Origin of the sequence: Micromonospora sp. NPDC057141 (assembly GCF_042670805.1) — a bacterium.
Lineage (GTDB): Bacteria > Actinomycetota > Actinomycetes > Mycobacteriales > Micromonosporaceae > Micromonospora.
The window spans coordinates 229,044-334,618 of the sequence record NZ_JBHUVA010000002.1; the positions used below are offsets into that span (position 1 = coordinate 229,044).

The 105,575-nt window shown below is 70.6% G+C and carries 90 protein-coding genes, 2 tRNA genes, 2 pseudogenes and 2 CRISPR repeat arrays (1 of these 96 only partly in view); of the genes and pseudogenes, 68 read left to right on the plus strand and 26 right to left on the minus strand.

Going from position 1 to position 105,575, the window contains the following annotated elements; genetic code table 11:
• A protein-coding gene (locus ACFT41_RS03000) for a CPBP family intramembrane glutamic endopeptidase (RefSeq protein ID WP_377585815.1) crosses the window boundary here: on the plus strand, positions 1–601 show its 3' portion. It extends 173 nt beyond the left edge of the window; only the last 601 of its 774 coding nucleotides appear in the window; its start codon lies beyond the left edge, outside the window; it ends in the stop codon at positions 599–601.
• Here the strand turns inward: ACFT41_RS03000 and ACFT41_RS03005 are convergent.
• Entirely contained in the window at positions 588–1,316 is a 729-nt protein-coding gene (locus ACFT41_RS03005; protein ID WP_377585818.1) for a hypothetical protein, read from the minus strand. The two genes, ACFT41_RS03000 and ACFT41_RS03005, sit on opposite strands and share 14 nt — an antisense overlap.
• Positions 1,317–2,264: 948 nt before the next feature.
• Here ACFT41_RS03005 and ACFT41_RS03010 point away from each other — a divergent pair.
• Both ACFT41_RS03010 and ACFT41_RS03015 read left to right on the plus strand, forming a co-directional pair.
• A tRNA-Ser gene (locus ACFT41_RS03010) sits at positions 2,265–2,355 on the plus strand.
• 35 nt (positions 2,356–2,390) lie between these two features.
• Positions 2,391–2,463: transfer RNA gene (locus tag ACFT41_RS03015), tRNA-Arg, on the plus strand.
• 512 nt (positions 2,464–2,975) lie between these two features.
• Positions 2,976–4,478: a CRISPR direct-repeat array (repeat unit 24 nt; unit sequence GAGACCGGCCGGCGCGGCCGGTGA).
• Positions 4,479–4,971: 493 nt separating this feature from the next.
• Here ACFT41_RS03015 and ACFT41_RS03020 read toward each other — a convergent pair.
• Positions 4,972–5,406 carry an ankyrin repeat domain-containing protein gene (locus ACFT41_RS03020; protein WP_377585821.1) on the minus strand — a complete coding sequence of 145 codons (435 nt, stop codon included), beginning with the start codon at positions 5,404–5,406 and terminating at the stop codon, positions 4,972–4,974.
• Positions 5,407–6,048: 642 nt separating this feature from the next.
• Between ACFT41_RS03020 and ACFT41_RS03025 the strand changes: the two genes are divergently transcribed.
• The 3 genes from ACFT41_RS03025 to ACFT41_RS03035 are packed head-to-tail and all read left to right on the plus strand — an operon-like array spanning position 6,049 to position 7,553.
• A complete protein-coding gene (locus tag ACFT41_RS03025; protein WP_377585825.1) occupies positions 6,049–6,303 on the plus strand; it encodes a hypothetical protein in 255 nt (84 codons plus the stop codon).
• Between the two features lie 48 nt (positions 6,304–6,351).
• A complete protein-coding gene (locus ACFT41_RS03030; RefSeq protein WP_377585845.1) occupies positions 6,352–6,576 on the plus strand; it encodes an RNA polymerase sigma factor in 225 nt (74 codons plus the stop codon).
• Positions 6,573–7,553, plus strand: coding sequence for a hypothetical protein (locus tag ACFT41_RS03035; RefSeq protein ID WP_377585827.1), 981 nt, complete (start codon positions 6,573–6,575; stop codon positions 7,551–7,553). The genes ACFT41_RS03030 and ACFT41_RS03035 overlap by 4 nt, the downstream gene beginning before the upstream one ends.
• 280 nt (positions 7,554–7,833) lie before the next feature.
• On the opposite strand, the gene ACFT41_RS03040 is transcribed toward ACFT41_RS03035, so the two are convergent.
• Positions 7,834–8,511: a DUF1524 domain-containing protein gene (locus ACFT41_RS03040; protein ID WP_377585830.1), complete on the minus strand. Its 678-nt coding sequence runs from the start codon at positions 8,509–8,511 to the stop codon at positions 7,834–7,836.
• Positions 8,512–8,920: 409 nt separating this feature from the next.
• Between ACFT41_RS03040 and ACFT41_RS03045 the strand changes: the two genes are divergently transcribed.
• The 16 genes and pseudogenes from ACFT41_RS03045 to ACFT41_RS03120 all read left to right on the plus strand — a co-directional run bounded on the left by ACFT41_RS03045 (position 8,921) and on the right by ACFT41_RS03120 (position 31,812).
• The gene (locus ACFT41_RS03045) at positions 8,921–9,388 is read left to right on the plus strand and encodes a winged helix-turn-helix domain-containing protein (protein ID WP_377585833.1); all 468 of its coding nucleotides are present in this window, start codon (positions 8,921–8,923) and stop codon (positions 9,386–9,388) included.
• Positions 9,367–9,720 (plus strand): annotated as a pseudogene (locus tag ACFT41_RS03050) (hypothetical protein); the annotation flags it as partial. The gene ACFT41_RS03045 and the pseudogene ACFT41_RS03050, both read left to right, overlap by 22 nt.
• An 85-nt stretch (positions 9,721–9,805) precedes the next feature.
• Positions 9,806–9,970 carry a hypothetical protein gene (locus ACFT41_RS03055; protein WP_377585836.1) on the plus strand — a complete coding sequence of 55 codons (165 nt, stop codon included), beginning with the start codon at positions 9,806–9,808 and terminating at the stop codon, positions 9,968–9,970.
• Positions 9,971–10,072: 102 nt separating this feature from the next.
• Positions 10,073–12,214: a CRISPR direct-repeat array (repeat unit 36 nt; unit sequence GCTGCAACGGAGACCGGCCTGCGGGGCCGGTGAAAC).
• Positions 12,215–12,710: 496 nt separating this feature from the next.
• Positions 12,711–15,152, plus strand: a complete 2,442-nt coding sequence (locus ACFT41_RS03060; protein ID WP_377583680.1) for a CRISPR-associated endonuclease Cas3'' — start codon at positions 12,711–12,713, stop codon at positions 15,150–15,152.
• Positions 15,149–17,284 (plus strand): type I-U CRISPR-associated protein Csx17, encoded by a 2,136-nt coding sequence (gene csx17 / locus ACFT41_RS03065; RefSeq protein ID WP_377583683.1) that lies wholly within the window; start codon positions 15,149–15,151, stop codon positions 17,282–17,284. The genes ACFT41_RS03060 and csx17 overlap by 4 nt, the downstream gene beginning before the upstream one ends.
• On the plus strand, positions 17,281–18,201 hold the full coding sequence (gene cas7u, locus ACFT41_RS03070; protein WP_377583685.1) for a type I-U CRISPR-associated RAMP protein Csb1/Cas7u: 921 nt from the start codon (positions 17,281–17,283) through the stop codon (positions 18,199–18,201). Before csx17 ends, cas7u begins: the two co-directional genes overlap by 4 nt.
• Positions 18,198–19,610, plus strand: coding sequence for a type I-U CRISPR-associated protein Csb2 (csb2, locus tag ACFT41_RS03075; RefSeq protein ID WP_377583688.1), 1,413 nt, complete (start codon positions 18,198–18,200; stop codon positions 19,608–19,610). Before cas7u ends, csb2 begins: the two co-directional genes overlap by 4 nt.
• A gap of 291 nt (positions 19,611–19,901) precedes the next feature.
• On the plus strand, positions 19,902–21,317 hold the full coding sequence (locus ACFT41_RS03080) for a helix-turn-helix transcriptional regulator (RefSeq protein WP_377583691.1): 1,416 nt from the start codon (positions 19,902–19,904) through the stop codon (positions 21,315–21,317).
• A complete protein-coding gene (locus tag ACFT41_RS03085) occupies positions 21,314–22,204 on the plus strand; it encodes a ribokinase (RefSeq protein WP_377583694.1) in 891 nt (296 codons plus the stop codon). Before ACFT41_RS03080 ends, ACFT41_RS03085 begins: the two co-directional genes overlap by 4 nt.
• A 1,192-nt stretch (positions 22,205–23,396) precedes the next feature.
• Positions 23,397–24,575, plus strand: a complete 1,179-nt coding sequence (gene fxlM, locus ACFT41_RS03090) for a methyltransferase, FxLD system (protein ID WP_377583697.1) — start codon at positions 23,397–23,399, stop codon at positions 24,573–24,575.
• 70 nt (positions 24,576–24,645) lie between these two features.
• Positions 24,646–24,840, plus strand: a complete 195-nt coding sequence (locus ACFT41_RS03095) for an FxLD family lanthipeptide (RefSeq protein WP_189041652.1) — start codon at positions 24,646–24,648, stop codon at positions 24,838–24,840.
• Between the two features lie 75 nt (positions 24,841–24,915).
• The gene (locus ACFT41_RS03100; RefSeq protein WP_377583700.1) at positions 24,916–27,957 is read left to right on the plus strand and encodes a lantibiotic dehydratase; all 3,042 of its coding nucleotides are present in this window, start codon (positions 24,916–24,918) and stop codon (positions 27,955–27,957) included.
• Entirely contained in the window at positions 27,954–29,183 is a 1,230-nt protein-coding gene (locus tag ACFT41_RS03105; RefSeq protein ID WP_377583703.1) for a lanthionine synthetase C family protein, read from the plus strand. The genes ACFT41_RS03100 and ACFT41_RS03105 overlap by 4 nt, the downstream gene beginning before the upstream one ends.
• Positions 29,184–29,238: 55 nt before the next feature.
• Positions 29,239–30,123 (plus strand): thiopeptide-type bacteriocin biosynthesis protein, encoded by an 885-nt coding sequence (locus ACFT41_RS03110; protein WP_377583706.1) that lies wholly within the window; start codon positions 29,239–29,241, stop codon positions 30,121–30,123.
• 146 nt (positions 30,124–30,269) lie between these two features.
• Positions 30,270–31,271: a hypothetical protein gene (locus tag ACFT41_RS03115; RefSeq protein ID WP_377583709.1), complete on the plus strand. Its 1,002-nt coding sequence runs from the start codon at positions 30,270–30,272 to the stop codon at positions 31,269–31,271.
• Between the two features lie 61 nt (positions 31,272–31,332).
• Complete coding sequence (locus tag ACFT41_RS03120) at positions 31,333–31,812, plus strand: PPC domain-containing DNA-binding protein (RefSeq protein WP_377583712.1); 480 nt, start codon at positions 31,333–31,335, stop codon at positions 31,810–31,812.
• Positions 31,813–31,912: 100 nt separating this feature from the next.
• Here ACFT41_RS03120 and ACFT41_RS03125 read toward each other — a convergent pair whose 3' ends face one another.
• The 3 genes and pseudogenes from ACFT41_RS03125 to ACFT41_RS03135 all read right to left on the minus strand — a co-directional run.
• Positions 31,913–32,431, minus strand: coding sequence for a hypothetical protein (locus tag ACFT41_RS03125; RefSeq protein WP_377583715.1), 519 nt, complete (start codon positions 32,429–32,431; stop codon positions 31,913–31,915).
• 112 nt (positions 32,432–32,543) lie between these two features.
• The gene (locus ACFT41_RS03130; RefSeq protein WP_377583718.1) at positions 32,544–33,212 is read right to left on the minus strand and encodes a 2'-5' RNA ligase family protein; all 669 of its coding nucleotides are present in this window, start codon (positions 33,210–33,212) and stop codon (positions 32,544–32,546) included.
• 560 nt (positions 33,213–33,772) lie between these two features.
• A pseudogene (locus ACFT41_RS03135) lies at positions 33,773–34,501 on the minus strand (helix-turn-helix domain-containing protein); the annotation flags it as partial.
• A 245-nt stretch (positions 34,502–34,746) separates the two neighbouring features.
• Between ACFT41_RS03135 and ACFT41_RS03140 the strand changes: the two are divergent.
• From ACFT41_RS03140 to ACFT41_RS03150, 3 genes are all read left to right on the plus strand, one after another.
• Positions 34,747–35,229 carry an NUDIX domain-containing protein gene (locus tag ACFT41_RS03140; protein ID WP_377583721.1) on the plus strand — a complete coding sequence of 161 codons (483 nt, stop codon included), beginning with the start codon at positions 34,747–34,749 and terminating at the stop codon, positions 35,227–35,229.
• A 149-nt stretch (positions 35,230–35,378) separates the two neighbouring features.
• Complete coding sequence (locus ACFT41_RS03145) at positions 35,379–37,352, plus strand: ABC transporter ATP-binding protein (protein WP_377583724.1); 1,974 nt, start codon at positions 35,379–35,381, stop codon at positions 37,350–37,352.
• An 11-nt stretch (positions 37,353–37,363) separates the two neighbouring features.
• Positions 37,364–37,996 carry an AAA family ATPase gene (locus tag ACFT41_RS03150; protein ID WP_377583727.1) on the plus strand — a complete coding sequence of 211 codons (633 nt, stop codon included), beginning with the start codon at positions 37,364–37,366 and terminating at the stop codon, positions 37,994–37,996.
• Positions 37,997–38,535: 539 nt separating this feature from the next.
• On the opposite strand, the gene ACFT41_RS03155 is transcribed toward ACFT41_RS03150, so the two are convergent.
• Positions 38,536–38,868: a hypothetical protein gene (locus tag ACFT41_RS03155; RefSeq protein WP_377583729.1), complete on the minus strand. Its 333-nt coding sequence runs from the start codon at positions 38,866–38,868 to the stop codon at positions 38,536–38,538.
• 640 nt (positions 38,869–39,508) lie between these two features.
• Between ACFT41_RS03155 and ACFT41_RS03160 the strand changes: the two genes are divergently transcribed.
• Complete coding sequence (locus ACFT41_RS03160) at positions 39,509–40,144, plus strand: class IV adenylate cyclase (protein WP_377583732.1); 636 nt, start codon at positions 39,509–39,511, stop codon at positions 40,142–40,144.
• On the opposite strand, the gene ACFT41_RS03165 is transcribed toward ACFT41_RS03160, so the two are convergent.
• The 3 genes from ACFT41_RS03165 to ACFT41_RS03175 are packed head-to-tail and all read right to left on the minus strand — an operon-like array spanning position 40,141 to position 42,675.
• Positions 40,141–40,944, minus strand: coding sequence for an endonuclease/exonuclease/phosphatase family protein (locus ACFT41_RS03165; RefSeq protein ID WP_377583734.1), 804 nt, complete (start codon positions 40,942–40,944; stop codon positions 40,141–40,143). The genes ACFT41_RS03160 and ACFT41_RS03165 overlap by 4 nt on opposite strands.
• Positions 40,945–40,956: 12 nt before the next feature.
• Entirely contained in the window at positions 40,957–41,565 is a 609-nt protein-coding gene (tmk, locus tag ACFT41_RS03170; RefSeq protein WP_377583737.1) for a dTMP kinase, read from the minus strand.
• 6 nt (positions 41,566–41,571) lie between these two features.
• A complete protein-coding gene (locus ACFT41_RS03175) occupies positions 41,572–42,675 on the minus strand; it encodes a radical SAM/SPASM domain-containing protein (RefSeq protein ID WP_377583740.1) in 1,104 nt (367 codons plus the stop codon).
• A 503-nt stretch (positions 42,676–43,178) separates the two neighbouring features.
• Here ACFT41_RS03175 and ACFT41_RS03180 point away from each other — a divergent pair.
• From ACFT41_RS03180 to ACFT41_RS03230, 11 genes are all read left to right on the plus strand, one after another.
• A complete protein-coding gene (locus ACFT41_RS03180) occupies positions 43,179–44,477 on the plus strand; it encodes a sensor histidine kinase (protein WP_377583847.1) in 1,299 nt (432 codons plus the stop codon).
• Positions 44,478–44,494: 17 nt separating this feature from the next.
• Positions 44,495–44,914, plus strand: a complete 420-nt coding sequence (locus ACFT41_RS03185) for a roadblock/LC7 domain-containing protein (protein WP_377583742.1) — start codon at positions 44,495–44,497, stop codon at positions 44,912–44,914.
• Positions 44,914–45,285 (plus strand): DUF742 domain-containing protein, encoded by a 372-nt coding sequence (locus ACFT41_RS03190; RefSeq protein WP_377583745.1) that lies wholly within the window; start codon positions 44,914–44,916, stop codon positions 45,283–45,285. Before ACFT41_RS03185 ends, ACFT41_RS03190 begins: the two co-directional genes overlap by 1 nt.
• Complete coding sequence (locus ACFT41_RS03195) at positions 45,260–45,877, plus strand: ATP/GTP-binding protein (protein WP_377583748.1); 618 nt, start codon at positions 45,260–45,262, stop codon at positions 45,875–45,877. The genes ACFT41_RS03190 and ACFT41_RS03195 overlap by 26 nt, the downstream gene beginning before the upstream one ends.
• Positions 45,874–46,431 carry a GAF domain-containing protein gene (locus tag ACFT41_RS03200; protein WP_282323900.1) on the plus strand — a complete coding sequence of 186 codons (558 nt, stop codon included), beginning with the start codon at positions 45,874–45,876 and terminating at the stop codon, positions 46,429–46,431. Before ACFT41_RS03195 ends, ACFT41_RS03200 begins: the two co-directional genes overlap by 4 nt.
• A 132-nt stretch (positions 46,432–46,563) precedes the next feature.
• Positions 46,564–47,826, plus strand: coding sequence for an acyl-CoA dehydrogenase family protein (locus ACFT41_RS03205; RefSeq protein ID WP_377583751.1), 1,263 nt, complete (start codon positions 46,564–46,566; stop codon positions 47,824–47,826).
• A gap of 44 nt (positions 47,827–47,870) precedes the next feature.
• Positions 47,871–49,235: an HAD-IA family hydrolase gene (locus tag ACFT41_RS03210; RefSeq protein ID WP_377613717.1), complete on the plus strand. Its 1,365-nt coding sequence runs from the start codon at positions 47,871–47,873 to the stop codon at positions 49,233–49,235.
• 530 nt (positions 49,236–49,765) lie between these two features.
• Positions 49,766–50,167, plus strand: coding sequence for a hypothetical protein (locus tag ACFT41_RS03215; protein ID WP_377583757.1), 402 nt, complete (start codon positions 49,766–49,768; stop codon positions 50,165–50,167).
• A gap of 262 nt (positions 50,168–50,429) precedes the next feature.
• Complete coding sequence (locus ACFT41_RS03220; protein WP_377583760.1) at positions 50,430–52,946, plus strand: Helicase associated domain protein; 2,517 nt, start codon at positions 50,430–50,432, stop codon at positions 52,944–52,946.
• Positions 52,946–53,917: an endonuclease/exonuclease/phosphatase family protein gene (locus ACFT41_RS03225; protein WP_377583763.1), complete on the plus strand. Its 972-nt coding sequence runs from the start codon at positions 52,946–52,948 to the stop codon at positions 53,915–53,917. Before ACFT41_RS03220 ends, ACFT41_RS03225 begins: the two co-directional genes overlap by 1 nt.
• 900 nt (positions 53,918–54,817) lie before the next feature.
• Positions 54,818–57,922 carry a hypothetical protein gene (locus ACFT41_RS03230; protein ID WP_377613719.1) on the plus strand — a complete coding sequence of 1,035 codons (3,105 nt, stop codon included), beginning with the start codon at positions 54,818–54,820 and terminating at the stop codon, positions 57,920–57,922.
• A gap of 4 nt (positions 57,923–57,926) precedes the next feature.
• Here ACFT41_RS03230 and murC read toward each other — a convergent pair whose 3' ends face one another.
• From murC to ACFT41_RS03250, 4 genes are all read right to left on the minus strand, one after another.
• On the minus strand, positions 57,927–59,408 hold the full coding sequence (gene murC, locus ACFT41_RS03235) for a UDP-N-acetylmuramate--L-alanine ligase (RefSeq protein WP_377583769.1): 1,482 nt from the start codon (positions 59,406–59,408) through the stop codon (positions 57,927–57,929).
• Between the two features lie 2,501 nt (positions 59,409–61,909).
• Entirely contained in the window at positions 61,910–62,323 is a 414-nt protein-coding gene (locus tag ACFT41_RS03240; protein WP_377583771.1) for an Imm1 family immunity protein, read from the minus strand.
• Positions 62,320–63,429, minus strand: coding sequence for a DUF6244 family protein (locus ACFT41_RS03245; protein ID WP_377583773.1), 1,110 nt, complete (start codon positions 63,427–63,429; stop codon positions 62,320–62,322). Before ACFT41_RS03245 ends, ACFT41_RS03240 begins: the two co-directional genes overlap by 4 nt.
• Positions 63,430–63,793: 364 nt before the next feature.
• A complete protein-coding gene (locus ACFT41_RS03250) occupies positions 63,794–64,534 on the minus strand; it encodes an alpha/beta fold hydrolase (RefSeq protein ID WP_377583849.1) in 741 nt (246 codons plus the stop codon).
• 56 nt (positions 64,535–64,590) lie between these two features.
• Here ACFT41_RS03250 and ACFT41_RS03255 point away from each other — a divergent pair, with 56 nt between their 5' ends.
• On the plus strand, positions 64,591–65,550 hold the full coding sequence (locus ACFT41_RS03255; RefSeq protein ID WP_377583775.1) for a helix-turn-helix transcriptional regulator: 960 nt from the start codon (positions 64,591–64,593) through the stop codon (positions 65,548–65,550).
• 253 nt (positions 65,551–65,803) lie between these two features.
• On the opposite strand, the gene ACFT41_RS03260 is transcribed toward ACFT41_RS03255, so the two are convergent.
• From ACFT41_RS03260 to ACFT41_RS03285, 6 genes are all read right to left on the minus strand, one after another.
• A complete protein-coding gene (locus tag ACFT41_RS03260) occupies positions 65,804–67,279 on the minus strand; it encodes a tyrosine-type recombinase/integrase (RefSeq protein ID WP_377583778.1) in 1,476 nt (491 codons plus the stop codon).
• Positions 67,276–67,638, minus strand: a complete 363-nt coding sequence (locus ACFT41_RS03265) for a hypothetical protein (RefSeq protein ID WP_377583781.1) — start codon at positions 67,636–67,638, stop codon at positions 67,276–67,278. Before ACFT41_RS03265 ends, ACFT41_RS03260 begins: the two co-directional genes overlap by 4 nt.
• Before the next feature lie 129 nt (positions 67,639–67,767).
• Positions 67,768–68,622, minus strand: coding sequence for a hypothetical protein (locus tag ACFT41_RS03270; protein WP_377583783.1), 855 nt, complete (start codon positions 68,620–68,622; stop codon positions 67,768–67,770).
• Complete coding sequence (locus tag ACFT41_RS03275) at positions 68,591–69,139, minus strand: DNA cytosine methyltransferase (RefSeq protein WP_377583786.1); 549 nt, start codon at positions 69,137–69,139, stop codon at positions 68,591–68,593. Before ACFT41_RS03275 ends, ACFT41_RS03270 begins: the two co-directional genes overlap by 32 nt.
• A complete protein-coding gene (locus ACFT41_RS03280) occupies positions 69,136–70,002 on the minus strand; it encodes a hypothetical protein (protein ID WP_377583789.1) in 867 nt (288 codons plus the stop codon). Before ACFT41_RS03280 ends, ACFT41_RS03275 begins: the two co-directional genes overlap by 4 nt.
• Positions 69,999–70,967, minus strand: coding sequence for a TRM11 family SAM-dependent methyltransferase (locus tag ACFT41_RS03285; RefSeq protein WP_377583852.1), 969 nt, complete (start codon positions 70,965–70,967; stop codon positions 69,999–70,001). Before ACFT41_RS03285 ends, ACFT41_RS03280 begins: the two co-directional genes overlap by 4 nt.
• Before the next feature lie 1,732 nt (positions 70,968–72,699).
• Between ACFT41_RS03285 and ACFT41_RS03290 the strand changes: the two genes are divergently transcribed.
• The gene (locus ACFT41_RS03290; protein ID WP_377583791.1) at positions 72,700–73,566 is read left to right on the plus strand and encodes a hypothetical protein; all 867 of its coding nucleotides are present in this window, start codon (positions 72,700–72,702) and stop codon (positions 73,564–73,566) included.
• A 148-nt stretch (positions 73,567–73,714) separates the two neighbouring features.
• Here the strand turns inward: ACFT41_RS03290 and ACFT41_RS03295 are convergent, their stop codons facing one another.
• Both ACFT41_RS03295 and ACFT41_RS03300 read right to left on the minus strand, forming a co-directional pair.
• Positions 73,715–74,395 (minus strand): NPCBM/NEW2 domain-containing protein, encoded by a 681-nt coding sequence (locus tag ACFT41_RS03295; RefSeq protein ID WP_377613720.1) that lies wholly within the window; start codon positions 74,393–74,395, stop codon positions 73,715–73,717.
• 183 nt (positions 74,396–74,578) lie between these two features.
• On the minus strand, positions 74,579–75,493 hold the full coding sequence (locus ACFT41_RS03300; protein ID WP_377583796.1) for a hypothetical protein: 915 nt from the start codon (positions 75,491–75,493) through the stop codon (positions 74,579–74,581).
• Positions 75,494–75,707: 214 nt separating this feature from the next.
• Here ACFT41_RS03300 and ACFT41_RS03305 point away from each other — a divergent pair, with 214 nt between their 5' ends.
• From ACFT41_RS03305 to ACFT41_RS03335, 7 genes are all read left to right on the plus strand, one after another.
• On the plus strand, positions 75,708–75,884 hold the full coding sequence (locus ACFT41_RS03305) for a hypothetical protein (RefSeq protein WP_377583799.1): 177 nt from the start codon (positions 75,708–75,710) through the stop codon (positions 75,882–75,884).
• A gap of 366 nt (positions 75,885–76,250) precedes the next feature.
• Positions 76,251–76,631, plus strand: a complete 381-nt coding sequence (locus tag ACFT41_RS03310; protein WP_377583802.1) for a pilin — start codon at positions 76,251–76,253, stop codon at positions 76,629–76,631.
• Between the two features lie 6 nt (positions 76,632–76,637).
• On the plus strand, positions 76,638–77,549 hold the full coding sequence (locus ACFT41_RS03315) for a hypothetical protein (protein WP_377583805.1): 912 nt from the start codon (positions 76,638–76,640) through the stop codon (positions 77,547–77,549).
• Between the two features lie 38 nt (positions 77,550–77,587).
• Entirely contained in the window at positions 77,588–78,517 is a 930-nt protein-coding gene (locus ACFT41_RS03320; RefSeq protein WP_377583854.1) for a PrgI family protein, read from the plus strand.
• Positions 78,514–80,304, plus strand: a complete 1,791-nt coding sequence (locus ACFT41_RS03325; RefSeq protein WP_377583808.1) for a VirB4 family type IV secretion system protein — start codon at positions 78,514–78,516, stop codon at positions 80,302–80,304. The genes ACFT41_RS03320 and ACFT41_RS03325 overlap by 4 nt, the downstream gene beginning before the upstream one ends.
• A gap of 77 nt (positions 80,305–80,381) precedes the next feature.
• Positions 80,382–82,814: a type IV secretory system conjugative DNA transfer family protein gene (locus ACFT41_RS03330; protein ID WP_377583857.1), complete on the plus strand. Its 2,433-nt coding sequence runs from the start codon at positions 80,382–80,384 to the stop codon at positions 82,812–82,814.
• 213 nt (positions 82,815–83,027) lie between these two features.
• Entirely contained in the window at positions 83,028–83,903 is an 876-nt protein-coding gene (locus ACFT41_RS03335; RefSeq protein ID WP_377583810.1) for a replication-relaxation family protein, read from the plus strand.
• Between the two features lie 90 nt (positions 83,904–83,993).
• Here ACFT41_RS03335 and ACFT41_RS03340 read toward each other — a convergent pair whose 3' ends face one another.
• A complete protein-coding gene (locus ACFT41_RS03340) occupies positions 83,994–84,908 on the minus strand; it encodes a gamma-glutamylcyclotransferase (RefSeq protein ID WP_377583813.1) in 915 nt (304 codons plus the stop codon).
• Between the two features lie 105 nt (positions 84,909–85,013).
• Positions 85,014–86,225 carry an ISAs1 family transposase gene (locus ACFT41_RS03345; RefSeq protein WP_377583816.1) on the minus strand — a complete coding sequence of 404 codons (1,212 nt, stop codon included), beginning with the start codon at positions 86,223–86,225 and terminating at the stop codon, positions 85,014–85,016.
• A gap of 650 nt (positions 86,226–86,875) precedes the next feature.
• Between ACFT41_RS03345 and ACFT41_RS03350 the strand changes: the two genes are divergently transcribed.
• From ACFT41_RS03350 to ACFT41_RS03410, 13 genes are all read left to right on the plus strand, one after another.
• On the plus strand, positions 86,876–87,592 hold the full coding sequence (locus ACFT41_RS03350) for a hypothetical protein (RefSeq protein WP_377583818.1): 717 nt from the start codon (positions 86,876–86,878) through the stop codon (positions 87,590–87,592).
• A 28-nt stretch (positions 87,593–87,620) separates the two neighbouring features.
• On the plus strand, positions 87,621–88,046 hold the full coding sequence (locus tag ACFT41_RS03355; RefSeq protein ID WP_377583822.1) for a hypothetical protein: 426 nt from the start codon (positions 87,621–87,623) through the stop codon (positions 88,044–88,046).
• 336 nt (positions 88,047–88,382) lie between these two features.
• Positions 88,383–89,270, plus strand: coding sequence for a hypothetical protein (locus ACFT41_RS03360; RefSeq protein ID WP_377583824.1), 888 nt, complete (start codon positions 88,383–88,385; stop codon positions 89,268–89,270).
• Between the two features lie 89 nt (positions 89,271–89,359).
• On the plus strand, positions 89,360–89,500 hold the full coding sequence (locus ACFT41_RS03365; protein ID WP_377583827.1) for a hypothetical protein: 141 nt from the start codon (positions 89,360–89,362) through the stop codon (positions 89,498–89,500).
• 505 nt (positions 89,501–90,005) lie between these two features.
• Entirely contained in the window at positions 90,006–90,341 is a 336-nt protein-coding gene (locus ACFT41_RS03370; RefSeq protein WP_377583830.1) for an Lsr2 family protein, read from the plus strand.
• A 34-nt stretch (positions 90,342–90,375) separates the two neighbouring features.
• On the plus strand, positions 90,376–90,777 hold the full coding sequence (locus tag ACFT41_RS03375) for a hypothetical protein (protein ID WP_377583833.1): 402 nt from the start codon (positions 90,376–90,378) through the stop codon (positions 90,775–90,777).
• The gene (locus ACFT41_RS03380; RefSeq protein ID WP_377583836.1) at positions 90,777–90,968 is read left to right on the plus strand and encodes a hypothetical protein; all 192 of its coding nucleotides are present in this window, start codon (positions 90,777–90,779) and stop codon (positions 90,966–90,968) included. The genes ACFT41_RS03375 and ACFT41_RS03380 overlap by 1 nt, the downstream gene beginning before the upstream one ends.
• A complete protein-coding gene (locus tag ACFT41_RS03385) occupies positions 90,955–91,347 on the plus strand; it encodes a hypothetical protein (RefSeq protein ID WP_377583839.1) in 393 nt (130 codons plus the stop codon). Before ACFT41_RS03380 ends, ACFT41_RS03385 begins: the two co-directional genes overlap by 14 nt.
• Before the next feature lie 146 nt (positions 91,348–91,493).
• Positions 91,494–92,408, plus strand: coding sequence for a hypothetical protein (locus ACFT41_RS03390; protein WP_377583842.1), 915 nt, complete (start codon positions 91,494–91,496; stop codon positions 92,406–92,408).
• A gap of 94 nt (positions 92,409–92,502) precedes the next feature.
• Positions 92,503–93,183, plus strand: a complete 681-nt coding sequence (locus tag ACFT41_RS03395; protein WP_377583844.1) for a GGDEF domain-containing protein — start codon at positions 92,503–92,505, stop codon at positions 93,181–93,183.
• 93 nt (positions 93,184–93,276) lie between these two features.
• Positions 93,277–93,867 (plus strand): hypothetical protein, encoded by a 591-nt coding sequence (locus ACFT41_RS03400; protein WP_377613722.1) that lies wholly within the window; start codon positions 93,277–93,279, stop codon positions 93,865–93,867.
• 212 nt (positions 93,868–94,079) lie between these two features.
• A complete protein-coding gene (locus tag ACFT41_RS03405; RefSeq protein ID WP_377589675.1) occupies positions 94,080–94,487 on the plus strand; it encodes a hypothetical protein in 408 nt (135 codons plus the stop codon).
• 240 nt (positions 94,488–94,727) lie between these two features.
• Entirely contained in the window at positions 94,728–94,853 is a 126-nt protein-coding gene (locus ACFT41_RS03410) for a hypothetical protein (RefSeq protein ID WP_377589674.1), read from the plus strand.
• A 130-nt stretch (positions 94,854–94,983) separates the two neighbouring features.
• Here the strand turns inward: ACFT41_RS03410 and ACFT41_RS03415 are convergent, their stop codons facing one another.
• Together ACFT41_RS03415 and ACFT41_RS03420 are read right to left on the minus strand one after the other, a co-directional pair.
• On the minus strand, positions 94,984–95,577 hold the full coding sequence (locus tag ACFT41_RS03415; RefSeq protein ID WP_377589673.1) for a hypothetical protein: 594 nt from the start codon (positions 95,575–95,577) through the stop codon (positions 94,984–94,986).
• Between the two features lie 34 nt (positions 95,578–95,611).
• On the minus strand, positions 95,612–96,334 hold the full coding sequence (locus ACFT41_RS03420; RefSeq protein ID WP_377589672.1) for a HEAT repeat domain-containing protein: 723 nt from the start codon (positions 96,332–96,334) through the stop codon (positions 95,612–95,614).
• 393 nt (positions 96,335–96,727) lie between these two features.
• On the opposite strand from ACFT41_RS03420, the gene ACFT41_RS03425 reads away from it, so the two are divergent.
• The 9 genes from ACFT41_RS03425 (at position 96,728) to ACFT41_RS03465 (ending at position 105,507) form a co-directional block, all read left to right on the plus strand.
• Positions 96,728–97,279, plus strand: a complete 552-nt coding sequence (locus tag ACFT41_RS03425) for a hypothetical protein (protein ID WP_377589670.1) — start codon at positions 96,728–96,730, stop codon at positions 97,277–97,279.
• On the plus strand, positions 97,276–98,361 hold the full coding sequence (locus tag ACFT41_RS03430; RefSeq protein WP_377589669.1) for a M23 family metallopeptidase: 1,086 nt from the start codon (positions 97,276–97,278) through the stop codon (positions 98,359–98,361). The genes ACFT41_RS03425 and ACFT41_RS03430 overlap by 4 nt, the downstream gene beginning before the upstream one ends.
• Positions 98,362–98,461: 100 nt before the next feature.
• Positions 98,462–99,133, plus strand: coding sequence for a hypothetical protein (locus tag ACFT41_RS03435; RefSeq protein WP_377589668.1), 672 nt, complete (start codon positions 98,462–98,464; stop codon positions 99,131–99,133).
• A 67-nt stretch (positions 99,134–99,200) separates the two neighbouring features.
• Positions 99,201–100,289, plus strand: a complete 1,089-nt coding sequence (locus ACFT41_RS03440) for a DUF4314 domain-containing protein (protein ID WP_377589667.1) — start codon at positions 99,201–99,203, stop codon at positions 100,287–100,289.
• A gap of 104 nt (positions 100,290–100,393) precedes the next feature.
• On the plus strand, positions 100,394–100,876 hold the full coding sequence (locus ACFT41_RS03445; RefSeq protein ID WP_377589665.1) for a hypothetical protein: 483 nt from the start codon (positions 100,394–100,396) through the stop codon (positions 100,874–100,876).
• Positions 100,877–101,225: 349 nt separating this feature from the next.
• Positions 101,226–102,401, plus strand: a complete 1,176-nt coding sequence (locus ACFT41_RS03450) for an AAA family ATPase (RefSeq protein WP_377589664.1) — start codon at positions 101,226–101,228, stop codon at positions 102,399–102,401.
• A gap of 37 nt (positions 102,402–102,438) precedes the next feature.
• The gene (locus tag ACFT41_RS03455) at positions 102,439–104,076 is read left to right on the plus strand and encodes a VWA domain-containing protein (RefSeq protein WP_377589663.1); all 1,638 of its coding nucleotides are present in this window, start codon (positions 102,439–102,441) and stop codon (positions 104,074–104,076) included.
• A 280-nt stretch (positions 104,077–104,356) separates the two neighbouring features.
• Positions 104,357–104,968, plus strand: a complete 612-nt coding sequence (locus tag ACFT41_RS03460) for a hypothetical protein (RefSeq protein ID WP_377589662.1) — start codon at positions 104,357–104,359, stop codon at positions 104,966–104,968.
• On the plus strand, positions 104,965–105,507 hold the full coding sequence (locus tag ACFT41_RS03465) for a hypothetical protein (protein WP_377589661.1): 543 nt from the start codon (positions 104,965–104,967) through the stop codon (positions 105,505–105,507). The genes ACFT41_RS03460 and ACFT41_RS03465 overlap by 4 nt, the downstream gene beginning before the upstream one ends.
• The last annotated feature ends 68 nt before the right edge of the window (positions 105,508–105,575 follow it).

Here is a 105,575-nt window from a genome sequence, read left to right on the forward strand (position 1 = left end):
CCAGTCGGCCCGCCCCTGGCTCGACCTGACCTACCAACTGCTCGGCATCGTCTTCGCGCTGCTGCCGGTGCTGCTCGCCGTGCACCTGCTGGCGCGCGACCCCGGCGACCCCGCCCGTACCCTCGGGGTGGACCTGCGCCGGCCCGGCTCCGACCTGGCCCGGGGCGCGGGCCTTGCGGCGCTCATCGGCCTGCCCGGCCTCGCGCTGTTCTGGGCCGCCGCCCAGCTCGGCGTCAACGCCACCCTCGTCCCCGCCGGCCTGCCGGACGTCTGGTGGGCCGTGCCGGTGCTGATCCTCGCCGCCGTGCAGAACGCCGTGCTGGAGGAGGTGATCGTCGTCGGATACCTGGTCACCCGGCTGGGCCAGCTCCAGTGGCGGCTCGGCGCGGTGCTCGCGGCGAGCGCCGTGCTGCGCGGCTCCTACCACCTCTACCAGGGCTTCGGCGCGTTCGTCGGCAACGCCGTGATGGGCGTCGTGTTCGGCCTGTTCTACCTGCGCACCAGGCGGGTGATGCCGCTGATCGTCGCGCACACCCTGCTCGACGTGGTCGCCTTCGTCGGCTACGCGCTCCTGCCGAAAGCCTGGTTCAGCTGGCTCTGACCGGGCCCAGGGGCGAGGTCGGGGCCGGGGCCGGGGCCGAGATCCGGGCCGGGCGGTAGGCGGCGACCGCCCGGGCCGCCAGCCGCTCGGCGGCGGCCGAGTCGCCCGCCGCGGCGGTCAGCACCACCGCACCCGGCAGCAGCCGGGACGCCACCCGCAGCCCCAACCACCCGCCGGCCCGACCGGTCAGCGGCGCGGCCAACCGCCAGGCCGCCTTCGCCGCCTGCGGCCAGGGCTGCCCGGTCGGACCGGTCGCCATCCGTTCCGCTGTCACCCGTTCCGCCGCGTCCAGGGCCGCCCGGGCGCTCGGCGCGTCGGGCCACACCCGGGTCAGCGCCAGCAACTCCACCGCCCGTTCCGGATCGGCAGGGTCCCGCCCGTACGCCGCCGCCACGTGCAGCACCAGGTTGGCCTGCGTCCACAACACCGTCGTCAGCTCCACGACCGGCGCGAACAGGCCCGCCAGCGTCGCCACGGCCCCACCAGCCCCGGCCAACCGGACGAACCGCCGGGCCGCGAGCCGGGCCAACCCGTCCGGCGTCGCGCCGGGGTAGGCGGCACGGTGCCACGCGGCCCAGTCGCCCGCGCGCGGCCCGAGCGTCCGCACGGCGGCGAGAGCGAGCAGTTCCGGAGCGAAGTCCGGGTGGTCGAGCACCCGCTCGGCCGTGGCCCGCAGGCCATCATCGGAGGTACGCGCCGACGCCGTCCCCGGCACCCGGCCACCTGCCCCGGCGTCCGCCTCCGGGCCAGGGCCCGGGCGGGTCGGCGGCACGGGCAGGGGCACCGGCCCGGCCGGGGTGGTTTCCCCGGTGGTTTCCCCCTCCGGTCGGCTCTTTGCCGGCGTGGCCCGCCGCGGCTCGCTCTTACGCGGGGCTGTCCTGCTCGGCGCGGCCTCCCTGCCTGGCGTCGCCTTCCGGGCAGGGGCCTTCCGGGGAGCCCGTGCCCGAGGGAGCGGGCTGATGGCGGTGAGGTCCGGCTCAGGCGTCTCATACCTGTCAGGCTTCTTCTCGGTCTCAGCCTCGGTGCCGGCCCTGGAGTCGGCGCTCGGTTCGGGTGCCTCGGCGGTGGGACCGGTCTCGGGTTCCCCGGCGGGTACGCCCCCTGTGGCGAACTGCCCGGCCGGTTTCACCTCGGTGGGGCCGGCCGGTGCCTCCCCGGCGCCCACGTGCCTCTGATCACGTCGCTGGCCCTCGGTCGGCTCCGATGCCGCAGGGGACACCGGGGCCGGCTGGGCCGAAACCGGTCCCCGGCCCAGCGGTGACGATGCCGGCTGGCCGGGTGCGGGCGGCTGGAAGAGCACCCCAGGCGCCGCCCCCGGCCGCCGTGGCCGGAGCCGAGGAGCTCTCGGGGCCGGCTCCTCGGCCAAGGGCGGCACGGAATCGGGACCGACCGGCGGCACGAAGTTCGCCTTCGGGGAACGGCGTCGTCGCGGGCCCTCACCAGGCTCGCGGCGGGATGGGTCGCTCGGCGGCTGCTCCTCCATGTCGATGGAGCCTAGCCCTGATCCGGATGCCGCACAGCGGGGAAACGCCTGGATGGGACGCACCTGCCCGCCTCGAACCGGGCGGTCCTCCCCGGTTCGGCCAGCCGCGCTGGGATAGTCGCTTTGCCCCGGAAGGGGGCGGGCCTGTATCCTCGGGCGCGGTGGTCTACGGGCCACCTGGGAGACTTCGCCTAGTCTGGTCTATGGCGCCGCACTGCTAATGCGGTTGGGGTCTTAAAGCCCCTCCCGGGTTCGAATCCCGGAGTCTCCGCGCGAAAGCCGGTGTGTAGACTGGCCGAGCAGCAAGCGCCCGTAGCTCAACGGATAGAGCATCTGACTACGGATCAGAAGGTTAGGGGTTCGAGTCCCTTCGGGCGCACTTCACGATCAAGGCCGTGACCAGCGGAAACGCGGGTCACGGCCTTGATCGCTTTCGCAAGCTGGGACGGATCTTCCCAGGATTTGGAATCTGGTGCTCCGATGGTGCTCCGTTGTCGGTGTGCTGGTCGGCGGGGGTTCGTATCGGTCCGTGCTGACCAGTGCGTTTGCGTGTCGGCTGGTCTGGATCATGGTCGGGGCGTCGGTGCGTCCGAGTGGGGCTGCTGTCCAGTGTGGTCGGTGTCGTGGATCTTGTCTGGCGGGGTGGACGTGCTGGATGTCGCTGTACTTCGCGGTGCGTTCCCTGGGTGGTCGGTCGCCGTTGACCTGGGCGGACGCAGGGTGGCGAGCGGGGGTCGGGGTGTCACCCAGGCGATCATCGGCGGTGACGGTCGCGTGGTCCACGCATCTGATTTCCGCTCTTGCGACCTGGGTCCAATGTGCCCGGCCACAGTGCTGGGCGAGGACCAGTGGAACCGTGTAGAACAGGTACAGGCCGAGACCGGTGATCTGGCTACAACGGAGACCGGCCTGTGCGGCCGGTGAAACGCGAGCAGCTTCTCGGCGGTCGGGACCTGCCCGGCGTAGCTGCAACGGAGACCGCCCGGCGCGGACGGTGAGACATGATCATTCCGACCGTGACCCACGTCGCGGCCTCCAGGCTGCAACGGAGACCGGCCGGCGCGGCCGGTGAGACTGCGTGGCGATGGCCTGGTGGATGGCCGTGGCCCGCTGGCTGCAACAGAGACCGGCCGGCGCGGCCGGTGAGACGTGACGGTTATCGGTCCCGACTCATCCCCGGCCACGCCGCTGCAACGGAGACCGGCCGGCGCGGCCGGTGAAACGGCGGCGCGGTCGCCTACGAGATGTCCGAGCCGATCATGCTGCAACGGAGACCGGCCTGCGCGGCCGGTGAAACGACTACATCGCCGAAACCAAGGGCAACGCGGCCTACGGGCTGCAACGGAGACCGGCCTGCGCGGCCGGTGAAACCAGCGCCCGTCTCTGCGGTATCAGCGTGCGTTGGCGCTGCAACGGAGACCGGCCTGCGCGGCCGGTGAAACCCTCGTAGGTGCGGGCGTCCAGCTCGGCGTGCTCGCCCATGCTGCAACGGAGACCGGCCTGCGCGGCCGGTGAAACGCGGCCAGGTCGCGCAGCGCGTCGCAGGTCTCGACGCTGCAACGGAGACCGGCCTGCGCGGCCGGTGAAACAGGTCGCGCTCGTCTCGGCGGATCGGCCCGTACGCCCGGCTGCAACGGAGACCGGCCGGCGCGGCCGGTGAAACATCGGCCCCGACAAGGACAAGCCGCAGGGCGCACTCGGGCTGCAACGGAGACCGGCCGGCGCGGCCGGTGAAACCTGGGCGGTCGGCTCCCAGTAGGACACCGGGGTCATGCGGCTGCAACGGAGACCGGCCGGCGCGGCCGGTGAAACCGGCCCCCGCCGCCGCGCTTGCCGGATCCACCACGGAGCTGCAACGGAGACCGGCCGGCGCGGCCGGTGAGACGCCGTCTTCTCCGTGGGAGTCCCGCCGGCCGGTTGGGAGGCTGCAACGGAGACCGGCCGGCGCGGCCGGTGAAACGTGCTGGCCGGCGCGATCGCGCTGATCGTCGGGGCGATGCCAATGGAGACCGGCCGGCGCGGCCGGTGAAACCTCTCTCGTCCTGCTCTCGATTGACCTCGTCGATCTCCGCGCTGCAACGGAGACCGGCCGGCGCGGCCGGTGAAACCAGGACGCGGGTGGCGCGGGCGGCGGGGCTGGGGTGCTGCAACGGAGACCGGCCGGCGCGGCCGGTGAAACCGCGGATGTCGCCGTACCGCTCGTTGATGACCGTGGCGCTGCAACGGAGACCGGCCGGCGCGGCCGGTGAAACCCCCGGAGCTGTCGATCCCGATGGAGGTGTCGTAGGGCTGCAACGGAGACCGGCCGGCGCGGCCGGTGAAACCACCGATGCAATCGACGTGGTTGCCCACACCCGCGAGGCTGCAACGGAGACCGGCCGGCGCGGCCGGTGAAACCCCTTCTTGAACAGCAGGAATGGCCCTGCAGTGATCTGCTTTTCCCTGATCAGTGCCCCGTTGTACCCCTTTTCTGCGCTTTTGCTGGTTGGGAACCCCTCGCTGGGGCCGTGCTCGCCGAGGGTTCCGAACCTTGGTAGCGCCGGGGCTGCTTGAGTTGTCAAGTTCCGGGCCCTGATGGGCGTTGATGTCCGCCGCTGGCGGGCTGGTACGGGAGTGCCGCGCTTGCGTTCTGTTCGGTCGGGCTTGTTCTGGTGATCGAGCTTTGCTCCATGGAGCATGGAGACTGTTGAGCCAGGGTAGCTGTCGTGTGAGTTCCCTTGCTGGCTGGGATTTCGAGTTCCCTGACGGCCAACGTCACGCCGCCGGCCAAAGGCCAGCTCGGACTGGAGCCCTCCCCAACTGGGTCCACGCTTATGTCGCCGCTCCTGTGTCGGTAGCGGGTGTAGCCATGGCATCCGAAGGGCCTGGGACGAGAGCGGGTCCGTCGCTACTCGCTTGGTGTCTGCGGTGGTGTCGCGCCTGCGGCTTTGAGTAATGCCTCTGTCTCGGTGTGACCGCCTCGGGCGGCCCATTCGAGGGGCGACAGGCCGGTGCCGTGGTCTTCGCGGAGGTTCGGATCTGCGCCGTGGGTGAGGAGTTCGCGGACGATATCGGCGTGCCCCCAAGCGGCGGCTCCCGTCAGGGGTGTCCCCTCGTCGCCGCGTCCGCTCTCGACGTTCGGGTCCGCGCTGGCGTCGAAGAGGATCCGTACCGCCACCGGATTGTTGTGCAGTGCGGCCAGGTAGAGGGGCGTGGTGCCATCACGGTCTGCCGCGTTGGGGTCTGCTCCCGTGCGCAACAACGCGAGCATCGCGGGGAGATCGTCCCGCAGCAGCGACGCCATCAGACGAGCGGTGAGCTTCTTGCGCTGACGGACCTTCACCAGCGCCAGGGTAGGACGGCCGCAGCTGGAAGATCGAAGAAGCCTTCCAGGTCGCGAAGACCGGACTCGGCTGGACCAACATCAACACCGATGCTGGAGATCCTGGTATCGCTGGGCTTCCCTGGTGATCGGCTTGCCCGCACCCTGCTCGGCCGAGGTGCCGCCTTTGGATGGTGCCGAGTCAAGGTTTGTCAACGGTTCGGGCCGTCTCAACCGACGTGGCTGGCTTCCTCTATACGTTCTCTTGAGGGCGAGTCCGGTTTACCTGCACCATGAGAGGTTCGGGCATTCGCAACGCCCCGGTCGGAAGCCCTCCGAGCCGCGAGCCTTTGCCGGTGGGCACCAGTGGCTTCGGGGCTGCAGCTCAAGATCATCGCATTCTGTCACAGCAAGGTCACGATTTGTCAGGCGGTGTAGACCTTGCCACTGATTGTGAGCCTCTTCTGGGTAGCGACGATTCACGTCGTTCACGTCCCCGAGGAGGATGTCCGTGCGTGGTACACCGCGGTGCGGCGGCATGCACAGTTCGAAGCAGTGTGCCCGTCTCGTTGCCCGCCACGACTGGCGCAGGTCATGCCAGGGGCTTCAGCGTCCGGATCAGATCCGTCTGGTTGCCGGTGGCGCGGGCGCGGGATGCGGACGGTGACCAGCGATGAGGCGAACGAGCAGTTCATCTCCTTCTACACAGCGTGGCGAGGGAAGCTGTTCAAGGCGGTGGCGGCCTGGACCGGCGACAGGCATGCCGCAGAAGACGTCGTGCAGGAAGTCATGATCTTGGTGCGCCACTACTGGGGCCGCTACACCCGACCGGAGATCCTCATGTACCGGCTGGCCCGCCAACAACTTGCCCGCCGAGTCGCTATACCGGTACAGATGGATTCGCTGGAACAGCGCTAGGAGGCAGACGACCTGCCCGCTGGCCCCGCTCGCGACCTGGACCAGCAACTGGATCTCCTCGCCGCGCTACGTCGGCTGCCCACGCGACAACGGGAGGTCGTGGTGCTGACCGAACTATGTGATCTCGACCAGTCCGCCGCTGCGGAGATCCTCGGCATCAGCGTGTCGGCACTCAAGACCCACAAGGCCCGCGGGCTGCGCACCCTGCAGGAGCGGCTGGCCGGGCGACTAACCGGCGCCAGGGCCGACACCGAAGGAGGGAAAAGCGCGTGAGCATCGCAGACGACCTGAAACATGCGGTAGACACCTGCCTCGGCCCCCGATCGACCCGCAACACCTCCGTAGAGGCCCGTCGGGTCCTGCACCTGCACGCGCAGCGCGCGGCCGACCCGCTTCAGCGCCGACAGATGGACGACACCATCGCCGACGCCGAACTCGGCACTGCCGCCTACCTACTCGGCGTGCACTACCAGATTCACGGACGGCGGGACCAGGCCGAGCACTGGCTACACATCGCCGCCGCCCGCGACGTCGCCGACGCCGCGGTACGCCTGGCGATGCTGCTCGAGTACCGCTCCGTCGTCACTGCCAATACCAGCATCGACACCCCGTCGGCACCCGACGAGAACCTGACGCGGGCTCGACGCTGGTACCAGGCCGGCGCGAAGGCCGGCTATCGCACCCACGACGCCGGTGACCCGGCGCCTCTTACCCCGCTGGCATTCGACTGCTGCCCAGCCGTGGCGCAGGCCGCCGGCATCGAGGAAGCCGACGAGATCATCAGCGGCGCCCGCCGTCAGGCAGCCTTCCTGCTGCGCCAGGCCCGCGCCGATGTCAGGGTGATCATCGACGCCGCCCGCCACGAGGTCAACGACCTCGCGCGACAACGCGCAGAGGTTGAGAAGCAGATGCGGCTCCTGCAGCAGGTCGTCACGGACATCGCCGCCGCCGAGACCCAACCCCGACGACGCTGGCGACGATTCCTGGCCAGAGGCAACAACCTTGCCCCCCGCACCGTCGAACCCGACGCGTGGCAACAGATGCGTGATCACCTACGCGCACACGACAGCACCCCGCAACGACGCGCGGTACGCCGGTCGGTGATCACCCGGATCATGACCCTCCTGAAACTCGGAGACGCCGCAGAGCTGGACATCCTCGACCTTGACGTCGAGACCAAGGAAGCAGTCCTAACGCCACGCCACAACTGGGCGCGACAAGACGCGCCGATACGAGCCCGCGCGGGGTGACGGCGCACCAGCCGGCAGGGCAGCCTTGCGCAAGGCTAGGTGATCCACTCGACGATCACCGGGCCGAGCGTGTGGGACCACCGCGTCAGCAACGTTGCCGCTCCGTCCCGCCATGCCTTCTCCGCCTCGATGAACGTGCACACACCCCCTCCGGGCCTGGTCCGAATTCCCTTTGCGGACCCGAACGGTCTGCAGGCGTGACTGGGCGTGAGCTGCGGGCATTCTCTTGGCGTCGGCAGCCCCGCTCGGGGGGTTGCCGACGCCAAGATGTTGGGCTGGTTCAGGACGAGCAGGTATTGAGCATGCTTTGCAGGGCGGACTTCTCCGACGATTGCAGCCGCAGGCCCCAGGCGTACTTCACGCTGATCCACATCTTGCTGTAGGTGCAGCGGTACGACGACAGCGATGGTTGCCATGTCGACGGGTCCTGATCGCCTTTGGACTGGTTGACGTTGTCGGTCACCGCGATCAGTTGCGGGTGGGACAGGTCGTTGGCGAAGCTCTGCCGGCGGCTGGTCGTCCAGGAGTTCGCGCCGGAGCGCCACGCCTCGGCAAGGGGGACCACGTGGTCGATGTCGACGTCCGATGCGGCGGTCCAGGTCGCTCCGTCGTAAGGGCTGTACCAGCGGCCTGATGTGGCCTGGCAGGAAGAGTTGACGACGACCGAGGTGCCGTCGCGCTTGAGGACCTGCTCGCGGGTGTCGCAGCTGCCGCTGATGGTGATCCAGTGGGGGAACAGGTCGCGGGAGTAGCCGCTGGTGGAACCCTCGTTGGCGACGGTGAGGGCGTTGAGCTGCGACTGCGCGGTCGCCTTCGAGGGGATCCCCGGTGGCGTCGCCTCCGCGGTTTCCGCGCTGGTGGTCGAGAGAAGCGCACCGACGAGCGTGGCGAGTATCAGCGTTACGGCGCGCACACGGGTTCGTGCGGGCCCAGGCGTCTTCGTGGTCGGTCGTGTCATCTCATGCCTCCAGATCAACGACAACAAGCCACTCACCATTATCGATGCAGATGGCGGTGGGATGGCATTGCTGTGAAGAGTCGGAGAGGCTGGACGCGCCGCGTGAGTCCGACGGCCATACCGAGGCGTCGCCCAGCATCCGCCCGGCGCGGTGACAACCCGGGCGCGGTGAGCTGGATCAGCGGCACCGGCGATGGACGAAGCCTTCCGCGCGACGCTCACCTGCGCAGCCACGCGGTGGAAGACTCTCCACACCTATCGCCGAGATGCTATGTGTTGTCGCTGGTGCAGGCTGCGCTGAGGGTGATACGACTACAGATCTTGAATGGCCAGGTTCGTCCGATGTGGTCTGTATGACGGCTTGGGGCTGGGTTAGATCGTTGGGATGAGGTATCCCGATGGAGGTGGGTTGTCCGCGCGGGGGCGGGCGAAGCGTGAGGCGGTACGACGGCAGGCGGCGGGGTGGTTCGCCCAGGACGTGTCGGTGCCGGAGGTCGCGCGTCGGCTGCGGGTGTCGCAGACCGCGGTGTACGGCTGGCGTCAACGGTGGCGGGCCGGTGGTGAGCAGGCCCTCGCGTCGAAGGGGCCGGGTGGGTCTCGGTGTCGGCTGGATGAGGGCCGGTTGCGGCGGCTGGCCGACGCCCTGGAGCAGGGCCCGGCGGCGCACGGCTTCGGCGTCGATCAGCGGTGGACCCTGGCCCGGGTGTCGGACCTGATCGCTCGGATGTTCCGCACCCGGTACACGCTGCGCGGGACGGCGAACATCATGTACCGGCTGGGCTGGTCGGTGCAGGTCCCCGCGCATCGTGCGGTCGAACGTGACGAAGCGGCGATCGTCACGTGGCGGCGGGAGACGTGGCCGGCGGGAAAACGGTAGCGGCGCAGCGGCAGGCGTGGCTGGTCTTCGAGGATGAGGCTGGCCAGACGTTGCGCCCACCGAAGGCACGTACCTGGGGACGACGCGGGCACACCCCCGTGGTCCCGGTGTCGGGCAAGGGCTCCGGCCGCGTCTCGATCGCCGGGTTGACCTGTTACCGGCCCGGCCAGCGGTCGCGGTTCATCTACCGGACGATCGTGCACCGGGGCCGCAAGAACGAGCGCCGCAGCTTCAGCGAACGCGACTACATCGCCCTGCTCGATGCCGCCCACCAACAACTCGACGGCCCGATCGTGTGCGTCTGGGACAACCTGAACACCCACGCCTCCGCCGCCATGCGGCAAATGATCGACGCCCGGAACTGGCTGACGGTGATCCGGCTACCGGCCCGCGCCGGACCTCAACCCCACCGAGGCCGTGTGGTCCCACCTCAAACGCCGCATCGGCAACCTCGCCGTCACCGGCGTCGACCACCTCCAGGCGATCATCAAGAACCGACTCAAGAGCATCCAGTACCGCACCGACCTACTCGACGGCTTCCTCGCTCACACCGGACTGACACTCGAACCCGACACAACCTGACCATTCAAGATCTGTAGCAGTCTGTAGGTGTCGTTGATGATGCCGCGCCTGCCGGCGAGACCAAGTACTCCTGGCACACTCGTCCGTCCCTCGGTAGGCGGTGCTGCAACGGAACCGGCCTGCGGGGCCGATGAAACCGGCGGGCGGCTCAAGTTCACCCACGACGTGTACCTGCTGCAACGGAGACCGGCCTGCGGGGCCGGTGAAACGCGACCCCGACCCGGGCGCAGGCGGCCGACGCTGCGGTGCTGCAACGGAGACCGGCCTGCGGGGCCGGTGAAACCCGACGGCACGCAGCGGATCGCCGCGTGCGTGGCCACGCTGCAACGGAGACCGGCCTGCGGGGCCGGTGAAACTCCGGGCCAACCCCAGCGACTCCCGGATGGCCAGGTTGCTGCAACGGAGACCGGCCTGCGGGGCCGGTGAAACTCGGCCCGAACGTGGCCTGCGTCGTCGCGGAGCCGCTGCAACGGAGACCGGCCTGCGGGGCCGGTGAAACGAGATGCGGCTCGTACTCACCGAGCCCGTCGGCGTTGTCGCTGCAACGGAGACCGGCCTGCGGGGCCGGTGAAACGTGGTCGCGGACGCGTTGGAGGTGTCCTGCGCGAACCGGCTGCAACGGAGACCGGCCTGCGGGGCCGGTGAAACACCCTTACACACCCTTTTCATCCCGCATTGAGGAGCTGCAACGGAGACCGGCCTGCGGGGCCGGTGAAACTCGTCGCGGAAGTGGACGCCCTCGGTGTGTTCGATGGTGCTGCAACGGAGACCGGCCTGCGGGGCCGGTGAAACGCAGGTAGCGGGAGGCTTTCGCGCGGCTCGACAGGACGCTGCAACGGAGACCGGCCTGCGGGGCCGGTGAAACTCACCCCGAGGGGCCAGATCCTCCTGCCCTCTCGGGGTGCTGCAACGGAGACCGGCCTGCGGGGCCGGTGAAACCTGACGTCTTCCAGCGGCCAGTAGTCCACCGGCAGGCTGCAACGGAGACCGGCCTGCGGGGCCGGTGAAACACGTGTACAAGACCAGCGCGCTCACCGTCGACAAGACGCTGCAACGGAGACCGGCCTGCGGGGCCGGTGAAACGTGGGCGGCGATGAGCAGGCGGGTGCTGGACCCGTAGTTGCTGCAACGGAGACCGGCCTGCGGGGCCGGTGAAACACGTCCTCGGCACGGGCAAAGGGCCGGAGCAGGGCGGGCTGCAACGGAGACCGGCCTGCGGGGCCGGTGAAACCGGCCTCCTTGAACCACGACGACACCGCGCCGCTGACGCTGCAACGGAGACCGGCCTGCGGGGCCGGTGAAACGCGCCCCGATCAAGGGTGCCGAGCTGGCCCGGATGTACGGGCTGCAACGGAGACCGGCCTGCGGGGCCGGTGAAACAGGTCACCACCTCGTGCACGGATCCTCCCCTCACCCGCTGCAACGGAGACCGGCCTGCGGGGCCGGTGAAACCTGACCGAGTACAGGTCAGCCAGCTCCCGCAGCGACGGCTGCAACGGAGACCGGCCTGCGGGGCCGGTGAAACCCGAAGCCATCTACAGCGCCGAGCACTGGCCCAGCGCTGCAACGGAGACCGGCCTGCGGGGCCGGTGAAACTCCAACGTCTGCGGGTCAAACGCGGCGGGCACCGGAGCTGCAACGGAGACCGGCCTGCGGGGCCGGTGAAACGACCCGGGAGCCGTAGCGAGTCTCATCATCAGGGGGCTGCAACGGAGACCGGCCTGCGGGGCCGGTGAAACTGGCCGACCTGATGATGGTCGCCCCCCGCGATGTCGCTGCAACGGAGACCGGCCTGCGGGGCCGGTGAAACAGGGCCAGGGAGGTGGTCAACCCGACGGCGACGGCGCTGCAACGGAGACCGGCCTGCGGGGCCGGTGAAACAGGCCGCCAACTTCCGGCGCTGCCGCGCGCACGCCCAGCTGCAACGGAGACCGGCCTGCGGGGCCGGTGAAACGCGGGTATCAGGGGCCGCGCTCGACCCGACCCGCCGCGCTGCAACGGAGACCGGCCTGCGGGGCCGGTGAAACACTCGGTGACAGGGCCGCGCAAGGCGGCAGGCATCATGCTGCAACGGAGACCGGCCTGCGGGGCCGGTGAAACTGGACGACGAGCTGCATCATCGGGTCGCCGTTGGCGCTGCAACGGAGACCGGCCTGCGGGGCCGGTGAAACACGGCCAGTGGGTGTCCGAGCCGGCGAGCGCCTTCCAGCTGCAACGGAGACCGGCCTGCGGGGCCGGTGAAACCCTTCTCGAACAGCATAAATAGACGCCTTGCGATGGCTTTCGACCTGGCTGAGAACTCGTTCTGCCCCTTTCAAGGTATTTGCTGGTTGGGAACCCCTCGCTGGGGCGGTGATCGCCGAGGGTTCCGAACCTTGTCGCCTAGGACTGCTTGAGTTGTCAAGTTCCGGGCCGGGTGGGCGTGGATGTTCGCCGCTGGTGGGCTGGTGCTGGAGTGCCGCGCTGCGCTCTGTTCGGTCGGGGTTGTTCTGGTGGTCGAGCTTTGCTGCATGGAGCGTGGACACTGTTGAATCAGGGTAGCTGTCGTGTGAGTTCCGTTGCTGGCTGGGATTTCGAGTTGAGGTTCATGGCGCTTCGGGTTCGGCTTTAGTGTTGTCGTGCGAGTTGGTGGGGCCGCCTGCTCCTTGATCTTCAGCCGGGGTCTGGTTGCCGACAGTGTCATACCCGGGGTGTAGGACCTGATTCGACGAGGCTGCTTTCCTGATCTTCCGCTGGTCTGGTGTCGGTGGTCGCTTCCGGGTTGTTCGAGGAGGGGTGTGTGGCGTCCTTTGATGCGTTCTTCAGGGCGGCGACCGGCGAGTCCCCGTATGGGTATCAGGCGCGGTTGGCGCGGGATGGTCTGCCAGCTGTGGTGCGGGTGCCGACGGGCGCGGGGAAGACGGGCATCATCCTGGCGTGGTTGTGGCGGCGGTTGGAGGGGCCCGACCAGGCTGGGACACCTCGGCGGTTGATCTTTGCTTTGCCTCAGCGGTCTCTGGTGGAGCAGGTGGCTCGAGAGGCGGTGCGATGGTTGGAGAACCTCGGGTTGTCCGATGAGGTCGCGGTGCATGTGGTGATGGGTGGGTCGGGGGATTCTCAGCGGCGTTGGCGGTTGGACATGCACCGGCCGGCGATTGTCATCGGCACGGTGGACTCTTTGGTCAGTAAGGCGTTGAACAGGGGTTATGGCATCTCGCGGGCGATGTACCCGATCGATTTCGCGTTGGTGGTCAACGGTGCCCAGTGGGTTGTCGATGAGATTCAGTTGTGTCCGGAGTCGACGACGACGCTGCGGCAGTTGGCGGCGTTCACCCGTGGTGGGGGCGGGGCCTCGTGGGTGACGGTCGAGCCGACGGGGTTGACGTGTATGTCGGCGACGGTGTCGGCGAGTTTGCTCGACACGGTGGACAATCCCGCTCCGGCCGAGGCCGATACGGTGCGGATCGAGGCGGAGGACCGAGTCGGGAAGTTGGCTGTGCGGCTGGGTGCGCGGCGCAGGGTCGGGAGGCTCGCGGTCGAGCCTGGCGACTACCGGGCGGTGGCGTCGGAGGTGCTGCGGCGTCATCGGCCGGGCACTCTCACCCTCGCCGTGGTGAACACGGTGGCTGCGGCCCGTGGCGTCTATGCCGCTCTACGGGCGACGTCGGTGCCGCACACGCTGCTCCATTCCCGTTTCCGGGGTGTCGAGCGGGAGGGTCTGGCGCTGCGGGTCGCCGCCGATCCCACGGGTGCTGGTCATATCGTCGTCGCGACGCAGGTCGTCGAAGCTGGTCTTGATCTTGATGCGGCGGTGTTGTTCACCGAGGCCGCGCCGTGGCCGTCGGTCGTGCAACGCGCTGGTCGGTGCAACCGTCGGGGTCTGCTCGATGATGCTGAGCTGTGGTGGTTGCCGCCGGTGCGGCATCTGCCGTATGAGGAGGCGGACGTTCGGGCGGCGGTGGCGGAGTTGACGGCTCTGGAGGGTGTGGCGGTGACGGGCGAGGACCTGCTCGACCGGGATGTGCCCACTACCGAGCCGGAGGTCACTGTCCTGCGCAGGGCGGACCTGATCGCCCTGTTCGACACCGCACCGGACCTTACTGGTGCTGATCTGGACGTGGGGCCGTACGTGCGGGACGCCGACGACCTCGACGTCCAGGTTGCCTGGGCGGATTGGACGCCGGTCGATGCCACGGGGCGGCCGGCGCCGCAGGCGAAGGCGCCGGAGGCGAGGTGGCGTTGCCGGGTGCCGCTGGGTGAGCTGCGTGCCTTGGCGAAACGGACCGCGGTGTGGCGGTTCACGCAGGCGGTGGGCCAGTGGACCCGGGTCAGTGATCGGCAACCCGCCCGGCCGGGGGAGGTGTTGGTCGTCGCGGCCGGCGCGGGTGGCTACGACCCCGAGTCGGGGTTCGACCCGTCGGCACGCAAGCCGGTGCCGGGCTGTCCGTCGCTGGACCCCACACCGGAAGTGGCCTCGGTGCTTGAGCAGGCCAGCGGCGCGGAGGAGGCGTTCCGGCAGGACGACGCGAGCGTCGCCCAAGGCAGGTGGTTGAGCCTGGAGCGGCACAGTGTCGACGTGCGGGACCATGTCGAGGCGCTCATCGCGGCGATCGGGCCGGTCCTGCCGGGGCCGGTCCTGCGCGCGGTCGCGGTCGCCGCTTACGCCCACGACGTGGGTAAGGCGCATCCGACGTGGCAGGATGCCCTCTGCGCGCTGGCTGGACCCGCCGATCGTGAGTGGGTGGATGCGGGCCGTCCGTGGGCGAAGTCCGGGGTCGACGGCCGGCTGGTGTATCCGGACGCGACGACCAACTTTCGGCACGAACTGGTGTCGCTGTTGCTGCTCGACGATCCGCTGCGGGGTTTGCTCGCCGGTGTTGAGGACCCGGACCTGGTGCGTTACCTGGTTCTCGCCCATCATGGGAAGCTGCGCATCCAGGTACGTGGACCCGACGATACCGACGACGACCGTCTTCTCGGTCTGAAGCACCACGAGGTCGTGCTGACCTCGGAGTTGCTGGGGCAGCCGGCGGGTACTCTCACCGTCGACCTGGACCAGTTCGGGCTCGGCGGCGCCCGTTCGTGGACCCGTACCGCTCTCGGTCTGCGCGACCGGTACGGGCCGTTCGTGCTGGCGTATCTGGAGACGTTGGTCAGGATCGCCGACTGGCGGGCCAGCGCGGACCTGGAGAAGGCGTCGTGACCCCTCACGTCCTGCCGGGGCTGCGGCCCACCCCGCTGAGCGCGTATCTGGCTGGTCTGGGGTTGTTCCGGGTCCTGGGTGAACAGGCCGACCCGGAGGCGACCGCGCAGTGGACGGCGCAGGGGCTGACGCTGGCCACGACCGTGCCGGACCTGGCCGGCTGGCTGGTGGAGCAGTACGTGCCGACGCCGGTGCTGAGCCCGTGGAACGAGGGCAGCGGTTTCGGGGCCAAGGACAAGACCCCGAGACAGGCCCTCGAAGCCCTGGCCGCCCACCCCTCGCCTCGTCTTGCTCCTTTCCGGGCGGCGTTGGTCACCGCGACCGCGGTGGGGGAGCAGTCCCGGTCGCAGGGCTGGACGAAGGAACGCACGATCCGCCAGCTGCGCAACCGGGCCCCCGACGCGCTGTTGCCCTGGATCGACGCCACGGTCATTTTGGTCGGGAATCAGAGCTACTTCCCGCCGCTGCTCGGCACCGGCGGCAACGACGGTCGCCTGGAGTTCTCCACCACCTTCCACCAACGGCTCCTCGAGGTGTTGCCGGTCAAGGCGGCGCAGGCCACGCGGTCGCTCGCCCACGCCCGGGACCTGCTCGCCGGTGAGCAGAGCACGCCGTTGAGCCGGGCGACCGGCGGTCAGTTCGACCCGCTGTCCACCGGCGGCCCGAACTCCTCCCCGTTCGGTGTCGCCGACGCGGTCGTGAACCCGTGGGCGTTCGTCCTGATGGTCGAGGGGGCCCTGTTCTTCGCCTCCACCGCCGTGCGCCGGCATCAACATCAGGCCGGGCGGGCCGCGATCCCCTTCACCGTCGCCTCCAGCGCCGACGGCACGACCAGCGGGGCTATGGGGGAGGAGTCCCGGGGGGAGATCTGGGCGCCGTTGTGGGAGCGGCCGTTCAGCCTGCCGGAGGTGACGCAGCTGTTCGCCGACGCCCGGGCGGCGTGGCGGGGGCGACCCGCCCGCCGGGCGGTGGAGTTCTACGCCGCCACGAAGAGCCTCGGCGTGGCACGTGGCGTCGCCGCTTTCGCCCGGTACGGGCTCCACCAACGCAACGGACTCTCCTACGTGGCGGTGCCCCTGGATCGGGTCACGGTGCAGGCCCGACCAGAGGTGCGGCTCGTCGCCCGACTCGAAGACTGGGTGTCCTTCGTCCGCCGCGAAGCCCACACCGGCGCGGTGCAGGAGAAGCTGCGCCGCTTCGACACCGCCCACCTCGCCTACGTCCGCGACGGCGGAACAGTGCCGTTGGCCAGGATCCTCGCCGCGGTGACCGACCTCGAACAGGCCGTCGGCCGCAGTGGCCGCACCCGCGACAAGACACCCCCACGGACGCCCCCCTCAGCGGGAGAGTTCCTGGACGTCCTCGCCAGGGCCAGCTGCCCCGAGTTGCGGGTCGCTGTCGGTATCGCCTCCAGCGCCACCCTCGGCGGCAAAGGTGAGGCGCGGAGCATGCGTCACCTTCTCCTGCCGATCGACCCCGACCCCCGCTGGCGTGACGCCCCCCTCGTCGCCGGGTTCGGACAGCGGCCCCTGCGCCACGTCCTCGCCGACGTGCTGTCGTGGCGCTGCCGCACCGCCCCGGACGAGCAGGACACGACCGCATTCCGGGGATCGCCGACCTTCCGACGCGGGATACGGGTCCCCGACCTCGACCTCCACGCCTTCGCCATCGAGGGACGGCTCGACGAGAAAGCCCTGGACCTGTGGCTGCGCGCCTGCCTCGCCCTGCGGTGGGACGGCGTCGAACACCAGTGGACCGACCCCGACGAGCCGGTCACCCCGATCCCCACCCTCGGGCTGCTGCACCCCCTTGCCAACGGCCTCGCACCGGGGCGCACCACCGACCGCGACGTGCCCCGCTGGGCGTTGGGTCCGGACTGGCCGGCCCGACTCGCCGCCGGCCACACCGTCGCCGTCCACGCCGACGCCGCACGCCGCCTACGCCAAGCCGGCTGGCTGGCCGTGCCCGCACCAGCGCAGATCCCGGTGGACGGGCACGCGCTCGCGGCGGCGCTGGTCCCACGGTGCCGCCACCCCCAACGCCAACTCAACCGGCACTTCGGCATTCCCGTCCGTTCCGACGAACCCACCGGAACCATGCACGCCCCCGAACTGATCAAGGAGATGTCGTGACCACCTACCGCACCGTGTTCAAGGCCACGTTGCAGCCGGTCATCGGATCCCGCTTCCAACCGACCGGGTTCCCCGACCTCGGCGCCGCCGAGTTCGAATCCGCACAAGGACGGGCGCTGCTCGTCGAGTCCGCCCAATCGATGGCGAACCGACTGGAGTCGACCACCTGGGACGAGGCCAACGCCGAACAACGCGAAGAACTCGCCGGCCTGCCATACGTGCGGGTCGTCGACGCCGACGGCGCCTTCCTGTCCTCCAGCCGCCTCGAAGCCCACCGCCTCGCCTCCGCCTACGTCATGAACGGGCAGGTCGACGGCGTCAAAGGCGAACAGTGGATGCGTGAGCGCCTCGGACTCGCCGCCGGCCGGCCACTGGACCACCGGGCAGTCGCCCGCGCCTGCTTCGCCATCGACCCGGTAGCCCTGATCCACGGCGTCTTCTTCGCCCGCAAGGGCTGGCCCTGGCAGCCACGAATCGCCCGCGCCGTCACCAGCTTCATCGAAGCCTACGACGTGCGCCCCGCGGTCAGCGGCGGAGTCAAACGCGACGTCGTGATCAACGAGGCGAAGGACGGCGCCACCGCCGACGGATACGGCACCGTCCCCCACCACCGCGTCGAGTACACCGCCAAACAGATCACCGCCTACTTCTCCGTCGACCACGCCCAACTGCGCTCCTACGGACTCTCCGAAACCGCCACCGCACTGCTGCACGCCCTGATCGACTTCGAGATCGGCACCCTCCTCGACAGCGGACTGCGGCTGCGCACCGCCTGCGACCTCGACGTCGTCCACATCGACGGAGAACGTCCCGACACCGCGGACGCCACCCGCCGCATCGCGAAACTCGTCCAGGAATGCGGCGACCAACTCGGCCCGATCACCACCGCCGTCTGGACCGGACGTGGCAAAGGATGACCGTCACCCTCGCCATCCGCTTCCCCCTCGGCCGCTACCACGCCACCCCCTGGGACCGCAGCGTCAACGAAGGAGCAGTGGAATGGCCCCCCTCACCATGGCGGCTCCTCCGCGCGCTCGTCTCGACCTGGTACACCCGCTGGCCTGACCTACCCGCCCCCACCCTCGACGGACTCCTCGCCACCCTCGGGGACCTGCCCGCCTACCGAACCCCACCGTCGCAGCCCGGCCACACCCGGCACTACCTCCCGGACACCGACCACACGACGGGCAGCACCGGGGGCACCGCCCTCACCCTCGACCCCTACCTCGCGATACCCCGCGACCAGGACCTCCTCGTCCAATGGCCGGCGACCCTCACCGACGAACAGCGCAACACCCTCGCGAAACTCGTCGAGCTGATCCCCTACCTCGGCCGCGCCGACTCCGTCTGCGAAGCCCGACTCCTCGACACCGACGAGCAACCAGACGACACCTGGTGGCAACCCGGCACCGGCGGAGCCGACACCGTACGGCTCCTCGCCCCCACCACACCCATCCGCCGCGCCGTCCTCGAAACGACAACCCTCGACGTGCGCAAGGGACGCCGCACCCTGCCCCCCGAAACCCGCTGGATCGACTACACCACCACCCCCACGAAGGCGCCCCCGGCGCGCGCCACCCGGCAAGTCGACAGCGCGATCACCGCGATCCGCTTCGCTGTCACCTCCCGCGTCCCCCTCAAGACCACCCACGGCGTGATCCTCGCCGACGAGATCCACCGGATCGCCGCAAGCAGACTCGACGGCCCACGACCCGCCGTGCTCGGCCAACGAGGCGCGGCAACCAACCACCAACACGCCCACTGGATCCCCATCCCCACCGGGCCTGAGCCCAGCGCCACCGTGACTGGCTTCCTCGTCTGGGTACCCGGCGGACTCACACTCGACGAAGTCAGCCACCTCATCGGCATCCGCCGAGCCTCCGGACGCCGCAGCGGCTACCAGGTCAAGGGATTCCCCGAGGTCGACCTCCTCCTGCAGGCCACCGGCACACCGACGCAGGTAGCACCCGAGCTCTGCGGCCCGGCCAGACGGTGGCGCAGCCTCACCCCCTACCTACCGGTCCGATACCCGAAACGACAAACCCTCGACGAGTACATCACCGCCGACATCCGCACCGAGCTCAACTACCGCAACCTCCCACCAGCGACCGTCACCCGCCTCAGCCCAGACGAAGGCCTCTCCGACCACTGGGCCCGCGCCTTCCGCCGATACCGCCTCCCACCAGAGAGGCTTAACCACGCCCGGCCAGGACTCGGAGTCAGCCTCGAGTTCGACCAAGACCACGAAGGACCACTCGCACTGGGCCAGCTCAGCCACTTCGGATACGGAGTCTTCATACCGCAGCCGCCAGGACCGCCCAGCTAGATCGACACACGCCATAGGAGCGTGCTCTGGCGGCGGTTGCCCTGTCCGACTGGGTTTTGATCATGGTGTGGATCGCCCGCTGCGGGCTGAATTGTCGGGATGGGGTGATGGGTTGCCGTATCGCTGGCCGGGTTTGTTGTAGTCGGTTAGGGTGGCGTCGCTTTCCGTCAATGTGGCTGTGGCGCCCATGTGGCGTTGGGAGGGGCAGGCTTGGTGATCGATCCCCAGCGGGTGGACGGTGCGAGACGGGCGCTGGGCGCGAGACTCGCGGGGTGGCGGAACGCGCGTGGGGTGACCCAGCTGGACTTGGCGCGGCGGGTGCCGGTTTCCCGAACCACGATCGCCGGCGTGGAGACTGGGCGGCAGTGCCCGGACCGGGTCTTCTGGCAGCGTTGTGAGTCGGCCCTGGGAGCTGGCGGGGAGTTGCTGACCGGCTATGACGACTACCGTCGCCTCAAGCAGCAGCTTGATCAGGAAAGAGCCGACGCGGCGCAGCGCGCGCGGTGGGGCGAGGTCGAGGACCGTATGCCTCCACCTGCTCCTCGTGGTGTTCCGGCCATTGAGGCGGAGAGGCCGCTGGGCGGCGTCGGTGCCGTGGACGGGGCAGACGGCCGAGGCGGTCTGACTGCGGCGATGCAGGTCGCTGGCGTCGTGGCGGCTGGTGGTGACGGCGTCGGTGATGAGGATGTCGTTACCCTAGCGGCAGTGTCCGATGGGCGGGTGGTGTCGTTGCGGGTGAGTCGAAGGGCGCTGCTGGAACTCGCCGCCGGGGTGGTGACGCTGCCGGCTGTGACCGCCATGGACGTGCCTCGTTCGTCGGCTGTCGATCCCGCCGTAGTGGACTACTTCGCGCAGCTGCGCGCGTTCCTCGTGCGAGCCGACGACCGGTTCGGCGGCCTTACCGTCCTGTCGACGGTCGAGCAGCAGATCGCGTTGATCGCCGCTCTGCGCAGGCAGGCGCGTGGGGAGCTTCGGGACCGGTTGGTCAGCACGCAGGCGCGGTGGAGCGAGTTCGCGGGCTGGCTCGCCGACGACCTGGGAGATCGGGCGGCCGGCGAGCGGTGGCTGGACCGTGCGGGAAGCCTCGCGCAGGAGGCCGATGACCAGGAGTTCTGGGCCTACGTGCTGGCCCGCAAGGCGCAGCGGATGGTCCCCACCAGTGATGAGGACCGGGTGGCCGCTCTGGCTCGTGCGGCGTTGCGCCTACCTGGCACGCCTACGCTCGTGCGTGCCTTCGCCGCGGTCCAGCAGGCGCATGGCAGCGTTGCTCAGGGAGATGTCAGCGGCTTCCAAGCCGCGATCGAGCGCGCCCACTCACTTGTCGCGGGCGCTTCATCGACCAGTGACGATGACTCTCTCGGATCATTCTGTACCCGTCCCTATCTGGCGGCGCAGGAAGGTGAGGGATGGCTGCGTCTCCGGCAGCCCGACAAGGCCATCGGTAGTTTCACGGCGGCCGTCAACGAGTGGCCCGAGCGTTACCGGCGAGAGCGGGGCGTGTACCTCTCCCGCACCGCGCACGCGTACCTCGCGGCCTCGGAGCCAGGCCACGCTGCCACGGTAGCCGCAGAAGCGCTGTCGGTGGCCACCACCACGGGCTCGGCTCGGGTCCGCCGCGACGTCGCCGCCTTGGCTCGGCAGCTCGAACCCTTCCGCAGCCAGCGGGATGTGGGGCATCTACTTGACCAACTGGCTGCGGTCGGATGAGCGACTCGCCCGGTTCGGCGCAGGTGTGGAGTGTGCCGCGCGTGGCCGTCGTGGGCCGCGCCAATATCGACATCACTGTGCGGATTCCCGGGCCGCCGGTTCCTGGCCGCACGACGTTCGCGTCGTCGCCAGCGACGACCACCGCTGGCGGTAAGAGCCTCAACCAGGCCCTGGCCGCTAGCCGGGCGGGTGCGCACACCAGTCTGATCGGCAATGTCGGCGACGACCACTGGGGTGCCTTCCTGTACCGGACCCTGACCGACGCGGCCGTTGACGTGTCCTGCTTCCACCTCGTGCCGTCGGCGTCGACCGCAATCGCGCTCATCGAGGTCGACCCGGAGGGAGAGAACCGCATCATCCTCGCGCTGGCCCCGGACACCGAGCTCACCGGCGAGCAGGTACGCAGCAGACTCGCAGAGCTGCACGCCTCGGTCGTGGTGACCCAACTCGATCTCCCACCCGACGCCGTCGACGCCGTCTTCCGACACCACCGCGCGCGGACGCTCATCGGCAACCTGGTGCCGCATCCCACGCTTGGGCCGGCTGCGTTGGCCCCACTAGACCTGTTCGTCGCTAACGAGGCCGAGGCGGCGGCGATACTCGGCCGCCACCACGACGACCCAAGGGTCGCCGCACGGGAGCTTCGCGAACTGGGCCCCAGAGCGGCCGTGGTGACCGCCGGCCCGCGCGGCGCCGCCTACAGCGACGCCCACGACACCGCGCTCGTGCCCGCACCAAACATCAACGCGATCAACACCAGCGGTGCAGGCGACACTTTTCTCGGCACGCTAGCGGCACGCCTGGTCCACAATCTCCCCCTCTCCGACGCGGTCACCGACGGGGTGGCCGCAGCGACGACCTTCGTGGGCAGCGGCATGCCGCGGTAGCACCACCCGAAGCGTTCCGAATGGTCAAGGTCAAGGCCGGCAGGAAAGACACAGTCGAGACCACGGTCGTGGCCGCCGAACCCATCCATGTCGACGCGATCGCCGCGCTTCTTCAGGAGTTGAAAACCATCTACGGCGAGACCGAGGTCGAGTCCCGTGACATGCGGATCCGTCAGATCAACGAAGTGCTCTTCGGTGCCCCGCCCCTGGCCCACGCCGTGCTCGTCGGGGACGCGCAGGCACTCGTCGGGCTAGCGACGTACTCCATTGTTGTAGCCAGCCGCCGGCCTGACCCGCTCGCTCTATCTGAAGGAGTTGTACCTGGCAGGGGGGCCTGGGAACGCTGCTCATGGACAGTCTGGTCGGGGTGGCCGTTGCGAACTCCTGCAGCCGGATCGAGTGGACCACCGATCGGGACAAAGCAGGCACAGTGCTTCTTCGACAAGTGTCGTCGGCACGGCGACAAGGTCTTCTACTGGCTCGAGGGCCAACTGTCTCCGGCGATAGATGCACCAACCCCGCCGCCCGGGAACTCGCCAATGTCCTCAGCACCACAGCTTCCACCAGAATCTCACGAGACCTGCCGAAATCCAGCCTGATCGCCACCCGGACCGGCCGTCTCACACCTGTCAGCGGCGGCGGTTGGCCAGTGAGCCCGTCAGGTCGGGTGCCCGAAGCTGCGGGCAGATGCCCGCGCATCAGGATCCCGTCCCGTCGCAGCCCTGCCTAGATGTCCCGTGCGGGGTAGCGGGCGACACCCGCGTCGTTGAGGATCTGCATCACCGTCGGATGCGGCTGCACGTCGTCGACCGTTGCCTGGAGCACGCCGTCTACGTGATGCCCGCCAGCTGCCACCCGGGTCGCCGTGGCGGAGTGGAAGGCGAACATCAGGTGGCTCTGCGTGTGCGATGAGCTCCTGTTTGCTCGTCTGGGGTGGGATCGCCGGGTCGCGCGTCGAAGGTTCGTGTCGAGGGTGTTCGACACGCGTTCGGGCAGCGTCTACTGGTTCCTGGCATCACGGATGTCGGACCGGGATTCGGAGCGGCGGCAGGGTGCCCTGTGGCCGGCGCGACGGCTGCCGGCTCCGCAACCTTTCGCGAAGCTGCCTGCAGGTTGATTTGGCTTCGGCCGGCGACGGCAACCAACCACACAACCAGGATGTGATGATTTGACTACCGCAAGTGGGAGCGTTGTGCGGGATCCCGTGGCGCTGCGGACGGCGATGGTGGCGGAGCTGAGCGAGGACACGATCAGGTCGCAGGCGGTGGCTGCGGCGTTCTCGGTCGTGCCGCGGCACTTGTTCGCCCCAGGTGAGCCGCTGGAGGTCGTGTACGACTCGAACACCCCGCTGGTGACGAAGACCGGTCCGGACGGTACGGCACTCAGTTCGGTGTCGGCGGCGCACATCCAGGCAATCATGTTGGAGCAGGCTGAGATCGAGCCGGGGATGTGGGTTCTGGAGATCGGTTCGGGTGGGTACAACGCGGCGCTGATCGCGGAGCTGGTCGGCCCACAGGGCGCGGTGACGTCCGTGGACATCGATCCGGAGATCGTCGCTCGGGCCCGCGCCTGTCTGCAGGCCGCCGGCTACGAGGACCGGGTGCGGGTCGTGCAGGCCGACGCCGAACACGGTGTGCCGGAGCAGGCGCCGTACGACCGGATCATCGTCACGGTCGGCGCGTGGGACATCCCTCCGGCCTGGATCGCCCAGCTGTCCGAGCATGGCCGGATCGTGGTGCCGTTGCGGTTCGCCGGCCTGTCCCGCTGCGTCGCCTTCGACCTGGCCGGAGGGCGTCTGGTCAGTCACAGCTACTGCCTCGGAGGGTTCGTGCCGATGCAGGGCGAGGGCACGTACTCCGAGACGCTGGTGCCGATCCACGGTGAGGCGACGCTGCGCATCGACGGGCCGGATCCGGGCTTCGACGTGCCGGCGCTGCGTAAGGCGGTGCACGCGCCGAGGATCGAGCGGTGGTCCGGGGCGGCGTTCGACATGCCCGACGAGCTGGAGCTGTTCGTGGTGACCAGCGCACCCCACGTGCCCTTCCTTTACGCGAGCCAGCAGCTGGTGGACCAGGGCGTGTTCACCCCGGCGGTGACCTACGGCACGGCCGCCGTGGTCGAGGGCGGCAGTCTGGCCTACCGCACGAAACGAGAGAACGAGGACCACGGCGGGTGGGAGAGCGGTGTCTACGCCTACGGCCCACAGGCCGAGGCGGTCGCTGACCGGTATGTCGGACTGCTGCGCCGCTGGGCGGCGGACTTCCGCCGTCGAGGAGCCGCCCGGATCGAGTACCTGCCCACCAACGCAGGCGTGCCGGACGGCTGGTACGTGCCGAAGCGCCATGGCGTCGTCGCGGTGTCCTGGCGTTGACAGCTACCGGCGTTCCGGCCGGGACGCCGGGTGGATCACAACCCCCTCGAAGGAGGCTGTCGTGTCGATCATGACCGAGGAGCGGATCGCTCCGTCCGTGTCGCCGGTGGCGGTGGACGGGAAGAAGGACGAGTTCGGGCCGGACGACTGGGAGCTGGACATCAGCTTCGTCGAGTCCGGCGAGGGCGTCGACAAGCTGATCTACATGACGAACGACGGGTGCGGCAAGACCTGCCAGTCCGCCTGCACCAGCTGCCCGAAGTAGGACGAAGATCCGGGGCGCCTGGCCGTGCGGCGAATGCCGCGCGGCCGGGCGCCTCACGTTCGCAGGGGAGGACGTGTGTACCGGCACCTGGACGCGCTGATGGTGCGCGCGACGCCCTGCCCTCCCGACCGGCTGGTCGGCTGGTGGCCGGACCTGACCGGCGTGCAGGACGCAGGGTCGTGGCGGTGGTGGTTGGGGCAGGTGTTCGCGGCACCGCGATTCGCGGCGGCGGTGGAGCTCGCCAGTCCCGTGCTCGCCGACCGTGTCCGCGCGGTCTGCGACGGCCGTGTCGGAGAGGATGAGGCACGGCGGGTGGTGATGTCGGTCCTGCGCTACCTGTTGCGGATGCGTGGCCGGGCGACGCCGTACGGCTTCTTCGCCGGGGTCGCGCCCGCCCGCCTGGCCCCGACCACCGCCGTCTGCTTCGGTGACGGACACTGGGCGGTGCTCCGGGTGCGGGCGGCGTGGCTTTCGGGCCTGGTCGACGGGCTGGAGGCCGATCCGGTGCTTCGGCCGCACCTGATGGTCCGCGCCAACAACCTCCTGACGTGCCGCGACAGGCAGATCGTGTTGGAGCACCGCACCCACCAGAAGCCCGGGGAGCGGCCTACCCAGGTGCACGTGCGCGCCACTGGCCCGGTGCTCACGGCGCTGACGGCGGCGGCGGACCCGATTCGACTGGGGGATCTGGTTGCCGTGCTTGCCGCCGACCACGGCGCCCCCGTCGGGGTGGTGCATGCGCTGCTCGCGCGGATGGTGTCGCAACGGCTCTTGCTGACCGCGCTACGGCCGCCAACCACCTGCACCGACCCGCTGTCCGCCGTCACCGCCGGCCTTCAGCAGGCGGTGGCCGACGCCGACGCCGGCACCCCCGGCGACAGCGCGCTCGCCCGGGCGCGTGCGACGCTCACCGTGCTGCGCGCCCTCTCCGAATGGGCCGTGTCGGACACCGCGACGCCCGGTGCGCGGCTGGCCGAGACGATGACGGGTCTGCACCCCGCCGACGAGCCGCCGGTCGCGATGGACCTGCGGCTGGACGCCGACGTGCGTGTTCCCGAGGTGGTAGCGGTCGAGGCGGCGAGCGCAGCCGGCGCCTTGGTGCGTCTCGCCGCTGCCGGCCGTGGGGGGTGGGCGGCGTGGCACCGCCGTTTCCTCGAGCGTTACGGACCCCATGCGATCGTGCCGGTCCGGGACGCGGTAGACGCCGATCTCGGCCTGGGCTACCCCGCCGGTTACCGCGGCGCTACCCCCGCGCCGCCACCGGCCCTGACCGCGCGGGATCGGAAGCTGATGGCCCTCGCCCAGGACGCGTCGCTACGACGCGAGCATGAAGTCGTGCTCGATGACGCCGCCATCGCCGACCTCACCGGTGGCGCACCCGTCGTATCTGTCCAGCCGAGCACCGAGCTGACCGTCACCGTGCATGCCCGTACCACCCGGGACCTCGACCGGGGCGAGTTTCAGCTGGAGGTCGTCGGCGTGTCCCGCAACGCCGGCACCGTCACCGGCCGGTTTCTCGACCTGCTCGACCCTGCGGACCGGAAGCGAATGACCGGCGAGTACGCGGCGCTACCGCAGGCGACCCGTGGCGCGTTGCGAGTCCAGGTGTCGGCGGCGGCCCTCTACACGGTCACCGAAGACGTGGCCCGCGCCCCCCACGTGATGCCGCACCACGTCTCGCTCGGGGAATACCACGACAACGCGCCCGACCGGATCGCGCTGGACGACATTGCGGTCACCGCTGACGCCGACCGGATCTACCTGGTGTCGGTCTCCCGGCGGCGCGTGGTGGAGCCGATCGTGCTCAACGCGGTCGAACAGGTGCACTACACCCTGCCGATCGTACGGTTCCTCACCGAGGCCCCCACTGCCTTCACGGCACCGTGTGACGGCTTCGACTGGGGCGCTGCGAGCGGTCTGCCGTTCCTGCCCGCCCTGCGCTACCAGCGGACCATCCTGTCACCGGCACGCTGGCTACTACCAGCCAATGCCCTGCCCGCCCCCGCGGCGAGCTGGCGGGAGTGGAGCCGGGCACTGGCATCCTGGCGCGACACCACCGGCTGCCCGCCGGGGGCGTACCTCGGCGACAGTGACCAGCGCATCCGGCTGGATCTCGCCGAGCCGGCGCATCAGGCCCTGCTGCGCGACCACCTGCGCCGTACCCCGACCGCCGTACTGCGCGCCGCGTCCCCGCCTGACACGGCCGGCTGGATGGACGGACGCGCCCACGAGATCGTCGTCCCCCTGGCTGCCACAGTCGATCCGGCGCCACCACCACACGCGCTTGCCACCGCACCCGTGGTCGACGTCCGCGAACACGGGCATCTCCCCGGCGTCGGTGAACACCTCTTCGTCAAGCTGTACGGCCATCCCGACCGACAGACACCGATCCTCACCCGCCACCTCCCGTCCTTGCTCCGCAAGCTCGACCCACAGACACGATGGTGGTTTCTGCGCTACGGCGACCCCGATGCGCACCTACGGCTGCGGCTGACCGGCAACGCGAACCTCACCACACTCGCCGAGTGGACACATGGCCTACGCCGCGTCGGCCTGATCGCCCGCGTACAGATCGACACCGACTACCCGGAGACCGGCCGCTTCGGCGGTCCCACCGCCGACACTGCCGCCGCCGGGGTCTTCGCCGCCGACTCCGCAGCCGCCGTCACCCAGTTGGCTGCCATCGACCGTGGACGGGCATCCGATGTTCGTGCGGTGACCGCAGCGAGCCTGCTGCACCTCACGACCGCCCTGATCGGTAACACCACCGCCGGCATGCGGTGGCTGATCGACCACACCCGCCCGCAGCGATCCGCCCCACCCCGCGACGTGTATCAGCGCACGATCACGCTCGCCAACCCCGACCAGACCGGCCTGGACGTACTCGGTGACGGCACCGAACTGCGGGCTGCCTGGCAGCGGCGCCGCGAGACGTTGACCACCTACCGTTCCACCCTGCACGCCGTCGGGACCGCCGTGGACAGTGTGCTGCCTGACCTGCTGCACCTACACCACACCCGCATGATCGGGCCCGACCCGGACAGCGAACGGGCCTGCCTGCACCTGGCCCGCGCCGCCGCGCTGAGCTGGACCGCCCGCACTCGGAACGAACCATGAGCCCCGCGCACCCGCACGCGCTCGCGGCGTCGACAACCATCGCCGAGGCATTGGCCGATCCACAAGCCATCCCACCCGCATTCGAGGGGCGGGCGAGGCCGCAGTCCCTTGCGGGCGGCGCGGTCGGTATCGCCCTGCTGCACATCGAACGAGCCCGCACCGGCCACGGCGACGACGTTGCCGCCCACACCTGGCTGAAGCTCGTTACATCCCAGCCGGTCAGTACCGGAGGCAACGCCAACCTGTTCCACGGCGCACCAGCGCTCGGTTTCGCCCTACACGCCACCGGCACGACCCGCTATCGGCGTGCGCTGGCCGCACTCGACGACACCGTCCTCGCCCTCACCCGAGCGCGCCTGGCCGCCGCTCATGCCCGCATCGACCGAGGCGATCCGCTGCCTATGCGCGAGTTCGACCTGATCCACGGCCTGACCGGACTCGGCGTCTACCACCTGCACCGCCACCCCGGCCACCCCGTCACCCGCGACGTACTCGCCTACCTGGTCCGCCTCACCCACCCTCTGCCCAGCCAACACGACACCACTGGACTGCCACCGTGGTGGATGCAGGTCGGCCTGTCCGGCGAACCCGACCCCGACCACCCACACGGGCACGGGAACCTGGGAGTCGCCCACGGCATCAGCGCCGTCATCGCGCTACTGGCCCTCGCCGTCCTTCAAGACCTGACCACCACCGGCCTGCGCGACGCTCTCGCCCGCCTCTGCTCCTGGACCGACCAGTGGCGCCAGGACGACAACCCCGGCCCCTGGTGGCCCGGCTACCTCACCATCGACCACGCCGGCCGCCCCGCACCGTCGCACCATCCCCGCCCCTCCTGGTGCTACGGCATCGCCGGCACCGCCCGGGCCCAACAGTTGGCTGGCATCGCTCTCGACGACCCCCGCCGGCAGGCAGTCGCCGAGCGCGGGATCCTGGCCGCGCTGCGCGACCCGAACCGACCCGCCCTCCTCCCCGAGATCGGCCTATGCCATGGCAAAGCCGGCCTGCTCCACGCCGCATTCCGCATGGCGATCGACGCCCGCAGCCCCGCGCTGGCCGCTGAACTACCCAATCTGGCCAGCCACCTCGCCGCCCAGCTACTGGGCGAGCCGATGACCGACCCGGAACTCATGGACGGCGCTACCGGCACCGCACTCGCGCTGCACGCCGTCGGCACCGGAACCGCCCCCATGTCCGGGTGGGACGCGGTCCTCCTGCTCGCCTGACACCATCCGACCCGCACACCGGCCCTCACCCCCCGACCCTTGAAGGAACGCCATGATGCCGTCGCCGTGGCTTCAGATCACCGTCGAGCTGCCCGATCCGGACCGGGCCGAGCACACTGCTGTCACCCACCTCGCCCCCATGCTCATCCAAGCGGAAGCTGACAGGCACATCACTGGCTGGTTCTTCATCCGTAAGACACCCCAGTGGCGGCTGCGCTACCTCCCCACCAACGCGACCACCACAGCGCGGGAGCACCTCTTCAGCCGCCTCGACGCCCTCATCCGTGAAGGGCACATCACCCGCGCCGTCGAGGTCGTCTACGAACCCGAGACCCGCGCGTTCGGTGGCGACCACGCGATGGCGGTCGCCCATCGGCTGTGGCACGCCGACAGCCGGCACGTGCTCGGCTACCTCGCTACCACCGCAACAGAGCCCACCACCCGTCGCCGCCGCGAGATCGCGATCCTGCTCGCCAGCACCCTGCTGCGCGGGGCCGGCCTCGACTGGTACGAACAAGGAGACGTCTGGTCCAAGGTCGCCCACCACCGCCCCCCACCCGACACACCCAGCCCAGACAAGACCCATGCTCTCCAGACAGCGCTGCGCCGGCTCATGAGCACCGACGCGAGCAGCCTCACCCACCCGGCCCGGCCACACCGGAGAGCGACGGACTGGGCCGCCGCGTTCACCACCGCCGGCCGCGACCTGGTCCACCTCGCCGGCACCGGCGACCTCCACCGCGGGCTGCGCGACGTCCTCGCCCACCACGTCATCTTCGCGATGAACCGGATCGGCCTGCCCGCGACCACCCAGGCCGTCCTCGCCACCCACGCCGCCACCGCCATCTTCGGCCCAGATCCCACCACCCCACCAGCCACCCACCACCAGCACAACCGCGGGACGACGGTCACCACAGCCAGGGGAGAAACCGGTAGCTGATGGACCCGACCGGGGCGCAAGCCCGCAGATTCCCCCTCGTCGCCCGGCCCCGACCCGCCTGCACCCCACTGCCCGAACGGGTCGCCGACCTGACCCGCCGCGCTGCCGCCGCCACCCGCGACCACGACCCCGCCACCGCGACCGCCGTGATCAACCTCGCCGCGCTGCTCGCATCAGACTGCGGACGACCCGACCTGGCCCACCAATGGTCGACACGCCTCGCCCGCACCGCGCTCACCCACCCCGCCCCCGACTTCCGAACAGCAAGTCACAGCCTCGAACCCATCATCAACCTCGCCCGGCTGCGCATCCGCGCCGGCGACGGCACCGGAGCATGGAAACTCCTCGAAACCCTCTACCGCGCCGTCGCGTCGCGCACCGACACCACCATTGACGGCGTCTCCATCCCTGCTGCACGTCTCACCCCCGGCCCTACCGCGCACCGCGAACTCCGCCAGTGGCTCTGGACAGTCCTGCTGTCCAGCGGCGCACACGCTCTCGCCACGGCCGGCCGATGGGACGACGCCTACCACCGGCTCCACCAACACAACGGCATCGGCCGACGCATGCTCGACGGCCGGCAGATCGCCGTCATCGCCCACGCCACCGCCGGCAGACGCACCCGCGCCCTGGAACTCCTACGCGACACCGCGCCAGGCGAACCATGGGAACACGCCGTCACCGCAGCCCTGAACCTGCTGTGCCAGCCAGTGGCCATCGTGAGCGCCACTCAACAACACGCCGTGGCCGCCTACCAGACGCTAGACACCACAGCGGCAGGCCTCGTCGTGTTCCACACCCGCCTCGGAATGTGCCTCATCGACGCGCTCGGCGGCGTCGAGCAGCCTGCCGCACAGCCCATTGCCGCCGACCTCATCGAACGAGCCCGCAGCGACGGGTACGCCGCCCGCGACGTCCTCGGCCACCCCGGATGCCGCGCCATCCTCACCCAGCGACAAGCTGAACAACTCACTGACCAGGTCACCGCCTGTGGCCTGGGCACCGGCGGCGTACCCGAACCCTTGCTGGCCGAACTCGCCGTCGCACTGGATGCCGCCAGATCCGTCATCCGTGATACACCCGCCAAGGCCGGACGGCTCCCCAATGCGGCCGACACGAAAAGCCGCCCGGCGACTCATTCTTTGTAGCGAACCAAACTAAGGCCTACAGCCCTGAACAGCAACGACCAACCGGAGAGGAGCACCACGAATGCGTAGCCACGAACTCGCCCCAGGCCGCATGATCGGCGTCGTCTTCGACCACGGCGACGACTTCTTCACCGCCCTCACCGACACCTGCCGAACTCACGGCATCAGGCAGGGCTACATCCCCGTCTTCATCGCCGGCCTCAGCACCGCGAGAATCGTCGGCACCTGCCAGCGGCTCGACAACCCCGACGCCCCGGTCTGGTCCCACGTCGACCTGACCAACGTCGAGGCACTCGGTGGCGGCACCATCGCCTGGGACGAGACCACCAACACGATCACACCCCACATCCACATCACGGTCGGACTGAAGGAACACAGCGCGACGGCCCACACCAGCCACCTGCTGGATGCCACCGTCCAGTTCCTCACCGAGATGCTCATCATCGAGATCAGCTCGCCGACGATGAACCGCCTACCGAACCATGACCTGTACGACGTGCCACAACTGCGGTTCGACCAGCAAAGCGGCACCGAGACGTAGCCCGAGCGAGGACCGAGTTCATGGCAGGGGTTCGGCAACCCCGTGGGACGGCCCCCTTGCGCGGATGGAGCCCCTGCGCTTCAGCCACGGGCTGCGACTGTCACCTTCGCCGCTTAGTTGCTCCACGGGCAGCGTTCCGTCGAGGGTGATGGTGCCGGCCGGCAGGGACTGAGCCGCTTGGGCGCACCGATTCACCTGCGCCAGCCGCCATGCCCGGACCTGCGCGTCCCGGGCTGGGTCCTGTGGCCACAACGACTGCGCCCGATCCGTCTCCGGATGACCCAGTGGGAACCGTGATGAAGTAGTGCGCGACGTCCATGCCGCAGGCACGCAGCCCGATGAGGATTCCGTCGAGGTAGAACCATACGACGACGGTCATCGGGACGACCAGTGTCCGCTGGTACTCCTGCGCGAGTGCGACCGCCGTGTCCACGACGCTGCGTCGCCATACCCGCAGGTCCTGGAAGTCCCCGCTAGGCGGTAGCGGCGCGACCTCCCGAAGCATGAACCCGGGTAGTTCGGCGTCGAAGAGCAGCAGCTGGGGATCGTCCGCGATCAGCTGCTGTGCCAGTGTCGTTTTCCCCGCGCCGAACGCGCCGTTCACCCAGATCGCCCGCACGGATTCTTCTCTTCCGTTGGCGCCTACTACGACTGCGGGAACGTGTCGGGCTGGCTCGCGGCGAACAACGCCGTCGCCCGTCTCACCGGCATCACGTCCTGACCGCCTGGCGTCATCCGTTCAGGGACGCAGTCGCCACGGTCGACCATCGGTAGGTGCGGTCCTCCCGGCGTAGTGCGATCAGTGAGACCTCGCTGATCGTCGCCGGCACCGGGGGTAGGTGTCGCAGTTCGGCCAGTCGGGCGCGGATCGGCGCGGTGGGCGTGGGCGCGCCGCTGTAGGCGATCGTCATGTGGGGCCGGAACCCGCCGGCTGGTTCGGGAACGGTGTGCCGCACTGCGGCGATCGCGGCCCGGACAGCAGCGCGTACTCGTTCGACGGCGGCCCAGGGTTGGACGAGCAGGCCGATGCCTTCGGCGTCAGGGTCCACGGGTCCGAGGGACAGCTTCAGCGGTGGCAGGGCGGCGCACCGCTGGCGGGCTTCGGCGACGATCGCGTCGATGTCGTTGTCGGGTACTTCGTCGGTGAAGCCGATGCCCTGGGTGGTCAGGTGCAGGCCGTCGAGCGGCACCAGGTCCAAGCCGGGCAGCGGGGCGAGTCGCTGTTGAAGGTTGGTGACGTGGTGGTGGAGTGCGGGCTGCTGTTGGAAGGTGAGGTGCCAGGTGTAGAAGTGGCGGCCTGGGTGCCAGCCGGGACGCCAGTACCAGTGCTCGGTGAGGGTGGGCAGGTTCTGGTAGGTGGTCCACCGTTGCCGCAGGCTGGTCAGTTCCCGGCTGCTCATGTCGGCGATCGTAGGCCCGCCGGTGGCGCGGTGCGGGGGTGTGTGCGGTCGGCGAGCAGGTCCGCGACGTCCTGTATCCGCGGGTGGTGGCGTAGGGGGTGGGCGGTGGTGAGGAACTGGTGGGTGCGTTGGTGGACGGATTCGAAGCGGTGCTCGGTGGTGAGGGCGAGCGCCTGCAACGCCAGCTCGGCGGCCTGTTCGGGGTCGCCGGCGTGGAGGTGGGCGGTGGCCAGGTCGAGGCGGCTGAGGGCTTGCGGGCCGCGTAGCTGGGCGGTGTCGAATGCGGCGATGGCGGTGGTCAGGTGCCCGGCGACGTCGTCGGTGTGGCCGAGGGCCAGGTAGGCGGTCGCCGCGTTGGCCGCGGCCCGGGTGGGGCAGTACGGGCCGAGGGTGAGGCTGGTGCTGACCTGCCCGTCCGGCGGGTGCTGGGCCAGCAGGTCGAATGCCTGGCCGACGGCCTGGTCGACGCCGTCGCGGTCGCCGAGGTGGGCGAGTGCCCGTGCCTGCCCGTTGACGGTGAGGCGGATCCGGTGGGGGCCGGTGCCGGCGTGGCGGAGGCCGTCTTCGGCGTAGGCGAGGGCGTCGCGGTGGTTGCCGGTGTAGAAGGCGACCAGGCTCTGGGTGGCGCGGGCCCAGGCCTGTGTGTCGGGTTGTTCGGCGGCGTGGGCGAGGTCGAACGCTTCGGCGGCGTAGGCGTGTGCGACGCGGAAGGCGCGCAGGTCCAGGGCGAGGGCGGCGAGGAGACCGGACAGGTGCGCGGCGGCGGTGTAGAGCCGGGCGCGTTGTGGCGGGTGCTGCCGGCCGGCCATCAGCTGGTCGATGCTGGCCCGCAGGGGACGTAGCCGGGCGACGAGGGTGGCGGGTGGGCAGCGTTCGTTGTCGGCGATCGCCTGCCGGATCTGGTCTTCCAGGTGCGCCAGCCGGGCGTCGTCGTCGGTAACGGTGGTCAGCGCCGAACGACGGACGGTGATGGCGTCCTCGGACTCCCACCACGCCGCCGCGCTGGTGCTGCCGGGGGGATCCGCCGGGCGGTGGCGGCGGTGGTGCAGGTCGGCGATGCGGTCGTACTCGGCGGCCAGCACACCACCGGTGCGCAGCACCTGGTCGCAGCGGGTCCAGAACGGCCGCTCGGGATGCTGCCGGCCGGTCTCGGTGTTCGCCACCGAGCTGCGCCCGTACTGCACGAGCCGGGCGAGCCCGTGCTGGGTGTGGCCGGCCTCTTTACGCAGGTGGGCGAGGTGGTGGCCGAGCGCGCGGCGGGCGGTGGTGAGCTCGTGGTGGTCGACCATCGTTGCCACCCCCGGGTTGCCGCGGTCACGATGAGCGAACACCATAGCTGCCTCGGGTGACACTTTCCGAGCTGCCGGCGACGGCCCCGCCCGGCCGCCGCCGGTGGTCGCGAGGGTCACGGCCTCGGTGTCGGCAGGTCGGGGCGGCGGTGCTGGCGGTGTCGGAGTTGGTGTCGGAATCTACCGACAATGTCGGCGCACGGCGCTGCGGGCGTGTCGCCCCTGCCGCGCCCTACCGTCTCCGCATGCCCTCCGGACGCCGCGATGTTACCGCCGATCTGCCTCGTAAGCGGATGGCCGCCGGGCTGCTGATCACCGACGCGGACGAGCGGGTTCTGCTGGTCGAGCCCGCGTACAAGGCGGAGTGGGAGATCCCTGGCGGGTGCGTCGAGGCGGACGAGTCGCCGTACCAGGCCGCGGTCCGGGAGTGCCGGGAGGAACTCGGCTTGGCCCTGACGCCAGGCCAGTTGCTCGTCGTGGACTGGGTACCGGCCCGCGACGGGCGTGCCGAGGGGGTCATGGCCGTCTATGACGGCGGCACCCTCGACGCCACCGCGACGGAGCGGATCGTGGTGCCGCCCGGGGAGTTGAAGGGCTGGGCGTGGTCCGACCCGCTACAGACCGCCCGGCGGTTACGGCCGCTGCTGGCCCGCCGGGTCGCCGAGGCGCTGCGCGCCCGCGCTGACGGCTGCTGCTTCTACCTCGAAGACGGCGTCCCGGTCACCTGACCGCAGGCCAACTGGGGTCCTTCCTGCGCGAGGCGCGGCTTCGGCGGCGCCAGCCGAGATCACCGGCGGGGCCTGAGCGTCCCGCCGTCCGCCATCGAGACACCACCACCCACCGCAGTTCACCCTGCCCACCTACGGGAGGTACCGCCATGCCCAAAACCGCTAACCCCGACCGGACGCCCGCCCGTCCCGAACCGCCACAGCGGGATTCCGTACTGCCCGAGTTGCGGGAGGTCTGGTGGGAGACCGGGGTACGGGCCAGGGCACAGGCCGGCCTGTTCGCCGTCTTCTCCGAGCTGCCCCGCCTGGTCTGGGCCGCGCTCGTCGTGAGCTGGCGCGCCGACCGGGCACGGACGTCGGTGGTGGCGGGCACGACGGTCGGCGCGGGGGTGATGGCCGCGTTCGGGCTCCTCGCCGCGCAGCGGGTGCTGGTGGAACTCTTCGCTGGCGGTCCGACCGCCGACAAGGTCACGGCCGCGCTGCCCGCCCTGGCCGCGCTCGCAGCGGTGACCGCGTTGCGCGCCGGCATGGCCACCGCCATGGGGTACGCGCAGAATGGCCTGACGCCGAAGGTGGACCGGGAGGTCGAACGCGGGCTGTTCGAGGTGACGACCGCGGTGCGGTTGGAGGCGTTCGACGCCGACGCGTTCGCCGACGACATGGAACGCGCCTCCCGTGGCGCGAACTCCACCACCGGCCTGGTGCAGGCGTCGATGAACCTGCTCGCCGGGCTCGCCGGTGTCCTCGCCGTCGCGGTCGCCGTCGTGGTGGTCCACCCGCTGCTGCTGCTCGCCCTGCTGGTGGCGACGGTGCCGAACGGGTGGGCGTCGCTGCGCGCCGGGCACCTGCGCTACCAGACCTACGCCGCCGGATCGGTGCGCCGTCGGCGGTTGTGGCTGCTGCACCGGCTGATGGCCGAACGCGACTCCGCCCCCGAACTACGCTCCTACGGGCTACGCGGGTTCCTGCTCGACCAGTACGACCGGGTCATGGCCGTCGAGACCGGCATCCAACTCGCCCTCGCCCGGCGGGTCACCACGACCACGACCGTCGGCGCGATGATCGGCGGCGTGGCGACCGCCGTGGTCTACGTCCTGCTCGGCCTGCTGCTCATCGACGGGCAGATCCCCCTCGCCGCCGCCGCGACCTGCGTCATCGCCGTCCAGTCCGCGCAGCGTTCCCTGGCGGTTGTCACGTTCCAGGTCGACCGGGTCTACACCGAGGGGCAGCACTTCCGCGACTACACCGGCTTCATGACCCGCGCCGCCGACTACCTGCCGATCCGCACGGGCCCGGCCGCCGACCTGCCGGAACCGGGCCGGCTGGAGGAGATCACCGTCGACGCGGTCAGCCTGCACTACCCCGACCGGGACACCCCCGCCGTTGACCAGGTCAGTCTGAGGATCGAGGCGGGACAGACGGTGGCGTTCGTCGGGGAGAACGGCTCCGGCAAGTCCACCCTCGCCACCATGATCGCCACCCTGCGCACCCCCACCAGCGGCACCATCGACTACAATGGCCGGCCAGCCGACGACTGGGGCACCGACACGCTGCGGGCCCGGATCGGGGTCGTGACGCAGGAGTACCACAAGTGGCCGTTCACCGCCGCCACGAACATCGCGATCGGCGACATCGCCACCGACGCCGAGCAGACCCGGATCGAGGCAGCCGCCGACCGCGCCGTCGCCCACGACATGATCACCGAACTGCCCCACGGCTACGAGACGCTGCTCGACCGCACCTTCGCCGGCGGCCAGGACCTCTCCGGCGGCCAGTGGCAACGCATCACCGCCGCCCGCGGGTTCCTCCGCGACGCCGACGTGCTCATCATGGACGAGCCGTCGTCCGCCCTCGACCCCCGCGCCGAGGATGCCCTCTTCCAGGCCATCCGGGATCGGCAGGGGCGCGGCATCACCATCCTGATCACCCACCGGCTAGCCAACGTCCGCCACGCCGACCGCATCTTCGTCCTGCACCACGGGCGTCTCGTCGAGTCCGGCACCCACGACCACCTCATGAGCACCGACGGCCGGTACGCGGAGCTGTTCACCCTCCAAGCCGCCGGCTACGACACCACCATCGGACCCGCCGCGACTGTTCCCCGGCAGACCGCCATCGCCTGACGGAGCACGCCATGACGACGCCGAAGCCTGCGAAGCCTGTCGATCAAACGTTGGTGATCATCAGGGGAAACTCCGGCAGCGGAAAGACCACCGCCGCCCGCGAGGTGCGTCGCCGCTTCGGACGCGGTGCGGCCCTACTGGAACAGGACTACCTGCGTAGAACCGTGCTTCGGGAACACGACAGCGCTCACATCGACCCGGTCGCCCCGACGTTCATCGCCGCGACCGCCCGCACCGCCCTTGACCTGGGCTACCACGTCATCCTCGAAGGCATCCTGCACACCCAACGCTACGCAGCCGTGCTGCACCAACTCATCGACGGCCACCCAGGGCCAGTCGCCGTGTTCTATCTGGACGTCTCCTTCGACGAGACCATCCGGCGCCACATCCGCCGCGACGAGCCGATCCCCGTCACCCCCGACGAGATGCGCCACTGGTACACGCACCGCGACCTGCTTGACACCCCCGGGGAGACCGTCATCGGCGAGTCCAGCACCTTCGAGCAGACCGTCACGACGATCCTGCAGGCCAGCGGCCTCACCACCGCCATACCGCACGCGCCCTGTCCACGGCGATGCCCACACTGCGCCCGCAAAGCCGACCAGCCGAACATCGAGACGGAGACTCCGATACCGCCGCCCTGACCGGACCTTGCAGCTCAGACCCACTCGGACCTCCTTCACGCGTCGGCGCTTCCAGCAGATCGCCCGCGGGACGGCGGAGTGAGGCGTCCAGCTGGACCTCCAACGCGAGGGACTAACCAATGTCTAAGCCTGCCATCGGTACCAGGGTCCCGTACCGGGCGGATGCCTGTGCGGCAAGATCCGGTTTACTGTGAGCCCCGACTGTCTCCACGTCTGCAGCTGCCCGCACTGCCAGAAACGGGCCGGCAGGCCGATCCAGTCGTGGGTCAGCTTCCCACTGGAAGGTGGGCCGGCTCTCTCCGCAGGAGAGGGCCAGCCCACCTCGTCTGCTTTCTGAGTTTGTTCGAATGGGACTCTGGCGGACTTCGTCGTGCACGCGGCGTAGGCACCCGCCAAGATACCCGCCCTGCCTGGCAGGTGCCGATGCCCGGGCTTAGGGGCGTGCCGCCCGTTTGGGGTCAGTCCGATGTCGAGCGCCGCCAACTTCTTTTATTGGATTGCTGGTTGATTCTGGTGGAATGCCATGAATCCGAGCCGCTTCATGAGGAAGCTCTTACTAGCCGCAGCTTGTCTCGTTGAGTAGCAGGTGGGTTGCGGGCGGCGCTCTCCTCGAGTAGCTCTGCTTCTTGAACGATTGCCAGGAAGCTCTTGGCGACAGGGTAGGCCTCGCCCGCTTCCAGCGTCGTCTCGATGGTTATCGCGCTCTCGTCCATGTCGACCGAGACCGAACTGTTGTAGACTTGGCTTCCTTGTATTTCAAACTCGAGTAGTTTCTCCATGAGTTGTGCGGCTTGTTGCTCGAGGAATGCAGGAGAAGGATCTCGGCCCTCGTCTGCCCAAACGGCTGCTCGAAGAGTGATCCGGACCCGCATCTGACCTCGTCCTCTTTCTTTTGCCATGCCAGCAGTTCAACGAAAATGCCCACTGCAGGAGATCGTCGACGTACTCCTTTGGTTTCGGCGGCACGTTGTTTACGAAGCGGATGTGTTGCCGGCATGGGCAGTATGCTTTTCGGTAAGCTTGGGTCTTGTCTTTGTTCTGCTGCATGCATCCAAAGGTGAACCGATAGAGTTTAAGGAGCTTTACAGCTCTTGCGACCGACGGGTGGACTTCGAAGCGCTGCAATTCTCTCTCCTGATGCACTAGCCAACAACCTGAGTGAACGAGAGACATGCTCGAAGGTTGCGCTGTTCAGCAGCCCTTCGGTCAGGCGACGGACACTGTGTGCGACACGTGGCCTGGGAGTGATGCCGGTGGCCAGGTCGTGAGCGACGTGGGCGGTGTCGGCGGAGGGGTAGGAGGGCGACGACCCCGCTGCGTCGATGGGCACCGCGCCCGGCACGGTCTTCCATGGACGACTACCTGCCGGGGTGTGCCTTATCACCGGCCAGCGCGCTGTGCTAACCAGGTACCGCGCCCTGGGCGCTCCGCCGCACCGCCGGCATCACCACATGAGCGATATCCGCCGCAGGATGACGGTTCGCGGACCGTGGCGGCCTGCCCAGCCCGCCTATGGGCGCGGCGGGGCGCCGGGCTCGCAGTCGCGCCGTAAGCTGCGACGACGTGACGAGCAGCGACGTTCTAGAAACGACGACCACCAGGGCTGTGTGCGAGGTCGAGGTCAAGTACCAGGTCGGCGGCCTCGCGGCGCTGGAGGCGGCCCTCGCCGCGCGTGGTGTCGTTCTGTCGGTGCCGGTGGTTCAGGATGATCAGGCGTATGCGCGGGTCGGTTGGGAGTACGGCCAGTCGAAGATCGGTGTGCCGTTCGCTCGTCTGCGTACTGAGCGGGGGCGGCATCTGCTGACGGTGAAGACGCCGGTGGCCAACGAGCTGTCGTGCGTCGAGCACGAGACCGAGGTGGCGGATCGGGAGCAGATGCACGCCGCGATCCAGCAGCTCGGCTTCTACCCCACGGTGCGCATCCGCAAGACCCGCCGCACGGCCGTGCTCGGGCTGTTGTCGCTGTGCGTCGACGAGGTGGACGGCATCGGCGTGTTCCTGGAGATCGAACGCATCGTCGACGCCGACAGGGCCGGTGAGGGGATTCAGGTCGAGCTGGACCGGTTCGCTGGCGAGCTGGGTGTGCCGCTCACGCGGATCACCGACACCTACGACTCGCTGATCCGGGCGGCGCGGGCCGGGGTCTAGAAGAGGGTGGCGGGCTCGATCATCGGCGGTGTGGGGCGGACGTCGAGCGCGTCGACCCGCAGGTCGAGGTCGAGGGTGACGGCGGCGTGGTCGGTGAGGCGTTGTTCCCGGGGTTCCTGCAGGTAGTCGCCGCCGTGGAGGTGGTCGCGGAGTGCGGTGCCGACGTGTAGGTAGTCGAAGCGGTAGCCGTTGCCGGCGCGGCCGAACCAGCTGTGCCGCTGGACGTCGGGGGTGAGGTGGGTGTGCGCGTCGGTGAGCCCGGCGGCGGTCAGCGTGTCGAACAGGGCGTACTCGAATGGCAGCCACACGCCGGGGTATGCCGGTTGGTGGTCGCGGGCGATGACGTTGTAGTCGCCGCCGAGCACGAGGTGTGCCCGCTCGTCGGCTGGTAGCCGGTCGAGGGTGTCGGTGAGGGTGGTGAGGAACGCCCGTTTGCGTTCGACCTTGGCGGGGGCGCGGTCGCTGGAGGGCACGTAGACGCCGAGGACGGTGACTGGTGTGTCGGTGTGGACGGTGGCGGCGACGGCCCGGCCGGGGATGCTGAGTCCGGCGGTGATGTCCGGGCGGGCGGTGGTGGGGATCCGGCTGATCATCGCGGTGCCGCGGTCGCCGGGCAGGGGCGGGTGGTGGACCTGGTAGCCGGCGCGGCGGAAGTGGTCGAGCAGGTGGGCGGTGCCGTCGCCGCCGCTGGTCTCGGTGAGCAGGAGGATCTGCTCGGGGCGGCCGGTGAGCCACCGCAGCAGCGCGTCGGCGCGGCGCCGGGAGGTGGCCTGGATGTTCAGCGTCAGGATCGATAGCACGACGTCGAGTCTTCACACCGCGGGGCGTTGGTCGAGCATGGGGGCCAGCGTGTCGAGGATGGCGGAGACGACCTGGTCCGGGTCCCGACCTTCGCAGTCGATCTTCACCTGGTGCCAGGACTGGCGGGCGAGGAAGTCGAACGCCTGCTGGTAGAGCCGCAACTCGCGTTCGGGTGTGCCGGTGGCCTCCAGCCGGGTCAGCCGGCGGCGCGCGGCGAGGCGGGCGGCGATGACCCGCGGGTCGTCGACGAGGTAGAGGGAGATGGCGGGTTGCAGGACGTACCGGTTGTAGCTCCAGATCTCGCGGAGGTCGACCGCGTCGACGCGTTGCAGCACCAGCGAGGACTGGACGTACCGGTCTGTGACGACGATGCCGCCGGCGTCGAGGGCGGGGATGATCTCGTCTTCGATGTGCGTGGTGCGGTCGGCGGCGATCGCGAGGGCGAGGGCCCGGCCGTGCAGGACGGCCTCGGCCTCACGTAGCAGGTCTCCCAGGCGGGTGCGGGTGGGCTCGGTCGTCAGGTGCACGGGCTGGCCGGTGCGGTGGCGTAGCCGCTCGGCCAGCAGTCTGGCGATGGTGGTCTTGCCGACGCCGTTGGGTCCCTCGACCGCGATCAGCACGGCGGTTCAGGCTCCGGTGGGGGCGGTCGGGATCAGCGGGAGCCGGATCGCCTCGGGTGGGCACTGCTCGGTGTCCGGCGCGCCGATGCGTTGGCCGGCGGCGATCACCGCGGCGGGGCAGCCCTTGCCGCAGGAGTCGTTGACCGCGCACGTCCCGCAGGTCGGGTTGGCCCCGACCTGGTAGCGGTCGTGGAAGCGGTACCGGTCGAGGTCGTCGGTGATCTCCCCGTCGAGGATGTTGCCGATCAGGAACTCGCGGTCGGCGTGCCGGGACTGGGGTGTGCGGGCGGCGAAGACGAGGTAGGGGCAGACGGCGGTGTCGCCGTCGGCGAAGACGTAGATCAGGGTGCCGGCGTCGCAGCCGGACAACGGCAGGGTGTCGTTGGGGAACCGGATCGGCACCAGCTCGACGCGGTCGGCCAGGGCGGCGGTGGCGGCGGCGATCGCCCGCATCGTCTCCTCAGGCGCGGCGAGCCGGCCGTGGGACCTCACGCCCCGGCCGAAGCTCGACAGCGGGTTCATCAGCACGTACGCCGCGCCGAGGTCGGCGGCGAACGCGCACAGCTCGGTGAACTCCTGCGGGCGAGTGAGCACGTTCGGCGTGGACAGGATCCCGTGCAGCAGGCCCGCGTCGGCGAACCGTTCCGTGGTCTGCCGGGTGACGGCGAAGGAGTCGCGGCTGCCCCGGAACCGGCCGTGCGAGGCGGGCCGGAAACCGTCGAAGCTGACGTTGACCCGCACGTTGCCCAGCTCGGCGAGGGCGGTGATCTGTTCGTCGCTGGTCAGGGTGGCGTTCGTGCAGATCTTGACGGGTAGGTCCATCCGCGCCGCCGCGGCGCAGATCTCCAGTAGGTGGGGGTGCGCGAACGGCTCGCCGCCGGTCAACGTCAACCGGGTCACCCGGGCCCGCCGCAGCCGGGGCAGCACGGTGTCGACCATGTCGTCGAGCGTGATGTCGACGCCGACGTGGGTGGAGGACACGAAGCAGTGGGCGCAGTGCAGATTGCACCGCTGCGTGATCTGCACCAGAGCCTTACGTTCGCCGTCGTCGACCGAGGTCCGGAAATAGCAGGAGCTGGCGTGGGTCTCGACGACCAACCGCTTACTCATGAACCCTCCCAGCAGCCGACCGCTCGCAGGAGGCGTCGGATCCGCCTCGCGGGACTTCCCCGTCCAGTAACCCGGCATCTGTTCGTGTCGAACACCCTCGACGCCGATATCCGACACGGCCACATGTCCGGCCGTACCGTCGTGGCCACGATCCCGATCCGCGGCGTCACCAAGATCGACTCCGTCGTGGTCACCGGTGGGAACGGCGAGCTCGGGGGAGGCCCGTCCTTCCCGGTTCGCTGAGGCCGGATGGGATCGGTGTCGATTCCTCATGTCGACAATGGTCGACACCCTGCCGCCGGCCAACACTGAGTTCCGGCGTCGCCGATCAGCTGCGACGCCACGACCCGTCGGGTCCGGTGCTGGCCAGCCGCTGCCAGAGCCGGCCGGGTCCCCGCCGGCGGTGCACCCGCTGGCGCATCTCATCTGCGACTCAGGGAGGCAGGGTGCGACTCGACGCGTCGGCCGGAGGCCCGCCTGTGGCTGGCCTGCCCGCCCGCCTCGTGCGGGTATGTGTGGCACTGGCCGCCGGGGTGGCGGCGGCCGGCCTGGGGGCGGCGACATGGGTGCTCGCGCTGTCGCCGGGTCCTGTTCCCCCGACGGCCGGCTTGGCGCTGGTGTGCGCGGCCGCGGCCAGTACGGCGGCCACCGCCAGCGCGGCCGTGTGCGTTCATCGGCTCGCCCGAGCGCACGCCTGCACCATGGCGGGCGCCTCGCCTCCTGCCGCCGGGCAGCCGGTGGCCGGTCAGCAGGTGGAGGTGTACGTCGGCCTCGCCCGTCGGCTGCAGGGCCTGGTGCACCGGGAGATCCAGCTGCTGGATGTCCTGGAGGCGCAGGTCGAGGACCCCGACCTGCTCAAGGGCCTGTTCCAGGTCGACCACCTCGCGACCCGCATCCGCCGCTACGCGGAGAACCTCGCCGTGGTCGGAGGGGCGGTGCCCCGGCGGCAGTGGAGCCGGCCGCTGCCGCTGGTCGAGGTACTCCGCTCGGCGATCGCCGAGGTGGAGCAGTACGCGCGGGTGCGGGTCGTGCCACCGGTCGAGGGAAACCTGCGCGGCCACGCCGGCGCCGACGTGGTGCACCTGCTGGCCGAGCTGATCGAGAACGCGACCACGTTCGCGCCCCCGCACACCGAGGTGACGGTGCGGGCCCGGCGGGTCGCCCTCGGCGTGGCGGTCGAGGTGGACGACCGCGGCCTGGGCATGCCGCACACGGAGCAGGACCGGGTGAACGCCCTGCTGGCCGACCCCCACCGGGTGGAGGTCGGCGACCTGCTGCGCGACGGCCGTATCGGGGCGTGGGTGGTCTCGGCGCTGGCCCGCCGTCACGGCATCACCACCAAGGTGCAGACCAACGTCTACGGCGGGGTGCAGGCCGTGGTGATCCTCCCGGCGGCCCTGCTCGGGGACCAGCAGACCGACCCGCTGCCCGCCACGGACGCGGCCCCCGCACCCACCCGGGGCGGACCACCACCCGCCGGCGGGTTACCGCCGGCAGGTGCGCCAGCCGGTCCGCGGCGCCCCGCGCCCGCACCGCCACCGGCGGGGACACACAGCCGGCACCGCGACGTGCCACCACCGGCCGGCGACGGCACCTGCGGGCAGGCCGGCGGGGCGCGGCCCGCGCTGCCGCGCCGCACCCGCCAGGCACACCTGGCGGCCCCGCTCCGGCAGGCCCGCCCGACGACGGCGAACCAGCCCTCCGGGGACCACTCCCCCACCCTGATGGCCGACTTCCTGCGCGGCGCCGCCTCCGCCGCGGCGCCCACCCCGGGCGCGGGCGACGCCCACCGACCTGTGTGACAAGGAGCGTTTCTGTGATGACCACGAAGCCGTCCTCCCCGGAACTGGCCTGGCTGCTGGCCGGCCTGGTGCAGCGGGTGCCGCACACCCGCAGCGCGTTGCTGCTGTCCTCCGACGGGCTGCCCCGGGCCGCCCACGGCCTCGCCGACGACGGCGCGGACCACCTGGCGGCGATCGCCTCCGGGCTGTTCTCCCTGACCCGCAGCGCCGGGGAGATGTTCGACGCGGGCGGCGGCGTGCGGCAGGTGGTGGCCGAACTCGACGCCACACTGCTGTTCGTCACCGCCGCCGGCGACGGCGCCGTGCTGGCGGTGCTGGCCGACCGGCAGGCCGACGTCAGCGTCCTCGGCTACGAGATGTCCCAGATGGTCAAGAGCGTCCGCCCGTACCTGGCGACACCCGTGCGCGGCGTCGTCCCGTCCCCCGCCGCGCCGTGATGGCCGACGCGCATCAGGAGACGTGGGTCGACGACGCGGCGGGACGCCTGGTGCGCCCCTACACCGTCAGCGCGGGACGGACCCGGCCCACCACGGCGATGGACCTGCTGTCGTGGGTCGTCGCCACCGGCGTACGGCCGAGAGCGCGCCTGGAACCGGACCACGACGTGGCGCTGCGGCTGTGCGGGGCGGCGACCACCGTCGCGGAGATCGCCGCCCGGATGAGGCTGCCGGCGGCGGTCACGAAGGTGGTCCTGTCGGACCTGGTGGCCGTCGGCGCGGTACGCACCCGCCCACCCAGCCCGGCCGCCGACCCGACCGACCGATCGATCCTGGAGAGGCTCCTTGCCGGCCTACAACAACGACTCTGACCGGACACCGCACGCCCTCAAGATCCTCATCGCGGGCGGGTTCGGGGTCGGGAAGACCACCTTCATCACCGCCACCAGCGAGATCCCGCCGCTGTGCACCGAGGAGCTGATCACCGCCGCCAGCGTCGGCACCGACGACCTCGCCGGGGTGGAGACGAAGACGACCACCACGGTGGCCCTGGACTTCGGCCGCATCACCATCGACCCCGACACCGTGCTCTACCTGTTCGGCACACCCGGGCAGGACCGGTTCTGGTTCCTGTGGGACGAACTGTGCCACGGCGCGCTCGGCGCGGTGGTCCTGGCCGACACCCGCCGCCTGCCGGACTGCTTCGCCGCCGTGGACTTCGTCGAATCCCGCCGCACCCGGTTCCTGATCGCCGTCAACGAGTTCGACGGCGCCTACCGACACGACCCCCAGGAGGTCCGCGCCGCCCTGGGCCTACGCCCCGAGGTGCCGGTCGTGACATGCGACGCCCGCCACCCCCGGTCCGCGACCGCCGTCCTGGTGACGCTGGTGCGCACCCTGCTCACCCCACAACCCTCCACACCCACCCACCCTCATTTCACCCCGGCAGGCAGCCCGACATGACCAACGACGGTTTCGTACCCGCACCCCTCACCCCGCCCGACCCGCAGGCACCGCAGCGAATCCAACGCCTGCGCGCGCTCGGCCTCGGCCAGCCGGAGCGGGAGTTCGACGACTTCGCCCGCAACCTCGCCGACATCACCGGCACGCCCTGGGCGATGGTGAACTTCCTCGACGACGGCGGCCAGTTCTTCGCCGGCCTCTACACCGGCAGCACCACCCAACCCGGGGTGTCGACACCGGTCAGCGCCCGGGAGCCGGGCCGGTGGATGCCCCGGGACCAGGGATTCTGCCCGCACGTCGTCCACCGGCGCCGCGCGCTGGTCCTCGACGACGTCTGCGCCTACCCGCGGTTCGCCGGCAACCCCGTCGTCGACCAGCTCGGCATCCGCACCTACATGGGCGCCCCCCTGATCGACGACACCGGCGTCACCCTGGGCACCGTCTGCGTCGTCGGCCCCGAGCCCCGCAGCTGGGGCCAGGAAGGGCTCACCACCATCAAGACGTGGGCCGCCAACCTGGCCGCCCGGATCAACCAGCGACAACCCGGCAGGTAGTCAGGCGCGGCTCCCGGCCCACCTGCGGACGCCGGCGAACCTCGCCGCCACCGGTCGACAACCCACCCCCAACCCGCACTGCGACCCCCGACCGGCGGGGCCGCCGTGGGCGACTTCCGAGGAGAGCGGCAGATGGTCGACGGCTACCCCCTCACCCCCCGCCACACCCGCCTGCGGGACACGGTCCGCGCGTTCGCCGAGGCCGAGGTCCGGCCCCGCATCACGGAGCTGGAGGCGGACCGGACCGTGGCGCGGGACCTGTCCCGGCAGATCGCCCGCCAAGGATGGCTCGGCGCCACGATCGACCCCACCTACGCAGGACTCGGGCTGGGCCACCTCGCCAAGACGATCATCATCGAGGAACTGTCCCGGGTCTCGGCCGCCATGGGCGCCATGCTCCAAGCGTCCCACCTCGGCACTGCGAAGATCATCCACTTCGGCGACGACACGCAGAAGCGGACCTGGCTGCCCGCCATCGCCGCCGGCGCCTGCCTACCGACCATCGCCGTCACCGAACCCGGCTCCGGCAGCCACGTCCTCGGCATCACCACCACCGCCATACGCGACGGCGACGACTACCTCATCACCGGCACGAAGACCTTCGTCGGCAACAGCCACATCGGCGACCTGCACGGCGTCGTCGCCCGCACCCGGCCCGGCACCCGCGGACTGTCCGCCTTCCTCGTCGAAGCCGACCGGCCCGGCGTACGGCTCACCCCGCACCAGCCCAGCATGGGACTGCACGGCTTCAGCTTCGGCGAGATCGCCTTCGACAACTGCCGCGTCCCGGCGGCCAACCGGCTCGGCGCCGAAGGCGACGGCCTCGACGTCGCCTACTCCTCCAGCGTCCTGTACGGCAGACCCAACCTCGCCGCCGTCGCCCTCGGCATCCACCAGGCCGTCCTCGACATCACCGTCGCGTACGCGACCCGCCAACGCCGCTATGGCAAACCCCTCGCCGACCTGCCCACGGTGAAACAGCGCATCGGCGCCATCCAGTCCCGGCTGATGGTCGCCCGCCTGGCCGCCTACCACGCCGTACACCTGCTCGACAGCGGGCGACCCTGCGACGCGGAACTCGTCAACGCCAAACTGATCAACGCCGAACACGCGATCGACTCCGCCCGCACAGCGATGGAGATCCACGCCGCACACGGCCTCCACCCCGCCCAATCGCCCATCGAGCGCTACTTCCGCGACGCCCTGCACATCGTCGCCCCCGCCGGCACCTCGGACATCCAACTCCTCCGACTGGCCGAACACGCCCTCGGCACCACGAAACAACCCTGGTCAACCCGGTTCCGCCCCTCCGCTGCCCGGCCAACCGGACAACGCGGCGCGGTGACGCCGGCACCACGGGCAGGAACGAGCGGAGCGGGTTCCCCCGCGTGCTGACCTCCCGCACCCTCGCCAGCGACCAGCCCACCGACACGCTGCCGGTGCTGGCGGCGTACCTGCACACACGACTCGGCACGACGCCGCCACGACCACTCGACGCCATCAGCTTCGACGTCGACGACACACTCATCGACACCACCAGCAGCATGGCTCACGGCATACGGGCGGGCGCCATGCTTGCGGCCACCCTCACCTCCCGCGTCAGCCCAGGCACGCTGATCGACGCGTACCAGGCGGCATTCGACGCCCACTGGCGGCATCCCGCCGCGGCGGGCGCCGGCGGCGTGCAGGACGTTCGTCGACGCGTCTGGTGGACGGCTCTGCGGAGCGTCGGCGTCACGCTGGACACCAGCGACCTGGACCGGCTGGTGTACACCTGCGTCGCCGCCCAACTCGCCGAGATCACCCCGAACCCGGAACTACGCGGTCTCCTGCGAGAGCTGACCGACCTGGTCCCGGTAGCGGTCTGCAGCAACGGGCCACGTGCCTCGGTCCAGCAGAAGCTGGACAAGGCGGCTCTCACCGAATTCGTCACGGCCATCATCTGCGGTCCGGACAGCGGACTCGCCAAGCCCGACCCCGGCCCCTTCCACGCGTGCGGCCGAGCGCTGAACGTCGACCCCACACGCTGCCTCCACATCGGCGACAGCTGGCACGCCGACGTGCAAGGCGCCCTCGCCGCCGGCATGGTCCCGATCTGGATCTCCCGCCATCCGGCGGCCACCCGGCCGCGACCACCAACCGTGCCCTGGTATCCCACCGTCACCAACGCCATCCGCGACCTCCTGCGGCTTCTGTCCGCCACCACCCGACAGGCGCGGCCAGCTGGCTTAGGCCCCGCGGCGGAGACCGGTCACTCCTTTGTCACGTCCGGACGAACCAACGCTGAGGAAACAGCCATGACTCCACTCGACGCGGAGAGCCCGCACAGGCACACAGACACCTCGTGGCGTCGGCCGCTGCTGGTTGCCCTGGCCGTCATCACCGTCGCGACGGCGGCAGTCATCGCGTGCCCGGTCCGCACCGGGGGCCACCACCTGGGCGCAGAGCCGACGGCCATCCCCGCGAGCCGGAGCAACGTCCCCGGCCCCGGCCCGGATCCAGCCGTCGTCGCCGCACCGTGTCTCACGGAACTGGCCGACACGCCCCGCGCGGCGGCCGACGGGAACGGTTCGCCCAACGCCACCTCGGCGAGTCCGGCAGGCCGGACAGGCGTCGCCGTCGAGTTCCGGCGGGCCCGCGACATCCGGATCATCGACGGGCCGGGGCGGGTCGTCGCCGACGAGACCGCCGACCTCGCCTCGCCGCCCGGCTTGGAAAAGGAGGCCCGACGGCCGCGTTCACACGTCCTCATCGTCGACCGTTCCGAGGAACCTGCGGTCGGTGCGGCGCAGGTGACGCGGTGACCCGACACCGCATCGGCGTACTGCTGCTCACCGCGCCACTCCTCACTCATGGCCTGTTCCGGACCGCCCGTCGACGTGCACCCCGCACCGCCGGCGCCCCGGAGCAGCACACCACCGGTCCCGGCCGGACCGGTCCTGACCCGCCTGGCCGACACCCTCACCGACGCACCCGCTGACACCACCCGCGGCGACTACCAGTACGTCGAGCGCCGCACCTGGTACCGCGACATCATCGGTCCACCCGGCCCGACCGGATGGCCCGAACGGGTCCGCATCGACCAACTGTGGCGCACCGACGATGCCGACGACGGCAGGCAGGTCAGCGTGCACATCGGCACCGGCGGCTGCATCCCCGACGGCGGGGACGACAGCTGGGCCGGCGGTGCAGAAGACCGGTTCGACCAACCACCACCGAGACAACCAGCCGCCCTGCGCACCCGGCTGCTTGCCGCGGCCGTCCCGGCGAGACCGGTCCCGAACACATCGTCGGCGGCGTCGCGACGCTCTACGAACGCCACGCGCCCACCCGCATGCTCCGGGCCGCGGTCCTGCGGCTCCTCGCGGAGCAGCCCGGCCTCCTCGCGCAGACCGGCGTCACCGACCGCGTCCAGCGCCCCGGCGTGGACGTCATCCTCCCGTACACCGACCGTGCCGGCGTGGCGAGGCGCGACATCCTCACCATCGACGCGACCAGCGGGGTTCTCCTCGCCGCCCACAGCATCATCACCGGCCCCATCCCACCCCAGGACCCGCGACTGGGACCTCACGCCGCAGACGTGATCGTCGCCGAGGCCGCCGGCTACCGGCTCTACGTCGACAGCCGCCGCACCCCGAACACCCACACACCGGCGGCGGGCTGCCAGCACCCCACCTCCCGACCAGGCCCACCGACACCACAGGCTCACCCCTCCGGCAGCGAGCACCGACAGTGACGCGGCTGCCGATCGCCCTCCACCACCAGCACGGTGTCCCCGCTTCGGTGCCATGCCCCGTCACCTCCACCCGGGTCGGCAGTAGGGCCGCCGTCCACCCCGCAGGGCGATGCCTCGCATCGGTGAACGGTGACAGCGCCCATCCGAGTCCTCGATGCCCCGGCGGCTTGTCGCACCCGAGGCGGGGCGTCGACCCGGCCGCGCCAGGGCTGCGCGGTCCACGCACACCGTCGCCCGGGCCGCACCGCAGGTGGGCAGGAAGGTGAGGGACTCACGACCGGTCGAGAAGCTGCCGCCCCTGCGGGACTACCAGCAGGAGGCCGTCGAGGCGATCGTGAAGGGCCAGGCCGATGGCGGTCGTGGCCAGTTCCGGGCCGCCTGCGGCAGCGGCAAGTCCCTTGTCGCGGTGCACGCCGCCGCCCGGCTCTGCCCGACCGGGCTGGTGGTCGTGGCCTGCCCGTCGCTGCCCCTGCTCGCGCAGACCCTGACGGTGTGGGCCGCCGCCGGCATGGCGGCGCAGGTCCTCGCGGTGTGCAGCGACGACACCGTCGCCGACACCGCGGCGCGCACGACGGACCTCCGCTGTCCGGTCACCACCCGGCCGGACGAGATCGCCGACTGGGTCCGACGGACCCCTACCAGCTGTATGCGGCTCATCCTGGTCACCCACGCCTCCATCGCTGTGGTCGGCGAAGGGCTGCACGCCGCGGACACCACCGCCAGCCTGTTGGTCATCGACGAGGCGCACCACACCGCCGGATGGCCCGGCAAACACGTCGCCCTCGCGCACCGAGACGAACACCTGCCGGCCCGCCGGCGGCTGTACATGACCGCCACACCACGAATCCTCAGCCGGCGACGCCGCACAGGCGGTGAGGACGTGTTGTCGATGGACGACGTGGACGTGTTCGGCCCGGTCCACTACAGCTACCCGTTCCCGAGCGCGATCGCCGATGGCTGGCTCGACGACTACCGCATCGTGGTCATCGGCGTCGCCTCCGCGGACGCGCTGTCGACCCTGCGCCGCCTCGACCCCCACGCCGTCGTCCGTGCCGGCGCGGCGCCGCTGCGTACCGCGGTGGTGCAGACCGCGCTCGCCCGCGCCGCCGCCGAGTTCGGCCTTCGCCGCGTGCTGGTGTTCACCCCACGGGTGGCCCAGTCCCAGGAGTTCTCCCGCACTCTGCCGGCCACCCTGGCCGCGCTGCCCGAGCGGGACCGTCCCAAGGGCCGCCTCACGGTCGGGCACGTCGACGGCACCCAGACGATGGCCCAGCGGCAGATCCATCTGGCCAACCTCGCCCAGCCGCCCGAGGACGGCTGGACGGTGATCTCCAACTCGCGGTGCCTGGGCGAGGGCGTCGATGTGCCCGCCGTCGACGCCGTGGTCTTCACCGCCCCGAAGGAGTCCGAGTCCGACGTCATCCAGGCCGTCGGCCGCGCACTGCGCCGCAACCCCGCCGGGTCCGGCATCGCCACCATCCTCCTGCCGGTCCTGCTACCCGACGACCCGGCCGAGACCGCCCGCGACCTCACCGCGGACCTGACCGAATGGACCACGCTCCTGCAGGTGCTGCGCGCGCTGCGCGCCCACGACAACGGCCTCGCCGCCGACCTCGACACCCAGCGCACCAGGGTGTCCACGGGCGCTGCGACGTTGCCGCCGCGGCTGCTCGTCCGTCTCCCCGACGGTCACGACTGCGAGGACCTGCTGCGGGCACTCACCGTGCGGGTGCTGGAGGAGACCACCTCGGAGTGGCTTGTCGGGTACGCCGCCCTGCGGGCGTTCCACGCCGACCACGGACACCTGCGGGTGCCCGTCGGCCATGTACGCCACGGCGTGCGACTGGAACGCTGGGTCGCGCGGCAACGCGCCGAGTACGAGGCACGCCGGCTCCCACAGGACCGGGTCCAGCACCTCAACGACATCGGCTTCGACTGGACACCGATGACGCGGGCCTGGGAGCGGGGCATCGTCGCTGCCACCGCTTTCCGCGCCGAACACGGCCACCTCGACGTGCCCACCGGCCATGTCGTGGACGGACTCGACCTCGCCCTGTGGATAGGACAACAACGCGGCTACCACCGCAGGCGCATCCTTCCCGACAGCCGGGTCGCCGCCCTCACCGCCCTCGGGATCGACTGGACCGTCAAACGCCCCTCCTACCACGACGGCTTCACGGCCCTGCAGCACTTCCACGCCGCCCACGGCCACATCCAGGTCCCGTACGGCGCGACCGTCAACGGCGTCAACCTCTACGACTGGCTCGCCGCCCGACGCACCGACTACCGACTCGGGTGCCTCGACGACGACCGCATCCGCAGCCTGGAAGCACTCGGCATGGGATGGTCGATCCGAACCGCCGCCTGGGAACGCAACCTGGCCACCGCCACCGCGTTCTCCCAGCGCGAAGGCCACCTGCACCCACGCAGAGGCCACCGCGAAGGCGGCATCGACCTATCCCGGTGGATCCACGCCCAGCGCATCGCGCGACGCGACGGCAAACTCCCCCAGGACCGCATCGCCGCGCTCGACGCGATCGGGATGCGATGGGAGATCGCCAGCGGCTGGACCGGAGTGCACCAGGTCACCGCGAGCCGGAATGGCCGCACCAGCGGCGACAACGAATCCCCCGACGACAGCGACCCCGCCGAACCCAGTCCCGTGCCGCGCGATCCGAGCGGGTCGGCTGCGCGGCTGCGGCCTGGCGTCTCGCCCCGACCCGCAGGACAGCGACACCAGTCCTCACCACCATCCACCACGTCTGAAGGGACCCGCTGATGACGCACCTGGGGATCGTGACCTACAACTACGAGGCGGGCGGCTATCGCGACGGCGCCTTCGACATGGAGCCCCTGCGACAGACGTTCGCCGCACTCGACGTCCCGCCCGCGATCATCCTGTTCTGCGAAGCCAAGCACTACCGGCGAAACCAGCACGAAGGGCTACGCCTGGCCGAGAGAGCCCTCACCGAGGCCCTCCACGCCCCCTACACCGGGCTCCTCGGCGTCAGCCAGCACGGGCCCATCCCACCTGCCATCTTCTACCACGCCGGCCTCGTGACCCACCTGGTCTGGCCCGGCGACGACCCGCACGATCCCGACGTCTTCGCCGACAAACGCAACGTCGGCCGGTTCCGCGTCAGCACCACCGGCGCCGAGTTCGGGGCCTGGGTCGCCCACTTCACCTCCCGCAGCGGCGCCGCCCGCCTGGAAGAGGCAAAACTGATCGACCGCTACGGCAACGACCCGCTCCCGTTCATCGGCGGCGGTGACCTCAACTCCACCGCCAGCGGCGGGCACCTCCCCCAACGAGACTGGCAGGCCGCGAACCACCACACCCGCACCCACAAAGGCAAACGGATCGACGACGGCACCCCCAAGGGCACTGGGAAGCCGACACCGACGCCCTCGACCACCTCATCGGCCGATGGGACCCGACCACCAACCGCCGGGGCGACGGCGCCGGCTACCACGCCGTCGCCGAACTGGCCTGGCTCGCCAACCCCGACTTCGTCATCGCGCCCACCATCATCGACAAGCCCGGTGAAGGCGGCCCCGACCTCATCGACTACCTCCTGGTCAACAACGCCATGCGCCCACACGTCATCGCCAGCAGCTACCAGGTCCACGTCCCCGACGGGCCTCTGTTTCCGTCCGACCACCACCTCGTCACCGCCACCATTGACCTGTAGCGGCACCGGCAGACCTTCGAGCCGCACCCGAAGCCCTACATCGCCCGATCTTGGTTGACTGCCGTCTTATCTGGAGCCTTACTCTCATCGATCCCGGGCTTATCACGCCTATACCGAACTCCAAGATCAGCTGGGGATAGCGCATGAGGTCGCGGCCTTCCGAAAGGTCTGACACGTACCAGGGTGCTCGGCGTCGGTAGCGGCCACGATCCTCAACGAGGTGCCGCTCCCGATTTCCCGGCTGGACGGCCATCGGCTGATAGGGGTGTCTTCGGTTGCTACTAGGGCTTCTACAACCCTCGGCGCTGGCACAGCCGTCTGGGTAACGTCAGCCCTGACACCTACGAGACGATCCACCGAGAGAACGCCTGACAGACATCGAGGTACCCGGCTGCATGGGTGACTTCAGGGTTGCCCTCCGCCGTCGTGGGGGGTCTTGCTTGCTTCGGCCGCGACGGGACCGGGTCTGGAGGACGACGGCGAGATTGATCGCGGCGCTTGCCAATGTGAGCAGGCTGCCGAGGGTAGTGGCGATCTCGGTCCAGGCGTGCACCTGTCGGGGTACTCCCAGGTGGGGCGGTCCGGGGCGATCGCCCCGTGCTGACACCGCTCAGCCTGTGGATGCCGACCGGGGTGTGAATGTGCGTTGCTGTGCCCTTGTTGCTGGCCACGGCTGACGGAGCGGGGTCTGGTGCTCGATCGCTGGCGCGAAGGGGGCACACTTAGCGATCAGTTGCCACACGCCCCCAGAGAGTGATCATGAAGGGTTGGTCGGAACCGGATGAGTCCGCGACGCGCTGGGCGGGGCAACCCGATCGATCAGACGGCCTGGCCCGCTAAGGGGAAGCTGCGAGACTGGCTGGTCTACTGCGACCAGATCCACCGGGACAACGGCCAGCCCAGTCTCAGCAAGCTGGCCTCGGCGTTGAGGATGACCTCCCGTTCCCGGATCAGTGAGATGTTGCGCGGTTTGGGTCAACCCGCCGACGAGGCTCAGGCCCGCAACCTGCTGCTGGCCTTGGGGGCTGACGACGACCAGGTTGTTCGGGGAGTGCGCAAGTACCGGGCCGTCCGCGCAGGACAGGTTGAGCAGGACCAGGCAGAGCGTGGTATGCGACGGCCGGACTGGTGGCGGCGTTCCGGCTACGTCAAGCAGGTCGGTGACATCGCCCCGCCGCAGCTGCTGCAGCGGCAGGAGGAGCTGGCCGAGCTGGCTGCCTGGTGCGCGGGTGGGGACGAGGCGTACGTGTGGTGGCAGGCAGGGCCGCGGGCGGGTAAGTCCGCCTTGATGTCCTGGTTCGTGTTGCATCCACCGGCAGGAGTGTGGGTGGTTTCGTTCTTTGTCACCGCTCGCTACACCGGGCAGTCTGACAGCACCGCGTTCACCGACGAGCTGATCGACCAGCTCGCGGCGATCATCGGGCAGCAGGTGCCCCCGGTCACTTCCACGCGGGAACGCGATCGGCTGCGCCGCCAGCTATTCGAGGCGGCCGCCGCCCGGGCGGTGAAGACCGGACACCGGTTGGTGTTGCTGGTCGACGGGCTGGACGAGGACTGCGGCTCGCACCCTGGCTCCGGGTTGCCTAGCATCGCCCGGTGTTTGCCCAGACACCTGCCCGACGGGGTTCGGGTGATTGTGGCCGGTCGTCCCGATCCGCCACTGCCCGCCGACGTCAACAACGATCCCGGCCATCCGTTGCACCAGTGCCGGGTCCGGCTGCTGGCTGCGTCCCCGCACGCCCAGCAGGTCATGCAGCTGGCCCAGGATGAGCTCGACGAGGTCCTGGCCACCGATCCCGATCGGGACGACGGTCTCGGCCGCCAGGTCCTCGGGCTGGTCACAGCTAGCGGCGGTGGCCTGGACCACCGCGACCTGCATGAGTTGACCGGCCGGCCCGTGTTCGAGATCGACTGGCTGCTGCGCGGGGTGTTCGGGCGCACCATCGCCGGTCGGAGCGACCCGCATGCCGCGAAACGGGTGTTCCTGTTCACCCACGAAACCCTGCGTGTGCAGGCCATCGACCGGCTCGGCCCACACACCCTGGCCGGGTTCGTCCAACGCCTGCACACCTGGGCCGACTGTTACCGCCGACAGCGCTGGCCTGCCGGCACCCCGGCCTATCTGCTGCGCGGATACCAGCGCATGCTCGAAGCCACCGACGACCTCAACCGATTGATCGTCCTGGCCACCGACCCCGCACGCCACGATCGCATGCTCGATGCCACCGGCGGTGACGCCGCCTCGCTAGCCGAGATCGCCGCCGCCCAAACCCTCAACTGCGCCCAGCCCCGTCCTGACCTGGCCGCCGCCCTCCGCCTGGCCTGGTGCCGCGACCACCTCGCCCACCGCAATGCCCGCATCCCGGCCCGCCTCCCCACCGTCTGGGCCGCTCTTGGACACCCCATCCGCGCCGAAGCCCTTGCCCGGTCCATCCCCGCCCCGTACCGGCAGGCGCAGGCCCTCACCGGCTTGGTTGAGGCGATCGCGGCTGGTGGCGAGCACGAGTGGGCTCAGACGGTGGCCAATGACGCCGAGCGGGTCGCCCGGTCCATCGCCGACCCGCACAACCAGGCCGAGCTACTGATCGGCCTGGCCCAAGCAGTTGCGACTGCCGGCGAGCATGAGCGGGCTCGTGCGCTGGCCACTGACGCCGAGCATGTCATTCTGTCTACCCTTCAGCCGTACTACATCGAAGATCCCATGGTCGGCTTGGCCCTAGTGGCCGCGGCCGTTGGTGAGTACGAGCGGGCCGAGCAGTACGTCGGGTATGTCACCGAGCCGTGCCAGCAGGCGTTCGCCTTGTCCGGCTTGGCCCGGGCGGCCGCAGCGGCCGGTGAGTACGAGCGGGCCCTCGCGTTGGCCACGGACGCCGAGAGGGTCGCCCGGTCCATCACCGACCCGTATCAGCAGGCTCAGGAAATGACCGGTGTGGTTGAGGCGGTCGCGGCGGCCGGCGAGCATGAGCGGGCTCGCGCGCTGGCCACTGACGCCGAGCAGGCAGCCCGGTCCATCACCGAGCCGGAGAAGCAGGCGTACGCCCTGACCAACCTGGCCCAAGCCGTTGCGGCGGCCGGCGAGCATGAGCGGGCTCGCGCGCTGGCCACTGACGCCGAGCGGGCCGCTCGGTCCATCACCCGATCTGACCAGGAGCCGTACGTCCTGAACCGCCTAGCCCAGGCGCTCGCGGCAGCCGGCGAGCACGAGCATGCCGAGCAGATCGCCCAGTCCCTCGCGAACCCATACCAGCAGGCTCAGGCGATGGCCGATTTGGTTGAGGCGGTTGAGGCGGTTGCGGCGGCCGGTGAGTACGAGAGGGCCCGCGCGCTGGCCACTGACGCCGAGCAGATCGCACGGTCCATCACCAACCCGGACCAGCAGGCTAGTGCGCTGAACGGGCTGCCCCAAGCGTTCGCAGCAGCCGGCGAGTACAAGCGTGCCGAGAAGATTGCCCGGTCCCTCATTGGCCCGTTCCAACAGGCGTACGCCCTGACTGGCCTCGCTCGGGCGGCCGCAGCTGCTGGCGAGCACGAGTCGGCCCGCGCACTGGCTACCGACGCTGAGCAGATTGCCCGGTCCATCACCAACCGGTTCGATCAGCCGCAGGTCCTGGCTGGCCTGGCCAGGGCGGCTGCGGCTGCCGGTGAGTACGAGCGAGCCGAGGAAATCGTCCGGTCCATCAATCCGTACTACTTCCAAGAAGCTCTGACCGTCTTGGTTGAGGTGATCGCGGCTGCCGGCGAGTACGGGCAGGCCGAGGAGATCGCCCGGTCCATAAGCGAGCGAGGTCAGCAGGAGCGCGCGCTGACCGGTCTGGCCCGGGCGGTCGCGGTTGCGGGCGAGGTCGAGCGGGCCGAGGAGATCGCCCGGTCCATAAAAGACCCCGGTCAACAGGCACGCGCTCTGACCGAACTGGCCTACGCCGCTGGGCCGACCGTCGCAAGATCGTTGAGCGCGGCCGCGTTGGCCGCCGGAAGCTGGACGATCCCGCTTATGGCAGTGGGCCAACTCGACGCCAAGGCCCTGTCCGACTTTGTCGACGAGTTCGTCTCTCGCCGGCGATAGCCGCCTATCGCCGGATGAGGGCGTCACCCTCTGACGGAGGTGAGGCCGACACCATGTTCTCGGACCGGCAGCCCAGCCTGTCCAGAATCGCCGCGCCGTAGCTGGTCACGTCACCGGTGCCCATCGTCATAACCAGGTCGCCACGCCCGGCCATCCGTCCGATCACCCGGGCGGCGTGGTCGGGCCCGAGGGGCAGGCAGTAGGTGCCGTCGCGGAGTCGGGCCATGATGGCGGTAGGGTCCGCCCCCGGTCGGGCCTGCGGCGCGGCGTCATGCACGTCGAGCAGCAGAACGTAGTCGGCGTGGTCCGCCAATACCCGCCCGATCTGCTCCCCGAAGGCTAGGACGCGGGCGTGTCCGGAGGGCTGGAACACCACGAACACCCGGCCTCGGGTCAGGGTGCGTGCGGCTTGCAGGTCGGCGGTGATCTCGTGCGGATGGGCGGTGTAGGAGTCGACCACCGTCACCCCGGCCCGGGTGTCGACGTGCTCGAACCGGCGGCGTACCCCGGCGAACGAGCACAATGCCCCACCGACCTCGGTGGGGTCGAGCCCGAGGGCGACCGCGCACGCCATGGCCGCCGCCGCGTTGGCCAGGTGATGTCCCGCCGGGGTCGGCAGGGTCAGCCCGACCTGCGTGCCATCCGGCATCCGTACCGTGGCCGACGCGCTCCACCCCTCTGCGTGTGCGTCCAGGAGCCGGACATCCGCCGTCCGGTCCCGGCCGAAGCGCAGCACCGTCAGGTCGGGTCGCTCGGCGGCGACGACGTGAGCGGCCACCGTCGAGCCCACACAGTCGGCGTTGACGACCAGGAAGCCGTTCACAGCGGTCCGGCAGCCGAACGTGACGTAGGCGCGCAGCAGATCAGCCTGGTTGGAGAAGTGCTCCGGGTGGCTGGTCACGTTGGTGATGACCGCGATCGACGGAGTCAGGAAGTGGAACGACAGGTCCGACCCGTCGGCCTCGGCGACCAGCAGCTTCGATCGGCCGAGCTGCGCTCCGGAGCCCGGGCTGGTCAGGTCGCCGCCGATCAGGTTGGTCGGATCCTGCCCGCAGGCTCGCAGAATGTGAGCCAGAGCGCCGACGGTGGTGGACTTGCCGTGCGACCCGGCCACCGCCACCAGCTGCCGCCCGGCGGCCAGCCTGTCGAGGACCTGCGCCGGGTGCACCACCGGGATACCAGCGGCACGCGCCGCCCGAACCTGCGGCACGTTGCGTGCGCTTGCCGGGCAGACCACGCAGCTCGCGCCCTCGAGATGCGCCACGTCATGGTCCAGGTACACCCGCGCACCGGCCGTCCGCAGCCCTTCGAGGATGGCCGAGTCGCGCACGTCGCTGCCGCTGACCTGGTGGCCCAGATCGGCCAGCAGCCGGGCCAGGCCGGACATCACCGGACCACCCACGCCCACGAAGTGCGGGCGAGCCAGATCGATCGGACCGGTGTAAACCGCCTCGATGCTCGGGTTTCCAGGGACCGTGTCGGTCATGGTGCAGTGTCTCCTTCGACAAGCCGACGGGTCAGTGACACGAACGGAGGTGCTAGGAGCCGCGCCTGTCCATCCGTCCGCTCCTTGCGTGGCTGAGATGGCGTCGGGTCGCCATCTCAGCCACGCGGGGCCAATCGATCCGCGTCGTCGATCCGCTGGCCTCACCGGCACAGTCGTTCTTGGCCGCCGGTGCGCCATCCCGCCTGCCGTCGCGGTACTGACTGCCCCGGCGCCAATCGCCGAGCGGTTCAATACTGAACCCGGGCACCTCCCGACTCTGACGCGGTGGGGTCGCGACGGAGAGGCAGCTGCCTCCTGCCAGTGCAGCCCTAAGAGCCGGTGTCGAACAGAGTCGACAACCGATCTCGACATCCCGCCCGCATGCATCGATCTTGCTCGGGTACTCCAGTTGTCCCATGCATGGACGAAGCGTGTCGAGCAACCGCGACCTGCCGACGCGCTGGCGTGGCCGCAGCCGCCTAGAGTGAGAGCTATCCCCAGGTGTGGCAACGCCGTCGGGCATCACGCGGTCCGCCACCGACCTCAGCGAGCACGGCCACTGGCCGCCTGCCGGATCCGGCAGGCTGGCACCGTCGCGGTCCCGGATCGTTCGGCCGGCCACCTCGTGGTTCTCGGCCGACAACGGCTACCGGATTGAACCCACCGGCCGCCGTGCCCTCACCGACGTCGTCGCCTGGCGCGAAACAGCCCTTAATGCTGCGGCCCTTGTTCTGCGATAGAAGCCCAGGAACCGGGGGGCGACGAGAAGCGGTTTCTGCCTTGAAGTGCAACGAGAGGCATTCTCGCGACATGCGGCCAGGACCAAATCCACGCATTCGGCCAGTGAAGAAGGGTCCTGATTTTCTTTCCACGCACCAGTAGCAACCGTGCGGTCCGGCGAAATTAGACGCAACCGAGAGCCGCTACCTGGTTAGGAGGGCCCTGCCCGGCGTTCGGGTGGGCTGAGCCTTGCAGCCGCAGAGCGCCGTTCCCGATCCCGCATGCTCATAGGGGAGGTCCCCCCTACCGCAACACCCATAGGCCACAGACGTGCTCGTCTACGGCAAGTCCATAAATGTGGCCAAGGGTGAGTGCTTCCGTGATTGCAGCGTTGCAAGCCGGCCGTGGGCGGGGGAGTAATCGCTGGCGAGAATGGCGGCGTCGGTTGGTGGCTTGGTGCTTAAGTCGCCTCACATGATCAGGAGGCGTTCGATTTCACCATTCGGATACTTGATCAGTAAGCTCCGACCATCACTGCGTTTCAAAACATCCTGTATAAGGTCGTAGACCTGGATTGCGCGGTTGAGCGTGTCCGTTCTGGTGTCCCCCGACTTCCGTACGGCACTATCAAGCGCCAACATTGAGCGCTGGGTTAGGTTGACGGTCACGCGGGTGAGAGGGCCCCCGGTTCCGCCATTTCCTCCAAGTGTGCCTGCTGGTGGGGGTGTGTTCTCTTGAGATCCAGGCCGGTTTGCGCCGTCATGATCCGGTTGAACAGACCCCTTCGCGGGCATATGCCTTCCCTTCTCCCGTGCGGGACTTCGTTCGAAGCTGGCGGCGACTGAGTAGGTGAAGTTTATTCAGTAGTTTGCCTACAGTTGCCGCCAATAGGCTCGCGGGTTCAGGGCTGTTAGTCAACAGCCCTCCTGGCTGGCGTGTCGCACACACTGTGCGATGCGTCTTGCGTGTCGTCTTGTCAGGATGCGATGGGGAGTAGAAGTGTCGTGATACAACCCATGTTAGTCATATTTCGCGCACACGGTCGTCGTTGAGGCCGGGTTAGAGAGGTTGTGAATATTGTTCGCTACGATGGGGGCCTTGCGGTGAACCAGAGTTGCTGTCCCTCGCAGAGCGTGGGTCCAGAGTTGAACCTGGCGGACCACGTCGATTGCAGTGAGTCGGAGCCGTCGGACAAGGCTCGGGTCTGGGTGCATCGTCGAACAGAGGGAGCGGCGGAAGGGATCTTCGCCGGAAGCTGGCAGCGGATCGGTATACAAGTAAAGCTCCTGCCGCCGAACCGGGATGGTGGGCGGGCTACTGTGTGGTTTCGAATCCTAGTAGCGCTGGCTGCCGCCGCAATCGCGAAAAGTGCCACGTCGCGCGGGTTGGTTCCTGAAGTAGTCGAGACGCCAACGGTCGTCTTGGTGCCCATATCGGTGCTTGCGGCATGGGCAATCAAGCGGATCCCAAAGTAGCTGGCCACGCCCGGACGGGAAGCGTGAGGACGGCTGCATCCATCAGAGTTCAGGTGTCAGCCGTCGGCATGGAAGCTGGAACTCGTGGCATCCGGCTCCCTGCAGTCTGAGGAGGCGATGGGTGGTCTAACCTTGCTGCGGAGTTGGACACCTACGCGGGTGCTCCTGCAAACTACTCCGGCGGAAAAGGGGAGCCAGCGGCTCCCCTTTTCTCTTCTCACCCACCGATACCTGCGCGCTGCACTCTCCGCCACTGGCTCTTGCCCCAGCACCGATGCGGACGCCAGCCAGCGCTCTACGCAGGGATCACGCGCTACATGCCGGCGGCTCTTCGTGAACCCAGACCACGCTGGCGGGTCGTTGGCCTGAGGTGACGTACTCGATGACGGCGTTGCGGGCGGTTGCGACGTTCACCCGGGCAAGGCCGGCGGGGATGTCCCGCAGACCGGTATCGGGGGACTCGTACACGGTGATCGGCGTGTCGGCATCGAGGTCGGTGGCGTGGCTGCCGTCGGGGAGCCACCGCAGTGCGGCCCGGTCGGCGTCCGCGTCGATGTCGATGCGCAACACCGGTCCGTCGGTGCTGCCGATGGTCAGTGTCTGTCCGCACTCGCCGTGGGGCATGATCGTCGTGATCTGTTCGTCGAAGCGGCTTCCCGCCTCGTCCGGGCTGGTCAGGTCGTAGGGGTGCCCGTGGTAGTCGCGTAGCAGCGGGGTCATCGGCTGATCCTTTCTCCGGTGCCGGTGTAGACACGGTGCCACCAGGTGGTGCCGCCGTCGCGGGTGACCCACACTCGTAGGCGGCTTCCTGCGGGCAGGATGGCCGGCAGGATCTTGTCACACGTCCAGGGGTAGGCCTGGTCTCGGTCGTTGGTGCCGCAGACGGTGTTGTCGATGGCGAGGTCCGCCTCGCCGCCGCCGGCGCGGCGCAGGTGCGCGGCGGCCTTCGACTCGACGTGGTCGTAGAAGGTGACCGGGGGCCCGCGTAGCGGGTCGTGGACGAGGTCGGCGGCCAGGGACCGGTCGCCTCCTCCGGAGGTGACCGGGATGCCGTCGAGGAATCCCTGGGTGGGACGGTTGCTGCCCGCCGGCCGAGGAGGCAGGGAAGTGGCGGCGGCACGGACGGTGTCGGGTAGCGCGCCAGGATCGACCTGCCGCCAGGTGGGGTCGACTGGCTCTGGGAAGGCGTTCTGTCCACCGTCAGATGCAGATCCCTGACCAGGGGTCGGCCCCGTGGGAGGGACGGGAGACACGGGCACGGGGTGAGTGGCGGGCTTGTCGTCGCCGCCCGTGGCCGGGGCGTCGAGCGCACCGACGTGGCGGGCTTGCGTCAGTGCTGCGTCGACGGCCTGACGGGTGGCCTCCCCACGGGTGCGAAGGATGTGGAGAAGGTCGTTCACCCTCTGCAGGCCCGCCAGCGTCGGGCCGGGCTGCCCTCCCCGCAAGGCGCCCACAACGTGCTGCCGCGCTTGCCCGATCTGCGCCGCCGACGCGGTGATGCCGCTGTCGACACCGGTGAGGGCCGCAGCCACCGGGGCCAGCACGGCGGTGACGTCGTGCGGGGAGGACTGCTGCGGCACCGACGCGACCGCACGCGTCGTCTCGCCAAGGACACCACCGATCGAGGTTAGCTGCGCCCGGACCTGCCCGAGAATGCCGCGCACCGGAGTGAGCCTTGCCACGACCGCCGTGAAGCCGGCGGCCGCGGCCCGGACGATGGTCTGCTCCACAGCGCCGTCCACCGCCCGCACGTGTTGCTCAGTGCTGGCGATACCGGCGGCCATCGCCTTCAGGTCACCGAGGATGCCGTCGATCAGCGACATCATCCGTCCTCACCTGGCGGCCCCCGCGCCCCTCGACTCCAGGCTATCGATCGGCATGAAGGCAAGACAACGCCAGGCCATGCGGGACCTCACGGCACGGTGTCGCCACGGGCTGTCGGCGTACGGGTTCGAGTGCAGAGCCGGGTACGCCACCGAATACCCGGCAGCTATCGACATCTGCGAGTGTGGCTGCGGCTCACGGCCGAGCTTGCTCTGCGATCAACTACGGTCAGTCATGCTGGTCGACCCGGCGGCGTCCGGATCTAGCCGAATTGAGGACGTCGCCGTGGGTGGCAAGGCCGGGTCGTTCGGTTCCGTCGTCGACCGCTGCCGGGTGAGCTGGTGGTTGGTCATCCGGCAGCGGCGGTTACGCCGTCAACTGCGCGTGGTGCAGGATTGCGGCCAGCTCGACCGGCCGGTTGAGCATCGGCCAATGCCAGGTCGGTAGTTCCTCAAAGCGCCAGACGTCGCCGGCCATGTGGCGGTACAGCGGCATTGTCGCGGCCATTGCCTGCGCCTGCTCGGCGGTGAAGCTCGACAGCACGCCGAGTCTGGGCAGACTCTCCCATGCCCCGGTCAGCCGGACCGGGGCGGTGGCGGTCGCCCACGGCTGGTCGACCGACCGCTCGTGCAGCAACGTGACGATCGAGTCATCCACGTCGGGCACGCTGGCGGCCACGTCGGCCCAGGGTGGCGGCGGCAGCCGCCACCCTGCACCGTGGTCGGCTACCAATGCCGCGTTGCGCTCGCGCTCGGCCGGCGGGGTGAACTCGACCTGGGTCACCCCGTCGGGCAGCGGGCCGGTGTCGACATAGACCAGTTGGGCGACGCGGTCGGTGACTCGGTCGGCAGCCGCGGTGACGACGCTACCGGCGTAGCTGTGCCCAACGAGTACCACCTCGCGAAGGCCCTCGTAGCGCAGGAGATTGACCACGTCGGTGACATGGACGTCGAAGTCGGTGTCAGGACGGCCCAGGTGGGCCCGCTCCCCGAGGCCGGTCAGGCTGATCGGGTACACGTCGTGGCCGTGCCGGCGCAGTTCAGCGGCCGTCGATTGCCAGGCCCAGGCGCCGAGCCAGAACCCGGGGACCAGTACGAATGTCGTCATGCCCGGCACGCTACGCTCAATACCGGACAGTTTCCGCCCGGATTGGGAGGACCTCCTTGGCCAGGCCGACAGCCCGGGTACTCGCCCTGCTGGAGATCCTCCAGTCGGGCGGCGCATTCAGCGTCGCAGACCTGGCCCGCCGGCTCAGCGTCGACGAGCGCACCGTCCGCCGCTACGTAACCCACCTCCTCGACCTGGACATCCCGGTCGAGGCGCGCCGTGGCCGCTACGGCGGGTACCGGCTCGCACCCGGATACAAGTTGCCGCCGCTCATGCTCACCGACGAGGAGGCCGTCGCCATCGCCCTCGGCCTTGCCGCCGGCCGCAGCGCGGGACTGGTCACCGATCACGCGGCCACCGAGAGCGCCGCCGCCAAGCTGCGCCGGGTACTGCCAGCTGCCCTTGCCCGGCGCATCGACGCCCTACTGGTCACCATGGACGTCACCGGGCCGGTCCGGCAGCCCACCCCGCCCGGCGCCGAGGTGCTGCTGGTGCTCGCCGAGGCAGCCCGCCACCGACACCCGGTACAGCTGACGTACACCAGCTGGCATGGCCGCTCCAGCGAACGCGGCCTCGACCCGTATGGGCTGGTCTTCCACAACGGTCGCTGGTACGTCACCGGTCGCGACCACGCCAGCGGATCCGTTCGGACGTTCCGACTCGATCGCATCGGTGCCACTCACGCCACCGCCGGAGCTTTCGAAGTGCCGGCCGGGTTCGACCCCACCGGACACGTCCTTGCCGGACTGGCCTCGGTGGCCTACGCCCACGACGTCTCGGTCCTGCTGCACACCAGCCTCGCCCAGGCACGGCGGCGGATCCCTCCATCAGTCGGCACACTCACCGAGGTCACCGACGGAGTGCGGCTGACGACCCGAGCCGAACACCTCGGCGGTGCCGCCCAGATGCTTGCCGGGCTCGGCTGGCCCTTCACCATCGAACGACCCGCCGAACTCAGAGCCGAGGTGCGCGCCCTGGCCGCCCGCCTACTCACCCACGCAGACGCAGGCGAGTAGACCCGCCACAGCGGCCCCTCGACGTTGGAACGCCGGCAAGCATGAAACTCCGTCCCTGCCGCGATTCAGGCGACGGCCCACGTCCACCGGCTACGCACCGTGAGCAACGGACGTGCGTCGCCTGGGCGAGTGGCGCCGCAAGGTCCCCCAGCGCCACTCGCCCAGACCTCTGCACATTTGGCGTACCTGGCTCTGCACCGGAACCCGTACGCCGACAACGGGCCGGGGGCGTGCAGGCTCCGCGTCGGCGGGCTTACGCAGCAGCGTCGTCGCGGGGGATGAGCTCGGCGGCGGCATCGGCGCGGCCACGCTCATGATCGAGGATGACGGAGGTGTAGGTGTCGGAGGTCAGCCCGATGGTGGAGTGACCGAGCACTTCCTGGATCTCCTTCATGTCGGCGCCGCCGTGGCGTAGGTAGGTGGCCGCGCAGTGGCGAAGGTCGTGCAGCCGCACGGGCGGCAGCCCGGCCTTGGCGACGAGGTGGTCGAAGCGGTCGCTGATGGTCTGCGGGTGCCACGGCTGACCGTCCGGGCGGACGAAGAACAATCCGCTGTCGGGCCAGGTGCCGTCGCTGACGCTCTGCCAGCGGCGGCGCATGTCGAGGTATGTGCCCAGGGCGGCGATGGTCTTCGGGCCGAGGGGAACGACCCGGTCCCCGGCGTCACTCTTGACGTGGCGGGTAATCGGCTTGTAGCCGACGGTCGTGATCTGCTGCACGACGGTGAGGTAACCGGCGTCGAGATCGACGTCGTGGTCGCGCAGCCCGCACGCCTCACCACGTCGCAGGCCCCGGTGCAGGATCAGCAGGAACATGGCGTAGAGGACGATGTCGTGGCCCTCGGTGTAGTCGAGGAACCGCCCGGCCTGCGCGGGCATCCACACCATCACCGGGCTCGGGCGTTTCCCCGTGGCCTGCCAGTGCTCGACCGCCTTCGCGGTCCACACCCGCGCCTTGGGCCGGCGGGCGGTGGGTAGTTCGATGCCGAGGGCAGGGTTGGCGGGGATCAGCTTCGCGCGGACGACCGCGTCGTTGAGGGCCTTGCGCAGGGTGGCGTAGAGCCGTTGGGTGCTGGAGGCCCCCATCGGCCGCACGCCCTTGACCTTGGCACGCACGTCGGGGTCGACGCTGGCGCGGGCCGCGCGGATCTCGTCCTGCTGCCGGCCGATGGCCGTGAACATGGCCTCCAAATGCCCGGTGCGCAGGCTCTGGATCGGGATCTGCCCCAGGTGGGGAATCAGATACAGACGGATATGGTCGGCGTAGCCGCGCACCGTCTTCTCCGCCAGCCCTCGCCGCCCGTCCAGCCAGGCGGTGAGGTACTCGCCAGTGGTGGTGGGCACAGCGGCGGGCACCCCGGCGCGGATGCGGGCGGCAACCGCGTCCCGATCCGGCAGCGGGCTACCCGGCCGGCAGACGTGCAGCAGGTCTCCAACCTGCACGGCGAGGTCGTGGTCACCGTCGGCGAGGTCGAGCAGCGCGCGTGCGTGGCGCAGCTCCGCGCTGGCGGCGTCGCGGCTGTCGAAGCCGGAACGGCGCAGTTGCCGGCGCGGCTGGGTGGCCCGGATCGGTAATTCCAGCTGGTAGCCCCACACCCCGTGGGTGGGGTGCCAGCCGCCGCCGGGGCGGCGCAGCTTCGGGCATCGGCTGCCAAGCCTCTTGCCCGTGGCCGGGTCGGTGCAGGTGCAGCGTTTGGTGAGGGCCCCTTCGGGCCCGCGGGCGCGGGTCACGGTTCCTTCTTTCGGTCACCACCGTCGTGCGGCGGGTCGATGCTGCTGATTTCCTGGTGGTGATCGACGCTTCGCATGCCGCCCGGGGTCAAGTCGTCAGGGCAGACGGTGAGGCCGAGGACGGTGAGGATCCCGGCGACGGGCACCTTGTAGCGAGCGCCGACCCGGATGATCGGCACCGGGAACCCGCCGGTGCGGGCGAGGTCGTAGGACAGGGCACGTCCCAGGCCGAACACGCGGCCGGCGGTGGGCAGGTCGGTGATCGCGCCGAGCGCGCGGATCCGCTCCTCGGTCCACACCTCACCGCTGCGGTCGCGGGCACTGGTCGTCTCGTGGTCATCGATATTGCGGCTGGTCACAGTGGACTCCTAATGGATGTCGAAAGGGGCAGTCAGAAGAGGAAGCAGCCATCGATACAGCGGACGTGTCGCCCGCGTGGCCTCGCGCATCGGTGGGGTTGGTCCCAGACGACGTTGCGCAGCCGGCTCTCACGCCTGTGCCTGCCGGCGGTGTGGGCACAGCAGCAGCCGAAGAGCTGTGGCCGCCTGCTGGGCGACGACGCCGTTGCCGAGGATCCGCAGCGCGGCGGTGCGCGGCAGGCCTAGCATCGGGTCGGTGACCCACCCCTGGTCGAGGCCCATGAGCCACTCCACGAACGGTGGGGCCAGGACCGGTTTGCCGTGCCGGCCCGGCTGGGTCGGCTCCGGCGCCGGGCGGCCGAGGAGGAGTTCCCACCGTGCCACCGCGGCGGCGTAGGCACCCCACCGGTCGGTGTCGGGCTGGCCGAGCCCGGCGACGGTGGTGCGTAGGTCGCTGCCGCCGTCGCCATGCCTGCCGGGTCCGCGTGCGTCGGAGGCGCGCGGGGTGGGCAGGGTTCTGGCTGGCACCCGCACGGCGGCTGAGGGGAGGGTGAGGTCGCCGTGTGAGCCGCGCTGCCCGGGGCAGCCTTTGACGCCGTCGGTGGCCCTCGGGGTGGGCAGGAGCACCTGTGACAGCGGCGGCCGGAAACCGGCACCGGCTCGCCGGCCCGGGGTGCCGGTGTCACTGGCCCTCGGCGTCGGCAACAGCCGCGCCGCGCCGGCCTGCGCCCACACAGCGTGCCCACTGGCGGCGGCGACCGAGGAAGGGCTGTCGGCGCCGGCCGGTGGTGGCGGGGTGGCGATACCGGCCAGGCTCGGGCAGGCCACCCCGACCGGCAGGGGCGTGTTCGACCCGGAGGCCACCGCGGCCGGGGTGGGCAGCACGCCGTGGCGGGTGCCGCCGGGTTCGATCAGGTCCGGCAGCCCATGCTGGTGGCCGGGTCCTTTGCCGTCACGGGCGCAGGGTGTCGGCAACGTCCGCACCTGTTCTCGCTCCGCCGGGTGTGGCCAGCAGGAACAGCCGGTCCCGTCGGTGGGCGGCGCCGATGTCGGATGCGCGTAGGCATAGCCAGCTCGTGTCGTACCCGATCTTGGCCAGATCACGGTGGACGACGTCGAAGCCTCGGCGCAGGAGCGCGGCGACGTTCTCCACGAACAGCAGTCGCGGTCGTAGGACGCGAACGGCGGTGGCGACGTGGTTCCAGACGCTGGAGTGCGCGCCGGTGATGCCGGCGCGTTTCCCGGCGTCGCTGATGTCCTGGCAGGGGAACCCGGCGGTGAGGATGTCGACGGGGGCGACGTGGGTCCAGTCGACGATGCTGATGTCGCCGAGGTTGGGGATGTCGGGCCAGTGGTGGGCCAGGACGGTGGCGGCGTGCCGGTCGGTTTCGGCGTACCAGGTGAGCCGGCCGCCGAGCACCAGCTCGACGGCCAGGTCGAGGCCCCCGTAGCCGGTGCAGACCGAGCCGACCCGTGGTGCGGCGGTAGCTTCAACGTTCACGCCACCTCCCCACGCCCCGCAGCGGCGGGTGCCGTCCCGTCGTGCGGGCAGGTCCACGGCCCACAGCCAGGCGCATCCGCCGGCCGAGGATGTGGACGGAGCACCACCTCGTCGAGCGGCACCCGGGCCCTGTGCAGGAAGAACTGCCCGCGTAGCGGGTGCCCGTCGGCGTTGGCCTTCGCAGAGCCGTGGCGGATGGCGCGGTCGAAGGCGACCGCTGCCGCCCACTCCGCCGGGCTGTTGGCCTTCAGGTCGGCCCAGAAGCTGTCGTCGTGGAACGGGCAGCCCACGCACGACGACTTCGGGGTGTCCCCGAGGCCCCGCTCGGCCAGGAACCGGAGACAGTCGGTCCGCCGCCACCCCAGGTCGAGCAGCGGATGGACGTTGCGCATGTAGCCGACGTCGGAGTCGCGGGCCCGGCCGATCTCGTCCACGCTGATCCCGATCGCCATCTGCGCCCACACGCCGACGGGCATCCGCGTCGGGTGCGGGTAGCCGAGCCGGCGACGCACTTCCGCCTTGATGGGTTTGATCTTGTATTCGCCGGTGCACTGTCGCCGGGCCATGCCCCGCTCCCCGTTGGGCCCCAGGGTGAACAGGGGCATGGACGCGAAGCGGTGTTTGGGGTCGAGGGCGTCGGCTCGGATGTCTCCGGTGCTGACCCGTACGACCTCGATGCCGGCGCGGTGGGCGATGCCGGTCAGCCGGTCCAGGTGACGGTAGACCGCCGCCGGTTCCCAGGACGTGTCGGCGAAGATCGCCGCGTCGAACGCGGGGATCGTGCCCTGGGCGGCGAGCAGCAGGAGCGTGGTGCTCTGCACACCCGCGCCCAGCGACAGGTAGCGGTGGCCGGGCGCGTTCACGCGACCACCCCGGCTCCGCCGTCGGAGTTCCGCTTGGCGAGGATCAGGACGTCCTCGTGGGCGATGAGGTGCATCGGCACCCCACAGGCCCTCGCCTTACGCACCTGCTGGAGTTGGAAGAAGCTGGGGCGGGCGACGAGGTGCCCGTCGCGGACGGCGGCGAGGAGCGCGACGCACCGTTCGATCGGGACGAGGCCGGCGCGCTGGCCGGCGGCGATGACGGCGCTGGGCAGGTCGACCAGCTCGCCGTGCTTGCGCCACGGCCGGGCGGTGACCACGACGACGCCGCCGGGGCGCAGCAGGGTGGCGCAGCCGGCCAGGATGCGGGTGAACCCGTCGGCGAGGCCGGTCAGGTCGCGGTAGGCGAGGTTGCCCCGGTCCTGGCCGTCGTTGTACCGGTCGTCGTGCTTGACGACCCCGTCCGCGCCGGGCCGGACGAGGCCGTGAACGGTCGGCCCGTACGGCGGGGAGGTGACCACGAGCGCCACCTGCCCGGTGAGGGCCGCGGGCACGAGGGACATCAGGCGGGTGGAGTCGCCGCGGATCACCGACGCCCGTCCGGTGGCGCCCTGGTCGTGGGCGTGGCGGATGTTGGCGTCGGCGATGTTCGACCACTGCGGCTCGTACTCGATGCCGAACGCGTCGCGGCCGGCGTGGACCGCCTCGACCAGGGTGGTGCCGATGCCGCACATCGGGTCCATGACCAGGTCCCCGGGCCGGGTGTAGGCGCATACCGCGTGGGCGGCGATCGCCGGCAGCATCCGGGCCGGGTGCTTGACCGACTCCGGCACGTACCGGCCTCGCCGCTGCACCGGGCCGGTGGACTGGGCGGTCGCCCACACGGACAGGACCTCAGGGGCGGCGCGGTGCCTGCCCTGGTAGTCCTCGGCTGCAGGGCTGGGGGTGTGGTGGGGCGTGTTCGGGTCGGGCTGTCCGGTGGGGTGCTGCTCAGGCACGGCGCTCACCGCCCTCGCGCTTGTGGCGTTGCCCCGACTCGGCCGTGACGGGAGCGGAGTGAACACCAGCAGGTCCGCGTGCACCCTCAGATGGGCGACCCGCCACCGCTCCGGATCGGCGTGGGCGAGGGTGAGCAGCTCCTCATCGGTGACGTGGTAGACGAACTGGTCGCCGTCGGTGTCGGCCTCGACGGCGACGACGTGCTGCAGGTAGCCGAGACCCGCGCGGGAAGCCGCCGCCACGAGCGGCCCGAAGTCCTCCGGCGCCGTCTGGACGCCGGCGGGGACGCCGACGACGAGGACGAGGCAGCCTCCCGGGCGCAGCAGCCGCGCGCAGGCCGCGAGCAGCCAGGCGAGCCGGACCCGGGCGGGCGCGTCGGCCTCGTGCAGCGGCCAGCAGGCGACCACCAGGCTGGTGGCCGCGTCCCACGAGCCGTCGTCAGACGGCCGCACGAGCGCGTCGGTGTCGGGCAGGCCGGGGTCGGTGAGGTCGTCGCCGAACCACTCGGCCAGCCCGGGCGGGTCTCCGTCACCGGCCTCGGGCTCGCCGGGGGTGGCGGACGGGTTGGCCTCGACCGCTGGCGGGCCGGCGGTGGCGGGTCCGATGATCAGGGTGGAGCTGTCGGTGAACCAGGCACGGTGGTGCCGGCGGCCACCCCGGGCGCAGGTCGCGGCCAGGGCGTGGTCGGTGGTGAGGTCGACGACCGCCTCCCCGGGCCGGCTGTAGGCGGCGACGAGCCGGTAGGCGAGGCGGGCGGGCAGGCTGGTGTCCGTCGCGGCCCGGGTGCGGGCCGTGCGCCAGACCGTGATCGGCACCGGCGGGTCGCCGGCGATCAGGTCGACGAGTGCGGCGTCGGTCGGCTCGACAGGCTCGGCCGGGTGGTGCGGGTGCGGCGTGTGCTCGCTCATGTGGATGTCGGCTCCGCGCCGCGCCGTGAAGCGCTGACACCCCCAAACCGGGCCGTGTGAGTCCCGGCGAACACTTGCCGACCTCACAACCGCTCACAGCAGCCCACAGGGCCAGCCCTTGAGGGTTCCGCTCCCGCAGCTCGCGCCACATGCCCACGACTGCTCCGCGAGGAGCCCCGAGCTGCGGATCCTGTCAGTCACACCGAGTCACTGACAGCGGTGGTGTGTCGGGTGCGGTCCACTCCATGGCCTCGGGCCGAGGGCTCCGGGCACCGCTATGGACCAGGGCGATGACCAGCGCTGTGAGGGATCTTCCGGCTGGCGTGGGGCCGGGCCGATGTCATCGGGGCGGCCAGGACAACGGGCCTTCTGCCACTGGGTGAGGTTGTCATCGGTGACAGAGCTTCCCGACTGTCACAGGGCGCATGACGGGGGAGCAGAGGCTGTCAGCGGCAAGCGGTGACAGCGGCGGTGAGTCGGCCACGACTGTCACGGGCTCGCGGACGCGACCGGTGTGAGCGTGGCCCATGCCTTGTCACAGGTCGCGGGTGGAAGCGGTCGCATCGCTGTCGAAGCGATCGGTCACAGGACTCTGTCAAGGTGTCACAGGGCAGGTCAAGGCACCCATGCCACTTCCTCTCCCAAGCGAATCCTGTCGATGACAGTTCTCTCGCCGACCTCAATGCGAGGGCGGGTGGCCGGCGGCGGTCGGGGCTCCGGGCTGCGCTGTCAGAGCGGTGTGAGGCACCCGTGGCGGAATGAATGGCACCGCTCGCCGTGACGACATCGGCGACGACACCGAACCCCTTCTCGTTGTCATAGGAGCTTTGACATGAGCGTGTCCGACACGGGCTGGCCGACGTCCGCGCTTGACGCGGCGGCGACCGCCTTCGCCGCGTTGACGTGTGAACCCGATCCGCCGCTGGTGCTCGACTGCGTGGCCTTCGACACCGATACGGGCCTGCCCCGACGGGTGATGCCGCTGCCCGCCTTGCGGGACTGGCTGCTGCGCCACCCCCGCGCCTACACGGCGCGTGACGAGGTGTGGCGGGAGGTGATCCGCCGCGCACGGCTCGACGGACCGCACTGGGTGGTGGGCGCGGTCGGCATGGCGTTGCCGGCGCTGCGGCAGTACGCGGCCCGCCTGTGCGAGGGCTACGACGGCGACCCGGCGGACGTGGACGCCGAGATCCTGACCGGGTTCCTGACCGCGTTACGCGACCGGGTCGACCTGGCCAAGGACGCCCCCTACGCGGGACTGTGCCGGGCCGCGTGGCGGGCCGGCCACGACCTGCGGGTGCGGCAGCGCGACTACTGGCCGGTGGAGGACATCGAACACGTCGCGGCCGGCCCCCGCACCCCGAAGGCACCCTACGGACACCCGGACCTGCTGGTCCGCCGTGCGGTCACGTTGGGAGTCCTCGACCCCGAGGACGAGCAGGCCTACATCGACGTGCGGCTCGGTCACCGCGCCATCGAACCCGTCGCGGACGCCAACGGCGTCAGCGTGGACGCGCTGCGCATGAGGCTGTCGCGGATCGACTCCCGCATCGCCGAGGCCCTCGCCGAAGGCCTGTTGACCGGGGTCGTATCGCCGCAGACCCTGACGCGACTGCGGCTGCGCGCTGGACAGCGCGGTCAGCGGCGGGCAGGCCGTGCCACGGCAGCCCGCCGCAAGGTTGTCCCGGTCTCGGCCTGACCGGCTTCCGCTGCGCCGACTGCGCCACCGGTGGCCCGACGTGCGTCGCGTCGGGCCACCGGTCGTTCCTGCTTCCGTCAAGCCACGTTCATCCTGCCTGCTGCGTCATCTCCCGGCGCAGGATGCTGATCTCGGCGAGAGCAGGGCTCTACGCGGTCAACCGGGGGTCACCCCACGCCAACTCGGGAAGACCATTGGAACGACCGCCTGCGACGTTGGCGCCCGCCTTCAACGGACTGTCGACGGTGTCCGTTCGGTAGGCCAACAGCTTCAGCCGCACAGCATCCGGAGGGAGGTCGATCTTCATCGACGTGGGCTTTCCGAGAGTCGCGCTGACCTTCTTCACAGGCGAGCCGTCGACGAATACCTCGAAGTATCCGACTTGGTCGGCGTCCTGGGCGTCATCAAGGACCCCGACGGTGACCTCGAAGGTCTTGTACCGGCCCCCGAGATTGAACTCCACGACTCCTCGAGGGCTGTCGCAATACAAGGAGCAGCGGTAGACGACGCTATGGCCGTAGTGCTCTCCTCGGATCTCCGCTGACCCGACATCGATGTCAGATGCCTGGTTGAGCAGGTCGAGATCGGTGGCGTACACCGTCTCAGCCGTCGGCGGGCTGGCCGACTGCTCGGGGGTGGCCTCCGGCTCAGGAGACGTCGGGAGCGGCGTGCCGATGGTGGCGCCCAGGGCCGGGGATCCGGTGGCCTCCGCCGAGGGGGACGCTGGGGCGGCAAGCTCAGGACCGTTCTTGCCGGTGACGAAGCTGACGATGCCCATCAGGTCGGCGACCAGCCCGATGACGGTGAGGGCCGCCACCACGCCGAACATGGCGAGGACGCGCCGCAACCAGGACGGTGGCCGATCGGTCTCCGCAGAGGTGTCCCTTGGCATCGTCATCGCCCTCCCCGTCCAGTGTGCCAGCGATCCCGCGGGGTCCGTGTGAGGGCAAGCCCCGGCGGGCGAGGCCGGGTGCGGGCCACGCGACGCCCGAACTGGCGTCCAGTCGTCCGGCTATCGCAGGTCGCCATGCCTGGTGGTCTCGGGGCTGAGGGTGGGGGCGTCGGGTGCCTGGCCTCGGCGGTACTGGTCGGCGGCGTTCCAGACACTGGTGAACTGCTCGTAGAAGTAGTCGAACCATTCGCCCTCGCGTTTGCGGATCAGCCGGAACGTGGGCCGCAGTTCGTGTTGGCCGCCGAAGGAGCTGAGGCGAAGGTCCATGGAGCCGTCGTCCAGGCCAGGGTCGTAGGCGTAGAGCGTGTACGGGGGCAGGTAGTCGACCAGGCGTACCTCGAGGGCGTTGCCCTGCTCGAGTCGCCGGTCGAGCAGCCCGAGGTTGATGGCGAGGTGCTTCTCCAGGTTCTTCAGGCCCCAAGCCGGCCCCGCGCGGAAGGCCAGCATGGACATTGCCGTCCCACCGGGGCAGATCAGCAGCACCTTGACGCGGACGTCGCGGGCCAGCGCCTGCCCGAGGTAGATGTCGAGGAAGGGGATATGCATCGACAGGGTCGTGCCCCACAGCCACACCTCGTCCTGGGCATGCTGGATCAGGCGGGAGATCTCAATCAGGTCATCCTGTTCCACGAAGAACCGGTTGGCGGAAACGGACTGCTGCAGATCACCGAACCGGCGCTGCCGGGTCTGGATCGACTTCGACTTGTGGATGCGGTCGAGCGCGTCGAGCCACGCCGAGACCTCCTGGTCGTCGCGGACGTCGCAGGCGACGAGGAGGTTGAGCAGGAGCTGCCGGCTGGGCGGCCGGACTCCGGAGCGGGCCTCTCCGAGCGAAGCCCGGGGCATCGGACGGTTGTGCGCGATCCCCCACGACTCCAGTTCCCGCAGGGACAGATTGCCGTGGAGGGACAACAGGTACCGGATGCACCCTGCCAGCGCCTCCGTTGTCTGCACCGACTGGAGTTCAGACGCCATGCTGCGATCGGACATGGTCCCTCCCCCGGGAAAACTCGATGCGACAAAGTATTGGCGACCTTCGGTGTGTCTGGCACCCGGTCGGGGCGTCCGGTCGGACACCCCGACGGTCCGATGCCCCTCCGACTGCCTGCTGAACTGCCCGGACGGCAATGGCGTCCGAGTACGATCGTTGATCTTGGTGGACAGGCGGTCCGAGGCGCCTGATGGCGTCATGACCACCAACAATCTCCCCTCGCCGAACACCTGCCGCCAGCGCGCACGCGCGGACACCGAGAGCAGCCGCGATCGCGCGCTCCAGAACAAGGTCCTCCCGGTGATCACCGCTGGCGCCGTTTCCGGTATCGCCCGAGCGGTGACCTCGTGGCTCCTCGACCATGTCAGCTTGTAGTGCGCCGTAGCCGCGGTGTGTGAGCGCTTGTGAGCGCGGCATGTGTTCGCCAGGGCTCACAGGACCCGGTTTGGGGGTGCGGGACCCGCGAGCACTACCGCTCGCTGGTTCCGTCCGCCGCCGGGCGAGACGAGGGACCGACGACCGTGTGCCTCGGGTGCCGCGCCAGTTGATGCGCTGACACCACATCGAATGACCGCAACCCACCCATGAGGGAGGAGAAGCTCCTCCCGGGGATCACGCGGTTCGTTCGCGCCTTCACCTGCGCCCGGCGGCGGCCCCTTTCCCGGACCGCTTCGAGTAGTCGCCGTGTCCCCGCGTCGCGCCGTTCGGCGTCGCGCGGGGCGTGGCGGGAGGTGAACCGCAATGTCCCGCATCCCACACCACACCGCTCGCGCCGAGCGAGCCGTCCGTATCGCGTTGCGCGTGACCGTGCCGTTGGCCGGTGTCGGCATCACCCTCGCGGTCGCGTCCGCCGCCTCCGCCGATCCCGGTGAGGCCGTCCATGTGGCGGCGAACTCGCTGCCGGTGGTGATCGCCAACCTGCGTACCTGGCTCATGGGGCTCCTCGCCGCGGTCGCGACCCTGTTCCTGGTCCTGGCAGGCGTGTACTGGGCCACCGCTGGTGGTGATCCGTCGCAGGTGGAGAAGGCCAAGCTGGCCCTGCGTAACGCGTTGATCGGCTACGGCCTGGCCGTGCTCGCGCCGATCCTGCTGCAGGTCGTCCAGGGCATCGTCGGGGCCTGATCCGTCATGGGATGGTTCCTCGACGAGGCGGTGGGTTGGCTGACCGAGGCGATCCTGGCCTGCCTCACCACGATCTTCGACCTGATCACCGGCGTTCTGCTCACCACGCCGAAGGTCACCGTGCTTCCGCAGGTGCAGGCGCTCACCGGCCGGTCGGTCTGGATCGTGGACACCGTCTTCGTTCTCGCGTTCGTCGCCGCCGGGGTCATGGTCATGGCCGCTGGCGGCGACGAGCAGTCCCGGTACACGGTCAAGGACCTGCTGCCTCGGCTGGTCGTCGGGTTCACCGCCTCCCACTTCTCCCAGCTGGCCTGCGCCCAGCTCATCGACCTCGCCAACGCCCTGACCGGGGCGATCAGCGGCGACCACTACGACGACGGCGGCGCGTTCACCGCGATCCAGAACCACCTCACCGCGGCGCAGGACCGCATGGTCCCGCTGTTGTTCCTGGTCCTGACCGTGATCATCACCGGGCTGGTCGTGACGTGCGCGGTCCAGGTGATCGGCCGGTTCGTGACGCTGCTGGTGATGACGAGCGTCGCGCCGCTGGCGTTGGCGTGTCACGCGTTGCCGGCCACCGACGGGCTCGCCCGGCTGTGGTGGCGCGCCTACACCGGATGCCTGGCGGTCCCCGTCGCGCAGGCGTTCTTCCTCACCGCGGGCGAGCGAATGCTGCTCGACCCGGCGGTCATGCTGCCCGTGTTCGGTCTGCCCGTCGACCCCGGCGGCACCCTGAACCTCCTGGTCGTCGTGGTCCTGCTGTGGACCACCGTCAAGATCCCCGGGCTGATGGCCCGCTGGGCGGGCCAGCCCGCACGCGGCGCCAACGTGCTCGGCGCGGCCGTGCGCGTCGTCGTGGTCCAGCAACTCACCCGCGCCGTTCCCGGCCTGAACACCCTCCGGAGGACCCTCAGATGACCCGACCCGAACCCGACGAGGCGCCGACCACGGCGCGGATGCCCGCCGACGTCGACGCCCCCGACAAGGTCGCCTACGGCCTGACGTTCCACCAGCTGGCGACCGTCGCCACCGGCGCGCTCGTCGTCTACGGCCTCTGGCAGACGCTGCACACCCTCGTGGCGGCGCCGGTCCTGGCCGGCGCCGGTGTGGTGATCGGCGGGCTGGCCATCGGGGTGGCGCTCGGCCGCCGCGACGGCCTGTCGCTGGACGTGTGGCTGCTGCACGCCGTGCGCCACACCCGTACCCCCCGGTCCCTGTCCACCGCCCCCGCTACTGACGGCGGCGGCGTGCCGGACTGGGTCGAGGCCCCCGAGGCTGGCCGGCAGCCGTTGCCGGCGCCGTTGCGGCTGCCCGCCGACGCCATCGACGACGACGGGCAGATCAGCCTCGGCGACGTCCGGGCGGCGATCGTCGGCGCCACCACCGTGAACCTGGCGCTGCGCACCCCGGCGGAGCAGGCGGCGTTGGTCGACGGCTGGGGACGGTGGCTCAACAGCCTCTCGGCCCCGGTCCAGATCGTCGTGTCCGCGCAGCCGGTCGACCTCGCCTCCCACAGCCGGGCCCTCGCCGCCGCCGCGGACACCCAGCCGCACCCGCAGCTGCGGGCGGCGTGCGCCGACCACGCCGGTTTCCTCGCCGACCTCGCCGACGGCCGCGACCCGCTGCGCCGGCAGGTCCTCATCGTCACCCGCGCCGCAGGCGAACGCGGCCCGCACGCGGCGCGGCGACGCGCCGACGACACCGTCCGCGCGTTGTCCGGTCTCGGCGTCACACCCCGTGTCCTGGACGGCCCGGCGGTCACCGCCGCCCTCACCTCGGCCGCTGACCCGTACCGGCCGCCGCGTCCCGGCGGCCTGGCCGCCCCCGACGCCGTCATCACCGCCGCACCCGCACCCACCACCCGGAAGCAGAGGACACGATCATGACCAGCAGAAGACGACGCGTCGGAGGTGACGCGGGCGGGCCGGGTCGGACGGGTGCGGTGGAGTCGACCGTCGCGCCCGCCACCGTCGAGGTCACGCCCCGGTGGCTGCGCGTCGGCGACGGCTACGCCGCGACGCTGGTCGTGACCGGCTACCCGGCCGAGGTCGGTCCGGCGTGGCTGGAGCCGCTGCTGTCCTGGCCGGGCCGCCTCGACCTCGCGGTGCACATCGAACCCCTGCCGGCGCCGGTCGCCGCGTCCCGGCTGCGCCAGCAGCGGGCCCGCCTGGAGTCATCGAGGCGCGCCGACTCCGAGCGCGGCAAGCTGGCCGACCCCTACGTCGACGCCGCCGCCGAGGACGCCGGTGACCTGGCCGAAAGGCTCGCCCGCGGCGCGGCGAAGCTGTTCCGCGTCGGCCTCTACCTGACAGTCCACGCCCGCTCCGAGCCCGAACTGGCGCAGGCGTGCGCGCAGGTGCGGGCCGCCGCCGCGTCCACCCTTCTCGACGTGCAACCGGCCACGTGGCGGCAACTCGCCGGCTGGAGCACCACCCTGCCCCTGGCCACCGACGGGCTACGCATGCCACGCACCATGGACACCCAGGCGCTGGCCGCCGCGTTCCCGTTGGCCAGTCCGGACCTGCCAGCCCCGCTCCCCGGAGACCCACCCACCACGGGTGGGGTCCTCTACGGGGTCAACCCGGCCAGCGCCGGCATCGTCTGGTGGGACCGCTGGGCGCAGGAGAACCACAACTCCATCGTCCTGGCCCGTTCCGGGGCGGGGAAGTCGTACTTCGTGAAGCTGGAGATCCTGCGCAGCCTCTACCAGGGTGTGCGGGTCGCGGTCGTGGACCCCGAGGACGAGTACCTGCGGCTGGCCGACGCGGTCGGCGGCAGCATCGTCCGCCTTGGCCTGCCCGGCGTGAAGATCAACCCCCTGGACCTGCCCGTCGGCGACCGCCGCCCCGACACGCTGACCCGCCGCGCGCTGTTCCTGCACACCCTGATCAGCGTCCTGCTCGGCCATCAGCCGCCACCGGCGGAGCGGGCCGCGCTGGACCGGGCCATCCTCGCCGTCTACCGGTCCGCCGGGATCACCGCCGACCCGGCCACCCACCACCGGCCCGCACCGCTGCTGCGCGACCTCGCCCAGACACTGCACGCCGACGACGACCCGGCCGCTACGACGCTGGCCGCGCGGCTCGCGCCGTGGGTGCGGGGCAGCTTCGCCGACCTGTTCGACGCCCCCACCACCCACACCCCGGACGGGCACCTGGTCGTGTGGTCGCTGCGGCACCTGCCCGACGAGCTGCGCACCGTCGGCACCCTGCTCGCCCTGGACTCGATCTGGCGCACCGTCGACGCCCCACAGCACCTGTCGCGGCGGCGGCTCGTGGTCGTCGACGAGGCGTGGCTGCTGATGCGCGACGGCGAAGGGGCCCGCTTCCTGTTCCGCATGTCGAAGGCGGCCCGCAAGCGCAACGCCGGGCTGACCGTCATCACCCAGGACGCCGCCGACGTCCTCGGCACCGACCTCGGCCAGGCCGTGGTGTCCAACGCCGCCACCCAGATCCTGCTACGGCAGGCGCCGCAGGCCATCGACGCCGTCGGCGAGGCGTTCGGACTCACCGGCGGCGAACGGCGACTGCTGCTGTCGGCCCGCCGCGGCCAGGGCCTGCTCATCTGCGGGGTGACCAGGACGAGCTTCGAGTCGGTCTCCTCCGACACCGAACACGCGATGTGCACCACAGACCCGGCCGAGCTGGCCGACGCCGACGAGGAGGACCTGTGACACCGACCGGCGCTCACCCGGCAGCCATCGTGTCGACGTCAGCGCCCGGCCCGACGTTCGGGCCGGGCGCAGACGTCATCGCGCCCCCTCCCGAACCCGGGACCGCCCTGGTCGACGCCGCCGTGTGGGCCACACAGCGGCCCTGGCTGGCCGCTGTCGCCGCCACGGTGCTGGCCGCCTGGGTCGCCGCCCGCAACCTGGTCGAGGCGTGGCGGCACCGCCACCACACCCACGGGGCGCGTCTGGTGACGATCGCGCCGCCGCCCGAGGTGGACCCCCGCGGCGCGGGCGCGTGGTGGGCGAACCTCGCCGGCGTGCTCACCCCGTCACGACGGCGGCGCCTGCTCTACGGCGCCCCGCACGTCGTGTGGCAGTACACCTGGTCCGGCCGGCAGCTGCTCATCTCGATCTGGGTGCCCGGCACCGTCCCACCCGGGGCGGTCGAGGCGGCGGTGCGGGCCGCGTGGCCCGGCTCGGCCACCACCACCGACACCAACCCGCCACCACCGATCCCCCTGAACGCACACCCGACGGTCGGCGGACATCTGCTGCCGGTCTACGCGGAGTGGCTGCCGCTGTCCACCGACCACGACACCGACCCGCTGCGCCCGCTGATGTCCGCCGGCTCCCAACTGAAACCCGGCGAGCACGCGTGCGTGCAGATCCTCGCCCGACCGGCCACCCCACGCCGGGCGGCACGGGCCCGCCGCGCCGCCGGGCGGCTACGCGCCGGCAAGACCGCCGTCCCGGCGATCAACCCGGCCGCCCCGCTGCTGTGGCTGCTCGACGCGTTCCTACCCGCCACCGGCACCGGCCGAACCGTAGCGCCCGCCGCCCGGCGGGACCCCACCGTCGAACGGGACGTCCGCGCGATCCTGGACAAGACAGCGCACCCGCTGTGGCAGACCGGCATCCGCTACGCCGTCGCCACCACCAACCGACGGCCCGCCGCCGACCCCCACGGTCGGCTGCGGGGCATCGCCGACACCCTCGCCTCCGCCTTCGCCATCCACACCGGCCGCAACCGGCTCACCCACCGCACCCGCATGCGCGCCCCGGCGGCCGCCCTCGCCGCCCGCCGCCTCGGCCCCGGATTCCTCACCTCCACCCCGGAACTCGCCGCCCTCGCCGCCCTGCCGCAGGACCTCGCCGTGCCCGGCCTCGACCGGGCGCGGGCCGCGTCCATGCCGGCGCCGGTCGCGGTCCCCGCAGGTGGGCGTGGGGTGAAGATGCTCGGCGACGCCGAGATCGGCGGCCACAGCGTCGGCCTGTCCGTGCCGGATGCGAGGTATCACATGCATGTGATCGGTTCGACGGGCTCCGGCAAGACCACCCTGCTGGTCAACATGGCCCTCGACGACATCAAAGCCGGCCGCGGCACCGTCGTCATCGACCCGCACGGCGACCTCGTCCTGGACATCCTCGACCGGCTCCCCGCCACCATCGCCGACCGCGTCGTGCTGTTCGACCCCGACCAGGAGAATCCGCCGACGCTGAACCCCCTCGAAGGCGACGACCCCGACCTGGTCGTCGACAACCTCGTGTCGATCTTCGGCAACATCTTCGCCAAGGCGTGGGGCCCGCGGATGGACGACGTCATGCGGGTCGCGTGCCTGACCCTGCTGCGCCACAACAACGTGACCCTGCAGCACATCCCCCCGCTGCTCAACAGCCCCCAGTTCCGCTCCGCGATGACCGTGGACCTGGACGACCCGGCCGGGCTCAGCGGCTTCTGGCAGTGGTACGACAGCCTCAACGACAGCCTCCGCTCCCAGGTCATCGGCCCCGTCCTCGCCCGGCTGCGGTCCTTCCTGCTGCGCGACTTCGTCAAACGCACCATGCGGTACCCGAAATCCAGCTTCGACATGGGCAAGGTCCTCGACGGCGGCGTGCTGCTCGTCCGGATCCCCAAAGGCATCCTCGGCGAGGACACCAGCCGACTCCTCGGCTCCCTGATCCTCGCCCAGGTGTGGCAGGCCGCCACAGCCCGCGCCGCCACCGCACCCGAACGCCGCCGCGACACCACCCTCATCATCGACGAGGCGCAGAACTTCCTCACCCTGGCCAACAGCCTGGACACGATGCTCGCCGAAGCCCGCAAGTACCGGCTGTCACTCGTCCTCGCCCACCAGGACCTCGCCCAGTTCCCCCGCGACCTGCTCGCCGCCGCCTCCGCGAACGCCCGCAACAAGGTCTACTTCACGTGCGCGCCCGAGGACGCGAAGGTGCTGTCCCGACACACCCTGCCCGAAATCGGCGAGCACGACCTCACCCACCTCGACGCCTACACCGCCGCCGCACGCCTGATCGTTGATGGACGACAGACCCCCGCGTTCACCATGCGCACCCGAGCGCCGAAACCGATCGTCGGTGAGGCCACCGCCATCCGGCAGGCCGCCGCCGCGGCGGTACCGGCCCAGGACACCAGCGCCATCGACGACCTCGTCGAGCGACTCAGCCGCAAATCCGACGACAAGCGACGGACCCGCCAGAGAAGCGAACACCCCTGACCCGCCACCGCCACGCAGGTGGCGGCACCCGGCTCGTACAGCGGCTCGCCACCCGGCTCGCGGCCGGTGACCGCCCGGCACTGACAGCACAGTGCTGACCTGCGCTGTCAGTGCCGCACACGGCCCCTGACAGACCCCGCACACCCGCCTGCCTCCCGCCAGACACCCCTCCCGATCGGGAGGGGCACCCCATCCTGCCCAGGAGCAAACATCATGTACTCCCGCGTTCCCTCCGCCTCCAGCAAACCCGACCCCCTCGTGGTGTTCGGTCGTATCGTTCCCCGCGACCACGCCCTCCTCGGCCTGCTGGCCGAGCACTACCTGCTGTCCACCGACCAGATCACCCACGCGTTCTTCGACAACCGCCGCACCGCCCAGCGGCGACTCACGATCCTGCACCGCCTCGACGTGCTGCACCGCTTCGGCCGCAGCGGCGCCCACGGCCGCTACGGATCCCTGCTCTACACCCTCGGCCCCGTCGGACTGCAACTCCACCCGACGAGCTACCACGACCCGAACAGCCACGGCGGCAAGACACCGCGCAGCTCCCTGGAACGCGCCAAGCGCATCGCCGCCAGCGGACAGGTCAACCACCTGCTCGGCGTCAACCAGTTCTTCACCGACCTGATCGCCACCGCCCGCCACACCGACACCGTCCGGCTGTCGCGATGGTGGTCCGAGCAGCACGCCACCACCGTCTACGCCCAAGCCGGTATCCGCCCCGACGGCCACGGCGTCTGGACCGTCGGCGACACCTCGACCGGGTTCTTCCTCGAACACGACAACGACACCGAGAACCTCGCCCGCGTCGTGGCCAAGCTGCGCGGCTACGAACGCCTCACCACCTTCGGCCCCCGCTACCCCGTCCTGTTCTGGGTCCCCACCCGCCGCCGCGAAACCAGCCTCCTCAACGTGCTCGCCGGACTGCACACCACCAGCCCGATCGCCACCGCCGTGCACGGCCCCGACCCCGCCGGACGCGTGTGGACCCTCGCCTCGGACCCCACCCACCGCAGGTACCTGCACGAGCTGCCCTGCGACCACGGCCCCGACACCGTCACGAACCCACAGCGTTTCGATTATCCATAGATAAACGAATGGCGACTACCAGCGACAATTGGCACTTTGCATCCGGGCCTAGGGTCTCGCGACATCAGCGAACTCTGTCGCGCCAGCGTGCTAGTAAGGCAGCAGATGCCGCAATCGAACCTCATCCTCGTCAGAATCAACGGGGATCGAGACATGGTTGGCCAACATATCCAGCATGGCGTCATGCAGTTCGACAAGCGCCTTCAGCACCAAGCGTGCGTCCCGGAACGCGCCCTTTCCCCGATGAGACAAGTTCGAACGTACTAGGTAGTAGTAGCGGGCACCGCCGCGGCCATCCGGCCTCAACGCGATCGAATCGGCGGGATTTCTGCTGTCGACGACGCGGTCGGGCTTGGCACCCAAGTCTTTGAGGGCGGCTTGGAATGCAGGGTCGTTGCCTAGCCGGCGAACCCTGTTCCCGGGGTCGAGCGCCGGCCCGTAGCGGAGCGCCGTGTATCGCTCCACGACGCTCCATAGCAGGAGGTAGGACGCTTGAAGACGGAAAAACTGGTGCCAGAACGCGGGGTTGTCCGATTGTGGTGGCACACCCTGCGGTGCGGCCTCTAGCGCGAGTCGCCGAACCTCGGTCAACCCTTCATTTAGCACTGGATCATGACGGGCTGACCATTCTGACACAGGATCTCCAGAGAAAGACTGAGGCTTTTTCCCGCTGAGAACATTGACAGGGACGCTCTGGCCATCCTTAGTCATAGCTTCGGTTGTGTCCCACCTGTACTGGCTACCTGGCTCGAAGTCAGCCACGACCTGCCAGACCTCATCGAGGTTGTCTGCTGGAAAGCAGAGGACATTGCCGTGGACTCGCCCGGCAGGCGAGGAACCGAGCAATGGCAGCCCATCGCGCAGCCTGATCACGCCAGCAACGGTGGCCTCAACGTGCCGACTGACAAGCGGTTCGATCAGTCCAAAGGCCAACTCGCCGGGCTTCAGGGAGCCATAGACGAAGAGAGGAAGGCTTCGATCCTGTGGCGGGTTGAGTTCTGGCACCCGGCGATTCTCTCTCTTGTAGCGGCACGCCTGCCGGCTGGGTATGTCCCTTACGGTGATCGACGCGCATCAGGCAGCCGGAAGAGCCCAGCCGACATGCCAGGGTCATTGCGTTCTGGGGTAACTGCTGGTCACGGTGGTGATCAGGTCGTGTGAGCGTCGGTTGGCTTGGCGGGTGGCGCGGGCGATGTTGGTCGCGCCGGTGGTGCGGTGCCAGCCGATCGCGGTGTTACGCGGTGTGGCGATGACGGCGGGTCCGTTGCCTGTCCGGGCTTGGTGGAGGTCTTCACGGAACGTCACGTCGCGTACGTGATGGAGGCGGTTCTCGATGTGCCAGTGTCGGCGGATCCAGGCCTGCAGGTCGCGGGGCAGGGCTTGGCCTGCGGGCAGTGACACGGTCAGGTAGGCGGTCTCGCGGCTGGTCCTACCAGCGACGATGCGGGTGCGGGTGGTCCGCACGGCTTGCTGGGCGTGCGGGAAGGCGATGCCGCCGGGTGTGGCGACGGTGACGGCTTTGACGGTGCGGGTCTCGCGGCGGCCGTGACCGCGGTCGTGGGTCCGGTCACCGACCGGGATCTGCGCCCAGGGCAGATGTTTGAGCTGCTTGAACAGGGTCGGCTGGTTGGCCTTGACCTGTACGAGCAGGTGCGCTCGGCGGGCGGTGACCTCGCCGGCGTGCCCGGTCTGGGTGTGCAGGGCGTCGGCGGTGAACAGCACCCCTGCCAGGGTGCCGAGCACCGCCTCGACGGCGTCGAGCAGCGGGGCGAACGCCGGGATCTCATTGCTCTTGGTGTCCACGGTGACCTGGGCGAGCACGATCCCGGTGGTGGTGTCCAGCGCGGACAGCAGATGCACCTGGCGGCCGTCACCTCTTCGGGCGCCGTGCAGTGTCTTGCCGTCGATGGCGATCACCGTGCGATACCGCCCCGGCGTGATCATCTTGACGGGAGTCCGGGTACACAGCCAGCTGGCCAGGACGGTGCCGAGCAGCGCGTCGTCCAGGCGTGTCAGCAGCCGCCAGACAGTGCTGCCGACCGGCACCCCTGCGGGGAACCCGAGCCGACGCTGGGCCTGTTCGTCCAGGTCGTGCAGCCAGTCCGTGATCGCGGCGAACGACGACGCCCCGGCCATGACGGCGCAGACCGCCACCGCCAGCAGCCCGGTCAGCGGGTAACACACCCCTCGTGGGTCGCGTGGATCAGGAACAGCGGCGAGCGCGCGCAGCAGCCCGCCGTGTTCACCGTCGGTGACTGGCGCGGCCTCGGCGGTGGAGGTGGGTGCTGCTACGGCCAGTGCGGGGATGAGAGATGATGCCATCGGCGGGTGGGGTCTTCCTCGGAGTCGTGAAGCGTCGCAACTCCATGATCACCGATGCGGCCTCACCCGTTTCTTACGCCTCCACAGAGGCCGAACTCGTCTCGAAACTCATGGTTAACGGCCCGCTGGCCGACTATGCAATCGCCCTGGCCGACACGCGGAACGCCTTCAGCGTCAGAAGTTCATGGGATTCGATGCTGCCAACTACACCGGCGCGGATGTGCCCCAGGCCGGCGGTCGACTACGGTGCTCGGCCGTCAGCAGAAAGACCGTCTGTGATGGGCGCGGATTCTCACACTGGCCGCACCGACGGCGGTCGACAGCGGGTCGAAACCGCTCACAGCGCAGGTCAGTCCCGCTGCTGGCTGATCACCTAGCCGGGCCGGCCTGACAGAACGGGCCGCTACCGTTTACGGCACCAACAGCACCCCTACATCTCCACTCCGGTTCGGTCCCACCTCGGAACCACCGCCGCACCCACCGGTGCGCTCCGCTCACCCGCCCTGTCCGGGCCGGTCGGCACCGCGCCGCGCGGCGACCCCCAGGTCGCACCCACCACCCCGCACCACACCTCTTCCCCGCCGACCCGCGTACCCAGCGGGCCGGTCATCTCCGCGCGCCCTGACGCGCTCACACGAAGGAGGACACCCATGGGAAAGAGCCCTCGCAAGGTCACCCCCACCACGGCTGTCACGCCGACAGCCACGATCCGCACCATGATCCTCTGCATCCCGGACGAGTTGCCCCGCGAGACGTTGACCGCGCACCAGCTCGACCGCAACTTCGGTGTCCGGGGCACCCTGTCGCCCCGGTTCTGGGCCAGCCCTGCCCTGCGCCTGTGGCACCACCGGCAGATGATCGGCCTCCGCAAGGGCAGCCCGGCCTGCTGCGCCGGCGGGCCGGTGCGGCTGCTCGACCTCGACGGCATGCGCCAGGCCGCCGGCGTGGGGGCAGCCATCCGCCACCAGGTGTTCAGCAGGGCCGTGCACGGCACCCGCAACGCCACCCCCTGGCACGTCTACGAGGCCCGCCACCTGGCGGACCCGGACGCGTACCCGTGGAAGACGGCCTTGGCGGACTTCCACCACCAGCCCCGGGTCAACGCGATCCGCATGCACAACGCCGCCACCCACGGCGCCGGACGGATCGCCCTCGACGAGCTGGAGATGTACCAGGCCGGCTGCATGGCCTACCAGCACCACAGCGCCCTGACCGCGATCGCCGGCGACGCGCTCATCACCGCAGACGGCGCGAAGGTGGCCCCGGCCAGTGACGCCATGGCCGACCGGGTGACCTACCTCGAACAGGCCAACCGCCTGCTCGCCACCATCGACCCCGACCAGCGACTGCTCGCAGTCGCGCTCTGACCGAAACCGACAGGAAGGAGCGCTCCTGATGGGTCGCGTCATGTTCCTGCTCGACGAGGTCGAGCAACTCGCCGACGCCTGCGTCCGCGCCCAGCGCCGCGAGGCACCCCCTGCGGCGCCACCGGCGCTGCGGCTGTCGCACGACGAGTTCGGCCGGATCTACCTGACCGGCAACAGCATCTACGCCGCAGAGCGCCATCGCCTGCGTCCCGTCACCTACAGCCTGCTGGGCTGGCAGGACACCCCGGTGCTGGCCGGCGAACTCACCGGCGAGCACCACCGGCGGCTGCGCCCAGGCCGCCTCGGGGACATTCCCCTGCGCCAGCCGGACCGCGACCTGCTCCACCTCATCCAGTGCGGCGTCGACGCCGGCTGGCACACCTTCGTCATCGACTACGTCGACGACACCGTCATCCCCGGTGTCGGCCGAGGCCGCTTCCACACCCCTCACTGACACTTCCTGGAACCAGCGGTCAAGCAGCCGCCATCCCGTACACGCGCCGTCGGCCAAGCGGCCGTATCACCCTGGCCCCATCACCATCTCGACGGCAAGGCCAGCCCGATCGCACTCCCGATGCCCACACCTGAGGCATCACCTGGCTGAACCGCCGGCCGCCCACGGCAGGGGCACCGACCGCGCCACCGGCCGGGCGACACGGCCGCCCTATCCCTCTTCCACGACCGCGACGCCATCGCCCGGCAGACCGCCGGTGCCCCGATCGCGCCCACAGAGCCCACGACGAGCCATCCCGGTTCGCCGTCATCATCGTGTCCGAAGGGACGAAAAACCATGATCCGAATCCCGATCTGCCCCGTCTGCGCCGAGCCGGTGGCAGACCAGCCCGCCCAGGGCTGGACCAGCGCCTACCGCAGCGGCAACTGGTGGTGGCACCTCACCGACAACACCCCCATCTGCTTCGACACGAACGGCAGTCGCTCGCAGGCGGTGTTCGTCGAGGACGGACTTCCCGCCGACAGCCAGGCCAGCTCCTGGCTGTCGGCAGGGACCGAGTTGTTCACGATCGGCGGCCCCTACGACCCCGCCCGCCTGGGCAGCGCTGTCACCGCCGCCGAGCACCTGTACCGCTGGCTGCACACCGCCACCGGACCGTTCAGCGCCCTGATGGCCCTGCCCGCGCCCTCCGCCGTCGCGTTCCTGGTCGGGCACCTGCACCGCACCAACCGGCTGCTCGCTCGAATCCACGCGCAGGTCGGGGCCTACGTCCTCAGTCAGGTCCGCGAGCCGCAGTTCACCGGCCTCACCGACGACAGCGACCTTCACGGCGAGGTCATCGACGCGGCCGACGACGTCCACGCGTGGCTCCAAGAGGCCGCCGACGCCTGCGCCCAGTCGGCGCGCACGGCCGGTCTCGCCTGGTCCGACAGCCGCAAGCTCACCGCCCTGACCACGGCTATTCCCAGCGGGCAGGCGGACAACGACGCCCCCGCCACGGCCACCGATCACGAGCCGACGACCGCGCACGTCGCACCCGAGCCGCCCGACACGGGCGAGCCCTCTCCCACGCACCTGGCCGAGCTGGTCGGTGCGGCCTTCGGAGACGAGGCCGGCTTCAGCCCGGATCTGACCCGCACCGCGACCAGGATCCTCGGCACCCTCACCATCTACCTGTCGAACTGCCTCGGCCCCGCCCGGCCCGCCGCCATCGCTGCGCCCTAGGACCTCGCCGACCTGACCACCTCACTGACCCACCTGACCCACAGCCTCCACACCAGAGCTACGCGCTCATCGAGGTCTTCACCCCCGCGATGACCTGGACCGCGCTGACGACCGAGCCAGCATCGGGGTGGCACGCCGCGACGCCGTACCGCAGCAGCGGCCCGGCGCCGCTGGAAAGCCTCGCCGACCGGCTCTTCGCTCGGGCCGACGCGATCCTGCGCACCCAGTAACAACCCACAGGGAGCACCGCCCACAGCCGGCGCTGAGGGCCCTGTCCGCACTCATGCCAACGGCCGGAGCCCGGCCGAACACGCGCGATCCGCGCCCCGGGCACGGCCGTACGGCCGTGCCCGGGGAGGTCTCCGAAGAGAGGACCCCTCACAGATGTCCGACGCCCGTTCCCGGTCGTCGCCGGCCTGCCACCCGGATGGCGACCTCACCGCCTGACCAGAGCAGCGGTACGCCTGCGACTGCGCCGAGGAACTCCGGCGGCCCGGATGGGCCCGAGGATCAACGTCGCCGGACGCCTCTTCCCCTACCTGCCCGCAGCGCGCTGACCCCGCTCTGACGACGCGGCGAGATCACCGCGTCCTCATCGAGGGTGCGGGGACAGCACTGACACGCGCCAGCGCCGTCGCCTGAGACGCCCGACTGGCCTACCTATCCATGACCGCTACCCCGATGCCGTGCCCGGCGTCGGGGCCATCGCCATGCCCACGGCAAGGAGAACCTGAGATGGCAACCAGGACGACCGTCGTCGTCACCGACGACCTGGACCACAGCATCGACAACGTCGGCACCTACCGCTTCGCCCTCGACGGCGTCGAGTACGAGATCGACCTCGCCGCGCATAACCTGGCGCGCCTGCGGGAGGCACTCGCCCCGTACGTGGCGGCTGGACGCCGGCTGCCGAAGCGCCCCGCCGCCCGCCGCGCCCCTGACTGCCGTAGCGCCCACGGGGAGGTCCGCGAGTTCTGGGCCGCCCACCAGCAGCGGCTGGGGCTGCCGCCGTACCGCAGGCACGGCCCGATTCCCCAAACGGTCCGCGACGCCCACCGCGACAACCACTGACCCACCCCTTTTACCGCACGGGAGACCCAAGCACATGCGAGTCATCACTCCGTCGCCGCGACCTGCCGGCGAGTTCCTCACCATCGCCGTAGCCGAGAGCACCACCGGCGAGTCGGTGGTCGTCACCTGGTGCCGGGAGATCGCCACCGACATCGCCACCTCCGTCGGCGGCACCCTCGACAGCGCCGAGTACCTGCTGCGGCTACATCCGCACGGCTACGCACCCCACTCGCTGTACTGCTCCTTCTCCATCGCCGGCCACACGGTGGCCGTCTCGGTGTTGTGGGACGACCTGCGGCGCGAGCCCGGATTCGGCCTCGCCGTCGACGGCCAGCCGGTGCCCCTCGATGCGACGAACACGGCCCGACCGGCGGCCGTCATCGCCCACGCCGCCTGGCAGGCCATCCTTGCCAACACCGATCCGGGGAGGCGCTGATGGCCCGCCGCCGGGACGCTGTCCTCGTCCGTGCTTGCGCCGGAACCCATCTGGCCCGCCCGGCACGGCCCCTGCTGCGCGGCATCATCCTCGGCTACCGCCCCGGCCGGCAGGTGATCGGCGGATCCGACTGCCACTCGGTGGCCCACCCGGCGGCATGGTCCGGGGCGGTGGCCGATGCCCGCCGTTGACTACGAGCCGCAGCGGGGCAGCACGGCCGTGTTCTCCGGCCGGTGGCTGCGCTACGAGCCGGTCCCCGGCTTCCACCGCTATTACGAGGGCTACCGCGGCACCGTGATCGGCTGGTGGAACGGGACCTGCGAGTTCACCCTCGACCACGAGGCCGTGACCGCGCTCGTCCAGACGTTCGCCGCGATGGCCAACTACGTGGGCGGTGACTGGCGCACCGTCGACTTCGACGGGCACGTCCTCACCATCGCCCGGCCGGTGTCCCTCGGCGGCGGCGTCCACCTCGCGCACCCCGTCGAGAGCCGCTACCGGATCGGCTGGGGCCTGCCGTGGCGGCCCGTCGATCCCAGCCGCTGCGACCGGATCTTCGGCCAGCCATAGACCGCCGTACGCCCACCCGCGTGGGCCCGTGGCCCGCCATGCGTCGACGGCGTCCCGAGATCCGGTCATCCCACTTGATCGCGAGGCGCCGTCGAAGCGTGCATCGACGCACGCCAGCCCAATCAGGTCGACCAACAGGAGGACGGATGGACAACGAACCGGAGCAGAACGCGAACCCGACCGCGCTCGACAAGGTGACCGCCGCTCTGGCGGCACTCGGACAGGACACGGCCGCCGCGATCGCGCAGCGAGCCGACGTGGGGTACTCGACGGCCACCAAGCGGCTGCGCGTGCTGGAGGAAGCCGGCCAAGCCGAAACGTTCCGCGCCGACGACGGCCGCACCCTCTGGCGGCAGCCGGCGAGCACGGCCGGCAGCGGCAGCGCCGACGCACCAGCCGCTACGACCGACGGCCCGCCCCACACCCCCGAACCAGACATCGCCCCGCACGGTAACCCCGAGCAGCCAGGTGGGACTCCCGCACCGGGGCCGGACGTGGATACCACGGCGGCGGCGGAACCGGGGGACGAGTCAACCGGCAACCCGCCAGACGAGGTGCGCCGGCCGGCGTCGGAAGTCGCCGCGGATCCACCGGCCCCGCAGGACACGTCCCCTCCGCCGGGCGGCGACCTGAGCGAGGCGGTCGCGCCCGACCTTGCCGGCGAGGGCGGCGAGCCTGTGACGACGGTCAGCGTCGAGCAGTCTGCCGCTGTCGAGGCAGGTGAGGCGGAGCCCGGACGCGACCCCGACCCGACGAGCGCACATCACCACCTACCGGCGGGTGGTCAGGCCGAGGACCCGGACACGGCGGGGGCACAGGCGCGCCGGTCGAAGGGGAGCCTGCGCGGGGCCATCCGCGACGTGCTCGAAGCCCACCCCGATCAGATGTTCAAGACCAGTCAGCTGTGCAAGGCCATCGACGCAGCCAACGAGGGCAGCGGCTCGGCCAAGGCCAGCGCGGGCGCGGTCGTCAACGCCGTGCACAAGCTCGTCGCCGCTGGCATCGCCGTCCAGGTCGCCGACCGGCCGGCGGCCTTCCAACTCGCGCCCACCAGCGACTAGCCGGCGCCCACATCCCTGGTAGCCCGGGGTGGGCGTGGAACTTGGCGGCTCACGCCCACCCCGGTGCTCCTTCAGTCACAAGGAGCGATGTCAAGTGTCTCACCTGCACTCCTACCTCACCGCAGCCGGCGGAGTCCTCGCCGGTCTCGCCGCCGCCGCGGCGGCTCTACTCGCCTGGCAGCGGCAGATCCTCCACCGGCAGCGGCACATGCTGGCCGCCGTCGAACGCGACAGGTCCCACTGGCGTCACCTGGCCACGCACCACGACACCACCGACCTGCCGAACCGGCGTGCCCTGCTCACCCAGCTCAAGGCCATCTTCTCCCTCGGGGAGCCGCTCGGGTTCGTGCTGATCGACCTCGACCGGTTCAAGCAGGTCAACGACACCTACGGCCACGAGCACGGCAACGACCTGCTGTACGAGGTCGGCCGTCGCCTCGGAACCCTCGGGCCGCCGGTGATCCTGGCCGCGCACCTGTCCGGCGACGAGTTCGCCCTCCTCGTCGACGGGGACCGAGCCGATGTCGAGGCCGCCGCCCACACAGCCCACCACCGCATCTGCGGCGTCCCGTTCGACATCGCGGGCCAGCAGGTGACGGTCACCGCCAGCGTCGGCCACGCCCTCGCCGAGCCGGACATGCTGCCCCGCGACCTCCTGCAGGCTGCGGACCAGGCCATGTACCTGGCCAAACGCACGGGCAGCGGCACCCACGGCCACGACCCGAGCCACGACACACCCCCGGGCCTCATCACCCGCTACCGCGACCTGCGGTAACACCCAGCGCCGCCCCCAACACAAGCGTTCCCCGGCAAGCCCCGCAGGCCGCCCGGCCTGCGGGGCTTGCCGTCGATCAAGGAGCTCATCACCGTGTTGTCCTTCAACGCCGTGCACACCCTGACCGGCTGCCTCCTGGACGTCGAGGCCCGCGCCGACCAGCTCGGCTGGGGCCGCCCGCCGCTGCTGCTGCTCGTCCAGGACCGACCCGCCCCTTCCGCGACCAGCGGCATACGACGCGAGCTACGCGCCGCGCACCTCCCGCTCAACGACGCCCGCATGGGCCGCTACCGCGCCGGCCTCGCCGACTTCCTCCCGGACCTCGCCGCCACGCTCGCCACTGACGAACACCTCAGGCGGCCCACCCTGGCCGCCTGCGTCGACATCGACCTGATCACGGACCTGCTCGCCGAACCCACCCCCGGACTCCGGCTCCTGGCCTGGGCCGTCTGCTACGAGGACGTGCTCGTCGAGTCCGCCGAACCCCACGAGATCCGGCGCGTCGACGCGGTCGACGCCGACCAGCGCGGCTACCAGGTCACCCGGCTACGCGGCGAACAACACCCGATCGTCTTCATCGACGAGCGCCTCGACGACGAGCCAGCCGCCCAGTCCGGGCTGGCACGCCTCGTCGAAGCCACCAGCCTACCCGACCCACCTTCGCCGCCGCAGAGAACGGCCTGAGCGCGGAGCGCCGACACGATGCCCACCGGGAGAGCACCGGTAGGCCCTGCGCCCACCGTGCCGCGCGTATCACCTCAGGCAAGCGACTTGACCCTGTTCGAGAGATGAGCGTCGATCATTGTGGTCATCGTCCGAGCCGGTCATCAGGCACAACACCACCGACCCGACCCGGCGATGCCCCCTGCCCGAGAACCCGACGGAAGGCCACCCACATGTTCGACCGGAGCCGGTCCCGCCCCTCCCAGCGGGCCCTCGTGCCCAGCGACGTCACCGACCCCCTGCTGTGGCGGATGGCCGTCGACGTCCTCACCGCCCACCAACCCGGACCCGACAACCGCTGCGCCAACCTGCAGTGCGCCGACCAGGGCACCGGTCCGTGCCCGGCTGCCAGGCTGGCACAGCGGGCGATGCGTGCCGCGAGAACCCAGGTGGCGAAGCCGCGGGCCCTGCCGAAGTCGGCCATCGTTCACGCACCTGGCCCGCAGGGGCCCGTGCGCGACCGCAGCGGGTTCGTCGGCTGGTTCACCACCGGCCTTGCCGCCACGACCACCCGCCTGCGCTCGCGGATCCCACAGCGACTACCCCGCAGGGTCCCCGGCGCGACCCTGGCCGCCGCCTAGCCCGGCGATCGCCGAACACCCACCCGAACTCCGGATCAGGAGGACTCGATGACTTCCGCACCGAGACCACCCTCGCCGGCTACGCGCGGGCCGCCGTCGACATGAAGACCCGCAGGCCACCTGGGATACGCACTGCTTCGACCTGGGCGTCGCCGGCAAACTGGCCAGGTTCCGCCAGGACCCTGACCTCGGGCAGTACCTGTCTCGCACGGGCAACCGGGCGCTGGGGGAGGCAGCCCGGTGGACCTCGTCGGGGGCATCGGCCTTTCCGCTACGGCCCACGCACACGATCCTGCCCAGTGGCGCGGCAGCAACCTTCTCGGGTTCGCGCTGATGCGCGCCCGCGTGCAGCTCGCCACCGGATGAACCTCAAGGTCCGGGTACATCAGGGGCGGCTCGGCACCGAACAGTACGCGTCATCCGCCCAGCATCAGGTGGCGGTAGCGGGCTGCCGGACCGACGTTGCGCGCCGCGCACGTGGTGCCGGCTATCGGCACTACAAGCCGGCAGGGTGTGTGGACAGCCAGTCGCGATGCCGGTCGCGCAAGGCGTCTCGTTCAGCGGTCGAGGACAGGATCACGTCCATGCCACCGTCATAGGGGTGATACAGCCACCGCAGACCGACATCCGCGATGAACGCGTTGGCGATCACGTCGTCGGCGACCTGCCGCAACAGCGGGTCCAGAACGCCGGCCGACCACACCAACTGGCTGACATACAGGTGCATCCAGGTCTCGAAGCCCGGCTCGTCGTCCATACAGACGCTCGTCCAGTACATGGCATCCGGGCACACCGCCACGGTATCCGGTGACCGGCAAGGCTCCTGCGGCTCGGAGGCATCGGAGTAGCCCGCCGTGACGACCAGCACCTCGGAACCGGTAACCAGTTCGGCGAGGATGGTGCTGTGCCTCGCCAGAACGATCCCGTACTCGTCTTCGGTCCCGGGATAGCGCTTGGAACCCGGCAGAGCGTGGAACCGCACCCACCGGTTCCGCGCCGCTCGAAGTTCGGACGGCAGCTTCGAGTAGCCTGGCCACCGCTCATCCCACAGCCGCGACAGCGCGACGGTGTCAACCACATCGCCGGTCATCGACTCGCGCGGTGCACCTCTGCTTCCCATACCTTCAGACATCCGCACGATTGATCCACTCCACGGTCGCGAACAGGTTCGGCCGCGCAACCACGAGGGCCGCCTCAAGGAGTGCGGCCTCCCGCGCATCCTCGACGATCTGCCCCCACGGCTTGCCGAAGTCGAGCGACTCGTCGAGGCGCTCGTGTCCGTTCCAGAACACGCCACCGTCGATGACCGCCCACAGTTGGAAGTACAGCACCGCTTGATTGTGGTCAGCCAGGTCGTTGACGACGTCCACAAGCCGAGCAGACGGCCAGGCCCGCTGCATGCTGCCGGCTGTGGTTCGTAACGACGCCGTCAACGGCGGCAGAACCTCCTGTCGCGCTCCCAGCACAGCCAGCGCGTGGCGTATCGCGAGCGCTTCGGTCCAATCCGGCCCGTTCCCGCTGAGACGATGCCGGCGATACGCGGCCCGCAGCAGGGGCACCGCGTCCCGAACGTCGAGTTCAGCGACCGCCCAGGCCGCCCACTCCCGAACCGTCTCGTGCTCGCTGCCGAGCAGACCGATCAAAGCGGGTCCTACGGCGGGATCGCCGAGGTGCTCGAAGACCTCGATCGCGGACAGTTGGCCATATCGGCCCAGGGAATCCATGGCGGCCGACAGCGGCTGAACCACATCGTTCCCGATCGAGATCAGCTCAGCCTTCGCATTCTCGGCAGTCTCGGTCGAGTTGTCGTCCAGCAGCCCGATTAGCCGCGCGATCTTGCCCGCCACAACCACGAACTCTCCTGCACCGGGCGGGTCCGCACCAGCGAGATCCCGTCGCAGCACGCACGGACGCCACCCATCCTCTCATTCGTCGCGGACGCCTACGTCACGAGTGCAAGCTGCGCAAACGGCTCAGCGATCTCAATTGGTACTGCAACGGCAGTTGGTCAGGGGTAGCCGCGTCGTCGGTTCAAGCATGGGCAGGCCTACCCGGATCTGGGTCCATGCCTAGATCAGAAAGGGCCCTGACGACGCGCCGCTTCTGCATGGCGAGAAGGTCGCCGTTCTCGCCCGGTAGCCCGACACCCGTATCTCACCGACACCGACGACCGCGCGGCCCTCGATGCCAGTGCGGTCGTCGCCGTATCCGCACCCTTACCGACACGAGGAGAGAAGACCGTGGGAGCACCCTGCTACGTCGGAGTCAGCGACCCCGCCGGCCCGGCCGTCGTCCGCGCCCGCTACATCCACGACGGCGATCCCACCATGTTCATCCCGCAGTTGCGTGGCATCTGGGCCACCACCGCACGCCGCGACACCAACGCCCTCATCGAGGTGGTCCTCGCCCACGACTGGGCCTACCTCCGGTTCGACATCACCCCGGACACGCCATCGTTGCCTGGCCAGCATTCCGTCGCGGGCGTCGGGATGACGCTCGGCGACACCGATCCGGAGCCGGCCACTGTCTTCCCCCTCCACCGTGCCGCCGACCTCGGCACCTCATGGATCTACCTGGTCAACCCCGCCGACAGCACCGTCACGGTGCACGGCGGCGACGGCGAACCGGTCGGCATCCACCGCCTCCACGATCCGGCAGAGCGGGAGGAGAGACCCGCCCGGCGCCCGCACGCCGCTTGCCTCTTCTCGCGGCACGCCGCGTCTGGCGGCCACATCGTCACGCGGGTCCGCCCCAGGCGTCACCTCGCCATGGGCTGCCGGAGGACGGGATGACGCTTCGAGCCCTGGTGTCGCTCGCCGTAGCGGTTGTCGCGGTGGTCATCCTCTGCGCCGGTGGTCTCGGCGGAGTCCTCGGCGGCGGCAACGCCGCCGCCGGCTGCATCCCCATGGCACCCGCCGCCGCGCCGTCTACCTTGACGCCTGCCTCGGCGCCGCCGACGGTGTGGCCGGCGAGCGGCGACTGGGACGGCGACCAGGTCGGCAACGCCGCCACGATCGTCACCACCGGCGCCCGCCTCGCCGTACCGGCTCGCGGGTGGGTGGTCGCGGTCGCCACCGCGATGCAGGAGAGCACCCTGCGGAACCTGGCCGGCGGCGACCGTGACTCGGTGGGCCTGTTCCAGCAACGCCCCAGCCAAGGGTGGGGCACGCCCGCACAGCTGCGGGACCCCGTCTACGCGTCGGAGCGCTTCTTCGGCAAGTTGGTCGCGGTCAGCGGCTGGCAGGCGATGCCGCTCACCGAGGCCGCCCAGGCCGTGCAGGTCAGCGCCTACCCCGACGCCTACGCGAAGTGGGAGGGACCGGCCACCCGGCTGGTCGCCGCGATCGCCGACACCGCCGGCCTATCCACCGACGGCCTGGCCGGGTGCGGGGCCGCAGGCCCGTGGACGCAGCCGGTCCTCGCCCCTGTCGGGTCGGGGTTCCGCAGCGCAGACCGGCCCGGCCACGACGGCGTCGACCTCAGCGCCCCGCGCGGCACCATCATCCGCGCCGCGTCCGCCGGGACCGTCCGCACCGTGCGCTGCGACGCCGTCCACGCCGACACCGGCGCCGAGTGGGGCTGCGACCGCGACGGCGACCCCGTTCTCACGCGCGGCTGCGGCTGGTACGTCGACATCGACCACCCGGATGGCCTGATCACCCGCTACTGCCACCTGGACCGGCCCCCGATGGTGACGGTCGGGCAGCCGGTCGCCGCCGGCCAGCCCATCGGCGTGGTCGGCTCCACCGGCCACAGCTCCGGCCCGCACCTGCACTACGAGGTGCACCACCACGCCGATGCCGGACCGAACGGCGCGATCGACCCGGTGCCCTTTATGGCCGCGCAGAACGCCCCGCTCGGCACCAGGCCCTGACGCGACGCCCGCCGGCCCATGGCCACCCAGCTCGGCGGCCGTCCCCGGGAGGGGCGACCGCCGCAACCCCCTGTCCACACATCCCTGAGGAGGAAGGCACGTGAGTACACCCGCACTGATCGGCGTTGCCGCGTTCCGCGGCAGGTACACCGCCCGCCGCATCCAGTTCGGCGAGGATCCGCAGGTCCTGGTGCCGCTGCTGCGCCGGATCTGGACCGACACGTTCGGCCGCGACACCGACGCCATGGCCGCCGCGCTGCTGGCCCGCGACTGGTGGAGCCTCGCCATCAACCCCAAGCCCCGGCGATGGGACCGGCAGCCGCCCGCACCGGGGCTGGGCTACCCAGCCGCCGCTGGGAACGACCCGGTCCCGCAGGGGTCGCTGCGGGAGGACCTCGACGGGTTTCTCGAGTGGCTGTACCTGCTGCACCTCGAGCAGCGGCGGCTCGTGGTGTACGAGGCGACGGTCCACGGCCGCTGGCTACGGCACAGCGCCCACCACCTCGACCCGGTCGAGGAACTGTTCGTCACCGCACCCGCCCTCGACGACGGCGGACCGGGGACGACGGTGTGCACCGTGTGCGGCGCGGTCGACGAGATCGACCACGTCGAGGTGCCGTCCATGGCCGGCTACGGCTACGACACCTCCACCAGCTGCACCCGCTGCGGCTCCTCGGTCGCCACCGACCCGATGTTCGGCGACCACCTCGTCCGCAAGCCCTGGCCGCCGCACGCCCCCACGACGGGCGACGCGACGGACAGCACCCGATGAACCCACTCGCCCGGCGCGGCCGCCGCCGACCGGCCGTGGCCTGTCCCTGCACCGATCGGAGAGCACGATGATCTACCAGCCCGGCCAGCGCGTCGCCCTGGTCCACACCGCCGACCTGCGCACCCTGTTGCGGCCCGGCGACACCGGCACCGTCCGCCGCCACGACCAGCGGCACAACATCGTCGAGGTCACCTGGGACAGCGGCTCGACCCTGTCGATGTGCCTCGACGCCGGCGACCGCATCGAGCAGACCACCACCCCGGCGGCGACCGGCGGGCTGGTCGGCGAGGCCACCGGATGGGCTACCGCGCTGCGGCGGATGCGCGCCGCCGGCGCCGAGGCCGGCCGCACCGCCGCCGAACGGTGGGCCCAGAACACCATCGGCCCCCGGGCCGGCGGCGACACCCGCCTGGCCGCCCGCCGGATCCTGGCCGGCATCGGCGATGGCGATCCCGCCGTCCACGACGCCCTGCCCCACTTCACCTGGGCTGGGGATTCGGTCGACACCAAGGGATGGGAGCTGTTCGCCGACGCCACCGGCGACGTGTCCGGCGGGTTCGGGCTGCGTATCCAGGAGCGTGACGAGGCGATGGCCGTCTACCGCGACGCGTTCGACACCACCGCCACCGACCGCGTCGCCGAACTGTGCCGTCTCGTGGCCAGCCCCACCGGCCGCGACGTGTCCCACCTGTGCCCCGACCGGGTCCGCATCGGCGGCGTCGGCGTGTTCTCCGGCGAGTGGGCGCGCACCGTCGGCCTGGACGGCGACGACCGTATCGCGGTGGGGTTCGTCGGCACCCTGATCGACCACTGGAACGGGTGGGCCGTGTTCTCCTGCACCCGCCCGGTGGCCGAGGCGATCGTCGCCGACCAGCGGCGGCACCGCGACCAGCACCGCCACAGCCTGCGCGAGCAAGGCGTACCGGAGAACGACCTGGACCGGCGGGTCGACGAAGCGCTGGCCGACCTGTCCTTCGACGGCGACGTCATCATCGCCGACCAGCGGGTCCTGTCCAACGACCCGCAAGCCATCGACCGCATCACCCCCGACGACGGCCGGTACGTGGTGATGGGCTACAGCTGGTGCTGGGAGGCCGTCGACCCGTACGCCTGCGACCAGATCGTCGGCGACCTGCCCTACCCCGACCAGGCATAGGCCGGCACCCCCAACCATGCCGCGTCTGTCGAGGCTGAGCCGGATTCGGCGGCGGCATCCGACACACCCCCAAGACAGGTAAGACCAACAGGAAAGGAAACCCAGTGACCATCCGTACCCAAGAGGAGATCGTCACCCGGGTCTGGGCTCTGCGGGCCGACCGCGGGGACATCTTCGGCTTCCGGGAGGAGGTGCTCGTGGAGGCACTCGACCTCGACCATGCCCGCCAGGTCATCGTCCCCCGATACCCAGGCGAGTGGACCCAGCGGGTCGACCACGAGACCTATGCCCGGGACTACCTGCGATTCGCTATCGGGAAGATCCTCGGCCACCGGGGCAACTCGGCGAGCCGGTCGGTGGACAAGCTCGGCGAACTCGCCTGGCTCCTCGGCCGCGACGGCATCGTGGCGGCGATGGACCACGCCGGTTACCCGATATACGGGGCGCCCAAGGTCAGGGCGTTCGCCGACGGGTTCGGCTGGCCGTTCCTCGACGGCCTCGACGGTGACAACAGGCTGGCCCTGGCCCGGATGGCCGAGGGACAGCAGTGCGACCCGCAGGGCTGCGAACGGGGCTGCGCCGACTGACCACGACCGGGCTACCGGCACCGCTCCTGACCCTCGACGTGCCTGCGTAGACAGCCGGCCCCCTGCAATCCCGAACCCGCGCACCAATTCGACTTGATCGATTGGGCTGTGGGGCGTTCCATCGTCGGCGCCGCCACTGCCCGCGCGGCCTCGACAGCGACCAGCACGCTACAGCGGCGATCCTGCGCGTCGCCTGACCCTTCAGCACCACCGGGGTGTGGTCGCCCACCTGCCCGGCCCGATGCGGGCCGGCAGTGGTTGGCCCCACCCGTCTCCGCTGTGCGGTACCCACCGCCCGCGCACCCGGAGACGGGTGCGCGGGCCCGACCCTTGGAATCGAGGCAACCCCATGACCACCCCACACCCGCCGGCCCCGCCGGCCGGTTCACCGCAAAACGACCCGGCCCCGGCCAGCGGCGCCGGCACTCCCGCCACCGAGGCGGGCTCCGGCCGGTCCGGCTACCTCTACCGCACGGTCGCCCTGCACCTGGCCGACCACCCCGACCAGATTCTCAAGGTCGGCGAGATCACCCGGGCCATCGGCGCACCGTCGTCCGGGGCGGTGTTCGAGGCGCTGAAGAAGATGGCCGCCGCCGGGCACGCCACCCACCACCGCGACCCGCACCACCGCTTCCAGATCACCCAGGCCGGCATCGACGCCGCCGGCACCCTCCCACCCGCCGCACCCCGCACCCGCTCCAGCGGCAGTGCCGGTGGTGGCCGGCAGGCCCGGCCCGCGCCGGTACCGCGACCGAACGGGACGCTTTATCACCCGCGTCGGCTCGGCAAGGGCTGGGACGTCGAGGAACTCCGGCGGCTGCGCACTCAGCAGGTTCCCGTGCTGCTGTACGGGCCGCCCGGTACCGGGAAGACCGCCATGGTCGAGGCGGCGTTCCCCGACCTGCTGACCGTCGCCGGCACCGGCGACACCGTCGTCGACGACTTCCTCGGCTCGTACAACCCGATCCCCGGCGGCGGCTACGAGTTCGTCCACGGACCCCTCGTCACCGCGATGCGCGAGGGGCGGGTGCTGCTGGTCGACGACGCCACCCTCATCCCGCCCCGCGTTCTGGCCGTGCTGTACCCGGCCATGGACGGCCGCGGGGTTATCACCATCCCCGCCAACGGCAACGAGGCCGTGGAAGCCGTCGACGGGTTCTACATCGTCGCCGGCCACAACCCGGGCGTGCACGGCGCGGTGCTCACCGAGGCCCTGGCCTCCCGGTTCACCGTCCACCTGCACGTCACCACCGACTGGGACCTCGCCCGCGAACTCGGCGTCCCCAAGCAGGTCGTGGCCGCGGCGATCGACCTCAACGCCGACCTCGCCGCCGGCAAGACCGTGTGGGCGCCGCAGCTGCGCGAACTGCTCGGCTTCGTCAAGGTCCGCGACCACCTGGGCATGGCCGCCGCCCTGGCCAACCTGGCCGGCATCGCCCCCGAAGACGCTCGTGACGACGTCACCGCCGCGCTGTCCCGACACACCGGCACGCCCATCACCGCGCTCGCCCTCGGCAAGCGCTGACCGCCGTCCACCTCAGATTTCTGGAAGGAGCCAATCCGTGTCACACCCCAGCACCCACCTACAGCAGGGCGCACCGCCGACGCCGGCCGGCGCCAGCGACTGGCATGCCTGGTCCGCGGCGTGGACCACGCACGTCCCGCTGCTGACCGGCCGTAGCGACCTCACCGTCCTCGTCGCCCCCGGCGCCGCCGGGGACGCGCCCGAGTGCTTCTACCCCGACCTCAACCGGATCGAGGTCGACGCCACCTACATCGCCGAGCGCCCCGACGTCACCGACCCGGCCAAGGCCCGGCACAAGCGCCTCGTGCCCACCGGCTACGGGCTGCTCGTGCACGGCGCCGCGCACGCCGCGCACAGCCGCTGGACCACCCCGCCCGGCACCCCGCCGATCCTCGCCACAGTGGCTGACATGCTGGAGGAATCCCGGGCCGAAGGACGCCAACGCGCCCGCCGCCGGGGCGACCGCCGCTGGCTGCGCCACGTCGTGAAGACCCTCCTCGACCCCGACGACGCGGCCGTCGACGACGCGTGGCACGCCGGGCAACTCGCCGCCCTGCTCCTGGCCCGCGTCGACGCCCGCATCGTCACCAGCACCGACGTCCGCCCCGTCCGCGCCGCCGTCACCGGCGTCCTCGGACGCAAACGCCTGCGGCAACTGCGTGACATCTGGCGGGAGGCCCACACCTGCGACGACACCGACGCCGACACCATGATCTGCCTGGCCCGGCGGTGGTGTCAGGTCCTCGGCATCGACCCCGACCAGCAGTACGACACGCCCGTACCGGACGCCGGCCTGTTCCCCGGCCGCCTCGCCGCGGCCCTCGTCGACTACCTCGCCGTCGCCGCTGGTGTCACCCCGGCCGAGTACGCCGCGGCGCTGCTGGCCCACCGGCACAGCTCACCCGCAGAGTGGGACCGCACCGACCCGACCGAGCAGGAACACCGCGCGGCCCGCGACCTCGCCAACCGGCTGCGGCAGGCCCGCACCCGCCACCCCGAACACGGCCGGCGCCCCTCGACGATCCCACCCGGTCGGCTGCGCACCCGCCACGCCATCACCGCCGACGCGCAAACCGCCACCGGGCAGATGCCGACCGCCGCCCCGTGGCAGCAACGGGCGCAACTGCCGCCCGAGAAACCCCGCCTGCACCTGGCGATCCTGGTCGACCTGTCCGGGTCGATGGCCCGCTACACCGAGGCGATGTCCTCCGCGGCGTGGATCTTCGCCAACGCGGCGCGCCGCGCCGAGGCGACGACCACCACCATCGGGTTCGGCGACCGCACCACCGTCCTGGTGCCCCCACGCACCTACCCCCGGCAGGTGCTGCACATGCGCACCGGGCTGGCCACCGCCACCTTTCCGGAAGCGGTCAAGGTCGCCGACCAACTCCTCGACCTGCGCCACGGCCGCACCCTGCGGATGCTCGCCGTCGTCTCCGACGGCTACCTCGACGACATCCCCGCCGGCCAACAACTCGTCACCACCCTGCACCGCGCCGGCTGCGCCGTGCTGTGGCTCCACCCCGCCGACCCGCCCACCGACGGCGAACCGACCGACCCGGACCAGATCTGGGGGCACACCTTCACCCACGCCACCACCCTGACCGTCACCGACCCGACCGAGGCCATCGCGGCGATCGCCGACGCCGCCGTCACCGCACTCGCCCATGCCTGAGTCCCGGCCGAGCGGGCCCCGAGCCGGCGGCCAACCAGCCCCACCCCGTGCTGCGCCGGCTGCGGCCCGCGCAGCGCCGCAAGCTGGGATCCACGACACACCGGCCTGGAATACGGCTGCCGCAGGCGGCTCCGCCCGCATCTCGCGGACAGCCGGCGGCGGACGGCCTCGCTGCCGACCCCGTGACTTGACCACCCCACGCCATCGAAGCGTGCATGCATCGCGCCCCGACCGACCCAGGTCCGGACGCGATACGACGCTGCCCACCAGGGAGTCCCTCATGCGTTACGACACCGACGACGAACACCCCTTCGACACCGACAACCGCGCCTGGCGGCGCCTGCGCGACGTCACCAGCGAACACTTCGACGCGATCACCTGGAACCAGGACCCGGACGGACGGCCGGTACTGCTCACCCTGCGCGACATGCGCACCGGAGACACGGTCACCCTCGCCGTCCTCGACTCCCTGGAGATCCGCGACCCGCACGCGCTGCTCGCGGTCCACACCAACGGCGAACTCGGCGCCTACGGCCCCACCAGCGGCGCCGAAGCAGCCCACTCCCACGCCGCCACGCTCGCGCTCGACACCACCACGCTCGCCGTCACCAGGCCCGTACCGCTGCACGACCCCGCCGGCACGGCTCTACCCGCCACCAGTTGGGTCGACCTACCGCCCGACCTCGCCCCGGTCCTGCGGCCGGCCCTCGACGACGCCCGCACCGCCGTCCTCGTGCTGCTCGACCGCACCGAAGGCCGGCTCGCCGCCATCGGCCCGTTCCCCACCCACGCCGCCGCCGACACGTGGCAACCCGCCGACGGACCCGGCCGCACCGCCGACCGGCTCACCGTGCCACTGCACCCGATCACCATCGAGCAGGCCCAGCCGTGACCAGCACCCGACCGCTGGCACACCCCGCCTCCTCACCCATCGTGGCCATCGACGTCGACGGTGTCCTCAACCCCGCCAACCCGGCCCACGCCGAGACACTCGGATACCGGCCGCACCGCTACGACGGGCCCGCCCCGGACGGTCGGCACGTCACCGGCACCGTCTGGCTGAACCCCGACCACGGTGAGTGGCTGCGGGAACTGGCCGAGCGCGCCCAACCGGTGTGGTGCACCAGCTGGAACCAGCTGGCCGCCGCATGGATCGCGCCACGGCTGGGCCTACCGACCACCTGGCCACACGTCCCCGTCCACGCCGGCGGGGTCCGCTTCGGCCACCAGAGCAAACTCAGCCCCCTGTACGCCTGGGCCACCCAGCGTCCACTCGCCGTCCTCGACGACGAGTTCGGCGGCAAGGACCCCACCACCGCCGACCAGCGCACCGCCGACGGCGCACCCACCCTGCTCCACCCGGTCGACCCGTATCACGGGCTGCGCCGCGCCGACGTCGACACGGTGCTGACCTGGCTGGGGCAGCTCTGACCAAGCCACACCGGCGCCACCCGGCGCCGAGGCATTCCCTCACCCGGAGCCGCGGGGCCCGCATCCAC

What these genes read in the sequence shown, in the direction of transcription:
- ACFT41_RS03460 (WP_377589662.1), top strand. Translation starts at nt 104,357, where the DNA reads ATGCGTTACGACACCGACGACGAACACCCCTTCGACACCGACAACCGC.
- ACFT41_RS03240 (WP_377583771.1), bottom strand. Translation starts at nt 62,323, where the DNA reads ATGACCCCGCTGCTACGCGACTACCACGGGCACCCCTACGACCTGACC.
- ACFT41_RS03140 (WP_377583721.1), top strand. Translation starts at nt 34,747, where the DNA reads ATGCCCTCCGGACGCCGCGATGTTACCGCCGATCTGCCTCGTAAGCGG.
- ACFT41_RS03225 (WP_377583763.1), top strand. Translation starts at nt 52,946, where the DNA reads ATGACGCACCTGGGGATCGTGACCTACAACTACGAGGCGGGCGGCTAT.
- ACFT41_RS03355 (WP_377583822.1), top strand. Translation starts at nt 87,621, where the DNA reads ATGGGTCGCGTCATGTTCCTGCTCGACGAGGTCGAGCAACTCGCCGAC.
- ACFT41_RS03290 (WP_377583791.1), top strand. Translation starts at nt 72,700, where the DNA reads ATGAGCGTGTCCGACACGGGCTGGCCGACGTCCGCGCTTGACGCGGCG.
- ACFT41_RS03155 (WP_377583729.1), bottom strand. Translation starts at nt 38,868, where the DNA reads ATGCGGGTCCGGATCACTCTTCGAGCAGCCGTTTGGGCAGACGAGGGC.
- ACFT41_RS03205 (WP_377583751.1), top strand. Translation starts at nt 46,564, where the DNA reads ATGGTCGACGGCTACCCCCTCACCCCCCGCCACACCCGCCTGCGGGAC.
- ACFT41_RS03230 (WP_377613719.1), top strand. Translation starts at nt 54,818, where the DNA reads ATGTTGCGCGGTTTGGGTCAACCCGCCGACGAGGCTCAGGCCCGCAAC.
- ACFT41_RS03300 (WP_377583796.1), bottom strand. Translation starts at nt 75,493, where the DNA reads ATGGCGTCTGAACTCCAGTCGGTGCAGACAACGGAGGCGCTGGCAGGG.
- ACFT41_RS03335 (WP_377583810.1), top strand. Translation starts at nt 83,028, where the DNA reads ATGTACTCCCGCGTTCCCTCCGCCTCCAGCAAACCCGACCCCCTCGTG.
- ACFT41_RS03085 (WP_377583694.1), top strand. Translation starts at nt 21,314, where the DNA reads ATGAGCGACTCGCCCGGTTCGGCGCAGGTGTGGAGTGTGCCGCGCGTG.
- ACFT41_RS03415 (WP_377589673.1), bottom strand. Translation starts at nt 95,577, where the DNA reads ATGACCGGCGATGTGGTTGACACCGTCGCGCTGTCGCGGCTGTGGGAT.
- ACFT41_RS03380 (WP_377583836.1), top strand. Translation starts at nt 90,777, where the DNA reads ATGGCCCGCCGCCGGGACGCTGTCCTCGTCCGTGCTTGCGCCGGAACC.
- ACFT41_RS03250 (WP_377583849.1), bottom strand. Translation starts at nt 64,534, where the DNA reads ATGACGACATTCGTACTGGTCCCCGGGTTCTGGCTCGGCGCCTGGGCC.
- ACFT41_RS03385 (WP_377583839.1), top strand. Translation starts at nt 90,955, where the DNA reads ATGCCCGCCGTTGACTACGAGCCGCAGCGGGGCAGCACGGCCGTGTTC.
- ACFT41_RS03200 (WP_282323900.1), top strand. Translation starts at nt 45,874, where the DNA reads ATGACCAACGACGGTTTCGTACCCGCACCCCTCACCCCGCCCGACCCG.
- ACFT41_RS03130 (WP_377583718.1), bottom strand. Translation starts at nt 33,212, where the DNA reads ATGAGCAGCCGGGAACTGACCAGCCTGCGGCAACGGTGGACCACCTAC.
- ACFT41_RS03120 (WP_377583712.1), top strand. Translation starts at nt 31,333, where the DNA reads ATGCGTAGCCACGAACTCGCCCCAGGCCGCATGATCGGCGTCGTCTTC.
- ACFT41_RS03440 (WP_377589667.1), top strand. Translation starts at nt 99,201, where the DNA reads ATGATCTACCAGCCCGGCCAGCGCGTCGCCCTGGTCCACACCGCCGAC.
- ACFT41_RS03325 (WP_377583808.1), top strand. Translation starts at nt 78,514, where the DNA reads ATGACCAGCAGAAGACGACGCGTCGGAGGTGACGCGGGCGGGCCGGGT.
- ACFT41_RS03105 (WP_377583703.1), top strand. Translation starts at nt 27,954, where the DNA reads ATGAGCCCCGCGCACCCGCACGCGCTCGCGGCGTCGACAACCATCGCC.
- ACFT41_RS03450 (WP_377589664.1), top strand. Translation starts at nt 101,226, where the DNA reads ATGACCACCCCACACCCGCCGGCCCCGCCGGCCGGTTCACCGCAAAAC.
- ACFT41_RS03430 (WP_377589669.1), top strand. Translation starts at nt 97,276, where the DNA reads ATGACGCTTCGAGCCCTGGTGTCGCTCGCCGTAGCGGTTGTCGCGGTG.
- ACFT41_RS03390 (WP_377583842.1), top strand. Translation starts at nt 91,494, where the DNA reads ATGGACAACGAACCGGAGCAGAACGCGAACCCGACCGCGCTCGACAAG.
- ACFT41_RS03320 (WP_377583854.1), top strand. Translation starts at nt 77,588, where the DNA reads ATGCCCGCCGACGTCGACGCCCCCGACAAGGTCGCCTACGGCCTGACG.
- ACFT41_RS03110 (WP_377583706.1), top strand. Translation starts at nt 29,239, where the DNA reads ATGCCGTCGCCGTGGCTTCAGATCACCGTCGAGCTGCCCGATCCGGAC.
- ACFT41_RS03405 (WP_377589675.1), top strand. Translation starts at nt 94,080, where the DNA reads ATGTTCGACCGGAGCCGGTCCCGCCCCTCCCAGCGGGCCCTCGTGCCC.
- csb2 (WP_377583688.1), top strand. Translation starts at nt 18,198, where the DNA reads ATGACCGTCACCCTCGCCATCCGCTTCCCCCTCGGCCGCTACCACGCC.
- ACFT41_RS03160 (WP_377583732.1), top strand. Translation starts at nt 39,509, where the DNA reads ATGGGCGCGGCGGGGCGCCGGGCTCGCAGTCGCGCCGTAAGCTGCGAC.
- ACFT41_RS03190 (WP_377583745.1), top strand. Translation starts at nt 44,914, where the DNA reads ATGGCCGACGCGCATCAGGAGACGTGGGTCGACGACGCGGCGGGACGC.
- ACFT41_RS03315 (WP_377583805.1), top strand. Translation starts at nt 76,638, where the DNA reads ATGGGATGGTTCCTCGACGAGGCGGTGGGTTGGCTGACCGAGGCGATC.
- ACFT41_RS03310 (WP_377583802.1), top strand. Translation starts at nt 76,251, where the DNA reads ATGTCCCGCATCCCACACCACACCGCTCGCGCCGAGCGAGCCGTCCGT.
- ACFT41_RS03365 (WP_377583827.1), top strand. Translation starts at nt 89,360, where the DNA reads ATGACCTGGACCGCGCTGACGACCGAGCCAGCATCGGGGTGGCACGCC.
- ACFT41_RS03370 (WP_377583830.1), top strand. Translation starts at nt 90,006, where the DNA reads ATGGCAACCAGGACGACCGTCGTCGTCACCGACGACCTGGACCACAGC.
- ACFT41_RS03215 (WP_377583757.1), top strand. Translation starts at nt 49,766, where the DNA reads ATGCTCCGGGCCGCGGTCCTGCGGCTCCTCGCGGAGCAGCCCGGCCTC.
- ACFT41_RS03150 (WP_377583727.1), top strand. Translation starts at nt 37,364, where the DNA reads ATGACGACGCCGAAGCCTGCGAAGCCTGTCGATCAAACGTTGGTGATC.
- ACFT41_RS03295 (WP_377613720.1), bottom strand. Translation starts at nt 74,395, where the DNA reads ATGTTCGGCGTGGTGGCGGCCCTCACCGTCATCGGGCTGGTCGCCGAC.
- ACFT41_RS03305 (WP_377583799.1), top strand. Translation starts at nt 75,708, where the DNA reads ATGACCACCAACAATCTCCCCTCGCCGAACACCTGCCGCCAGCGCGCA.
- ACFT41_RS03360 (WP_377583824.1), top strand. Translation starts at nt 88,383, where the DNA reads ATGATCCGAATCCCGATCTGCCCCGTCTGCGCCGAGCCGGTGGCAGAC.
- ACFT41_RS03145 (WP_377583724.1), top strand. Translation starts at nt 35,379, where the DNA reads ATGCCCAAAACCGCTAACCCCGACCGGACGCCCGCCCGTCCCGAACCG.
- ACFT41_RS03345 (WP_377583816.1), bottom strand. Translation starts at nt 86,225, where the DNA reads ATGGCATCATCTCTCATCCCCGCACTGGCCGTAGCAGCACCCACCTCC.
- ACFT41_RS03245 (WP_377583773.1), bottom strand. Translation starts at nt 63,429, where the DNA reads ATGATGTCGCTGATCGACGGCATCCTCGGTGACCTGAAGGCGATGGCC.
- ACFT41_RS03350 (WP_377583818.1), top strand. Translation starts at nt 86,876, where the DNA reads ATGGGAAAGAGCCCTCGCAAGGTCACCCCCACCACGGCTGTCACGCCG.
- ACFT41_RS03375 (WP_377583833.1), top strand. Translation starts at nt 90,376, where the DNA reads ATGCGAGTCATCACTCCGTCGCCGCGACCTGCCGGCGAGTTCCTCACC.
- murC (WP_377583769.1), bottom strand. Translation starts at nt 59,408, where the DNA reads ATGACCGACACGGTCCCTGGAAACCCGAGCATCGAGGCGGTTTACACC.
- ACFT41_RS03040 (WP_377585830.1), bottom strand. Translation starts at nt 8,511, where the DNA reads ATGACACGACCGACCACGAAGACGCCTGGGCCCGCACGAACCCGTGTG.
- ACFT41_RS03175 (WP_377583740.1), bottom strand. Translation starts at nt 42,675, where the DNA reads ATGAGTAAGCGGTTGGTCGTCGAGACCCACGCCAGCTCCTGCTATTTC.
- ACFT41_RS03095 (WP_189041652.1), top strand. Translation starts at nt 24,646, where the DNA reads ATGACCGAGGAGCGGATCGCTCCGTCCGTGTCGCCGGTGGCGGTGGAC.
- ACFT41_RS03185 (WP_377583742.1), top strand. Translation starts at nt 44,495, where the DNA reads ATGACCACGAAGCCGTCCTCCCCGGAACTGGCCTGGCTGCTGGCCGGC.